109 protein-coding genes, 6 tRNA genes and 1 pseudogene (2 of these 116 cut by a window edge) are annotated in these 110,468 nt (G+C 67.6%); 60 read left to right on the top strand and 56 right to left on the bottom strand.

What is annotated here, in order from left to right:
- From thrS to QP609_RS14495, 11 genes are all read left to right on the top strand, one after another.
- Positions 1-1,074: the 3' portion of a threonine--tRNA ligase gene (thrS, locus tag QP609_RS14545; RefSeq protein ID WP_032957627.1), read on the top strand. 828 nt of this gene lie to the left of the window's left edge; only the last 1,074 of its 1,902 coding nucleotides appear in the window; its start codon lies off the left edge, out of view; its stop codon occupies positions 1,072-1,074.
- A 63-nt stretch (positions 1,075-1,137) separates the two neighbouring features.
- The gene (infC, locus tag QP609_RS14540) at positions 1,138-1,665 is read left to right on the top strand and encodes a translation initiation factor IF-3 (protein WP_075076340.1); all 528 of its coding nucleotides are present in this window, start codon (positions 1,138-1,140) and stop codon (positions 1,663-1,665) included.
- Between the two features lie 267 nt (positions 1,666-1,932).
- Positions 1,933-2,130, top strand: a complete 198-nt coding sequence (rpmI, locus tag QP609_RS14535; RefSeq protein WP_005410436.1) for a 50S ribosomal protein L35 — start codon at positions 1,933-1,935, stop codon at positions 2,128-2,130.
- Between the two features lie 11 nt (positions 2,131-2,141).
- A complete protein-coding gene (gene rplT, locus QP609_RS14530; RefSeq protein WP_005410435.1) occupies positions 2,142-2,501 on the top strand; it encodes a 50S ribosomal protein L20 in 360 nt (119 codons plus the stop codon).
- 193 nt (positions 2,502-2,694) lie between these two features.
- On the top strand, positions 2,695-3,690 hold the full coding sequence (locus QP609_RS14525) for a phenylalanine--tRNA ligase subunit alpha (protein WP_005417865.1): 996 nt from the start codon (positions 2,695-2,697) through the stop codon (positions 3,688-3,690).
- An 87-nt stretch (positions 3,691-3,777) separates the two neighbouring features.
- Positions 3,778-6,159, top strand: coding sequence for a phenylalanine--tRNA ligase subunit beta (gene pheT / locus QP609_RS14520; protein WP_289213800.1), 2,382 nt, complete (start codon positions 3,778-3,780; stop codon positions 6,157-6,159).
- Positions 6,160-6,186: 27 nt separating this feature from the next.
- The gene (locus QP609_RS14515) at positions 6,187-6,486 is read left to right on the top strand and encodes an integration host factor subunit alpha (protein ID WP_005410432.1); all 300 of its coding nucleotides are present in this window, start codon (positions 6,187-6,189) and stop codon (positions 6,484-6,486) included.
- Positions 6,467-6,823, top strand: a complete 357-nt coding sequence (locus QP609_RS14510) for a MerR family transcriptional regulator (RefSeq protein WP_005410431.1) — start codon at positions 6,467-6,469, stop codon at positions 6,821-6,823. The genes QP609_RS14515 and QP609_RS14510 overlap by 20 nt, the downstream gene beginning before the upstream one ends.
- Before the next feature lie 68 nt (positions 6,824-6,891).
- Positions 6,892-6,968, top strand: a tRNA-Pro gene (locus QP609_RS14505).
- A 117-nt stretch (positions 6,969-7,085) separates the two neighbouring features.
- Positions 7,086-7,286: a hypothetical protein gene (locus QP609_RS14500; protein ID WP_014647847.1), complete on the top strand. Its 201-nt coding sequence runs from the start codon at positions 7,086-7,088 to the stop codon at positions 7,284-7,286.
- The gene (locus tag QP609_RS14495; RefSeq protein WP_014647846.1) at positions 7,283-7,624 is read left to right on the top strand and encodes a hypothetical protein; all 342 of its coding nucleotides are present in this window, start codon (positions 7,283-7,285) and stop codon (positions 7,622-7,624) included. Before QP609_RS14500 ends, QP609_RS14495 begins: the two co-directional genes overlap by 4 nt.
- Here the strand turns inward: QP609_RS14495 and QP609_RS14490 are convergent.
- Together QP609_RS14490 and QP609_RS14485 are read right to left on the bottom strand one after the other, a co-directional pair.
- Positions 7,603-8,051, bottom strand: a pseudogene (locus QP609_RS14490) (GNAT family N-acetyltransferase). The gene QP609_RS14495 and the pseudogene QP609_RS14490 sit on opposite strands and share 22 nt — an antisense overlap.
- 86 nt (positions 8,052-8,137) lie before the next feature.
- On the bottom strand, positions 8,138-8,659 hold the full coding sequence (locus tag QP609_RS14485; protein WP_180834953.1) for a DUF3011 domain-containing protein: 522 nt from the start codon (positions 8,657-8,659) through the stop codon (positions 8,138-8,140).
- Between the two features lie 241 nt (positions 8,660-8,900).
- Between QP609_RS14485 and QP609_RS14480 the strand changes: the two genes are divergently transcribed.
- Positions 8,901-9,296: a hypothetical protein gene (locus QP609_RS14480; protein ID WP_032956187.1), complete on the top strand. Its 396-nt coding sequence runs from the start codon at positions 8,901-8,903 to the stop codon at positions 9,294-9,296.
- A 12-nt stretch (positions 9,297-9,308) separates the two neighbouring features.
- Here the strand turns inward: QP609_RS14480 and QP609_RS14475 are convergent, their stop codons facing one another.
- Entirely contained in the window at positions 9,309-10,001 is a 693-nt protein-coding gene (locus QP609_RS14475) for an aspartate/glutamate racemase family protein (protein WP_197621478.1), read from the bottom strand.
- Between the two features lie 162 nt (positions 10,002-10,163).
- Between QP609_RS14475 and QP609_RS14470 the strand changes: the two genes are divergently transcribed.
- Together QP609_RS14470 and QP609_RS14465 are read left to right on the top strand one after the other, a co-directional pair.
- On the top strand, positions 10,164-10,805 hold the full coding sequence (locus QP609_RS14470; RefSeq protein WP_014647842.1) for a LysE family translocator: 642 nt from the start codon (positions 10,164-10,166) through the stop codon (positions 10,803-10,805).
- A gap of 94 nt (positions 10,806-10,899) precedes the next feature.
- Positions 10,900-11,073, top strand: coding sequence for a DUF1328 domain-containing protein (locus QP609_RS14465; RefSeq protein ID WP_005417836.1), 174 nt, complete (start codon positions 10,900-10,902; stop codon positions 11,071-11,073).
- Between the two features lie 22 nt (positions 11,074-11,095).
- On the opposite strand, the gene QP609_RS14460 is transcribed toward QP609_RS14465, so the two are convergent.
- From QP609_RS14460 to QP609_RS14445, 4 genes are all read right to left on the bottom strand, one after another.
- Positions 11,096-11,428: an SMR family transporter gene (locus tag QP609_RS14460; protein WP_014647841.1), complete on the bottom strand. Its 333-nt coding sequence runs from the start codon at positions 11,426-11,428 to the stop codon at positions 11,096-11,098.
- Between the two features lie 13 nt (positions 11,429-11,441).
- Positions 11,442-12,014, bottom strand: coding sequence for a TetR/AcrR family transcriptional regulator (locus tag QP609_RS14455; protein WP_197621477.1), 573 nt, complete (start codon positions 12,012-12,014; stop codon positions 11,442-11,444).
- Between the two features lie 91 nt (positions 12,015-12,105).
- A complete protein-coding gene (locus QP609_RS14450) occupies positions 12,106-12,339 on the bottom strand; it encodes a DUF1653 domain-containing protein (RefSeq protein ID WP_014647839.1) in 234 nt (77 codons plus the stop codon).
- 12 nt (positions 12,340-12,351) lie between these two features.
- Positions 12,352-12,633 (bottom strand): hypothetical protein, encoded by a 282-nt coding sequence (locus QP609_RS14445; RefSeq protein WP_014647838.1) that lies wholly within the window; start codon positions 12,631-12,633, stop codon positions 12,352-12,354.
- A 402-nt stretch (positions 12,634-13,035) separates the two neighbouring features.
- Here QP609_RS14445 and QP609_RS14440 point away from each other — a divergent pair, with 402 nt between their 5' ends.
- The 3 genes from QP609_RS14440 to QP609_RS14430 all read left to right on the top strand — a co-directional run bounded on the left by QP609_RS14440 (position 13,036) and on the right by QP609_RS14430 (position 14,315).
- Positions 13,036-13,242, top strand: a complete 207-nt coding sequence (locus tag QP609_RS14440; RefSeq protein ID WP_032956178.1) for a hypothetical protein — start codon at positions 13,036-13,038, stop codon at positions 13,240-13,242.
- 131 nt (positions 13,243-13,373) lie between these two features.
- A complete protein-coding gene (locus tag QP609_RS14435) occupies positions 13,374-13,937 on the top strand; it encodes a DUF3011 domain-containing protein (protein ID WP_032956176.1) in 564 nt (187 codons plus the stop codon).
- A gap of 174 nt (positions 13,938-14,111) precedes the next feature.
- Entirely contained in the window at positions 14,112-14,315 is a 204-nt protein-coding gene (locus QP609_RS14430; RefSeq protein WP_005417823.1) for a hypothetical protein, read from the top strand.
- Positions 14,316-14,454: 139 nt separating this feature from the next.
- Here QP609_RS14430 and dxs read toward each other — a convergent pair whose 3' ends face one another.
- The 7 genes from dxs to QP609_RS14395 form a co-directional block, all read right to left on the bottom strand.
- On the bottom strand, positions 14,455-16,362 hold the full coding sequence (gene dxs / locus QP609_RS14425) for a 1-deoxy-D-xylulose-5-phosphate synthase (protein WP_032956193.1): 1,908 nt from the start codon (positions 16,360-16,362) through the stop codon (positions 14,455-14,457).
- Between the two features lie 105 nt (positions 16,363-16,467).
- Positions 16,468-17,133 (bottom strand): HNH endonuclease, encoded by a 666-nt coding sequence (locus QP609_RS14420; RefSeq protein ID WP_032956174.1) that lies wholly within the window; start codon positions 17,131-17,133, stop codon positions 16,468-16,470.
- Between the two features lie 416 nt (positions 17,134-17,549).
- Entirely contained in the window at positions 17,550-19,340 is a 1,791-nt protein-coding gene (locus QP609_RS14415) for an acyl-CoA dehydrogenase C-terminal domain-containing protein (RefSeq protein WP_014647827.1), read from the bottom strand.
- A gap of 64 nt (positions 19,341-19,404) precedes the next feature.
- Positions 19,405-19,881, bottom strand: a complete 477-nt coding sequence (locus QP609_RS14410) for an LEA type 2 family protein (RefSeq protein ID WP_014647826.1) — start codon at positions 19,879-19,881, stop codon at positions 19,405-19,407.
- A gap of 165 nt (positions 19,882-20,046) precedes the next feature.
- A complete protein-coding gene (locus QP609_RS14405) occupies positions 20,047-20,598 on the bottom strand; it encodes a lipocalin family protein (protein WP_197621476.1) in 552 nt (183 codons plus the stop codon).
- 142 nt (positions 20,599-20,740) lie between these two features.
- Positions 20,741-20,816 (bottom strand) — tRNA-Phe (locus QP609_RS14400).
- Between the two features lie 72 nt (positions 20,817-20,888).
- Positions 20,889-20,964 (bottom strand) — tRNA-Phe (locus QP609_RS14395).
- Between the two features lie 334 nt (positions 20,965-21,298).
- Between QP609_RS14395 and QP609_RS14390 the strand changes: the two genes are divergently transcribed.
- Positions 21,299-22,324 carry an NADP-dependent oxidoreductase gene (locus QP609_RS14390; RefSeq protein ID WP_197621475.1) on the top strand — a complete coding sequence of 342 codons (1,026 nt, stop codon included), beginning with the start codon at positions 21,299-21,301 and terminating at the stop codon, positions 22,322-22,324.
- A gap of 82 nt (positions 22,325-22,406) precedes the next feature.
- Here the strand turns inward: QP609_RS14390 and QP609_RS14385 are convergent, their stop codons facing one another.
- On the bottom strand, positions 22,407-23,249 hold the full coding sequence (locus QP609_RS14385; protein WP_032956167.1) for a methylated-DNA--[protein]-cysteine S-methyltransferase: 843 nt from the start codon (positions 23,247-23,249) through the stop codon (positions 22,407-22,409).
- A gap of 132 nt (positions 23,250-23,381) precedes the next feature.
- On the opposite strand from QP609_RS14385, the gene QP609_RS14380 reads away from it, so the two are divergent.
- On the top strand, positions 23,382-24,143 hold the full coding sequence (locus QP609_RS14380) for an SDR family oxidoreductase (protein ID WP_049442395.1): 762 nt from the start codon (positions 23,382-23,384) through the stop codon (positions 24,141-24,143).
- A gap of 6 nt (positions 24,144-24,149) precedes the next feature.
- On the opposite strand, the gene QP609_RS14375 is transcribed toward QP609_RS14380, so the two are convergent.
- A complete protein-coding gene (locus QP609_RS14375; RefSeq protein WP_069116115.1) occupies positions 24,150-24,635 on the bottom strand; it encodes a hypothetical protein in 486 nt (161 codons plus the stop codon).
- 158 nt (positions 24,636-24,793) lie between these two features.
- On the opposite strand from QP609_RS14375, the gene QP609_RS14370 reads away from it, so the two are divergent.
- The gene (locus QP609_RS14370) at positions 24,794-24,967 is read left to right on the top strand and encodes a hypothetical protein (protein ID WP_180834959.1); all 174 of its coding nucleotides are present in this window, start codon (positions 24,794-24,796) and stop codon (positions 24,965-24,967) included.
- 61 nt (positions 24,968-25,028) lie between these two features.
- On the opposite strand, the gene QP609_RS14365 is transcribed toward QP609_RS14370, so the two are convergent.
- A tRNA-Ala gene (locus tag QP609_RS14365) sits at positions 25,029-25,104 on the bottom strand.
- Positions 25,105-25,335: 231 nt separating this feature from the next.
- Between QP609_RS14365 and QP609_RS14360 the strand changes: the two genes are divergently transcribed.
- Entirely contained in the window at positions 25,336-27,666 is a 2,331-nt protein-coding gene (locus QP609_RS14360; protein ID WP_049419229.1) for a TonB-dependent receptor, read from the top strand.
- Positions 27,667-27,797: 131 nt separating this feature from the next.
- On the opposite strand, the gene rnd is transcribed toward QP609_RS14360, so the two are convergent.
- Entirely contained in the window at positions 27,798-28,877 is a 1,080-nt protein-coding gene (gene rnd / locus QP609_RS14355) for a ribonuclease D (protein ID WP_169410962.1), read from the bottom strand.
- An 84-nt stretch (positions 28,878-28,961) separates the two neighbouring features.
- On the opposite strand from rnd, the gene QP609_RS14350 reads away from it, so the two are divergent.
- Both QP609_RS14350 and QP609_RS14345 read left to right on the top strand, forming a co-directional pair.
- A complete protein-coding gene (locus tag QP609_RS14350) occupies positions 28,962-30,848 on the top strand; it encodes a formylglycine-generating enzyme family protein (RefSeq protein WP_197621474.1) in 1,887 nt (628 codons plus the stop codon).
- Positions 30,849-30,932: 84 nt separating this feature from the next.
- The gene (locus QP609_RS14345) at positions 30,933-31,829 is read left to right on the top strand and encodes a M48 family metallopeptidase (RefSeq protein WP_005417787.1); all 897 of its coding nucleotides are present in this window, start codon (positions 30,933-30,935) and stop codon (positions 31,827-31,829) included.
- A 656-nt stretch (positions 31,830-32,485) separates the two neighbouring features.
- On the opposite strand, the gene xseA is transcribed toward QP609_RS14345, so the two are convergent.
- Positions 32,486-33,817, bottom strand: a complete 1,332-nt coding sequence (gene xseA / locus QP609_RS14340; RefSeq protein ID WP_197621795.1) for an exodeoxyribonuclease VII large subunit — start codon at positions 33,815-33,817, stop codon at positions 32,486-32,488.
- A 44-nt stretch (positions 33,818-33,861) separates the two neighbouring features.
- Positions 33,862-34,932, bottom strand: a complete 1,071-nt coding sequence (gene queG / locus QP609_RS14335) for a tRNA epoxyqueuosine(34) reductase QueG (protein ID WP_032956157.1) — start codon at positions 34,930-34,932, stop codon at positions 33,862-33,864.
- A 23-nt stretch (positions 34,933-34,955) separates the two neighbouring features.
- Here queG and QP609_RS14330 point away from each other — a divergent pair, with 23 nt between their 5' ends.
- The 6 genes from QP609_RS14330 (at position 34,956) to QP609_RS14305 (ending at position 42,527) form a co-directional block, all read left to right on the top strand.
- Entirely contained in the window at positions 34,956-36,440 is a 1,485-nt protein-coding gene (locus tag QP609_RS14330) for an NAD(P)H-hydrate dehydratase (protein ID WP_180834962.1), read from the top strand.
- Positions 36,437-36,919, top strand: a complete 483-nt coding sequence (tsaE, locus tag QP609_RS14325; protein WP_197621794.1) for a tRNA (adenosine(37)-N6)-threonylcarbamoyltransferase complex ATPase subunit type 1 TsaE — start codon at positions 36,437-36,439, stop codon at positions 36,917-36,919. The genes QP609_RS14330 and tsaE overlap by 4 nt, the downstream gene beginning before the upstream one ends.
- Before the next feature lie 82 nt (positions 36,920-37,001).
- Complete coding sequence (locus QP609_RS14320; RefSeq protein ID WP_197621793.1) at positions 37,002-38,570, top strand: N-acetylmuramoyl-L-alanine amidase; 1,569 nt, start codon at positions 37,002-37,004, stop codon at positions 38,568-38,570.
- A gap of 146 nt (positions 38,571-38,716) precedes the next feature.
- A complete protein-coding gene (gene mutL, locus QP609_RS14315) occupies positions 38,717-40,621 on the top strand; it encodes a DNA mismatch repair endonuclease MutL (RefSeq protein ID WP_197621792.1) in 1,905 nt (634 codons plus the stop codon).
- An 11-nt stretch (positions 40,622-40,632) separates the two neighbouring features.
- Positions 40,633-41,562 (top strand): DUF1684 domain-containing protein, encoded by a 930-nt coding sequence (locus QP609_RS14310; protein WP_014647811.1) that lies wholly within the window; start codon positions 40,633-40,635, stop codon positions 41,560-41,562.
- Positions 41,563-41,564: 2 nt separating this feature from the next.
- Positions 41,565-42,527, top strand: a complete 963-nt coding sequence (locus tag QP609_RS14305; protein WP_197621791.1) for a TraB/GumN family protein — start codon at positions 41,565-41,567, stop codon at positions 42,525-42,527.
- 74 nt (positions 42,528-42,601) lie between these two features.
- On the opposite strand, the gene phaR is transcribed toward QP609_RS14305, so the two are convergent.
- The 3 genes from phaR to gluQRS all read right to left on the bottom strand — a co-directional run bounded on the left by phaR (position 42,602) and on the right by gluQRS (position 44,996).
- Positions 42,602-43,135 carry a polyhydroxyalkanoate synthesis repressor PhaR gene (gene phaR, locus QP609_RS14300; protein WP_041864232.1) on the bottom strand — a complete coding sequence of 178 codons (534 nt, stop codon included), beginning with the start codon at positions 43,133-43,135 and terminating at the stop codon, positions 42,602-42,604.
- Positions 43,136-43,317: 182 nt separating this feature from the next.
- Entirely contained in the window at positions 43,318-44,058 is a 741-nt protein-coding gene (locus QP609_RS14295) for a beta-ketoacyl-ACP reductase (RefSeq protein ID WP_014647808.1), read from the bottom strand.
- A 17-nt stretch (positions 44,059-44,075) separates the two neighbouring features.
- Complete coding sequence (gene gluQRS, locus QP609_RS14290; protein WP_197621823.1) at positions 44,076-44,996, bottom strand: tRNA glutamyl-Q(34) synthetase GluQRS; 921 nt, start codon at positions 44,994-44,996, stop codon at positions 44,076-44,078.
- Positions 44,997-45,089: 93 nt separating this feature from the next.
- On the opposite strand from gluQRS, the gene htpX reads away from it, so the two are divergent.
- Positions 45,090-45,956 carry a protease HtpX gene (gene htpX, locus QP609_RS14285; RefSeq protein WP_014647806.1) on the top strand — a complete coding sequence of 289 codons (867 nt, stop codon included), beginning with the start codon at positions 45,090-45,092 and terminating at the stop codon, positions 45,954-45,956.
- Positions 45,957-46,623: 667 nt separating this feature from the next.
- Here htpX and QP609_RS14280 read toward each other — a convergent pair.
- Complete coding sequence (locus QP609_RS14280; protein ID WP_005417749.1) at positions 46,624-47,451, bottom strand: inositol monophosphatase family protein; 828 nt, start codon at positions 47,449-47,451, stop codon at positions 46,624-46,626.
- A gap of 120 nt (positions 47,452-47,571) precedes the next feature.
- Between QP609_RS14280 and QP609_RS14275 the strand changes: the two genes are divergently transcribed.
- The 3 genes from QP609_RS14275 (at position 47,572) to QP609_RS14265 (ending at position 51,444) form a co-directional block, all read left to right on the top strand.
- A complete protein-coding gene (locus QP609_RS14275; RefSeq protein WP_032956141.1) occupies positions 47,572-48,342 on the top strand; it encodes an RNA methyltransferase in 771 nt (256 codons plus the stop codon).
- Between the two features lie 103 nt (positions 48,343-48,445).
- On the top strand, positions 48,446-49,321 hold the full coding sequence (locus QP609_RS14270) for a phosphate/phosphite/phosphonate ABC transporter substrate-binding protein (RefSeq protein ID WP_227864238.1): 876 nt from the start codon (positions 48,446-48,448) through the stop codon (positions 49,319-49,321).
- A complete protein-coding gene (locus tag QP609_RS14265) occupies positions 49,318-51,444 on the top strand; it encodes an EAL domain-containing protein (RefSeq protein ID WP_014647803.1) in 2,127 nt (708 codons plus the stop codon). Before QP609_RS14270 ends, QP609_RS14265 begins: the two co-directional genes overlap by 4 nt.
- A gap of 66 nt (positions 51,445-51,510) precedes the next feature.
- Here the strand turns inward: QP609_RS14265 and epmB are convergent, their stop codons facing one another.
- Complete coding sequence (gene epmB, locus QP609_RS14260) at positions 51,511-52,551, bottom strand: EF-P beta-lysylation protein EpmB (protein ID WP_289213799.1); 1,041 nt, start codon at positions 52,549-52,551, stop codon at positions 51,511-51,513.
- 96 nt (positions 52,552-52,647) lie between these two features.
- On the opposite strand from epmB, the gene efp reads away from it, so the two are divergent.
- From efp to QP609_RS14235, 5 genes are all read left to right on the top strand, one after another.
- Positions 52,648-53,214: an elongation factor P gene (gene efp / locus QP609_RS14255; RefSeq protein WP_005410381.1), complete on the top strand. Its 567-nt coding sequence runs from the start codon at positions 52,648-52,650 to the stop codon at positions 53,212-53,214.
- A 206-nt stretch (positions 53,215-53,420) separates the two neighbouring features.
- Positions 53,421-54,764 (top strand): TRZ/ATZ family hydrolase, encoded by a 1,344-nt coding sequence (locus QP609_RS14250; RefSeq protein ID WP_014647801.1) that lies wholly within the window; start codon positions 53,421-53,423, stop codon positions 54,762-54,764.
- A gap of 26 nt (positions 54,765-54,790) precedes the next feature.
- On the top strand, positions 54,791-55,507 hold the full coding sequence (gene ubiG, locus QP609_RS14245) for a bifunctional 2-polyprenyl-6-hydroxyphenol methylase/3-demethylubiquinol 3-O-methyltransferase UbiG (RefSeq protein ID WP_197621782.1): 717 nt from the start codon (positions 54,791-54,793) through the stop codon (positions 55,505-55,507).
- A complete protein-coding gene (locus QP609_RS14240) occupies positions 55,504-56,199 on the top strand; it encodes a phosphoglycolate phosphatase (protein WP_014647799.1) in 696 nt (231 codons plus the stop codon). The genes ubiG and QP609_RS14240 overlap by 4 nt, the downstream gene beginning before the upstream one ends.
- A gap of 11 nt (positions 56,200-56,210) precedes the next feature.
- Positions 56,211-56,915 (top strand): squalene/phytoene synthase family protein, encoded by a 705-nt coding sequence (locus QP609_RS14235; protein ID WP_032956133.1) that lies wholly within the window; start codon positions 56,211-56,213, stop codon positions 56,913-56,915.
- An 89-nt stretch (positions 56,916-57,004) separates the two neighbouring features.
- Here the strand turns inward: QP609_RS14235 and QP609_RS14230 are convergent, their stop codons facing one another.
- The 3 genes from QP609_RS14230 to yidD are packed head-to-tail and all read right to left on the bottom strand — an operon-like array spanning position 57,005 to position 59,452.
- A complete protein-coding gene (locus QP609_RS14230; protein ID WP_197621781.1) occupies positions 57,005-57,850 on the bottom strand; it encodes a M23 family metallopeptidase in 846 nt (281 codons plus the stop codon).
- Positions 57,850-59,196, bottom strand: a complete 1,347-nt coding sequence (locus QP609_RS14225; RefSeq protein ID WP_014647796.1) for a dihydroorotase — start codon at positions 59,194-59,196, stop codon at positions 57,850-57,852. Before QP609_RS14225 ends, QP609_RS14230 begins: the two co-directional genes overlap by 1 nt.
- A gap of 1 nt (position 59,197) precedes the next feature.
- Positions 59,198-59,452: a membrane protein insertion efficiency factor YidD gene (yidD, locus tag QP609_RS14220; RefSeq protein ID WP_014037867.1), complete on the bottom strand. Its 255-nt coding sequence runs from the start codon at positions 59,450-59,452 to the stop codon at positions 59,198-59,200.
- Positions 59,453-59,723: 271 nt separating this feature from the next.
- Between yidD and dksA the strand changes: the two genes are divergently transcribed.
- Complete coding sequence (gene dksA / locus QP609_RS14215; protein ID WP_014647794.1) at positions 59,724-60,950, top strand: RNA polymerase-binding protein DksA; 1,227 nt, start codon at positions 59,724-59,726, stop codon at positions 60,948-60,950.
- A 546-nt stretch (positions 60,951-61,496) separates the two neighbouring features.
- Here the strand turns inward: dksA and QP609_RS14210 are convergent.
- From QP609_RS14210 to cysS, 3 genes are read right to left on the bottom strand one after another with little or no spacing between them, the layout of a single operon-like run.
- A complete protein-coding gene (locus QP609_RS14210; protein ID WP_032956128.1) occupies positions 61,497-62,744 on the bottom strand; it encodes an MFS transporter in 1,248 nt (415 codons plus the stop codon).
- Complete coding sequence (locus QP609_RS14205; protein ID WP_032956126.1) at positions 62,741-63,193, bottom strand: SufE family protein; 453 nt, start codon at positions 63,191-63,193, stop codon at positions 62,741-62,743. The genes QP609_RS14210 and QP609_RS14205 overlap by 4 nt, the downstream gene beginning before the upstream one ends.
- Positions 63,194-63,247: 54 nt before the next feature.
- Positions 63,248-64,624 (bottom strand): cysteine--tRNA ligase, encoded by a 1,377-nt coding sequence (cysS, locus tag QP609_RS14200; protein ID WP_197621723.1) that lies wholly within the window; start codon positions 64,622-64,624, stop codon positions 63,248-63,250.
- A gap of 188 nt (positions 64,625-64,812) precedes the next feature.
- Between cysS and QP609_RS14195 the strand changes: the two genes are divergently transcribed.
- The 11 genes from QP609_RS14195 to QP609_RS14145 all read left to right on the top strand — a co-directional run bounded on the left by QP609_RS14195 (position 64,813) and on the right by QP609_RS14145 (position 76,248).
- The gene (locus tag QP609_RS14195) at positions 64,813-65,376 is read left to right on the top strand and encodes a hypothetical protein (protein ID WP_014647790.1); all 564 of its coding nucleotides are present in this window, start codon (positions 64,813-64,815) and stop codon (positions 65,374-65,376) included.
- 331 nt (positions 65,377-65,707) lie between these two features.
- A complete protein-coding gene (locus tag QP609_RS14190) occupies positions 65,708-66,718 on the top strand; it encodes an N-acetylornithine carbamoyltransferase (protein ID WP_014647788.1) in 1,011 nt (336 codons plus the stop codon).
- A gap of 119 nt (positions 66,719-66,837) precedes the next feature.
- Positions 66,838-68,034 (top strand): argininosuccinate synthase, encoded by a 1,197-nt coding sequence (locus QP609_RS14185; RefSeq protein WP_014647787.1) that lies wholly within the window; start codon positions 66,838-66,840, stop codon positions 68,032-68,034.
- Positions 68,035-68,185: 151 nt separating this feature from the next.
- Entirely contained in the window at positions 68,186-69,274 is a 1,089-nt protein-coding gene (locus QP609_RS14180; RefSeq protein WP_197621062.1) for an acetylornithine deacetylase, read from the top strand.
- Positions 69,275-69,349: 75 nt separating this feature from the next.
- The gene (locus QP609_RS14175) at positions 69,350-70,678 is read left to right on the top strand and encodes an acetylglutamate kinase (protein WP_197621061.1); all 1,329 of its coding nucleotides are present in this window, start codon (positions 69,350-69,352) and stop codon (positions 70,676-70,678) included.
- 4 nt (positions 70,679-70,682) lie between these two features.
- Positions 70,683-71,282 carry a GNAT family protein gene (locus QP609_RS14170; RefSeq protein ID WP_014647784.1) on the top strand — a complete coding sequence of 200 codons (600 nt, stop codon included), beginning with the start codon at positions 70,683-70,685 and terminating at the stop codon, positions 71,280-71,282.
- Positions 71,279-72,232, top strand: coding sequence for an N-acetyl-gamma-glutamyl-phosphate reductase (gene argC, locus QP609_RS14165; RefSeq protein WP_197605034.1), 954 nt, complete (start codon positions 71,279-71,281; stop codon positions 72,230-72,232). Before QP609_RS14170 ends, argC begins: the two co-directional genes overlap by 4 nt.
- Before the next feature lie 20 nt (positions 72,233-72,252).
- Positions 72,253-73,548 carry an argininosuccinate lyase gene (argH, locus tag QP609_RS14160; protein ID WP_014647782.1) on the top strand — a complete coding sequence of 432 codons (1,296 nt, stop codon included), beginning with the start codon at positions 72,253-72,255 and terminating at the stop codon, positions 73,546-73,548.
- A complete protein-coding gene (locus tag QP609_RS14155) occupies positions 73,548-73,811 on the top strand; it encodes a YciI family protein (protein WP_164165722.1) in 264 nt (87 codons plus the stop codon). The genes argH and QP609_RS14155 overlap by 1 nt, the downstream gene beginning before the upstream one ends.
- 11 nt (positions 73,812-73,822) lie before the next feature.
- Positions 73,823-74,980, top strand: coding sequence for a glutamate 5-kinase (proB, locus tag QP609_RS14150; protein WP_014647780.1), 1,158 nt, complete (start codon positions 73,823-73,825; stop codon positions 74,978-74,980).
- Positions 74,977-76,248, top strand: a complete 1,272-nt coding sequence (locus tag QP609_RS14145) for a glutamate-5-semialdehyde dehydrogenase (protein WP_197621060.1) — start codon at positions 74,977-74,979, stop codon at positions 76,246-76,248. Before proB ends, QP609_RS14145 begins: the two co-directional genes overlap by 4 nt.
- Before the next feature lie 112 nt (positions 76,249-76,360).
- On the opposite strand, the gene pgaD is transcribed toward QP609_RS14145, so the two are convergent.
- The 10 genes from pgaD to QP609_RS14095 all read right to left on the bottom strand — a co-directional run bounded on the left by pgaD (position 76,361) and on the right by QP609_RS14095 (position 87,051).
- Positions 76,361-76,831, bottom strand: a complete 471-nt coding sequence (pgaD, locus tag QP609_RS14140) for a poly-beta-1,6-N-acetyl-D-glucosamine biosynthesis protein PgaD (protein WP_197621059.1) — start codon at positions 76,829-76,831, stop codon at positions 76,361-76,363.
- Positions 76,828-78,078, bottom strand: a complete 1,251-nt coding sequence (gene pgaC / locus QP609_RS14135; protein WP_172412062.1) for a poly-beta-1,6-N-acetyl-D-glucosamine synthase — start codon at positions 78,076-78,078, stop codon at positions 76,828-76,830. The genes pgaD and pgaC overlap by 4 nt, the downstream gene beginning before the upstream one ends.
- Before the next feature lie 7 nt (positions 78,079-78,085).
- Entirely contained in the window at positions 78,086-79,972 is a 1,887-nt protein-coding gene (gene pgaB, locus QP609_RS14130) for a poly-beta-1,6-N-acetyl-D-glucosamine N-deacetylase PgaB (protein WP_014647776.1), read from the bottom strand.
- Position 79,973: 1 nt separating this feature from the next.
- Positions 79,974-82,001, bottom strand: coding sequence for a poly-beta-1,6 N-acetyl-D-glucosamine export porin PgaA (gene pgaA, locus QP609_RS14125; RefSeq protein WP_197621058.1), 2,028 nt, complete (start codon positions 81,999-82,001; stop codon positions 79,974-79,976).
- A 342-nt stretch (positions 82,002-82,343) separates the two neighbouring features.
- Complete coding sequence (locus QP609_RS14120; protein WP_014647774.1) at positions 82,344-83,549, bottom strand: MFS transporter; 1,206 nt, start codon at positions 83,547-83,549, stop codon at positions 82,344-82,346.
- 221 nt (positions 83,550-83,770) lie between these two features.
- Positions 83,771-83,847: transfer RNA gene (locus tag QP609_RS14115), tRNA-Pro, on the bottom strand.
- A 140-nt stretch (positions 83,848-83,987) separates the two neighbouring features.
- Positions 83,988-84,064 (bottom strand) — tRNA-Pro (locus tag QP609_RS14110).
- A 55-nt stretch (positions 84,065-84,119) separates the two neighbouring features.
- Positions 84,120-84,236 (bottom strand): cytochrome bd-I oxidase subunit CydX, encoded by a 117-nt coding sequence (gene cydX / locus QP609_RS14105; RefSeq protein WP_005410354.1) that lies wholly within the window; start codon positions 84,234-84,236, stop codon positions 84,120-84,122.
- 58 nt (positions 84,237-84,294) lie between these two features.
- Positions 84,295-85,446 carry a cytochrome d ubiquinol oxidase subunit II gene (gene cydB, locus QP609_RS14100; protein ID WP_014647773.1) on the bottom strand — a complete coding sequence of 384 codons (1,152 nt, stop codon included), beginning with the start codon at positions 85,444-85,446 and terminating at the stop codon, positions 84,295-84,297.
- 15 nt (positions 85,447-85,461) lie between these two features.
- Positions 85,462-87,051, bottom strand: a complete 1,590-nt coding sequence (locus QP609_RS14095; RefSeq protein ID WP_005410352.1) for a cytochrome ubiquinol oxidase subunit I — start codon at positions 87,049-87,051, stop codon at positions 85,462-85,464.
- 228 nt (positions 87,052-87,279) lie between these two features.
- Here QP609_RS14095 and cydD point away from each other — a divergent pair, with 228 nt between their 5' ends.
- Both cydD and cydC read left to right on the top strand, forming a co-directional pair.
- Positions 87,280-89,025 carry a thiol reductant ABC exporter subunit CydD gene (gene cydD / locus QP609_RS14090; protein WP_014647772.1) on the top strand — a complete coding sequence of 582 codons (1,746 nt, stop codon included), beginning with the start codon at positions 87,280-87,282 and terminating at the stop codon, positions 89,023-89,025.
- Positions 89,022-90,701, top strand: a complete 1,680-nt coding sequence (cydC, locus tag QP609_RS14085) for a thiol reductant ABC exporter subunit CydC (RefSeq protein ID WP_169410946.1) — start codon at positions 89,022-89,024, stop codon at positions 90,699-90,701. The genes cydD and cydC overlap by 4 nt, the downstream gene beginning before the upstream one ends.
- 112 nt (positions 90,702-90,813) lie before the next feature.
- On the opposite strand, the gene QP609_RS14080 is transcribed toward cydC, so the two are convergent.
- The 11 genes from QP609_RS14080 to ccmA form a co-directional block, all read right to left on the bottom strand.
- Complete coding sequence (locus tag QP609_RS14080) at positions 90,814-91,158, bottom strand: DUF1294 domain-containing protein (protein ID WP_180834973.1); 345 nt, start codon at positions 91,156-91,158, stop codon at positions 90,814-90,816.
- The gene (locus QP609_RS14075) at positions 91,159-92,271 is read right to left on the bottom strand and encodes a homoserine O-acetyltransferase (protein ID WP_032958152.1); all 1,113 of its coding nucleotides are present in this window, start codon (positions 92,269-92,271) and stop codon (positions 91,159-91,161) included. It lies immediately after the preceding gene.
- Between the two features lie 180 nt (positions 92,272-92,451).
- The gene (locus QP609_RS14070) at positions 92,452-93,441 is read right to left on the bottom strand and encodes a cytochrome C biogenesis protein (protein WP_197621057.1); all 990 of its coding nucleotides are present in this window, start codon (positions 93,439-93,441) and stop codon (positions 92,452-92,454) included.
- Entirely contained in the window at positions 93,435-93,884 is a 450-nt protein-coding gene (locus QP609_RS14065; protein WP_180834974.1) for a cytochrome c-type biogenesis protein, read from the bottom strand. Before QP609_RS14065 ends, QP609_RS14070 begins: the two co-directional genes overlap by 7 nt.
- A 4-nt stretch (positions 93,885-93,888) precedes the next feature.
- A complete protein-coding gene (locus tag QP609_RS14060; protein WP_014647766.1) occupies positions 93,889-94,506 on the bottom strand; it encodes a DsbE family thiol:disulfide interchange protein in 618 nt (205 codons plus the stop codon).
- An 8-nt stretch (positions 94,507-94,514) separates the two neighbouring features.
- Entirely contained in the window at positions 94,515-96,434 is a 1,920-nt protein-coding gene (locus QP609_RS14055) for a heme lyase CcmF/NrfE family subunit (protein WP_197621056.1), read from the bottom strand.
- Positions 96,435-96,896 carry a cytochrome c maturation protein CcmE gene (gene ccmE / locus QP609_RS14050; RefSeq protein ID WP_014647764.1) on the bottom strand — a complete coding sequence of 154 codons (462 nt, stop codon included), beginning with the start codon at positions 96,894-96,896 and terminating at the stop codon, positions 96,435-96,437.
- Positions 96,893-97,081 (bottom strand): heme exporter protein CcmD, encoded by a 189-nt coding sequence (gene ccmD / locus QP609_RS14045; RefSeq protein WP_005410342.1) that lies wholly within the window; start codon positions 97,079-97,081, stop codon positions 96,893-96,895. The genes ccmE and ccmD overlap by 4 nt, the downstream gene beginning before the upstream one ends.
- Positions 97,078-97,848, bottom strand: a complete 771-nt coding sequence (ccmC, locus tag QP609_RS14040; RefSeq protein WP_169411704.1) for a heme ABC transporter permease CcmC — start codon at positions 97,846-97,848, stop codon at positions 97,078-97,080. The genes ccmD and ccmC overlap by 4 nt, the downstream gene beginning before the upstream one ends.
- A 43-nt stretch (positions 97,849-97,891) precedes the next feature.
- Positions 97,892-98,587, bottom strand: a complete 696-nt coding sequence (ccmB, locus tag QP609_RS14035; RefSeq protein ID WP_014647762.1) for a heme exporter protein CcmB — start codon at positions 98,585-98,587, stop codon at positions 97,892-97,894.
- Complete coding sequence (ccmA, locus tag QP609_RS14030) at positions 98,584-99,213, bottom strand: heme ABC exporter ATP-binding protein CcmA (RefSeq protein ID WP_014037834.1); 630 nt, start codon at positions 99,211-99,213, stop codon at positions 98,584-98,586. The genes ccmB and ccmA overlap by 4 nt, the downstream gene beginning before the upstream one ends.
- Positions 99,214-99,391: 178 nt before the next feature.
- Between ccmA and QP609_RS14025 the strand changes: the two genes are divergently transcribed.
- The 3 genes from QP609_RS14025 (at position 99,392) to QP609_RS14015 (ending at position 101,907) form a co-directional block, all read left to right on the top strand.
- Entirely contained in the window at positions 99,392-100,540 is a 1,149-nt protein-coding gene (locus QP609_RS14025) for a pyridoxal phosphate-dependent aminotransferase (protein WP_032960092.1), read from the top strand.
- A gap of 14 nt (positions 100,541-100,554) precedes the next feature.
- Complete coding sequence (locus QP609_RS14020) at positions 100,555-101,361, top strand: amidohydrolase (protein ID WP_197621055.1); 807 nt, start codon at positions 100,555-100,557, stop codon at positions 101,359-101,361.
- 111 nt (positions 101,362-101,472) lie between these two features.
- On the top strand, positions 101,473-101,907 hold the full coding sequence (locus tag QP609_RS14015; RefSeq protein ID WP_014037831.1) for a hypothetical protein: 435 nt from the start codon (positions 101,473-101,475) through the stop codon (positions 101,905-101,907).
- Here QP609_RS14015 and QP609_RS14010 read toward each other — a convergent pair.
- The gene (locus QP609_RS14010; RefSeq protein ID WP_100450333.1) at positions 101,894-103,024 is read right to left on the bottom strand and encodes an MFS transporter; all 1,131 of its coding nucleotides are present in this window, start codon (positions 103,022-103,024) and stop codon (positions 101,894-101,896) included. The genes QP609_RS14015 and QP609_RS14010 overlap by 14 nt on opposite strands.
- A gap of 90 nt (positions 103,025-103,114) precedes the next feature.
- Here QP609_RS14010 and QP609_RS14005 point away from each other — a divergent pair, with 90 nt between their 5' ends.
- Positions 103,115-103,903, top strand: a complete 789-nt coding sequence (locus QP609_RS14005; protein WP_049442508.1) for a helix-turn-helix transcriptional regulator — start codon at positions 103,115-103,117, stop codon at positions 103,901-103,903.
- A 115-nt stretch (positions 103,904-104,018) separates the two neighbouring features.
- Here the strand turns inward: QP609_RS14005 and QP609_RS14000 are convergent, their stop codons facing one another.
- Genes QP609_RS14000 through QP609_RS13990 form a run of 3 tightly spaced genes read right to left on the bottom strand, consistent with a single transcriptional unit; the run spans position 104,019 to position 107,446 of the window.
- Positions 104,019-105,656 carry a pseudouridine synthase gene (locus QP609_RS14000; RefSeq protein WP_053495348.1) on the bottom strand — a complete coding sequence of 546 codons (1,638 nt, stop codon included), beginning with the start codon at positions 105,654-105,656 and terminating at the stop codon, positions 104,019-104,021.
- Entirely contained in the window at positions 105,649-106,524 is an 876-nt protein-coding gene (gene scpB, locus QP609_RS13995; protein WP_053495349.1) for an SMC-Scp complex subunit ScpB, read from the bottom strand. Before scpB ends, QP609_RS14000 begins: the two co-directional genes overlap by 8 nt.
- A 13-nt stretch (positions 106,525-106,537) precedes the next feature.
- Positions 106,538-107,446 (bottom strand): ScpA family protein, encoded by a 909-nt coding sequence (locus QP609_RS13990; RefSeq protein ID WP_014647754.1) that lies wholly within the window; start codon positions 107,444-107,446, stop codon positions 106,538-106,540.
- 375 nt (positions 107,447-107,821) lie between these two features.
- Between QP609_RS13990 and QP609_RS13985 the strand changes: the two genes are divergently transcribed.
- From QP609_RS13985 to QP609_RS13970, 4 genes are all read left to right on the top strand, one after another.
- Complete coding sequence (locus QP609_RS13985; protein WP_014037825.1) at positions 107,822-108,121, top strand: YciI family protein; 300 nt, start codon at positions 107,822-107,824, stop codon at positions 108,119-108,121.
- Positions 108,118-108,393 carry a BolA family protein gene (locus QP609_RS13980; RefSeq protein WP_014647753.1) on the top strand — a complete coding sequence of 92 codons (276 nt, stop codon included), beginning with the start codon at positions 108,118-108,120 and terminating at the stop codon, positions 108,391-108,393. The genes QP609_RS13985 and QP609_RS13980 overlap by 4 nt, the downstream gene beginning before the upstream one ends.
- 148 nt (positions 108,394-108,541) lie before the next feature.
- Complete coding sequence (locus QP609_RS13975) at positions 108,542-109,579, top strand: LacI family DNA-binding transcriptional regulator (protein ID WP_014647752.1); 1,038 nt, start codon at positions 108,542-108,544, stop codon at positions 109,577-109,579.
- A gap of 78 nt (positions 109,580-109,657) precedes the next feature.
- Positions 109,658-110,468 carry the 5' portion of a TonB-dependent receptor gene (locus tag QP609_RS13970; protein WP_197621054.1) on the top strand. It continues 2,246 nt past the right edge of the window, so only the first 811 of its 3,057 coding nucleotides appear in the window; its start codon is at positions 109,658-109,660; its stop codon lies off the right edge, out of view.

Genomic DNA, 110,468 nt, shown 5'->3' with positions numbered 1-110,468 from the left:
GTCGAGCAGTACATGCGCAAGGTCTACCGCAGCAGCGGCTACGGCGAAGTGCGCTGCCCGCAGATCCTGGACGTGAGCCTGTGGAAGAAGTCCGGCCACTGGGACAACTACCAGGACAACATGTTCTTCACCGAGTCGGAGAAGCGCACCTACGCGGTCAAGCCGATGAACTGCCCGGGCCACATCCAGGTGTTCAACCAGGGCCTGCACAGCTACCGCGACCTGCCGATCCGCTACGGTGAGTTCGGTTCCTGCCACCGCAACGAGCCGTCCGGCGCGCTGCACGGCATCCTGCGCGTGCGTGGTTTCACCCAGGACGACGGCCATGTGTTCTGCACCGAGAGCCAGATCGAATCGGAAGTGACCGCGTTCCACCAGCAGGCGCTGGCGGTCTACCAGCACTTCGGCTTCGACGAGATCCAGATCAAGATCGCGCTGCGTCCGGAATCGCGCCTGGGCGACGACGCCACCTGGGACAAGGCCGAGGGCGCACTGCGTTCGGCGCTGTCCGCCTGTGGCGTGGAATGGCAGGAGCTGCCGGGCGAGGGCGCCTTCTACGGCCCGAAGATCGAGTACCACCTGAAGGATGCCATCGGCCGTACCTGGCAGCTGGGCACCATGCAGGTCGACTTCATGATGCCGGGCCGCCTGGGCGCCGAGTACGTGGATGAGAACAGCCAGAAGAAGCATCCGGTCATGCTGCACCGCGCCATCGTCGGCTCGATGGAGCGCTTCCTGGGCATCCTGATCGAGCACCACGCCGGCCAGTTCCCGGCCTGGCTGGCGCCGACCCAGGTGGTGGTGGCCAACATCACCGACGCCCAGGCCGACTACGTCTCGGGCGTGACCAAAACCCTTGCGGAGCAAGGCTTCCGCGTCAGCTCGGATTTGCGTAACGAGAAGATCGGCTATAAAATCCGCGAGCATACGTTGCAGCGCGTGCCCTACCTGCTGGTCATTGGTGACCGCGAGAAGGAAAATGGGGCTGTGGCGGTGCGTACGCGTTCTGGCGAAGACCTGGGCAGCATGAGCCTGCAGGCCTTCATCGAGCGGCTCCAGGCCGAGGGCGCGTAAGCAAAGGTCCGGTCCGGGGGCACAGGCACCCGGACCGGTTCGATACCCTTGGGAGAACGTAATATCAGCACCCCTGACAACAAACAGAACCGCAAGAATCAGGAAATCCGTGTGCCGCGCGTCCGCGTGATCGGCAGTGACGGAGAAATGATCGGCGTGTTGTCGCGCGACGAAGCGCTGTCCATGGCCGAAGATGAAGGCCTGGACCTGGTCGAAATCCAGCCGCAGGCCGATCCGCCGGTCTGCAAGATCATGGACTTCGGCAAGTTCAAGTTCGAAGCGCAGAAGAAGGCCAGCGAGGCCAAGAAGAAGACCAAGCAGGTCGAGATCAAGGAAGTGAAGTTCCGTCCGGTCACGGACGAGGGCGACTACCAGATCAAGCTGCGCAAGATGCGCGGGTTCCTTGAAGAAGGCGACAAGATCAAGGTCAACATCCGTTTCCGTGGCCGTGAAATGAGCCACCAGGAACTGGGTCGCGAAATGGCCAACCGGATCGAGACCGATCTGGGCGAGGACATCGTCATTGAATCCCGTCCGCGCCTGGAAGGGCGTCAGATGGTCATGATGATCGCGCCGAAGAAGAAGACCTGAGGCCTGACGGGCCGCCTTCCGGGGCGCCTGGCTGAATGGTTCAGGGTAAGGGGACGCCACTGGCGTCCCTTTGCTTTTGCAGGATGCCGGTTGAAATGCCGGCGCAAGAGGTGCTGGGGCTGGTGGCAGGGCGGTTTTGCCTGTATCATGCCCGGCTCGACCCACCCAGGACGGGTCGTACGCCGATCATGGCAGGACGGAAAGAGCGGCCCAGGCCGCCGCCAGATCAGTCAGAAACCAGGGTCAAATCCCATCAAGGACATTGCAATGCCCAAGATCAAGACCAACCGGGCAGCGGCCAAGCGTTTCCGCAAGACCGCCTCGGGCAAGTACAAGTGCGGCCACGCCAACCGTAGCCACATCCTCACGAAGAAAGCGACCAAGCGTAAGCGTAATCTGCGTCAGACGGGCCATGTCCGTGCAGAAGACGCAGGCCGTCTGGACCGCATGCTCCCTTACCTCTGAGGAACTGAAAAATGGCACGAGTTAAGCGTGGCGTACAGGCGCGTCGCCGCCACAAGAAGATTCTGGATCTCGCCAAGGGCTATTACAACGCCCGCCGCAAGGTCTTCCGCGTCGCCAAGCAGGCGGTCATCAAGGCACAGCAGTACGCCTACATCGGCCGTAAGCAGAAGAAGCGCAACTTCCGTTCGCTGTGGATCACCCGTATCAATGCGGCTGCCCGCATCAACGGCCTGAGCTACAGCCGCTTCATGAACGGTCTGCTGAAGGCCGGCATCACCCTGGACCGCAAGGTCCTGGCTGACATCGCCGTGCACGACGCAGCCGGTTTTGCTGCGCTGGCCGAAAAGGCCAAGGGCGCGCTGGCGGCATAAGTCCTTCCCGATGCCGTAACCGTTCATCCGGAACGGTGTCAGGTCAAGGCAATGCATGGGGAAGGGCGCAAGTCCTTCCCCATTCTTTTTTGGGTCCCGGCGAGGCCATGGCGGCAGCGCGGGGACGGCGGTGGCGACAGGGGTCGGCCCTTCGCGCATCGCGATGGCAGATCGACTGGAGTTCCGGCCCCCCATGAGCGACATCCAATCCCTCACCACCCAGGCGCTGGCCGATGTGGCCGCCGCACAGAGCCCCGACGTGCTGGAACAGCTGCGCGTGGCCCTGCTTGGCAAGAGTGGCAGCATCACCTCGCAGCTCAAGCAGCTCGGCGCCCTGCCGGCCGACGAGCGCAAGGCCGCCGGTGAAGCGATCAACCAGGCCCGCGACGCGCTGACCCGCGCGCTCGGCGAGCGCAAGGCGCTGCTGGAAGACGCGGCACTGGATGCACGCCTGGCCGCCGAAGCCATCGACATCACCCTGCCGGGTCGCAACGGCGACCGCGCCGGCCTGCATCCGATCACCCGCACTCTGGAGCGCATCACCGGCATCTTCGGCCGGCTGGGCTACGAGCTGTCGGAAGGGCCGGAGATCGAGGACGACTGGCACAACTTCGAGGCGCTGAACTTCCCGCCGCACCATCCGGCGCGCGCCATGCACGACACCTTCTACTTCGGCGACGGCCGCCTGCTGCGCACGCACACCTCCGGCGTGCAGGTGCGCTACATGGGTGACCACGCGCCGCCGCTGCGCATGATCGCCGCCGGCAAGGTGTACCGCAGCGACAGCGACCAGACCCATTCGCCGATGTTCCATCAGGTGGAAGGCCTGCTGGTGGACGAGCATTCGACCTTCGCCGACCTGAAGGGCACGCTGGCCGAGTTCGTGCGCGCCTTCTTCGAGCGCGATTTCGAAATGCGCTTCCGCCCGAGCTATTTCCCGTTCGTTGAGCCGGGCGCGGAAGTGGACATCGCCTGGCAGCAGCCCGATGGCAGCACCCGCTGGCTGGAAGTGCTGGGCTGCGGCATGGTCCATCCGAACGTGCTGCGCAACGTCGGCATCGATCCGGAGCGCTACACCGGCTTCGCCTTCGGCATGGGCGTGGAGCGCTTTGCAATGCTGCGCTACGGCGTCAACGACCTGCGTGCGTTCTTCGAGAACGACGTGCGGTTCCTGAAACAGTTCGCGTAAGCCGCAACCCTGTAGGGCCGAGCCATGCTCGGCTGCTCCCAAATTCGCAGGCCCAGGCGCATGCGCCGGGCCCACCAGGATGACACCATGAAATTCTCCGAAAACTGGCTGCGCAGCCACGTCCCGACCGGCGCTTCGCGCGATGAACTGAGTGCAGTGCTGACCGCCATCGGCCTGGAAGTGGAAGACGTGACCGCGCTGGGCGAAGGCCTCGACCACGTGCTCGTGGCACGCATCATCGACGCGGTGCGCCATCCGGAAGCGGATCGCCTGCAGGTGTGCAGGGTTGATGCCGGGCAGGGCGAACTGCTGCAGATCGTGTGCGGCGCCCCGAACGCGCGCCCGGGCCTGGTCGCGCCGCTGGCGATGGTCGGTGCGCAGATCGGCGAGCTGAAGATCAAGCCGGCCAAGCTGCGTGGCGTCGAGTCCAACGGCATGCTGTGCTCGGCCAAGGAACTGGGCCTGGACAACGATGCTTCCGGCCTGCTGGAACTGCCCGACGACGCACCGGTCGGCCAGACCCTGGTCGAGTACCTGGGCCTGCCGGATGCCAGCATCGAGATCAAGCTGACCCCGAACCGCGCCGACTGCTTCAGCCTGCGCGGCATCGCCTACGACGTCGCCGCCGCCACCCGCAGTGAAGTGCTGGACTTCGCTGCCGACGCCATTCCGGCAGTCGGCAGCCGTGAGCTGGGCATCCAGCTCGACGCCGGCGCCGAAGCGCCGCGTTACCTGGGCCGTGTCATCGAAGGCGTCAATGCTGCCGCCAAGACCCCGTTGTGGATGGCCGAGCGCCTGCGCCGCAGTGGCGTGCGTCCGGTCTCGCTGCTGGTCGACATCACCCAGTATGTGATGCTGGAGCTGGGCCAGCCGATGCACGCCTACGACCTGGGCACCCTGCAGGGCAGCATCGCCGTGCGGCGTTCGCGCGCGGGCGAGACGCTGAAGCTGCTGGACGGCCGCGATGCTGCGCTGGACGACAGCTTCCTGGTGGTCACCGACGCTGACCGCGCGGTCGGCCTGGCCGGCCTGATGGGCGGCTTCGACACCCGCGTCACCGACGCGACCACCGCCGTGTTCCTGGAAGCCGCGCACTTCGCGCCGGCCGCGATCATGGGTCGTGGCCGCAAGCTGGGCCTGCACACCGATGCCGGCCATCGCTTCGAGCGCGGCGTCGATCCGGCGCTGCCGCGCACCGCGATCGAGTACGCCACCCGCCTGGTGCTGGACCTGGCCGGCGGTACCCCGGCACCGGTCACCGAGGCCGTGCGTGAAGCCGATCTGCCGCAGCCGGCGACCATCGTGCTGCGCCGCGCCCGCATCACCCGCGTGCTCGGCATCACCATCGACGATGCGGAAGTCGAGCGCATCCTGCGCGCGCTGGGCATGGACGTGGTCGCCGCCGCCGACGGCTGGCAGGTGGTCGCGCCGAGCCGCCGCTTCGACATCGCCATCGAAGAAGACCTGATCGAAGAGCTGGCCCGCATCCACGGTTACGAGCAGATCCCGACCACGCTGCCGGGCGGTGCCTCGCGCGTGGCGATGCCGAGCGAGACCCAGCTGGACGCGCTGAGCGTGCGCCGCCAGCTGATCGCCCGTGACCAGCAGGAAACCGTCAATTTCGCCTTCGTCGACGACGCGCTGCTGACCCAGTGGCAGCTGCGCGACGGCCTGGTGCCGCTGGCCAACCCGCTGTCGGCCGAACTGGCGGTGATGCGCCCGTCGCTGCTGCCGGGCCTGGTCGCCACGTTGGGCCGCAACGCCGCCCGCCAGTTGGGCCGCGTGCGTCTGTTCGAGCTCGGCCGCGTGTTCGCCCAGCAGGCCGGAGACGGCCAGCCGGCACCGCTGGAAACCCCGCGCGTGGCCGCTGCGGTCTGCGGTGAGGCGCAGGCGGTGCAGTGGGGCCTGCCGACCCGCAAGGTCGACTTCCATGACCTGAAGGGCGACCTGGAATCGCTGGCGGCCGCCAGTGGCGCGCAACTGGAGTTCCGCCCGTCCGTCCGCGCCTACGGCCACCCGGCGCGTTCGGCCGAGGTGTTCCGCGATGGCGTGGCGATTGGCTGGATCGGCCAGATCCACCCGCGCCTGACCCGGGCGATGGATATCGAAGCCGACGTCTACGCCTTCGAGCTGGACCTGGAGCCGCTGACCGCCCGCCGACTGCCGCGCGCCGGCGAACTGTCGCGCTTCCCGGCGGTGCGTCGCGACCTGGCATTCCTGGTGCCTGAACAGGTGGCCTGGGCCGATCTGGCGGCCACCGTCCGCCAGGCCGCCGGCCCGCTGCTGCGCGACCTGAACCTGTTCGACCGTTACGTCGGCCAGGGCGTCGAGCCGGGATTCAAGAGTCTCGCTATGGGCTTGATTTTGCAGGACAAGTCGCGCACTCTGACGGACCGCGACGTGGATGCGGTGGTGGCCGAGGCGGTCACTGCCATCGAGCGTGAACACCACGCCCGGATCCGCGGCTGAGCGGGCAGCACTCGGGGGTAGCAGGCAATGGCATTGACCAAGGCGGAGATGGCGGAAAAGCTGTTCGACGAAGTCGGTCTGAACAAGCGGGAAGCCAAGGAATTCGTCGACGCGTTTTTCGATGTGCTGCGTGAAGCATTGGAACAGGGACGTCAGGTGAAGCTGTCGGGCTTCGGTAATTTCGATCTGCGGCGCAAGAACCAGCGCCCGGGTCGCAACCCCAAGACCGGCGAGGAAATTCCGATTTCCGCCCGTACGGTGGTCACCTTCCGTCCGGGCCAGAAGCTCAAGGAGAGGGTGGAAGCTTATGCTGGATCCGGGCAGTAACCGCGAACTACCGCCGATCCCGGCCAAGCGCTACTTCACCATTGGTGAAGTCAGTGAGCTGTGCGACGTCAAGCCGCATGTCCTGCGCTACTGGGAAACCGAGTTTCCCAGCCTTGAGCCGGCCAAGCGCCGAGGCAACCGCCGCTACTACCAGCGCCACGACGTGCTGATGGTGCGGCAGATCCGCAGCCTGCTGTACGAACAGGGCTACACGATCGGTGGTGCACGCCTGCGTCTGGACGGCCCCGATGCCCGCGAGGAATCGGCGCTGAGCAATCAGATCATCAAGCAGGTGCGCATGGAGCTGGAAGAAGTGCTGCAGTTGCTGCGCCGCTGATCCCATTTCCATCGTAATCCGCTATACTTCACGGCCCGCCGCAGTGGCGGGCACATCGCAGCATCAGTCGGGGCGTAGCGCAGCCTGGTAGCGCATCTGCCTGGGGGGCAGAGGGTCGTCGGTTCGAATCCGGCCGTCCCGACCACTGTGATGAATCAAGAAGCCCGCGCAGCGATGCGTGGGCTTTTTTGTGCGTGCGGTGTATGCTGCGCGCCACTCGTACTACCGCGGCTGCTGAACCCGGTACTCACGAGAACACATCATGGATTCTGCAAGAAACCGTGCCTGGCGTCGCAGCCAGGCTCGCAACCGTGGTGGCGACCGCGCCACGACCGCCTACAGCTACAAGCCCGAGAAGAACTGGAAGCTGCTGTATACGCGCGATGCCAAGCTCGCGCGCGCACGCCAGCTGGGCTTCACCTATCCGGTCCTCAGCGCCCGCCAACTGCAGGAACAGGAATGATCAACCTGCTGTTCGTCTGCAGCCGCAACCAGCTGCGCAGCCCGACCGCCGAAGCCATGTGGCGACGGCGACCCGGCTTCGCTGCGCTGTCGGCCGGCACCAGTCCGCATGCACGACGCCCCATCGGCCCGGCGGATATCCGCTGGGCCGATGTCATCTTCGTGATGGAGGCCAAGCACCAGCATCGCCTGCAGGCCGCCTATGCGCGCCTGCTGGAATACAAGCGCCTGCATTGCCTGGATATCCCCGACGACTATCGCTGCATGGATCCGCTGTTGATGGACCTGCTGGATGCAAAGGTGACCACGTATCTCGATCAGCTGCCGGCAAAGCGGTAGAGCAGCTCCGGATCGCCTTCGTCCAATCCGTGCACGATGCCGCTGTCGATGAAACCCGAAGCGGCGAGCAGGCGTTGCATGCCGGTATTGGAAGCATTGGTCGAAGTGAACAGCCTGCCGTGGCCGTGCAGCGCGATGGCATGGCGCAGCAGGGCGGCGCCGACGCCCTGGCTGCGTTGTTCGCGCGCCACCATCAGCATCTCGACGAAGGCTTCGCCGAAGAAGTGATGGTGGATGACCGGGTAACCGGCCAGCTGACCGGCCCATTCGGCCGGTGCATGCCACCACGGGCCTGCCAGTCGCTGATCTGCCGTGCGCGTTGCGGATCGTGGACCGCAACGCTGTCGAGCGCGATCAACGCGGAAACGTCGGCGGGCATTGCCTCGCGGATGTGCAACATCGTCGAGGAGGGATCGGGCGGCACCATCGAAGGCTCCTGGGCTGGGTGCGCCCAGTCTATCGATCGCGTCGGCCGTGTCTGCGCATCCGCCACAGCCAGCGTGTGGTCGGCAGTCAATACACACGGAACTCGGCACGGCAGCCGTCGCTGACCCACACGCCGCGGCGGTCCCAGCCCCAGTTGCGATCCTCGACGCACGGTGTCACCGACTTCTGCTTGACCAGGCGTACCTCGTGGCGCACACGGATGCGGCATTCCTTCTCCTTCTGCTCGTAGGACTCGCAGACCAGGCGCTCGCCATCGTCATCGCGGTCACGGTCACGGTCCCGGCCGCGCCCCGGCCAGCGGCCGCGTCCCTGTCCGTCGGCCACGAACTCGGCGCGACAGCCGTCGGTGACCCAGAGCATGCGGCGGCTCTGGCCCCAGTTCTGGTCCTCTACGCAGCGGGTGACCGACAGCTGCCTGGCCAGGCGCATGCGGCCTTCGATCGGGCACTGCTGGGTCTTGTTGAACTGCGATTCGCAGCGCAGCGGCGCAATGGGATCGCTGTCGTAATCCTGGGCGGCCACCGTGGTGGCGGCCAGCAGCAGGGCCAGGGTGGGGAGGGCAATCGGCAGCAGCAGGCGATGGGTCATGGGGGGCCTCGGCAGGGGAACGGGCTGCAAGAATGGACCAGCCCGGGGCCATCGGAACGGATCGTTCCGGCGTTGGCTCAGTGGGGATTTAGTAGTGTGCACCGGCCCATGCAGAGCCTTACATCCCTTATCATCGCGGCACATCCGATCGCATCGGCTTACACCTTCTTACATCTCTCCCACGCTTGCCGGCCCAGCCTGTGGCTGCCGTCACTGGCGTGCAGCCGGCGTGTGGAGGAGGATGCGCGGACCACGACGACCACAGGGGGTTGCGTTGATCAGCAGTACCGTCATTCATCGCTCGGCTGGCGCAGAGGCCGGGCAGGTGCGTGTCCTGGACACCACGTTCAAGGGCAAGCATGTGTTCATTGCGTGGGGCCTGCGCGGGCCGGAACTGGCCCGCAGCGCGGACCCGCCCGCCACCGTGGCTGCGCGCAAGGCGCTGCATGCCGTGGCCGGCCACAGCGAGGGACCGCGCAGCCCGGAGGTGTTCATCGCCAACCAGTCGGCAGTGGCGATTACCGTCTATCGGCTGCTGACCGAGGCGCGTTCGGGCGATGCCATCTTCTTCCTGTGTGATTCGCAGGCCGTGGTCGACTGGTTGATCACCGCACTGGAAGTGCAGGGCGAAGACTGACAGCGCGCAGGGTCAGGCCAGTGCCGCATCCACCGCCGCCAGGGCGTGCAGGGTGGTGGTGTCGAACAGCGGCACCGGGCTGTCCTCGGCGCGGACCAGCAACATGATTTCGGTACAGCCGAGGATGATCGCTTCGGCGCCGCGTGCAACCAGGCGCGCGATCACGCCGGCGTACGCCTGCCGCGAATGCTCGCTGACCACGCCGCAGATCAGCTCCTGGTAGATGATGTCGTGCACGCTGCGGCGATCATCGGCCTCCGGAACCAGTACCTCCAGCCCGAAGCGGTTCTGCAGCCGGTCGCGGTAGAACGCCTGCTCCATGGTGAAGGCGGTGCCGAGCAGTCCCACCTTGCGGATGCCGGCCTGGAGGATCGCCGCGGCGGTCGGGTCGGCGATATGCAGCAGGGGCAGCGGGCATCCGGCTTCGATCCGGCCGGCCAGCGCGTGCATGGTGTTGGTGCAGATCACCAGCAGCTCGGCGCCACCGGCCTGCAGCCGCCGTGCAGCATCGAGCATGTGGTTGCCCAGCAGATCCCATTGGCCGTCGTGCTGCAGCTGCTTGATGCCGGCGAAATCCACCGACCACAGCAGCAGTTGCGCCGAATGCGCGCCACCGAGGCGATGCCGCACCGCCTCGTTGATGAGCCGGTAGTACTGCGCCGAGCTTTCCCAGCTCATGCCGCCGATCAGGCCAAGGGTCTTCATGCACTGCTCCAAGCCAGAGACGGCCATTGCAGCACAGATGGCAGTGGCGCTGCCGTGCACGGGCGCCGGCATCTGTAACCGTCGCATCCACCGCCCGCTGTATGTGCCGCGTCCTGCATGGGTGCCCTATGCTGGTGCCGTCTTCTGAAGTGGAAACCGGCAATGGCCCTGCATACCTGGTGGTGGTTCCTGGCCACGGTCTTCGTGCTGTGCGGGACGCCCGGGCCGAACATGCTGCACATCCTCGGGCGCAGCGTCGGGCTGGGGTTCCGTGGCAGCGTGCCGGCCATGGCCGGCTGCCTGCTGGCGATGCTGCTGGTGCTGGCCGCATCCGCTGCGGGCCTGAGCGCGTTGCTGCACTCCTCGCCGATGCTGTTCGAAGTGCTGCGCTATCTCGGTGTGGCCTACCTGGCCTGGCTTGGCATCAAGGCGTGGCGTGACAGCTGCCGCCCGGCACCCGCGGTGGCCGATGCTGCCGAGGTCACACTGGCGCCGGTACATGGCGCAGCGACGGTATTCCGTGGCGGCCTGTGGGTTGGCCTGAGCAACCCCAAGCTGTTGTTGTTCGCCGCGGCGTTCCTGCCGCAGTTCGTTGATCCGTCGCGTAGCCAGGCCGTGCAGTACAGCGTGCTGGTGGCGACCTTCGCGGCCTGCGAACTGTTCTGGTACGTGATGTACGCCGCCGGTGGCCACGGCCTGCGTCGTTGGCTTGCAAAGCCATTCGCACGGCGCTGGTTCGAGCGGCTGGTGGGAAGCGTGTTCCTGGCCTTCGCGGTGGCGCTGCTGCGCTTCCGGCCGCGCTGATTCACGCCGCACACGCGGCCTTTTCACGACTGCCGCATCGGCTGCGGCCTAGCCTGATCACACCGTTTGCGTTCCCTGCGGGGTAAGGACTGACATGATCAAGTGGGCCATCATTTTCGCCATCATCGGCATCATCGCCGGCGTGCTGGGCTTCGGCGGCATCGCCGGTGCCGCTGTGGGCATCGCCAAGTTCCTGTTCTGGGCCGGCATCATCATTGCCGTGGTGCTGTTCCTGATCGGCATGAGCGTGGCGAAGAAGGTCAGCTAGCACCTGTCGCGCAGCAGCGTGTTCAGTGCGCGCTGCTGCGCGAGAACAGGTTGATCACCAGCACGCCGGCGCAGATCAGCGCGATGCCGGCCAGCGCAGCTGCATCCAGCCGCTGCTTGAACACCACCAGGCCGATCAGCGAGATCAGCACGATGCCGACGCCGGACCAGATCGCATAGGCGATGCCGGTCGGCACCGACTTCATGGTGACCGACAGCAGGTAGAAGCACAGCCCGTAGCCGACCAGCGCGCCCAGTGTCGGCCACAGCCGGCTCATGCCGTCCGAGGCCTTCAGCAGCGACGTGGCAATCACTTCCAGCACGATGGCGGCGGCCAGGTAGATATAGGGGTTCATCGCGGGCTCCGGGTCACTGCGGGTCGCACAGCTTGAGGGCCTGCTCGGCCATCGCCAGCGCATTGAGGCGCTCTGCTTCGTCCAGCGGCCGACCATAGGCGGTGGCCCAATAGCCATCGGCCGCGCAGCGTGCCGCGTACAGGCGCGGATCGCCGGCTTCGCCGGGGAACTCGGCCAGCATCGCGCGCTTCCAGTCGCGCCAGTGCGCCAGCAGGGCCGGCTCCATCAGGTTGCCCAGGGTCAGGCCGACGTCGTTGTCCTGTTCCTGCTGCAGCAGGTGCTCGAAGTTGGCCCGCACATAGGCGCGGCTGAAGCAGCCGTGGCCGGGCGTGCCGTCCTGCAGGAGCGTGCGCACACGCGCCTCGAACTCGCCGATGAGTGCGCCGATGGCTTCATCGACCAGCGCCTGCTTGCTGCTGAAATGGTGGAACAACGCGCCCTTGCTGACCCCGGCCACGCGCGCGACATCCTGCACGGTCAGTGCCGCCAGCCCGTGCTGGCCAATCACGGCAATGGTGGCGTGCAGCAATGACTGGCGCACGCTGTCGGGCGCTTTGCGCCGCGAGCGGGGAGGGGGCGGGGACATGATGGGAAGAAACCGACTGGACGGTATGATTGTAGCGCAGCCGGATCGCGTCACCGGCGCGACCATCGGCCACCGCCCGGTGGGAGCCGGATCAATCGTCGATGCGTGCGAAACGCGCCTGCGGGCCGTGTTTGCCTGGGACCTGCTCGACGAACATCGGGTAGGGGCGTACCCACAGGCCACCTTCGCCGTAGAGTGCGCGGTACAGCACCAATGGTTCCAGCGTCTCGCTGCTGCGGACGATGTCGATCACTTCGTATTCGCCGCCCTTGAAGTGGCGATACCGGCCACGGGCGAGGTCGGGCAGGGGACTCAGCTCAGCCATGACGGGTCGTGCTCACTTGCGCGCCGGGCTGGCGGGCGTGGCGCAGTACGCGTCGATGGCCTCGGCGCTGTTGGCCAGGCCGTGTGCCTGTGCCAGCTCCCAGGGCCGCTCGCAGCGCTGGCTGTGTTCGCACCACTGGTAGCCGGCCGAGCCGATGCAGCCGTGCGCGTCGCGATCGCCGCCTACCTTGGGCATGGTGGTCGAAGGCTTGCCGTCGGCACGCGGGGCTGCATTGTCCGGGCTCGCGCATGCGGCCAGAACCAGCAGCGCTGGAATCAGAAGAAGCACCTTCATGCGCGAGCTCCGTGCGTAAAGCAACATATTCTGTCGCAAATAGCCCGTCAGCAAGCGCTCAATGCACGGCGGCGCGGACCAACTCTTCGATCAGAATCAGATAGCTGGCCACGAAATAGAACTTCAGCAACGTCGAACGCTGGTGCGAGAAGAAGGTGCGCATGTGGAAGGGGCCCCTGTTGATGATGGTAGTGTGAAGCCCAGCTGACTCCGTGACAAGGATCACGGAATGAACGAGCTAAACGGACTCAGGGATGTGATGAGGGCGGGGTTCTGACGCACTGGCGCGGACTTTTCGTACAAATCTGATAGGCCATTCCGGAGGCGGTCGCTAGCCTGATGGTGTAACGGCGAGCGGCACGTCTGCCTGCCTCCGCACCCTCTATCCACAGGAGCCTCCCCATGGTCATCACCGTCCAATGCACTGCCCAGCGCTGGTCCGTACTGCACCCGCAGGCACGCGAGGCCACCCGCTACGCACGTGGCGCCGACGCCTTTGACGCCGCCGCCGCGCTGGCCCTGGAGCATCACCGCCGCACCGGCCAGCGCAGCACGGTGCGGGTCGCGGCGCTTGGCAATACGGTAGACGCGCTTCACGTCGGAGAGTGACGCCAGCAACCGTGACGCAGTCAGGTCCGGTTGCGTTGTTTGAATGGGGAAAAACTGCCGTTGCGCTCCCCTCTGTGCGCCGGGCCGTGAATCCCGGATGCTTGCGCCATCGTATTCATCTGGAGATCTCGATGGGCAAGGCACTCACTTGGCGCACCCTGGCCTGCACCCTGTTGCCGATGCTGGCGGCGGCCGGCGGCGCCCAGGCGCAGAGTTATGGCTACGGCTATGACGACGACCGCTATGGTGGCCGCGATGGCAGTGGCATCGTGCGCTGCGAGTCGGTCAAGAATCGCAGCAATGAGTGCCGCCTGGACGGCCGCGCGCGGTTGATCCGCCAGTTGTCCGGTTCGCCCTGTGTGGAAGGTGAGACCTGGGGCCAGTCGCGCAACGGCGTCTGGGTCACGCAGGGGTGCCGTGCCGAATTCGTCGGTGAATATCGCCGCGGTGGCGGCTGGGGTGGCAATGGTGGCGGCTGGGGCAATGGCAATGGCAACGGATGGGGCGGCGGCGATGTGGTCACCTGCCATTCCAATGGACATCGGCAGGAGTACTGCGATGCGCGCATCCGCCGGGGCGTGCGCCTGATCCGCCAGGACTCGCGCAGCGCCTGCATCGAAGGCCAGAGCTGGGGCTGGGATCGCCGCGGCATCTGGGTGAGTGATGGCTGCCGGGCGCAGTTCCAGGTGAACTGACCTTTACGGGTTCAGCCCATGAAAATCAGAATAATCTGATACAGCTCACATTTTGAACGCCGTATTGTCTGCGATCAGGGCATGTTGCATGCCCTGAATTCCAGCGGTGCCGTGTGCCATAACCGGCATGGGCATCCCTCCGCCGTCGATACGCTGTCTCAAGGAGTGAGCTGCATGTTGATCCGCCTGCAATGCGAACAGCGCCAGTGGCGCGTGCTGCATCCGGACCGGCCGGAGCCGATCGAGTTCCGCGATGGCGCCCGCGCCTACGACTTCGCCGAGACTCTGGCCCGCCTGCACTTTGTCGACACCGGTCAGCGTGCGGCCGTGCGCGTGGAAGCCAGCGGCGCGTTCGTCGAAGCGGTCAGTTACGGCTGAGCGCGGGTGCCTGCCAAGGCAGGCACCCGGAATTCCATCATCCACGCATGGCGTGGATCTACGCGTTTCGAGCCTGGAGGGTGCGGACGCTGTCCGCGCCCATTGCGCCCTGTGTGGATCTACCGGGTGGTGATCGGCCTCAGCCTGCCGCGCTGAGCGGCGGGGTACCTGCGGCGAGCTGCGGCCAGCGCTTGAGCACAGCAGCGCGGATGCCGGCGGCGTCGATGCCGGCTTCGGCCAGCAGGTCTTCGCGGCTGGCATGGTGCTGGTAGCTGTCGGGCAGCCCCAGGTGCAGGATCGGACGCAGCACGCCTTCGGCATTGAGCAGTTCACCAACACCGGAGCCGGCGCCACCGGCCACCACGTTGTCTTCGATCGTCACCAGGCCCTCATGCTGGGCGGCGACAGCCAGCACCAGCTCGCGGTCCAGCGGCTTGATGAAACGCATGTTGACCACGCTCAGGCCCAGTTCGCGGCCGACCTGCTCGGCGGCGGCCACGGTGCTGCCGAAGGCGAGCAGGGCAATGCGGCTGCCCTGCAGGCGCAGTTCGCCCTTGCCGATCGGCAGGGTCGACAGGTCGGTGCCGGCTGCAACGCCGGTGCCGGTACCGCGCGGGTAGCGCACGGCGGCCGGGCCCGGGTGCTGCAGGCCGGTGCTGAGCATCTGCCGGCACTCGGCTTCGTTGGACGGTGCCATCACCACCAGGTTCGGCACGCAGCGCAGGAAGCTCAGGTCGAGGTTGCCGGCATGGGTCGCACCGTCCGGGCCGACCACGCCGGCGCGGTCAATCGCGAACAGCACGTCCAGGTCCTGGATGGCCACGTCATGTACCAGCTGGTCGTACGCGCGCTGCAGGAAGGTCGAGTAGATCGCCACCACCGGCTTGCCACCCTGGGTAGCCATGCCAGCGGCGAGGGTGACCGCATGCTGTTCGGCAATCGCAACGTCGAAATAGCGCTGCGGGTATTCCTTGCTGAAACGCACCAGGCCGGAGCCTTCGCGCATCGCCGGGGTGATGCCGTACAGGCGCGGCTCGGCGGCGGCGGCATCGCACAGCCAGTCGCTGAATACATCGGTGTAGGTCGGCTTCTTGGCCCCGGCCTTGGCCACCAGGCCCTTGTCCGGATCGAACGGGCCCACGGCGTGGTAACCGATCTGGTCGCCCTCGGCCGGCTCGTAACCCTTGCCCTTGGTGGTCATCACATGCAGCAGCTTCGGGCCCTTGGAGGCGCGCAGCGTCTTCAGCGTGGACAGCAGGGCCGGCATGTCATGGCCGTCGATCGGGCCGGTGTAGTGGAAGCCCATTTCCTCGAACATCGTGGAAGGCACGAACATGCCCTTCCAGTGTTCTTCCCAGCGCTTCACGAAGCGTGCCGGATTGTTCTTCTTGTCACCGAGAATCTTCTTGCCGCCTTCGCGCAGCGCGTTGAGCGTGCGGCTGCCGGTGGCGCGGCCCAGCATCTTGGTCAGGCCGCCCACGGCCTCGGAGATCGACATGTTGTTGTCGTTGAGGATCACCAGCAGGTTTGGCTCCGGCTCCATGCCGCCAGCGTGCATCAGCGCTTCGAACGCCATGCCGGCGGTCATCGCGCCGTCACCGATCACCGCCACGATCTTGCGGTCGTCGCCTTCGGACTGGCGGGCGATGGCCATGCCCAGTGCGGCCGAGATCGAGGTCGAGGAGTGGCCGACACCAAAAGTGTCGTACTCGCTTTCCTCGCGCTTCGGGAACGGCGCGATGCCGTCCTTCTGCTTGACGGTGTGGATCTCGTCGCGGCGGCCGGTCAGGATCTTGTGCGGGTAGGTCTGATGGCCGACGTCCCAGACCAGCTGGTCGTGCGGTGTCTGGTACAGGTAGTGCAGGGCCACGGTGAGTTCGATCACGCCCAGGCCGGCGGCGAAGTGACCGCCACTCTTGCCCACCGATTCAATGAGGTAGGCGCGCAGTTCGTCGGCAACCGCCCTCAATTCGGATTCGTCGAACGTGCGCAGGTCATCCGGCGTCTGGATGCGCGCGAGGCGGGGATAGCGGGCAGAGTCGATCATCATGTTCGCACTTTTTCTGAACGCCCATTTTCGCCCTCAAACGGGGGTGGGGCAAGCAAACGCCGCCGTCCGTGACAGGACGGTGAGGGTTGCATTTTCAGGCGTTCAGGTGCTCAGTTTCGAGCGCTTGGGCAATTGCGCCTTCAGGAAGGCCATCTGGTCGGCCAGGATGTTGCGGTTGGACAGGATCAGGTGCTCGATCCAGCTGGGCCGGTAGGGCACTGCCAGCAGGGGCATGCCGGCCTGCTGCGGGGTGCGGTCGCTCTTGCGCGAATTGCAGTGGAAGCAGGCGGTGACCACGTTTTCCCAGCAGTCCAGGCCGCCCTTGGACAGCGGCATGACGTGGTCGCGGGTGAGCGTGGGGCGGCTGAACTGCTGGCCGCAGTACATGCACAGATGGGCGTCGCGGGCGAAAAGGGCCTGGTTGGTCAGGTTCGGCGTCGGGTCGATCGCACGGGAGCGGGCGTGGCCGCGGGCGGCGATGATCGGGTGCAGGTCCATGCCGCTCTGCAGGCCGCTGAAACGGTTGGTGCCGCCGTGGATGTGCAGGCAGGGGTCGCCGAGCGTCCAGGCCACCGCCTCGCGGGCGTAGAGGCAGGCCGCATCCTGCCAAGTGATCCAGTCCAGTACGCGTCCGTGGGCATCAAGCGAGAGCAGCCGGACCGAACCGGGGCGATGCAGCGTCGTGGCGTTGGGCGATGCTTCGGCGCCCGGAGCAGAAAACGGAGCTCCGGCTTCGATCAGACCCAAGCGTGTAGTGTCTGTCTCCATCGGGAGAACAGCTTATACCTGAATCATTGCGATTTGGGTATCGCCCGGAGGGCGAAACCCAAATCGCAATGATTCAGGTCCGCGCATTCCTCCTATCCCCCGCACCTGTTGGTGCGCCCCCTTTAGCAACCCAGCCCGCCGTCGGCGCGCTGGGTTGCCCGCGCATTCTTCCTAATCCCCGCGCCTGTCGGCGCGCCCCCTTTAACAAAAGGGGGCTCTTCTCCAGAAGGATTTCAGGGGTTCTCATCCACGCGTGGCGTGGATCTACAGCAGCGGAAATCTGTCGAAGGCGAGGTGGGTCCGGTGGCGTGCGCCGTCCCCCGCAATTGGACCCACCTCGCCATCCCGCAGGAAGCCGGCTGTTGCGGTTGCCGGCCAGCGGCCGGCACTACCGCGGGTGCCGGGCGAAGCCCGGCTCAGGCGCCGAAGCGCTCGTCGTCCATGGCCATCAGCGGCGCGGCGCCGGCCTGGATCGCGGCGGCGTGGCTGAGGGTGCGCGGCAGCACGCGGGCGAAGTAGAACCGTGCGGTCTCGCGCTTGCCCTGGGCGAAGGCGGCGCCGTGCGCGCTGGCATCGGCGGCGGCCACGCTGCGGGCCCACCAGTAGGCCAGCACCACGTAACCCGAATAGAACAGGTAGTCGTAGCTGGCCGCGCCCAGTTCGTCGGGATTGGCGGCCGCGCGCTGCAGCACGTCCATCGTCAGCTTGCCCCATTCGGCGGCCTTGGCGCGCAGCGGGCCGATGAACTCGGCCAGCGCTTCGTTGCCCTCGTGTTCCTTGGCGAAGGCTTCGATCTCGGCCAGCATCAGCTTCAGGCCGGCGCCCTGGCTGGATGCGGTCTTGCGGCCGATCAGGTCCAGCGCCTGGATGCCGGTGGTGCCTTCATACAGCGTGGTGATGCGTGCATCTCGGGCCAGCTGCTCCATGCCGTGCTCGCGGATGTAGCCGTGGCCACCGAAGCACTGCAGGGCGTTGTAGGTGTTCTCGATGCCCCATTCGGTCTGGCAGGCCTTGGAGATCGGGGTCAGGAAGCTCACCAGGGTGTCGGCGCGCTCGCGCTCGGCGGCATCCTGGGCGTGGTGGGCGATGTCGATCAGGGTGGCGGCATGCAGCGCCAGCAGGCGGCTGCCTTCGACCAGCGACTTCACGGTCAGCAGCATGCGACGCACGTCCGGGTGGACCAGGATCGGGTCGGCCGGCTTGTCCGGGAACCTGGCGCCGCTCAGGGCGCGCGACTGCAGGCGCTCACGGCTGTACTTCAGTGCGTTCTGGTAGGCGCGCTCGGACAGGCCGATGCCCTGCAGGCCGACACCCAGGCGCGCGGTGTTCATCATGGTGAACATGGCCTGCAGGCCCTTGTGCGGCTGGCCGACCAGGTAACCCTGCGCACCATCGAAGTTCATCACGCAGGTGACCGACCCCTTGATGCCCATCTTGTGTTCGATGGAGCCACAGCGCAGTGCATTGCGCTCGCCGACGTTGCCATCGCGGTCGACCTTGAACTTCGGGGTGACGAACAGCGAGATGCCCTTGGCGCCCGGAGGGGCGTCGGGCAGCTTGGCCAGCACCAGGTGCACGATGTTCCCGGTCAGGTCGTGCTCCCCGGCGGTGATGAAGATCTTGGTGCCGGTGATCGAGTAGCTGCCGTCGGCGTTCGGCTCGGCCTTGGTCTTGAGCAGGCCCAGGTCGGTGCCGCAGTGCGGCTCGGTCAGGCACATCGTGCCGGTCCAGCGGCCTTCGATCAGCGGCTTGAGGAAGGCGTCGTGCTGCCACGCCTCGCCGTGCTGCTTCAGCGCTTCAATGGCGCCGTGCGAGAGCAGCGGGAAGTTGCCCCACGCCAGGTTGGCGGCGTTGATCATTTCGTTGAGCGGCACCCCCAAGGTGTGCGGCAGGCCCTGGCCGCCCAGCTCCGGCGAGGCGGTCAGGCCGGTCCAGCCGCCATCGACGAACTGGTCGTAGGCCTGCTTGAAGCCGGGCGGGGTGGTCACTTCACCGGTGGCCTGGTCGAGTACGCAGCCGATCTCGTCGCCGACGCTGTTGAGCGGGGCCAGCACGGTGGCGCTGAAGCGGCCGGCTTCCTCCAGCACGGCATCGACCACGTCGGCGGTGGCGTCGGTGAAGCCCAGGCGGGCGAACAGGGGTTCGACCTTGAGCACGTCGTGCAGGGCGAAACGGAGGTCGGAAAGCGGGGCGGTGTAGCTGCTCATCGGTACGTCTCGATTTGATCAGGGCAGAGGGGAGCGGCGCCGGGCGCCGCGACGAAAGGCGGGTTCAGCGCAGCACGCCGGGCAGGCCGGGGGCCTGGTTGAGGGTGCTGCGGCTGCTGATGTCGAAGCTGCGCTGCTTCTTTTCCTGCGGCGTGGCCGCCACCGTTCCCTTCAGGGCGTAGGCCAGGGTGCGGTTGCTGGCCAGCGCGTCGGCCACCACCAGGCGCGCGGTCGAGCTGGGCACGAGGTCGACATTGATGACGTCGGCGGAGGTGCCGCCGATGGAGATGCCGGGCTTGACCTGCAGGGTGCCGGCATCGCTGTCGCCGACGGTCAGCGCCAGTGAGACATCATCGAAGGTCATCGGCATCGAGCTGAAGTTCTGCAGGCGCAGGGCCACGGTCCAGTTGCCGTCGGCACGCACGGTCAGCTGCTGCAGGCTGGCCGCCGGTTCCGAAACACGCTTGACGATGCCGTTGCTGCAGGCAACAAGGGCGAGGGTGCACAGGACGATCAAGGCGGTACGGAAGCGGTGGAGCATGGGCGCAAGTCCTCTGGAGGGGGTGCGTTGGGGTAAGCATACTACGGCGTATGGTTTTATGGATCGCCCGGAGCGACCCGTCCGCAGAGGGTAGCGCGTGAAGATGGCGGTCGGGCATGCACAACGCCGGATGGCGCGCGCACGATGCGCCGGATGCGAAGCGGTTCAGTCGGCCGCGGGTTCGCGCAGCGGGGCCATCAGGCGCAGTGGCCCGAGGTCGTACCCCATCGACTCGGCCTTGGCTTTCAACTGTTCGAACCGGTCGCGCTCCATCTCCGGCAGGCGCGAGAGGATCCACAGATACTTGCGGCCGGGTTCGCCGACCAGGGCCCATTGATAGTCCGGGTCCAGCGCCAGCACCCAGTAGTCGGCCCAGACCAGGGGCGCCCAGCTCAGCCAGTCGGGGACGAAGCGCACCTGCAGTTGCCCGGGATGGCCGGCCACCGGGCGTGCCACGCCTTCGGCGACCACGCGCTCGCCGTCACCCTTGCGGCAGGCATTGGTGACGCTGATGCGGCCGTCGCGGCGCAGGCCATAGTTGGCGGTGATGTCGCCCACGCACTGCTTCTGGAACGAGACTGGAAGATGCGCGATCTCGTGCCATTGGCCCGCGTAGCGATCAATGTCCAGGTGCTCGACCGCGCGCACCGGTTCAGTGGCGATCACCGGGAAGTCGGCCAGCAGCAGGCAGGCGAGCAGGGCGGGGCGCAGATGCATCGGCAGGCTCCAGGCAGGAGCCTGGAGCGTAGGTGCCGCGGCCCGTGCCGGTGTAAATGTTTCGTCAACCGAGCCACGGTGGTCGCCGCTTGCGCGAAGCGCGAATAAAAAAAAGACCTGCATTTCTGCAGGTCTCTGAAGATGGTGGCCGAAGACGGAATCGAACCGCCGACACGGGGATTTTCAATCCCCTGCTCTACCAACTGAGCTACTCGGCCAAATTGTGTGGCTACCGCGGTGAGTGCGGTTTCCGGAAAAAAAAGACCCGCATTTCTGCAGGCCTTCGAAAGTGGTGGCCGAAGACGGAATCGAACCGCCGACACGGGGATTTTCAATCCCCTGCTCTACCAACTGAGCTACTCGGCCACATGTTTCGTTGCAGCGAGGTCGCTGCCAAGGACGCGTATATTACGGAGGTCGGCTGCCTTCGGCAAGCGTTTTGCCAAGATTTCTTCACATTGCCCTCTGCGCGCTCGCAAGTGTTTGATCCTCCGTTGTGGGGCGGGGCGTGCCCCATCGATTGTCGTCTGCGGTGGAAATCAGCAGGTCGCCGCGTTCGCCAAAGCTGCAAGGGCAGGGGGTGCGCCGGACCCGCGCGGGTCCGGACAATGGAACGCTGTTTTCGTGGCCGCCATCGGGGATCGCCGCAGCGTAGTGTCGGCAGTCCTTTCCCGATGCTGGCAACAGCAGAGACCTGGCCATGTCCGATTCCTCCACCGCGTCCCGCATCGTGCTTGCCTCGCGTCCGCAGGGGGCGCCAAGTGCAGCCGATTTCCGCCTGGAACAGGTTGCGCTGCCGGCACTGGCCGATGGCGAAGTGCTGCTGCGCAACCGCTACCTTTCGTTGGACCCGTACATGCGAGGACGCATGGACGAGGGCCCGTCGTATGCCGCGCCGGTGGCGGTAGGGGCGGTGATGGAAGGCCAGACCGTGGCCGAGGTGCTGCAATCCAAGGCCGAGGGCGTAACCGCAGGCGAGCTGGTGCTGGCGCCGGGTGGCTGGCAGACCCACGCGGTGCTGCCGGCCAAGGCGCTGGGGCGTCGTCTGGATCCGGCCGGGCTGCCGCTCAGTACGGCGCTGGGGGTATATGGCATGCCCGGCTTCACCGCCTATTCCAGCCTGCATGAAATCGCCCGTCTGAAGCCGGGCGAGACGTTGGTGGTAGCCGCCGCGACCGGGCCGGTGGGCGCGACCGTGGCGCAGCTGGCCAAGCTGCAGGGCGCGCGCGTGGTCGCCATCGCCGGTGGCGAGGCCAAGCGTGCCTATCTGCAGACGCTGGGCGTGGACGTGGCGCTGGATCATCGCGTGGCTGATTTTGCGGACCAGCTGCGCGCGGCAGTGCCTGCGGGCATCGACGTGTACTTCGAGAATGTCGGCGGCCATGTGCTGGATGCGGTGCTGCCGCTGCTCAACGACTTCGCCCGCATTCCGGTCTGCGGCACCATCGCTACCTACAACGAGCGGGGCGTCGAGCAGCCTGGCCCGGATCGGCTGCCGTCACTGTTCAGCCAGATCCTGCGCCAGCGCCTGACCGTGCGTGGTTTCATCGTGCACGACTTCAACCACCTGTGGCCGGACTTCGAACGCGAGATGCTGCAGTGGCTGCGCGAGGGCCGCATCCAGTACCGCGAGGATGTGGTGGAAGGTCTGGAGAAGGCGCCGGAGGCGTTCTTCGGGCTGTTGCAGGGGCGCAACTTCGGCAAGCTGGTGGTGAAGCTGGATTGAGTGCTTGGCGGGTGTGCCGACCAAGGTCGGCCACTACCGGAAGCTGGGTGCGCCGACCAAGGTCGGCGGCTATCGGGTGGCGTCAGCCGTTGGCGACCTTTTCCCGGCGCAGCAGTTCGCGCTTGCGCGCCACGCCCCAGGCATAGCCGGACAGGTCACCGTCGCGGCGCACCACGCGGTGGCAGGGCACGGCTACCGCCAATGGATTGCTCGCGCAGGCACGTGCCACCGCACGACTCGAGCGTGGTGCACCGATATGCGCGGCAATATCCGCATACGACGCGGTCTGGCCGCGCGGAATCTGCTGCAGCGCCTGCCATACCCGCTGCTGGAAGGCGGTGCCGCGGATATCCAGCGGCAGTGTGGCGCCTCGCGAGGGATCCTCGACCAGGCCCACCACCTGTGCCACCAGTTGCTCATAGCCGTGGTCGGCACCGACCAGTTCGGCCTGGCGGAAGCGTTGCTGCAGTGACTGCAGCAGCGCCTCCGGATCGTCGCCGAGCAGGATCGCGACCACGCCGGTCCCGCTGCTGGCCACCAGCACGCTGCCCAGTGAGCTTTCGGCAAGCGCGAAGTGGATGACTTCGCCGCGACCACCTGCGCGCCATTGCTTGGGAGTCATGCCCAGCAACTTCGGTGCGTTCTCGTAGAAGCGCCCGCTGGAACCGAAGCCGGCATCGTGGAAGGCATCGGTGATGCGCTCCTGCTGTTCGAGCCCGGTGCGCAGGCGGTCGGCGCGCAGCGCGGCAGCGTACTGCTTGGGGGTCAGCCCGGTGGCCTGTTTGAACAGGCGATGCAGGCGCGTCGGGCTGCAGCCGGCGATGTCGGCCAGCTCCTGCAGCGAGGGCTCGTCGAGGCTGGCCTGCAGATGGCGGCAGACCCGTTCGACGCGGGCGTCGAGGGCGGTGGTGGTGGTGCTGTCCATGGGCGGATTCTGGCACGTGCCGGTGCTGCGGAAACTCCGTTTCCTGCACCTGGCCGCGAGGCCCGGAAACGGAGTGTTGGTGGGCCGGAGGCGCGGCATCGTGGCGGCCACTCCACAACCGGTACCACTCTCATGCGCCTGAACAACAAGATCGCTCTCATCACCGGTGCCAGCGCCGGCATTGGCCGCGCCAGTGCGCTGCGCTTCGCCGCCGAAGGGGCAAAGCTGGTGCTCAATGCGCGTCGGCCGCAACCGCTGCACGCACTGGCCGAGCAGATCCGTGCCGGCGGCGGCGAGGTGGTGGTGCATGCCGCCGACGTGGCCGAGCCGGGCACGGCGCAGGCGTTGGTCGATCTGGCCCAGCAGTCATTCGGAGGCCTGGACATCGCGCTCAACAATGCCGGGATGCTCGGCCCCGGCGTGCCGGCAGCGGAGTTCCCGGCGGATGCATGGCGCGAGGTGATGGCCACCAATCTCGATGCCGCCTTCCATGCCGCACGCGCGCAGTTGCCGGCATTGCTGGCACGCGGGGGCGGCTCGCTGGTGTTTGTCGGTACCTTTGTCGGCCATACCGTGGGCTTCCCGGGTATGGCCGCCTACGCGTCGAGCAAGGCCGGACTGATCGGCCTGAGCCAGGTGATCGCCGCCGAGTACGGCGCGCGTGGCGTACGCAGCAACGTGCTGCTGCCTGGCGGTACCGATACCGAGATGGGCCGGCAGGCCGCACCCACCGGCGATGCCCGCGACTTCGTGCGCTCGCTGCACGCGCTCAAGCGCATGGCCGAGCCGGAGGAGATCGCCAACGCGGCGCTGTTCCTGGCCAGCGATGAAAGCAGTTTCGTTACCGGTACCGCGATGCGTGTTGAAGGTGGAGTGTCGATCACCCGTACCTGAGCGGCGTCATGAGCGCGGCGTGTAGCGGATACCGCTGCTGGCCATGAAGCCTTTCGGGTCGAACCGGGCCCATGCCTCGCCCCAGTCGAATCGGGCGCGGCCACCTGCCAGTTTGCGCCCCAGAGCCGTGGCCAAGGTGCGACGCATGAAAGCGACTTCGGCATCGATCGCGACCTGGGTCGGCCAGCCGTCTTCCAGTGTCGCACCCGGCAGATCGACGCTGATCGTCACCATGTCGAGCTGTTGCCCGTGGAAGCACAGGCTGATGCCGGCGGGCGCACCGCCCAGAATGAGCCGGTGCAGGCTGAGCCAGTGATAGCCGGTGCCGGAATCGCGCTCGCCATGCATCAGCGTGGCGAAGGCGATGCGCGCCTCCTCCAGTGACAGGGTGGGGCAGATCAACGTCGTCAGGTGGCCGAGCTGGATGCTGCCGTCCGCTGGATCGAGGCGCATTGGCAGCGTACGCGCGGCGTGCTGGGCGGGAGGTGACATCGCGGACTGGCTGGGCATGTTGGTCCGGATTCTGCAGAGCCGTGGGCTGCGGCGGCAAGCGGAACTGCACACGCTGTTCGCGCGGGCCTGACCTGCGGATCACTGCGCAGCCTCTAGCGTGAAGTCCTGATCGGCCTTTGCCGGCACAGGAGACTTCGATGAGCGAGCGCGACAAAGACCCTGGCGATCCGGAACAGGGCGTACAGGAAAGCCGTCAGGACAGGGCGCAGGAGGACGTGGCAAAGCAGCGGCCGGGGCAGCGCGATCAGCAGGTGCGTGATACGCATTCGCGTGGTCCACGCCGCAAGGACGGGGATCAGGAACCTGCCTGACTCGTGATCGATGCAAGAAAAAACCCGCAGATCGCGACGATCGGCGGGTCTTCTTTATGAGTGGTGGAGCCAAGGAGGATCGAACTCCTGACCTCGTCATTGCGAACGACGCGCTCTCCCAGCTGAGCTATGGCCCCACGGCAGGGCTTCAGTGTAGCCAACTGGCTGCGCCTTGCCAAGCCGACCCGGGATGTGCCGGACGGCGTGGCATGAAGGCGTGCACTGTGCCGAAACCGTCCGGTTTGTCGGGCCCGGATGCCGTGCAACGAAATCGTAACAATTTGGGGGATAATGGCGGCTTGCGCAGTTCTCCTCCTTTTTGCCGCCCGGCTCGCGCAGGCCGCACGGACGCCTCCTCAGAGCATTCCATGCCCTCCCATTCCGATTCCCGCCGCCTGTCGGGTATGTCGTCTTCCTTCGTTTCCTTCCGCCGCCATCCGCTGGCCCTGGCCTGTGCCGGCCTGGCCCTGGTCGGCAGCTTTGGTGCCGCCGCGCAGGACAGCGCGCCGACCCCGACGGGCCTGGACACGATCACCGTGACCGCCGAGCACCGCGAGCAGAACCTGCAGGAAGTGCCGGTCTCGGTGGGCGTGGTGCAGGGCGAGCGCATGCGCGACTTCACCGCCGGCGGCGACGACACCCTGCTGGCGCTGTCCGGCCGCGTGCCGAGCCTGTATGCGGAAACCACCACCGGCCGCATCTTCCCGCGCTTCTATATCCGCGGCCTGGGCAACATCGACTTCTACCTGGGTGCCTCGCAGCCGGTGTCGATCATCCAGGACGACGTGGTGCTGGAACATGTGGTGCTGAAGTCCAACCCGGTCTATGACGTGGACCAGGTGGAAGTGCTGCGCGGCCCGCAGGGCTCGCTGTTCGGCCGCAACACCACCGCCGGCATCATCAAGTTCGACACGCTGAAGCCGACCCAGGACTACACCGGCCGCGTCAGCGCCAGCTATGCGACCTACAACAGCGTGTCGATCGACGGCGGCTTTGGCGGCCCGATCAACGACATCGCCTCGTTCCGCGTGTCGGCGCTGTACCAGCACCGCGACGACTACGTCGACAACACCTACAGGGGCCCGAGCGCTGACGGCACGGTCAGCCCGAAGAAGAACGCCATGGGCGGCTTCGATGACCGCAACGTGCGCGCGCAGCTGCTGCTGACCCCGAGCGACCAGTTCTCGATCCTGGCCTCGGCCCACGCCCGTGATTACGAAGGCACCTCGACCCTGTTCCTGCGTGGTGCGCTGACCAAGGGCTCGAACAAGACCGACGTGCCGCGCGACCAGGTCGCCTACGACGAAGCCGACAACAACCCGCAGGCCTACAAGACCTACGGTGGCTCGGTGAAGGCGCGTTACGACTTCGGCGCGATCGACTTCACCTCGATCACCGCCTACGAAACCACCTCCGGCTACAGCCGTGGCGACACCGACGGCGGCGCGGCGGTGAACTTCCCGGTGAACGGTGTGCCGAACGGCTACGGCCAGTCGATGGGCCGCATCCGTGATCTGGACCAGTGGACCCAGGAATTCCGCCTGGCCAGCCATGACGACAGCGCCCTGCAGTGGCAGGCCGGTGCGTTCTACTTCAACGGCAGCGACACCACCGACTTCTACCAGCGTGCGTGGTTCCTGCAGGGTGCGGCCCGCAACCCGAACAACTGGGTGCGACTGCGCAACAAGAACACCTCGTGGGCCGGTTTCGGCCAGCTGAGCTACGCCTTCACCGACAAGTTCACCGTCACGGCCGGCCTGCGCCAGACCAAGGACGAGAAGCACACCCGCCTGCTGAAGACCGCTGACACCGCCGCCGGCGTGGTGACCTACAAGGGCCGCACCGACGTCAAGATGTCCGACACCACCCCGAGCTGGGATCTGAGCGCGATGTACCAGATCACGCCGGACGTGAGCGTCTATGCGAAGGTCGCACGCGGCTTCCGCGGCCCGACCATCCAGGGCCGTTCGGCGGTGTTCAATGCCGACTTCACCACCGCTGATTCCGAGACCATCCTGTCCTGGGAAGCCGGCGTGAAGAGCAGCCTGTGGGACAACCGCCTGCGCCTGAACGCCACCGCGTTCACCTACACCGTCAATGACATCCAGCTCAACGGCAACGATTCGGACGGCAACGGCGTGCTGTTCAATGCCGACAAGGCCAAGGCCTACGGTTTCGAAGCGGACATGGAGCTGCGCCCGATCCCGAACCTGACCCTGAGCGCCGGCGTCAGCCTGCTGCACAGCGAGATCAAGGACAAGCGCGTCTACGCGCAGGTCTGCGGCCTCAACGGCAAGGTGGTGTGCACGGTGAATGACCCGACCATCAAGGTCGGTGCCAACACCTTCGCGCAGATCGACGGCAACCCGCTGCCGAACGCGCCGAAGTACAACGTCAACCTGGCCGCCCGCTACGACTTCCCGGTCAGCGACGCGGGCACCATGTTCGTGTCCACCGACTGGAACAAGCAGGGCTACACCAGCTTCGTGCTGTACGACAGCAAGGAGTTCAACTCCAAGGGTGATTTCGAGGGCGGCCTGAAGATCGGCTACTCGGGCAACTACGGTGCCTATGAAGTGGCGCTGTTCGCGCGCAACATCACCAACGAGAAGAACCTCAAGGGTGTGATCGAGAACTACATGGCCGCGGTCTACAACGAACCGCGCACCGTCGGTGTCTCGTTGAACATGAACTGGTAAGGCATTGCCGCGAGGGTGGGCGGTCCCACCCTCGCACTGCTGGAGTGCGCAGGGCGGCCCGGTGATCCGGGTCGCCCTTCTTGTTGCGTTCGACGGCGGCGGGAATGCAATCCGGCGCCGCGCCCGGTGCTTCAGCGTGCCGGCAGCAGCGCCTGGAGCTGCGATTCCAGTTCCTGCTGGCGCCAGCCGGCCAGTGCGGCCGGCCACTGGCGGCGTTCCAGATAGCTTTCCAGGTGCTTGCGTGAGGCCAATACGCCATCCGGCAGGCCCAGTTCGCGGCTGCGCTCGGCAACCGCGTCCTGCAGCTTCTTCAGTGCCTGCTTGTTGCTGTCGTTGGCCGGCAGCGCCAGCGGTGCTTCGGCCTCATCGGCCAGCGGCGTATCCAGCGCCTGCCACACAGCGCCCGCGAGCTTGCGCGGTGCCTTCGGGAACTGTTCGAACAGCTTGCCCAGTGCGGCGGCATCGGCCGGTGGCGTGCGTGCCAGCGTGGCGGCCAGTTCGTTGTCCAGGATCCAGCTGCGCGGGCGGTCGCTGCTGCGTGCCTGCACATCGCGCCAGCGCAGCAGACGCAGCAGCCGATGCTGTGCGGCCGTGTCGAGGAACTGCGCCGAGCGCATCGCCAGGTGCGGCCAACGGTCTTCGTCATTGGCGACGCTGGCCAGCAGGCGCTCGCCGTCGTCGTGCAGCCACTGCTGGCGGCCCAGCGCCTGCAACCTGGCATCGATGGCGTCATGCAGCGCGAACAGGTGCTCGACATCGTCGGCGGCGTACTGCAGCTGCGACTCGGACAACGGGCGGCGCATCCAGTCCGAACGGGTTTCGCCCTTGGCCAGCGCCACGCCGGTGATTTCCGCGACCAGCTTCTGGTAGCCCATACCGCCACCGATGCCGGCCAGCGAGGCGCCGATCTGGGTGTCGAACAGCGGACGTGGCAACACGCCGCAGGCCCACTTGAAGGCGACCAGGTCTTCGCTGGCGCTGTGCATCACCTTGACGATCGATTCATCGGCCAGCCACGGCGCCAGCGCCTCGGTCATGCCGGGAATCAGGGGGTCGATCAGCAGGATGTCCTGCCCGACCGCCATCTGCACCAAGGCCAACTGCGGCCAGAAGGTGCGTTCACGGATGAATTCGGTGTCCAGGCCGATGCGGGCCGGACGCTGCTGGAAGTACGGATCCAGCTCGGCGGGGGTGGTGATCCAGATTGCCACGGGTCAGGGCCTACTACTCGGGTTTGCTCAGGCAGGGGAGAATAGCCTAACGTCGGTCCGCATCCGTGCCGAAGGAGATCCTGCTTGCGTTTTCCGCTGTCGTCCGTGCTGTGCACCGCCCTGGCCCTGGCCGGCTGCACGCCGTCGCCCTCGGCGACGCCGGAGCCGGGACCGGCTGCTGGCGAACACGCACGGCCGCAGCAAGGCATGCAGGCGGACGCGACGCCGGAGGCGGCGCAGGGCAGCGTCACCATCGCCGGTGAGGATGCCGCCGAGGATGTGCAGCGGTGGACGCCACCGCGGGTCGATCGGCAGGGGCGCAGCCTGGCCCAGCTGCGTCGCGCGGCCGAGAAGGCGTTCGCCGAAGGGCGCCTGTACGAGGACGCCGACGCGGCGGTTCCGCTGTGGCTGGCGGTGCAGGAAGAAGACCCGGATGACCGCCAGGCCCGCAACGGCCTGCAGCGCGCCCGCCAGCGCCTTCAGCAGCAGGCCGATGCCCTGCTGGTCCGGCCGCTGCAGCAGCGCGAGGCGCTGGCCGAGGCCAGCCGCCAGGCACTGGTGCTGCTGACCCTGGCGCCGAAGGATGAGAAGGTTCGCGCGCTGCAGGGACGGGTGGAGCTCGCCCAGCGCGTGGTGGCCTACAACCGTGCCGGCGAGGAAGACCTGCGTTCGGGGCGGATCGGTGAGGACGGTGACGGCGCGATCGGCAACTTCCGTGAAGCGCTGGCCCTGGATGAACACAACAGCCGGGCACGGCAGGGCCTGGCGGCGGCCGAGAGTGGCCTGATCCGCCGTGCCGAGGACGCGGCGCGGGTGCGTGACTTTGCCAGCGCCGGCACCTGGCTGGCCGAGGCCAGCAAGGTCCGTGACTCATCACCGGCCATTGCCGATGCCTTCGAACGTATCGAACAGATCCGCGCGGCGGCACTGCTGCAGCTGCGCGATGATGGCCTTCGCGAACTGGCGACGCCACAGGGCCTGAAGCCGGCGCGCGAGAAGCTGGCCGAGGCCCTGCGCATCGCCTTGCCAGGGGATGCGGTGGTGGCCCAGTTGCGCGAACGCATCGACCTGGCCACCCATTACGGCAGCTTCCGTCCCGGGCAGGTGTTCAGCGACGCCATGCGCGATGGCGGGCGCGGCCCGCAGATGATCGTGGTGCCGCATGGTGGCTTCCAGATGGGCGCGGGTGATGCCGAGCCCGGTGCCAGCGATGCCGAGCGGCCCTCGCATTATGTGCGCTTCGACCGCGGGTTTGCGATGGCGATCACCGAGATCACGATCAGTGATTTCGAGCGCTATGTGAAGTCGACCAATGCGCGGCCGCGTGCGACCCGGCGCGGCCACTCGGTGGTCTATGACGAGCGCAGCGGCAATTTCATCCGCCGCAGCGGTGTGGACTGGCGTTCCGATTACGATGGCGCGCGCGCACTGGGCAATTCGCCGGTGATGCATGTGAGCGTGCGTGATGCCGAAAACTACGCGGCGTGGCTGTCCGAGCAGACAGGACGCAGCTACCGGCTGCCGAGCGAGGCCGAATTCGAGTACGCGCTGCGTGCCGGCAGCAGTGGCCGTTATCCGTGGGGCGACGCCGGCACGCCGCCGCCCGGCGCTGGCAACTTCACCGGCAGCAAGGATGTCTCGCCCTCGGGGCGGCACTGGCACAACGCCTTCGTCGGCTATGGCGATGGCTGGTGGGGGCCCGCGCCGGTGGCCAGTTTCCAGGCCAATGCCTTCGGCCTGCACGACATGGCTGGCAATCTCAGCGAGTGGGTGGCCGACTGCTGGCATGCCAGCTACCGGCGTGCGCCGTCCGATGGTGTCGCCTGGTTCAACCCGGGCTGCCGGTCGCGGGTGATCCGGGGCGGCAACTGGGCCAATGCGCCCGAGCAGACCCGTGCGGCCTGGCGGCAATCGCAGGACTCGGACACCACCAACGCGCGCATCGGCTTCCGTCTGGTGCGGGGCATCTGAGCATCGGGCTTCACCCGCTGCTGGCGTCCGCGCACTAAGATTGCGCCGTGCCCGCCGGCCGGCGGGGCCTGCTGGAAGACACCGATGCGCAACGATCCCTTTTCCCGCTCGCCGCAAGGCCCGCAGCGGCGCGGCCTGTTCGGCAACATCCGCTGGTGGGTGCTGCTGCTGGCAGCGGGCTATGCGGTGTTCTACTGGTTCTCCAATCGCACGGTCGATCCCTACACTGGCGAGAAGGTGATGATCGACAGCAGCCTGGATGCGCGCCAGGAGACCGCGCTCGGGCTGCAGGCCTACCAGCAGATCCTGTCGCAGGAACGGCCGATGGATCCGAATGCGCCGATCGCGCGTGATGTGCGCGACATCGCCCAGCGCCTGATCGCCAAGGTGGACGTGGTGGAGACCGCGCTGGCACAGGAGCACGGCGTGCAGCCGGCGCATTTCGCGCGGGATTTCCAGTGGGAAGTGAATGTGATCCCGTCCGAGCAGGCCAATGCGTTCTGCCTGCCGGGTGGCAAGATGGCGGTCTACACCGGCCTGGTGCCGGTGGCGCGTACGCGTGACGCGATGGCGGTGGTGATGGGCCATGAGATCGCCCATGCGCTTCTACGCCATGGTGCACAGCGGATGGCGCAGCAGAAGCTGACCCAGATCGGGCAGATGGCTGGTGCCGCCAGCGGCATGGATGCGCAGCAGCAACAGATGATGATGTCGGCGATGGGCTACGGCTACCTGCTGCCCTATGCGCGCAGCCACGAGACGCAGGCCGATGAAGTGGGGCTGATGCTGGCCGCAGCGGCCTGCTTCGATCCCCGCGAGGCGGTGCCGCTGTGGCAGCGCATGGGCCAGGCCAGTGGCGGCCAGGCGCCGCCGGAGTTCGCCTCCACCCACCCGAACCCGGGTACCCGCATCCAGAACCTGCAGGCGCTGATGCCGAAGGCGCTCGAGTACCGGCAGAAGTTCTGCGAGCAGGCGAAGTAGGGGGAGGGGCGGCAGGGCTTGCAGCCCTGCACCCGCGGTAGGTAGTGCCGGCCGCTGGCCGGCAGCAGCAACAGCGGAAGCGGGTTTCCTGGGGGTAGGCGGGGTGGGTCCGGTTGCGGGAGACGCCGTAAACCCTTCCATGGGGGCTTGGCCGCGGCATCCATGCCGCGGACACTCCCGCAACCGGACCCACCCCGCCTTCGACAGTTTGCTGCGGTCTGTCGGAAATGCTCTTGGGGTCAGATCCGTTTTCCGTAGGAAATCGGATCTGACCCCGAATTGATTCGCCATCTGGCAGAGATGCATTCACGCATGGCGTGGATCTACCGTGTCGACCAAGCTCGACACCTACCAACAGTCATCGGAATCTGTCAGAGGTGGGGCGGTGTGGCTGTGCAGTACCGTTGGCGCCATCGAGCCCCCAAGGGTGAGGGCGCTTTGCTTGCGAAGCACTGCTTCGCAAGCGCCCGAACGCACAGCCGCCGGCGGCTGGGCCGGACCGCGCAGCGGGGTTTACGGCGTGTCCTGCACAGCCACACCGCCCCGCCAAACCATCAGCAATCCAGAGCCGCTTTTGCTGTTGCTGTTGCTGTTGAGGTTGCCGGCCAGCGGCCGGCACTACCGCAGGTGCAGGGCGCAGCCCTGCCGAACGCCCCTTACTTGACCTGTACGTCGATCACGCCGTCGCCGACGCGGGCCTGCAGGGCGTCACCGGACTGTACCTGATCAAGCTTTCGCACCAGCGTACCGTCATCGCTGCGGGTCAGGATGCTGTAGCCACGCGCCACGGTCGCCAGCGGGCTGACTGCTTCAAGTGAACGCGCCAGTCCGCGCAGTCGCAGTGCATCGCGCTCCAGCAGGCGCTGCATCGCGGCCTGCGGCCGCCCGCGCAGGGCAGCCAGACGGCGCTGCATCGCATCGAGCTGGCGCTGCGGATGGTGCCCGCGCAGCACTGCCGCCGCATGACGCAGGCGCGCGGCGCGACGCTCCTGCTGCTGGTTGAACGCAGCATGCAGGCGCCGGCCCAGATCCAGCTGGCGTCGGCGCAACAAGTCCAGCCGCGCCTGCGGGCTCTGGGCGTTCAGGCGCAGCAGGGCGCGGTCGGCGCGCTGCATCGCCTGCTGCATCGCATGCCGTTGCAGCTGCACCATGCGCGCGGCCGTGCGGCGCAGGCGCAGGGCCAGTTCGCGCTGGTCGGGTACCAGCAGTTCAGCTGCCACCGAAGGCGTCGGCGCACGCAGGTCGGCGGCGAAGTCGCTGAGGCTGAAGTCGGTTTCGTGGCCGACCGCCGAAACCACTGGGGTGTCGCTGGCGGCGATCGCACGGGCCAGGGCTTCGTCATTGAAGGCCCACAGGTCTTCCAGCGAACCGCCGCCGCGGGTCAGCAGGATCACGTCGTAGCGACCACTGGCATCGGCCGCCTGCAGCAGGCGGGTGATCTGCGTGGCGGCGCTGCTGCCCTGCACCAGGGTCGGCAGCAGGTCGACTTCCAGCAGCGGGAAACGGCGGCCGAGCACGCTCAGCACATCGCGCACGGCGGCGCCGGTCGGCGAGGTGATCACTGCCAGACGTTGTACATGCGCCGGCAGTGGCCGTTTGCGCGCCGGGTCGAACAGGCCCTCGGCCTCCAGCCGTGCCTTCAGTTCCTCGAAGGCGCGGCGCAGTGCGCCTTCGCCCGCCTCTTCCATGTGGTCCAGCACCATCTGGTACTCGCCACGGGCGTCGTACAGGGTCACCTTGCCGCGCACCAGCACGCGCATGCCTTCGCGCGGCACGAACTTCAGGTACTGCGCCTTCATCCGGAACATTGCGGCACGCAGCTGCGCACGCGCGTCCTTCAGGGTGAAATACAGGTGACCGGAGGCAGGACGCGCCACGCTGCCCAGTTCGGCCTCGACCCAGATCGCCGGGAAACTGCCTTCCAGCAGGTCGCGGGCCAGGGTGTTGAGCTGGCTGGGGGTGAAAATGTCGTTGTTGCGTGGCTGCATGGGAACGGCGTGCTGCGGGTGGAGCGGGGGCTCAGGATCGCACGTCAGCGCGCCGTGTGCTGGCCCAGCGCCCACTGCACGTGTTCACGCACCAGCGGCGAGGGATCATCGACGCGGGTCTGCAACGCGGCCAATGCTTCGGCCGAGGACGGTGCGTTGCCCAGTGCCACGGCGATGTTGCGCAGCCAGCGCTCGTGCCCGCTGCGGCGGATCGGGCTGCCCTCGGTGCGGCGCAGGAACTCGGCCTCGTCCCAGGCGAACAGCTGGTCCAGGCGCGCGGTATCGAGGTTGTTGCGCGCGCGGAAATCGGCTTCGTCGGTGCGCTTGGCGAACTTGTTCCAGGGGCAGACCAGCTGGCAGTCGTCGCAGCCGTAGATGCGGTTGCCGATCAACGGACGCATGTCTTCGGGAATGGCGCCGTCGTGCTCGATGGTGAGGTAGGAAATGCAGCGCCGCGCGTCCAGCCGCTGCGGGCCGGTGATGGCCTGGGTCGGGCAGACATCGATGCAACGCGTGCAGGTGCCGCAGTGCGCCGTGGCCGGCGTGTCGATCGGCAACGGGATGTCGATGTAGATCTCGCCGATGAAGAACCATGAACCGCCATGGCGGTCGATCAGGCAGGTGTGCTTGCCGATCCAGCCGAGGCCGGCGTTGCGCGCCAGTGCGCGTTCCAGCACGGGGGCGGAATCGACGAACACGCGGTAGCCCAGTGGCGCTACTTCATCGTTGATCTGCGTCGCCAGCTTCTGCAGGCGGTTGCGCATCAGCTTGTGATAGTCGCGGCCCAGCGCGTAGCGCGCCACGTAGGCGCGGCCCGGGTCGGCCAGGGTCGCCCAGGCTTCGGTGTCGTCCTTGTGGCTGTAGTCCATGCCCACTGAAATCACGCGCACGGTGCCGGGCAGCAGCTCGGCCGGTCGCGCGCGCAAGGTGCCGTGGCGCGCCATCCAGTCCATCGTGCCGTACAGGCCCTGGCCCAGCCAGTCGGCCAGGTGCGCTTCATCCTCGCCCAGTTCGATACCAGCGATGCCGCAGCGCTGGAAGCCATGCGCACGCGCCAGTTCGCGGATGCGCTGCACGGCCTGGACCGGATCGACAGGGGTGGGGGCGGGGGACATGTGCACCAGTATAAAATCCCTGCATGGCCAACCTTGCCGATCTGTTCGATTCCGCTGCCGCGCGTGCGCTTGATGCGCAGGCCTCGGCGTTGGCCGCCGACGGCGGCTGGGGCCTGATGGCGCAGGCCGGCCAGGCCGCCTGGCAGTGCCTGCTGCAGCATTGGCCGCAGGCGCGGCGGATCGGCGTGGTGGTCGGCGCTGGCAACAATGGGGGCGATGGCCATGTGCTGGCCCGTCACGCGCTGCAGGCCGGGCGCGAGGTGACAGTGATCGCCCTGCCGGGCAGGCCGCCCTCGACCGCGCTGGCACAGCGTGCAGCATCTGAATTCAGGTCCGGCGGCGGCACCATCACCGATTTCGACGGCATGCTGCCCGAGGCCGACGTCTGGGTCGATGCCCTGTTCGGGCTGGGCTTTGATCGCGCGCCGGAGGGTACGGCGCAGGCGTTGATTACCGCGCTCAACGCGCAGACTGCGCCGGTGCTGGCGCTGGATGTTCCCAGTGGCGTCGATGCCGACCGTGGGGCGGTGCCGGGCGTAGCAGTGCGCGCTGCACTGACCCTGCAGTTCATCGTGGCGCATCGCGGGCTGTATTCCGGCGATGCGCTGGATCATTGCGGGCAGAAGGTCCTGGCGCCCCTGCTGTTGCCCGCGGCGGCCTGGCAAGGCGTGGTACCCGCTGCGGAGCACTGGACGCAGGTGCGGTTGCGGGCCCTGTTGCCACCGCGCCGCGCCAATACCCACAAGGGCGAATCCGGGCACGTGCTGTGCGTCGGCGGCGACCATGGCAGCGGCGGTGCCATCGCGATGGCGGCCGAAGCCGCCTTGCGCGCGGGTGCGGGGCTGTTGAGCCTGGGCACCCGCCGCGACCACGTCGGTCCACTGCTGGCCCGGTTGCCCGAGGCCATGACCCATGCACTGGAAGATGGCGATGTGCTGCCGGCGCTGCTGGACAAGGCGAAGGTGGTGGCGATCGGGCCCGGTCTGGGCCAGGACGAATGGGCACGCGCCTTGTTTGCGCGGGTGCTGGCCAGCAACAAGCCATTGGTGGTCGATGCCGATGCCCTGAACCTGCTGGCGCAGGATCCGCGCGCGTTGCCCGATGCCATTCTCACACCGCACCCGGGCGAGGCCGCGCGCCTGCTCGGCTGCAGCACGGCTGAAATCCAGGCCGACCGCTACACCTGTGCGCACATGCTGGCCGAGCGCTTCCATGCCGTGGTGGTGCTGAAGGGCGCTGGCAGCATCGTGGCAGCGCCTGGGCAAACGCCCCGGTTGATCGCTGCCGGTAACCCAGGGATGGCCGTGGGAGGCATGGGCGACCTGCTCACCGGCATCATCGCCAGCCTGCGCGCGCAGGGCCTTGCGGCCTTCGATGCCGCGGCCGCGGGCGCGCTGCTGCATGCGCTGGCGGGCGATGCAGCTGCCGCCGATGGCGCGCGCGGCCTGCTTCCTACTGATCTGCTGGCGCCGCTGCGGCGACTGGCCAACCCGGACCTCTCCCCATGACCGAATTCTTCCTTGCCGACAGCGACGCCACCGAACTGCTCGGGCAGTGGCTGGCGGCCACCCGGCCGCCGCAGGCGCTGATCGAACTGCGCGGCGTCCTGGGTGCCGGCAAGTCCACCACGGCCCGCGCGCTGCTGCGCGCGCTGGGCGTGCAGGGCGCGATCCGCAGCCCCACCTACACCCTGGTCGAGCGCTATCCGCTGGCCAGTGGCGGCGAGGCGTGGCACCTGGACCTGTATCGCATCGGCCAGGCCGGTGAGCTGGATTTCCTCGGCCTGGACGAGGGCAGCGCGGTGCTGTGGCTGGTCGAATGGCCGGAACGGGGCGCCGGCGCGCTGCCGCCGACCGACCTGGTGGTGGCGCTGGAGATCGAGGGGCAGGGACGACGCGTCCGTCTCACTGGGGCCAGCGACGCAGGACATGAATGGCTGGAACGGCTGCCGCAAGGGGGCGACTTGCAGGCCATTTCTGTCGGCTGACGAGAACAAAGACCGGCAGGTTACGGATTATTAAGGAAAAAGGTGTTGCATTCCGTTCAGCGCGGTGATTGAATCCTGAGCCATGCGCCCGGGGAACCGTCTCATCGCCATCTGTGCCGCCGTCGGACTGGGTCTGGCGAGCGTCAGTGCGTGGGCGGGTGAAGTCCGACAGGTCCTGCTGAACACCGGCGCTACCGGCACCCGTGCCGAGATCTCGCTGGTCGGCAGTGGCGGCTACAAGACCCTGTCGCTGGCCGGCCCGAACCGCCTGGTGGTCGATTTCCCCGACTCCAGCGCCATACGCAACCTGAAGATGCCGGCCGCGCAGGGCGTGGTCACGGCGGTGCGTACCGGACAGCCGGTCCCGGGCACGTTCCGCGTCGTTTTCGACCTCGCCGAATCGGTGGCGCCGTTCCGCCCGCAGATGCAGCGCGAGGGCAATGAATCCAAGCTGGTGATCGAATGGCCGGGCGATGGCCCGGCCGTGGCCAGCAGCCGCCCGGCGGCGACGCCAGCCGTGCAGCCGCAGGCGCCCGCGGCGGGAGCTGCACCTGTACCGACTCCGGCCGAGAGCGCGCAGTCGCGCACCGATGCCGCGCGTGCCACGGCCCTGCTGACCGCACAGGTACAGCAGCAGGCCAGCGCCACTGCCGCCGCACCGGCCACGCCGACCCCGGCACCGACCACCGCGCCGGCCCAGGTTGCTGCGGCCGGTGTCACCGCCAGCAGCACGCCGTCGTCCTCGCCGGCCGCGATCCTCGCCGGCCAGCGCACCGCAGCGGTGGTGACCACGCCGCCGGCCACCGTGCCTATACCGGCACCGACGCCGGTGGAACGGCCGCGTCCTGTCATGCCCAGCGATGCGTCGCGTATCCGCATGCAGGCCGGCATGCGCCACCTGGTGGTGGCGATCGATCCCGGACACGGCGGCCAGGACCCGGGTGCGATCGGCCCGACCGGCAAGCGCGAGAAGGATGTCACTCTGGCAGTGGCGCGCGAGCTGGCCCGCCAGGTCAACGCCACGCCAGGCCTGAAGGCCTACCTGACGCGCGACAGCGACGTGTTCATTCCGCTGCCGATGCGTGCGCAGAAGGCGCGCGCGAACAAGGCGGACATCTTCATCTCGATCCATGCCGACGCGGCCGAAAACCGCTCGGCCACGGGCTCATCGGTCTACGTGCTGTCGACCAAGGGCGCCTCTTCGCAGCGCGCCCGCTGGCTGGCGGACAAGGAAAACGCGGCCGACCTGGTCGGTGGCGTGCGCCTGCAGCAGACCGAAGGCACCCTGGCCAACGTGCTGCTGGACCTGGCGCAGAGCGGCTACATGAAGGCGTCCGAAGACGCGGCCGGCCACGTGCTGGGCGGCCTGAAGCGGATCGGCAACAACCACAAGCCGAACATCGAGCGCGCCAACTTCGCGGTGCTGCGCACCTCGGACATGCCGGCGATGCTGGTGGAAACCGCGTTCATCTCCAATCCGGATGAAGAGCGCCGCCTGATGGACCCGGCGTACCAGCGCAAGATCGCTGGCGCCGTGCTGGATGGCGTGCACACCTTCTTCAGCCGCCAGCCGCCGCCGGGGACGTTGTATGCGGCCCGCGCCCAGGCCGAGATCGACGCGGCCGGCACCATGGCCGGCGGCAGCAAGTAAGCCGCCGAAGGCGGGTTGCTGCTTTCCGTAGAGTCGAGCCGCGCTCGACTGGGCCTTGTCGGTAGCCCGCAGTCGAGCATGGCTCGACTCTATCCTCGGCAGCTCCGCTATCATCGACCCATGAAGTCTGCTGCCCATCACCTCCCATGAGCGCGCCCGGTCCGCGCCCGATCCGGCCGTTGCCGGAGATCCTCATCAACCAGATCGCCGCTGGCGAAGTGGTCGAACGGCCCGCGTCGGTGGTCAAGGAACTGGTCGAGAACGCGATCGATGCCGGCGCCAACCGTGTCGACATCGATCTGGAAGAGGGCGGTGTGCGCCTGATCCGCATCCGTGACAATGGCAGCGGCATCGCACCGGAGCAGCTGCCGCTGGCGGTATCGCGCCACGCCACCAGCAAGATCGCCGACCTGGACGATCTGGAATCGGTGGCAACGCTGGGGTTCCGCGGTGAAGCGCTGCCTTCGATCGCCTCGGTCAGCCGCTTCACCCTGGCCTCGCGCCGCGCGCATGACGAGCACGGTTCGGCGTTGCAGATCGAAGGCGGCAAGATCGGCGAGGTGACCCCGCGCGCGCACGCGCCGGGCACCACGGTGGAAGTGCGCGAGCTGTTCTACAACGTGCCGGCGCGGCGCAAGTTCCTGCGCGCCGAGCGCACCGAACTGGGCCATATCGAAGAGTGGCTGCGTTCGCTGGCGCTGGCACGGCCGGATGTCGAGCTGCGCGTGTCGCACAACGGCAAGGCCTCGCGTCGTTACAAGCCGGGCGATCTGTATTCCGATACACGCCTTGCCGAAACGCTGGGCGAGGATTTCGCCAACCAGGCCGTGCGCGTGGACCACAGCGGTGCCGGACTGCGCCTGCATGGCTGGATCGCGCAGCCGCATTATTCGCGCGCGAGCGCCGACCAGCAGTACCTGTACGTCAACGGTCGCTCGGTGCGTGACCGCAGCGTCGCCCACGCAGTGAAGATGGCCTACGGCGATGTGCTGTACCACGGCCGCCAGCCGGCCTATGTGCTGTTCCTGGAACTGGATCCGACCCGCGTCGACGTCAACGTGCACCCTGCCAAGCACGAAGTGCGCTTCCGTGATTCGCGGCTGGTCCATGATTTCGTCTACCGCACGCTGAAGGATGCGCTGGCCGATACCCGCGCCGGCATGTCGGCGCAGGAGATCGGTGCCGGTGCTGCGCAGCCGGTGGATGCCACGGCCATGCCGATGGCATCGAGCGCAGGCGCGTCGGGATTCGGGCTGGTGCGTGGGCCCGCGCCGGGTGCCGGCTCGGGAGGTGGTGGTGGCGGATTCTCCGGATGGCGCCCGCAGCAGCCGCTGGGCCTGCAGGTGGCCGATGCACCGGCTGCCTATGCCGCGCTGTATGCCGCACCGGCCGGCGCCGAGCGCGGTGCTGCGCTGCCGCCGATGCCGACCGAGAACGGACTGCCGGTCACCAGTGCCGACGCAGGCGTGCCGCCGCTGGGCTATGCGATCGCGCAGCTGCATGGCATCTACATCCTGGCCGAGAACGCCGAAGGCCTGATCGTGGTCGACATGCATGCGGCCCACGAACGCATCGGCTACGAGCGCCTGAAGAACGCGCACGATGGCATCGGCCTGCAGTCGCAGCCGTTGCTGGTGCCGATCACGCTGGCAGTGGGCGAGCGCGAGGCCGACACCGCCGAGAGCGAAGCTGAAACCCTGGCGGCGCTCGGCTTCGAGGTGACCCGTGCCGGCCCCGGTTCGCTGCACGTGCGCAGTATTCCGGCATTGTTGGCGCATGCCGAACCGGAAGGGCTGCTGCGCGACGTGCTGACCGACCTGCGCGAGCATGGCCAGAGCCGCCGCGTGGCCAGTGCACGCGACGAACTGCTGTCGACCATGGCCTGCCACGGCGCGGTGCGTGCCAACCGGCGCTTGACCCTGCCGGAAATGAACGCGCTGCTGCGCGACATGGAAATCACCGAACGGTCCGGCCAGTGCAACCACGGCCGACCGACCTGGGCCCGTTTTTCGCTGGCGGAGATCGACCGCTGGTTCCTGCGCGGACGTTGAGGGGAGCATCGATGCGTTATCGGGGAATGGCGGGCCTGCTGGCCGCCGTGGTGTTGGCCGCCTGCAGCCCGGCAACACCGCCGGTGCCGACGGCCGCTGAAGATCCGGCCTACGCGGCCGCGCAGCAGCAATGGCGTGTAGCGCGCTACCAGGACCTGACCCGGCCCGATGGCTGGACGGCGCTGGTGGGCCTGCACTGGCTGCAGAACAAATCGCATTTCGTTGGCAGCGGCGCTACCAACGGCATCCGCCTGACGGTTGGCCCGGACAAGCTGGGCCTGCTGCGTCGCGAAGGGACGCAGTGGTGGTTCACGCCTGAAGCCGGTGTCGATGTCAGTCATGATGGCCTGCCGGTGCGCGGCCGCATCCGCGTTGACACAGACAAGGACGCGCAACCGACGCTGCTGGCCTTCGATGGCGGCAAGGGCCAGCTCAGCATCATCCGCCGGGGGCCGCGGGACGCGTTGCGGGTCAAGCATGCCGATGCGCCTGCGCGGCGTGACTTCGCCGGCCTGCAGTACTGGCCGGGCGGCGTGGACTGGCAGGTGCAGGCGCGCTTCATCGCGCACCCGCCGGGCAAGACCCTGCCGATCGTCGACATCACCGGCCTGACCACCGAGATGCCCAATGCCGGCGCGGTCGAGTTCGAACGCGATGGCCGCAGCTGGCGGCTGGAAGCGATCGGTGCGCCCGGGCAGCCGCTGTTCCTGATCTTCGCCGACCGCACCAGCGGCCGCGGCAGCTATCCGGCCGGTCGCTACCTGGATACCGATGCGCCCGCCGCAGACGGCACCGTGCGCATCGATTTCAACCATGCCTACAACCCGCCGTGCGCGTTCACCGCCTACGCCACCTGTCCGCTGGCGCCACCGGAAAACCGGCTGGACCTGCGCGTGGAAGCGGGCGAGAAGGCGTACCACCTGCCTGAAGGAGAAGGCTGACCATGCCGATCAAACACCTGTTCCGTGCCGCGCTGCTGATGGCGGCGTTCGCGATGGCACCCTTGGCCACTGGCCGCGATGCGCCGGGCACCACGGCTGCGGCCGCGACCGCCGCGGCGGCCAAGCCGCCCGTACCGCTGTTGTGGAAAGTCACCGGCCCGGGCGATGCACGCGTCTACCTGCTGGGGTCGTTCCACCTGCTGAAGCCGCAGGACTACCCGCTGTCGCCCGATGTCGAGCAGGCGTTCGAGGCCTCGCAGCGGGTGGTGTTCGAGCTGTCGCCGGAAGACATGCAGTCGCCGCAGCTGGCCAGCCGCATGGTGCAGGCCGCGACCCGCACCGATGGCAGCGAGCTGAAGCGTGATCTGGATGCGCCGACCTGGCAGAAGCTGCAGGCCTTTGCTGCCCAGAACCAGCTGCCGCTGGCGCAGATGCAGGGCATGAAGGCCTGGTTTGTCGGCCTGAGCATTTCGGTCGGGCAGATGCAGAAACTGGGCCTGGACCCGGCGCTGGGCCTGGACCGCCACTTCATGGAGCGTGCGCAGAAGACCGGCCGCAAGACGGCGGGCCTGGAGGACATCGATACCCAGATCGGCATGCTTGACGGGATGACGGTGCAGGAGCAGCGGCAGATGCTGGCCGAAGCGCTGGACCAGGCCGGCAAGGCCGATGAGCAGGCGCGGCTGCTGCATGATGCATGGCGTCGCGGCGACGAGCGCCTGCTGTGGACCAAGATGGCGGCGGAGATGCGCCAGCAGTATCCGCAGCTGTACCAGCGCATCAACACCGGGCGCAACGATGCCTGGGTGCCGAAGCTGCAGCCGTACCTGCAGGCCGGGCAGGGCGGTACGCTGGTGGTGGTCGGCACGCTGCACCTGCTGGGCAGTGATGGCGTGGTCGAGAAGCTGAAGGCCAAGGGCTACAAGGTCGAGCGCGTGTGCACGGGGTGCAAGGCGAAACGCTGACGCATCGTTGGCGCGATGCCAAACAGAACGGCGCGCCAGGGGCGCGCCGTTTTCGTATCAGCCGTAGCTGCCGTTCAGCGGCGGGTCTTGCCGCCGGTGCCGGTGCCCGGTTCGCCGGGCTTGTTGCCGGTGCCGGTTCCCGTTCCGGTACCGCCGGGGCGCGGGCCACCGAAACCGCTGCCCATGCTGCGCTGGAATTCCTGCCACAACTCCAGGTTGCGCTCGGTCAGCTGGTTCATCATCGCCCACGGGGTCTGGCCCAGCAGGTTGCCCATCTGCTGGCGGAACTGCTGCTGCTGGTCGAGGAAGACCTGCATGCTGCGCTCCAGATAGTTGCCCATGAAGCCCTGCAGGGAATCGCCGTAGAAGCGGATCAGCTGGCTCAGCAGCTGGGTGGACAGCATCGGTTCGCCGTCCTGTTCCTGGTCGGCGATGATCTGCAGCAGGACCGATCGAGTGAGGTCGTCGCCGCTCTTGGCGTCGCGGACTTCGAAGTCTTCACCATCCAGGATCAGCTGGCGCACGTCCTCGATGGTGATGTAGCTGGAGATCTCGGTGTCGTAGAGACGGCGGTTCGGATACTTCTTGATGATGCGGGTCGCAGCCATGAAGCGGTACTCGTCACAGTAGACGCGCAGCATGGCGCAGTGCAGCAGCGGTTGCAACCGCCCCAGCCCCCGCCAGGCTTGGCTTTCAGGGGCGATCATGTTGCGCAACAAGGGTTTGCGTGCTGCGCAGCATGACCATCGGCAGGGGCCGCCGGTGCATGCCGCGGCGCCCCCTGCGCGGCTCACCAGCCCATGTGGTGTCCGCCGTTGATGTCCAGGTTGCTGCCGGTGATCCACGAGGCTTCCTCGGCCACCAGGAAGGACACGCCATAGGCGATTTCTTCCGGCTTGCCGAGGCGTCCGGTCGGGATGTCGGCGATGATCTTGGCGCGCACGTCCTCCGGAACCGCCATCACCATGTCGGTGGCGACGTAGCCGGGCGAAATGGTGTTGACAGTGATGCCGAAGCCGGCGTTCTCGCGGGCCAGCGAGATGGTGAAGCCGTGCATGCCGGCCTTGGCCGCAGCGTAGTTGGCCTGGCCGTACTGGCCCTTCAGGCCGTTGATCGAGCTGATCTGGATGACCCGGCCCCAGCCGCGGCGGCGCATGCCCTCGATGACCGGCCGGGTGACGTTGAACACCGAGTTGAGATTGGTGTTGATCACATCGTGCCACTGGTCCGCGCGCATGCGGTGGAAGGTGGTGTCACGGGTGATGCCGGCGTTGTTGACCAGGATCTCGACCGGGCCCAGCTCGGCCTCGACGGCGCGCACGAGTGCTTCGGCGCTGTCCGGATCGGAGACATCGCCCGGGAAGATCGCCACGTGGTAGCCGCGCTCGGTCATCGCCTGCTGCCAGGCGCGGGCCTTGGCCTCGTCGCGGTAGTTGGTGGCGACCCGGTGGCCCTGGTCGGCCAGGCGTTGGCAGATGGCGGTACCGATGCCGCCGGTTCCGCCGGTGACCAGTGCGACGCGAGATGTCATGGAGTGCTGTCCGGGTATCAGGTGGGGGAAGGGGGATTCTGCAACATCGGCGCGGAAAGTGCGCCGGCCGGCAACAGGATGTCGGTCCGCGGCAGCCGCGCCGGGTCGAACGCCCGTTGCGCAGCCTCCAGCAGCGCATCCCGGTCATCGGCGCCGTCCAGTGCGGCAGGCGCCTGGCCCAGCAGCTGCCAGAGCGCGCGCAATACCGGCACCGGCCGCGTGCTGTCCACCGGCAGCGACGCCAGCGACTTGGACAGTTTGTGCCCCGGTGCATCGAGCAGCAGCGGCAGGTGCCAGTAGCGTGGCACGGCCAGGCCCAGCGCCTGCTGCAGCAGGATCTGCCGCGCGGTGGAATCGAGCAGGTCGGCGCCGCGCACCACTTCGGTCACGTCCTGTTCGGCGTCATCGACCACCACGGCCAACTGGTAGGCCCAGCAGCCATCTGCACGGCGCAGCACGAAGTCGCCAACCTCGGCATGCACGTCCTGTCGCTGCGGGCCGCGCAGGCCATCATCGAAGTGCACGACGCTGCCGCGTGGCACGCGGAAGCGGACGGCAGGGTCCGGTCGTGGCTGTCGCGCAACGCAGCGGTGGTGGATGCCGCCGCTGGCGGCCAGTTCGCTGCGGCTGCAGTGGCAGACAAAGGCCAGATCGCTGGCCAGCAGCACATCGAGCGCGGCCTGGTAGGCCTCCCCGCGCGCGCTCTGCCACAGGACCGGGCCGTCATGGGTGAGGCCGAAGGCGGCCAGCGCCTGCAGTTGTGCCTCCGCGGCGCCAGGCACCGTGCGCGGCGGATCGACGTCTTCAATGCGCAGCCGCCACAGGCAGCCGTGATGGCGGGCGAGCAGCCAGCTGCCGAAGGCGGCAAGCAGGGATCCGGGGTGGAGCAGGCCGGTCGGCGAGGGCGCGAAGCGGCCGCAGGAAATGGGGGAGGTCATGCTGGCTGAATCGTCGGTCAGGTTGGCGCTTGAATTCAAGCTGACCACACCGCAAATTGACTGGTATCGACCCCTTCCGAGCCGGATTTTCCCATGTTTACCCGCATTGCCCTGTTCCTGGCGACCAACTTCGCGGTCCTGATCCTCGCCAGCATCGTGATGTCGTTGCTGGGGGTCAATCCGAGCCAGATGAGTGGCCTGCTGGTCATGGCCGCGATCTTCGGCTTCGGTGGCTCCTTCATCTCGCTGCTGCTGTCCAAGTGGATGGCCAAGCGCTCCACCGGTGCGGTGGTGATCACCGAGCCGCGCAACCAGACTGAGCGCTGGCTGCTGGCCACCGTCGAGCGGCAGGCCAAGGCGGCCGGCATCGGCATGCCCGAGGTGGCGGTCTATGACGGCCCGGAGATCAATGCCTTCGCCACCGGTGCCAACCGCAACAACGCGCTGGTGGCGGTGTCCACCGGCCTGCTGCACAACATGAGTGAAGACGAGGCCGAAGCGGTGCTGGGCCACGAGATCGCCCACGTCGCCAACGGTGACATGATCACCATGGCACTGCTGCAGGGCGTGTTGAACACCTTCGTGATCGTGCTGGCCCGCGTGGTCGGCGGCATCATCGACAGCGCGCTGTCGGGCAACCGCGAAGGCGGCGGCCGCGGCTTCGCCTACTACATCATCGTGTTCGTGCTGGAGATGGTGTTCGGCCTGTTCGCCACGATGATCTCGATGTGGTTCTCGCGCCATCGCGAGTTCCGTGCCGATGCGGGTGGTGCCTCGCTGGCGGGCCGCCAGAAGATGATCGCCGCGCTGGAGCGCCTGCAGCTCAACCACGGCCAGAGCACGCTGCCGACCCAGATTGCCGCCTTCGGCATTTCCGGTTCGACGGCCAAGAAGCTGTTCATGAGCCATCCGCCGCTGGAAGAGCGCATCGCCGCGCTGCGGGCGTCGACGGCGGCGTAAGCCACCGCTCCACGGTAGTGCAGGAACGCCTGGCCCCGCGCCGGGCGTTTTTGTTTGCGCGATGCATTGCTGATGCCGGATCGTGCCCGGCGGATCGTTTCCGCGCCTGCGGGGAGGTGTCACTTTCTTTGCTCGTGCAAAGAAAGTAACCAAAGAAACACGCCGCCGGGGCGCGAGCCGACGTGCTGCGCACGCCGGTACCCTGCGCTCCTCGGCCCGTCGAGGGACGGTGCGGGAACTCGCTGCGCTCAGACACCCGCACCTCTTCGCCCTCGCCGGACCTGCGGTGCTCTGCTCGCTCAAGGCGGACCCAAGGTCAAATGCCACAGCTGCACCCAGTACATCTTCGCGACGCGTGGATGCTGTTGTTCTTGATCTTGACCTTCCAGTCCGCCTTGAGCGAGCCGAGCATCGCAGGGGAATCAGGGGCGAAGAGGCGCCGGTGTCTGAGCGCAGCGAGTTCCCGCACCGTCCCTCGACGGGCCGAGAAGCGCAGGGAACCGTCGCGTAGCGACGGCTCGCGGCCGGCGGAGCGTTTCTTTGGTTACTTTCTTTGCGCGCAAAGAAAGTGACACCCCTCCGCGGTCGCGGAAACGACTCTCCGTGCGCACAAACGAAAACGGCACCCTCGCAGGTGCCGTCTCCATGAACCGCATTACGCGAAACCTCAGAACTTCGCGTCGAACTCCGCCGCATAGCCGGTGTTGACCAGCACCTTCTGCAGCGACTCGGCCACCTTCAGGTTGCCGGCCACGATCTGGTGGGTCTCCGGGCCACGGTTGTCCATGCGGCCCAGGGTCGCGCCCTTGAAGTCGCAGACCTTGCCACCCGCCTCGCGGACCAGCAGCAGGCCGGCGGCGATGTCCCACGCCTTCACGCCGGCTTCGAAGTAGGCGTCGGCGCGGCCGCAGGCCACGTAGGCCAGGTCCAGTGCGGCCGAGCCGGTGCGGCGGATGTCCTCGCCGTGCACCAGCAGGGCGTCAACCGCCTTCAGCTGGGCGCTGGCACGGCTGCGCTCGCGCGGCGCGAAGCCGGTGTGGATCATCGTGCCTTCCAGGTCCTTGCGATCGGCCACGCGGATGCGGCGGTCGTTCAGCACGGCGCCAGCGCCACGGCTTGCGGTGAACAGTTCATTGCGCAGCGGGTCGAAGATGACCGCATCGGTCGGTTCGCCATTCTCGACCAGAGCGATCGACACGCAGTAGTGCGGCACGCCGCGCAGGTAATTGCTGGTGCCGTCCAGCGGGTCGATGACCCACATCTGGCGGCGCTCGCCCTGCACGCCACCTTCTTCGCCGAAGATGCCGTAGTCCGGGTAAGCGCGCTTGAGTTCCTTGACGATGACCTTTTCCGCGTCCGCATCCACTTCGCTGGCGTAGTCCATCCGGCCCTTCTGCACCACGTTCAGTGCCTCGAGCTTGTTGATGTTGCGCAACAGGACGTTGCCGGCGAGGCGGGCGGCCTTGACCATGACGGTGACGGCGGGTTTCTGCATGGCGTGGGCTCCCGGAAAGGCAGAAGAGATGGACTGGCGGGGGAAAAGAGCGGGTCCGGCGCAGTGGCCGGCCGCACAGTTTACCATTGGTCATCGTCCAGCTCGACCTTTTCCCTGTTCATGTCCCAGTTTCCCGCCGCCACCCGCCTCCGATTCGTCCTGGTCGGTACCCAGCACCCCGGCAACATGGGCGCTGCCGCCCGTGCCCTGAAGACCATGGGCCTGGCCCGCCTGGTGCTGGTCGCCCCCGAAAAACCGCTGGACGAGGAGGCTTTCCGCCGCTCGGCCGGTGCCGAAGACGTGCTGGGGGACGCCCCGGTGGTGGCCACCCTGGCCGAGGCCGTGGCCGATTGCCGACTGGTGCTGGGCTGCACCGCCCGTGCCCGCCGCGTCCAGCTGGAGGAGTACCTGCCGGCCGATGCCGCCGCCCGTGCGGTGGCCAAGGCGGGCGAGGGCGCCGAGGTGGCGCTGGTGTTCGGTCGCGAGCGCACCGGGCTGACCAACGAGGAACTGCAGCTCTGCCATGCGGCGGTGCATATTCCATCCGACCCGGCGTTCAGCTCGCTCAACCTGGCAGCCGCGGTGCAGGTGCTGGCCTATGAAACGCGCATGCAGCTGCTGGGCGCGCAGCCGGCCGCCGACGCCGAGCCGGGTTTCCGCGAACAGGCCGCCAGCCATGAGCAGATGGAGAGCTTCTTCGCCCAGCTCGGCGACACCTTGGACGAGATCGATTTCCACAAGGGCCGCGCACCGGAATCAGCGATGCGCAAGCTGCGCCGCCTGTTCCTGCGCAGCGAGCCGAGCGAGCAGGAAGTGCGCCTGTTGCGCGGCATCCTGGCCGACACCCAGCGCATGGCGCGACTGGCACAAGCGGGCAACAAGGACAGCTGACGACGTTCTCATTTTTTCGGGTAGTCTGTCCGGATACCCAGGGGGGATGAAGCCTGTGTCGGGTCTGCGAAGGGCAGTGCAGAGGGGACTGCTGAGCCTGGTCATGATCCTGCTGGCCGGGACGGTGCATGCAGCACCGGACCCGGTGCTGGTGCTGGGCCGGATCAGCGATGATCCCAAGGCCCATTACGAGCAGCTGCAGCCGTTGCTGGACTATGTGGTGGCACGCATGCATGACGTCGGCATCAAGGAGGGGCGGATCCTGATGGCGCGCGACCCGCAGCAGATGGCCAGCTATCTGCGGCGGGGGCGGGTCGACTGGGTCACGGAAACGTCGGGTACGGCGGTGGCACTCGGCCAGCGCAGTGGCGCGCGGCCGTTGTTGCTGACCGAGCGCAATGGCGTGCGTGAGTACCAGACCGTGTTCTTCGTGCGCCGCGACAGTCCGGTCCAGCGCATCCAGGATATGCGTGGGCATCGCCTGGCGTTGCAGAACACGGCGTCCACCAGTGCCTACCTGGTGCCGGTGATGACGCTGCTGCAGGAGGGGCTCGCGCCGCAGATCCTGGCCGGCGTGTGGGACATGCCGGGCCGGGACAGTGTGGGGTATGTGTTCGCGCGCAGCGAGTTGAACATCGCTACGTTCGTGCACAAGGGCGTGGTTGACGTGGGGGCGGTGAGCAGCGTGGACTGGAACGACGAGCGACGGATGCCGGCGGCATTCCGGCGCGACTTCCGCGAGCTGCTGCGCACCAGGCCCTACCCGCGGGCGGTGGAGATGGTGCGCGCCGACCTCGACCCGCGGGTGCGTGACCGGCTGCAGGACGTCCTGCTGCAGGCGGCCAGTGACCCGCAGGCGCAGGGGGCGTTGCATCGGTTTTTCGGTACTTCCGGTTTCCACCGCGTCGATGCGCATGCGCAGCAGCGGCTGGATGAATTGAAACAAGGATTGACGCGCGTGCGGATGGAAGTGGAATGAAGTGGCTCGGCTCGGGAATGCAGGCCCGGTTCCTGCTCGCGATGGGCGGGGCGATGGTCGTGGTGGTGGCGATCCTGGCAGTGTTGCTGGGGCGGCAGGCGGCGATGCAGGGCGAGGTGCGCAACCTCAGTGGTGGCGTCATCCATGAACTGTTCGACCGCAGCGTGCGCAGCCGCGGCGAAGCGATGGCGCGCGAGCTGTCCGACGCGCTGGCCAACCCGTTGTACTACCGCGACCTGGACCAGGTCGGTGCGCTGGTGCGCAGCACCGCACGGCAGCCGGTCGTGCGCTATGTGCTGGTGTTCGACGACCGTGGCCGGCTGGTGCATGACGGCTCGATCGAGGTGTCCGGCTTCGGCCAGCCGATGGCCGACCCGCTCGCTCCCAAGGCCGCGGTGGCGCAGGCGCTGGTGGTGCAGGAATCGCCCAAGGTGCTCGACAACACCATGCCGATCATGGTCGGCAACCAGCGCATCGGCGGCGTCCGCGTCGGCATGGCGCTGGACGAGGTGCAGCAGCGCGAACAGGCAGCCAATGCCACGCTCGGCGAGCGCCTGCAGCAGGTCGGCAGCCGCCACCTGGGCTGGCTGCTGCTGATGCTGGGCCTGCTGGTGGTGATCGGCGTGGCGGTGATCCTGTACGTGCAGCGCACCCTGGTGGCGCCGATCCGGGACCTGGCCGCTGCGGCACGCCGCATCGAGGCTGGCGACTACCAGGCGCCGCTGGCCGAGAACACCCGCAATGACGAGGTCGGCGAGCTGGTGCGCGGCTTTGCCCGGATGCGCGATTCCATCGCCCGCCATGACCGCGAGGTGCGGCGCATGGCCTATACCGATGCGCTGACCGGGTTGACCAACCGGCTGGCGTTCCGGGAAGCACTGGACCATCGCCTGATGGCGGCGCGCGCATCCAATCATCGGCTGGGCCTGCTGTTCGCCGATATCGACGACTTCAAGCGCGTCAACGATACCCTTGGCCATGAGGCCGGTGACGAAGCGCTGTTGCAGTTCGCACAGCGCATCGGGCGCGCGGTCGCCGAAGCGGGAGGCGATGAGGCGCTGCTGGCCCGCTTCGGCGGCGACGAGTTCGTGATCCTGGTCGGCGATGGCGACGTGGCCGCGAACGCCCGGCTGCTGGCCGAGGTGCTGGTGCGCGAACTGGGCAAGCCGCTGGTGGTACAGGGCAGGGAGCTGTTCCTGGGGACCTCGATCGGCGTGACCCTGTTCCCGGACGATGCCGCCGATGCGACCACGCTGCTGAAGAACGGCGACATCGCCATGTACCAGGCGAAGATGGCCGGCAAGAACTGCTACCGCCATTACAGCCGGGCGATGGACCATGCGGTCGAGCGCCGCGTGCACATGGAGCAGGAGCTGCGCGGGGCCTGGGAGCGCGGCGAGCTGCGCCTGGCCTACCAGCCGATCTTCCGCATGCGCGACCGGCGCATGGTCGGCGTCGAAGTGCTGCTGCGCTGGCAGCATCCGACCCTGGGCACGATTCCGCCGTCGGTGTTCATCGAAGTGGCCGAGCAGAGTGGACTGATCGAGATCATCGGCCCGAAGGTGCTGCGTGCGGCCTGCATGGAAGCCTCGCAGTGGCCACGGGGGGCGGGCGGCGACGATCTGTTCGTGTCGGTGAACGTATCACCGCGGCAGCTGCGCGGCGGCGAGCTGCCGGCGCTGGTTGCACAGTGCCTGCATGAGTCCGGGCTACCGGCCTCGCGCCTGCACCTGGAGCTGACCGAAACCGCAGTGATCGGCGACGAGATGGTTGCCGCGCAGCTGCTGGACAAGCTGCACCGCACCGGCGTGAAGGTCTGGCTGGATGATTTCGGAACGGGCTTCTCCGGTCTCAGCCACCTGCGCCAGGTGCCGGTGGACGGCGTGAAGATCGACAAGAGTTTCGTGGCCGACATGCAGCGCGATCCCGACGATCTGGCACTGACCACGGCCATCATCGCCATGGCCCACGCACTGGGCATCACGGTGGTGGCCGAGGGCATCGAGCAGCAGGCGCAGTTCGAACTGCTGGTGCAGCGCGGCTGCGATCTTGGCCAGGGCTACTGGCTGAGCCACCCGGTGACCGCCACCGAAGTGGTGCGGATGATCGAATCGGGTCTCTGACCGACGGTTGTTGTGTCGGGGTCAGATCCCTTTTCCGCAGGAAAAGGGATCTGACCCCCTGCGGAATTACACCGGGCGCTTGCTCGGGTCGCCGGGCAGTTCGCGCACCAGCTTGGGGATCAGGTAGCCGGACAGGCGTGCGGTCAGGCTGGCAATCAGCGCCTTGGCCTGGCTGTCGTCCACTTCGAAGTGGGCCACGCCCTCGACCCGGTCCAGCTGGTGCAGGTAATAGGGCAGCACGCCGGCGGCGAAGCTGCGCTCGCTCAGGTCCTGCAGGGCCCGCACGCTGTCGTTGACCCCGCGCAGCAGGACGGCTTGGTTCAGCAGCTGGGCACCCAGGCCGCGCAGGCGGGCCATCGCCGCGTCCACGCTGGCGTCGAACTCATTGGCATGGTTGGCGTGGACCACGATCGCCAGCGGCCACGGCAGGCTGCCCAGCCAGGCCAGCAGCTCCTCGTCCACGCGCTCCGGCAGCACGATCGGCAGCCGGGTGTGGATGCGCAGGCGGCGGATGTGCGGGATCGCGCGCAGCGCATCGGTCAGCTCGGCCAGCTTGTGCGTGGCCAGTGACAGCGGGTCGCCGCCGGACAGGATGACCTCGTCGATGTCCGGGTCGGCCGCGATGGCCGCTACGGCCTCCTGCCAGCCGCCCTTGGCGGCGTTTTCCGCGGCATAGTCGAAGTGGCGGCGGAAGCAGTAGCGGCAGTTGATCGCGCAGCTGCCGGTGGCGACCAGCAGGGCGCGTCCACGGTACTTCTGGATGACGCCGGTGGCCTTCCTGGCGGCACCATCACCCACCGCATCGAAACTGAACCCGGGTGCCGGGCGCATTTCCTCGTCGACGGGCAGCACCTGGCGCAGCAGCGGGTCGGCCGCGTCGCCCACGCGCATGCGCGCCACGAAGCCCTCCGGCACGCGCAGCGCGAACTGGGCAATGGCCGCCTCCGAGACACCCAGCGCGGCCGGGTCCAGCTGCAGGCGGGCCAGCAGGACGTGCGGGTCGCGCAGCGCCTGGCGCCAGAGCTGCTGCCAACGCGCGGGCGCGCCTGGCGACTGGGGCCGGGGGAAGGCGGAAAGCTGCATGGAGAGGGGGCCTGCGGTTATCATGGGGGCAGAAAAACAGTCGCCCACCGGCACCCGGTGGGCTTTCCATTCTAACGGCTCGCCGCACCCGCGGCGTTTTTGCCACTCAGGAGTTTACGCATGGCCAGCTACGGCATGAACGACGTCAAGAACGGGATGAAGATCCTGGTCAACAACCAACCGGCCGTCATCATCGACACCGAATACGTCAAGCCGGGCAAGGGCCAGGCCTTCACCCGCGTGAAGTACCGCCTGATCAAGGACGGCCGTACCCAGGAAGTGACCATGAAGTCGACCGACTCGCTGGATGCAGCCGACGTCGTCGATACCGACATGAACTTCATGTACAGCGACGGTGAGTACTGGCACTTCATGGACCCGGAATCCTTCGAGCAGGTCCAGGCCACCAAGGCCGGCATGGGCGGCGCCGAAAAGTGGCTGAAGGGCGAAGAGTCCTGCGTGGTCACCCTGTGGAACGGTGAGCCGATCTTCGTGCAGCCGCCGAACTTCGTCGAACTGAAGATCACCGAAACCGATCCGGGCGTCCGTGGCGACACCTCGGGCGGCGGCGGCAAGCCGGCCACCCTGGAAACCGGCGCCGTGGTCCGCGTGCCGCTGTTCGTCAACCAGGACGAAGTGATCCGCGTCGACACCCGTTCGGGCGAATACTCCGCACGCGTCAAGTAAGGTTCCGGCCATAGGCCGACCTTGCGGTAGTGCCGGCCGCTGGCCGGGTACGCGCCAGCACATTCGCGCTGGCGCTCCCATGATCTGCTTCGGCAGATCATGGGCCCCGCTTCACGGGTCTCCAGACCCCGCCGCTTCGCGGCAGCCCCTGACTCAGGGGCGTGTCCCCAGAAGTATCTCGCCGCCCCCACAGCCAGTGAGCCCGCATGAGCGATAGCCCGCACCTCCCCGAAGCCTGCGACCTGCTCATCGAAGCCGGTTACGTCGTTCCGATCGAGCCGCATGCGGTGGTGCTGGAAGACCATGCCGTTGCCGTGCGTGGCAGCGAGATCGTGGCCATCCTGCCGCGTGCCGAGGCGCGCGCACGCTTCCGCGCCACCCAGGTGGTGAGCCGACCCGAGGCTGCGCTGATGCCGGGCCTGGTCAACGCGCACACGCACAACCCGATGACCCTGCTGCGCGGCGTTGCCGACGACCTGCCGCTGATGACCTGGCTGCAGCAGCACATCTGGCCGGTGGAAGCGGCGGTGATCGGCCCCGAGTTCGTTGCCGACGGCACCACCCTGGCCATCGCCGAGATGCTGCGCGGCGGCACCACCTGCGCCAACGAGAACTACTTCTTCGGCGACGTGCAGGCCGCGGTCTACAAGAAACACGGTTTCCGCGCGCTGGTGGGCGCGGTCATCATCGATTTCCCCACCGCCTGGGCCAAGACCGATGATGAGTACTTCGCCAAGGCCGGTGAACTGCACGACCAGTGGCGCACCGATCCGCTGATCGGCACCGCGTTCGCGCCGCATGCGCCTTACACGGTCAACGATGCCAACTTCGAGCGGGTGCGGATGCTGTCCGACCAGCTCGACATGCAGGTGCACCTGCATACCCACGAGACCGCGCAGGAAATCAACGATTCGATCAGGCTGCACGGCCAGCGCCCGCTGGCGCGGCTGGATCGGCTCGGCCTGGTCAACGACCGCCTGATCGCGGTGCACATGACCCAGCTGACCGATGCGGAAATCCACCTGTGCGCCGAACGTGGCGTCAGCGTGGTGCATTGCCCGGAATCCAACCTGAAGCTGGCCTCCGGTTTCTGCCCGGCCTGCGCCCTGCAGCGCGCAGGCGTGAACCTGGCGATCGGTACCGATGGCTGCGCCAGCAACAACGACCTGGACATGTTCAGCGAGAACCGCACCGCGGCGATCCTGGCCAAGGCCGTGGCCGACGACGCCACTGCACTGGACGCGGCAACCACGCTGCGCGCGTCCACGCTGGGTGGCGCACGCGCGCTGGGCTTCGGCGACCGCATCGGCTCGATCGAAGTCGGCAAGCAGGCCGACCTGGTCTGCGTTGATCTGTCCGCGCTGGAAACACAGCCGCTGCACAACGTGCTGTCGCAGCTGGTGTACGCCACCGGCCGCCAGCAGGTCAGCGATGTCTGGATCGCCGGCAAGCCGAAGCTGGTGCAGCGCGAGCTGGTCGGCATGGACCTGCCGGGCATCATCGCCAACGCGCGCCAGTGGCGCGAGCGCATCCGCCATATCCGCGCCTGAACCCTGGCGCCGCAAGGACATCCCCCATGACTGCCCCCCACGCTTCCTCAAATTTCGATCAGGCCGAGCTGGACAAGTTCGCCGCGCTGGCCAACCGCTGGTGGGACGCTGACGGCCCGCAGAAGCCGCTGCATGCGCTGAATCCGGTGCGCCTGCAGTACGTGGCTGACCGCGTGCCGCTGCGCGGCGCCCGCGTGCTCGACATCGGCTGCGGTGGCGGCCTGTTGAGCGAAGCGCTGGCCCAGGCCGGTGCTGACGTCACCGCCATCGACCTGGCCCCGGAACTGGTCAAGGTCGCGCGCCTGCATGCGCTGGAAAGCGGCGCCCAGGTCGATTACCGGGTGCAGGCGGCCGAGGATCTGGCCGCCGAGCAGCCAGCCAGCTTCGATGTGGTCACCTGCATGGAAATGCTGGAGCACGTGCCGGACCCGGGCGCGATCATCGAGGCCTGCAAGCGCCTGCTGAAGCCGGGCGGCCACCTGTTCCTGTCGACCATCAACCGCACCGCCGCCGCGTTCGCGGTGGCGATCGTCGGCGCCGAGTACGTGGCGCGCCTGCTGCCCAAGGGCACGCACCACTACCAGGAATTCATCAAGCCGGCCGAGCTGGCGCGCTGGCTGCGCGAGGCCGACCTGCAGCTGGTGGATGTCAGCGGCATGGCCTACGAGCCGTGGCGCAACCATGCCCGCCTGAGCAGCCGCACCGACATCAACTATCTGGCCTACGCGGTCAAGCCGGAATGACCGCCGCCCGCTTCCCGCGTGCGGTGCTGTTCGACCTGGACGGCACCCTGCTGGACAGCGCGCCGGACTTCGTCGCCACCTGCAACGCGATGCTGGCCGAGCGTGGTCGTGCGCCGATCGATCCGGCGGTGCTGCGCCCGGTGGTCTCCAAGGGCTCGCGCGCGATGGTCGGGGCCGCTTTCCCGGACCTGGATGCCGCTGCGCGAGATGCACTGATTCCGGAATTCCTGCAGCGCTACGAAGCGCTGATCGGCCAGCACGCGGTGCTGTTCGATGGCGTGGCCGGCATGCTTGCCGCGCTGGATGACGCCGGCACCGTGTGGGGCATCGTCACCAACAAGCCCGAGTACCTGGCGCGGCTGATCCTGCCGCAGCACGGCTGGCAGCAGCGCTGTGCAGTGCTGGTCGGCGGTGACAGCCTGGCCGAGCGCAAACCTCACCCGCTGCCGCTGCTGCACGCTGCGCAGGCCATTGGCGTTGCCGCCGAAGACTGCGTGTACGTGGGTGACGACGAGCGCGACATCATCGCCGCGCGGGCCGCGGCCATGCCGTCGGTGGCAGCCCTGTGGGGCTACCGCCTGCACAGCGACGATCCGCTGGCCTGGCAGGCCGACGTGCTGGTCGAGAACGCTGAACTTCTTCAACTGGCCAGTCTCTGGCCGACCCGGCCGGCAGCCCCGGCCCAGCCGTAAGGAATGGTGTAGTGAGCAGTACCGCGCTGGACAGTTTCCTCGACAAGTGGCGCAGCCGTTGGCCGGAATGGTCGGTGGCCGCCCCGTTCGTGGCCGAATCGCAACGCGAGCTTGCAGTGGCGTGGTTCGCGCTGCTGCAGGAGTTCGACGACATGCTCAACACCAGCGGCGATCCGCTGCCGGCCGACGCCAAGCTGGCGTGGTGGGGCGAGGAGCTGCGCAGCTGGGCGGGACATCGCTCGCGCCATCCGCTGGGCAGGCTGCTGGAGCCGGTGCGTGCACCGTGGGCCCAGTTGGCCGAAGCACTTCCGGATCTGGTTGAAGCGCGCACGGTCGCGCTGGATGCGGCCGGCGCCGAGCGCGCGCTGGCGAACTACGCCGAGGCCGTAGCCGCGGTGGAGGCGGCCTTGTTCGCTGACAAGCCGCGCACCGGCGCCGGTCGTGCGGTGCAGCTGCAGACCCTGGCGCAGCGCCTGCAGGACGCTGGCGTGGCGGGTGTGCCGCGCAGCCTGCTGGACGAGGACGCCAGCAATGCCGCACAGCGCTGGGCGCAGCATCTGTTGAAGGGGTGGGGCACCCGCGTGCCCGGCCCGCGCCCGCGCCGTGTGTGGTCCAGCCTGGCGCGTGCGCGGGTGGCGGCACAGGCCGCAGGCAAGCCGATCGAGGCCACCCCGGTGCGCACCCTGCTGCGCGTGTGGTGGGCCGCGCGCGGTTGATCCAACGTACCTGGTAGTGCCGGCCGCTGGCCGGCATCCAGCAGGGCGCGGAAGAGGATGAGGTTGCCGGCCAGCGGCCGGCACTACCGTTACTTGCGCTCCAGCACCAGCAGCGGGTCGATACGGGTCTCGAACCAGTTCATGCCCCAGTGCAGGTGCGGGCCGGTGGCACGGCCGGTGGCGCCGACCGCAGCGATCACCTGGCCCTGTTCAACCCGGTCGCCGACCTTTACGTCGATGCGCGAGAGGTGCAGGAAGTTGGAGCTGACCCCGAAGCCGTGGTCGAGCAGCAACGTGCCGCCGGTCAGGTACAGGCCCGGGCCGGCGAAGGTGACGATGCCGGCGGCCGGTGCTTTCACCGGCGTGCCGGTCGGCACCGCGATGTCCATGCCGGAATGACCGGCACCGGGCTGGCCGTTGTACACGCGGGCATTGCCGAAGCGGCCGCTGATGCGGCCCTGCACCGGCCAGATGAAGGTCTGGGTGAAGTCGGTGCGGTCGTCATCGCGGGCGCGTGCGGCGGTCACCTGCGCCTGTTCGCGCTTGATCCGCTCGGCAATCGCCGGCGGCGGGTTGACCGTCTTCGGCGGCACGCCATTGACCCGCTCTGTGGGCCAGTCGCGCGGCGTCACCGCAATGGTCGCGGTCTCGCTGCCACCATCGGGGCGCTGCACCTGCACGCGCAGCGGGCCCTTCTCGTCACGGCCGATGCCGAACACCACGCTGCCGTAGCCGCTCACCCGCAGCTGGCGACCGGCGTACTGCACGCGGCTGCCGGCGGGAACCTTGCCGATCACCAGTGCGCCCTGCGACGCACTGGCCGGGAACACCACGCGGCTGTCGATCAGGCTGCCAATGCCATCCTGCGCCTGCGCCGCGGGTACGGAAAACAGGGGCGCGGCCAGCAGCGACCCGATCAGAAGTGCCGAGCGCATCAGCGGTCGTAGGTCATGCGCTGGCCGGCGGGTTCGCCCACCAGGTTGCTGCCGTCCCACACCAGCTGGCCGTTGACCCAGGTGGAGGCGACGCGCGAACGGAAGGTGGTGCCCTCAAACGGCGACCAGCCGCACTTGGACAGCACGTCCTCGCGCTTGACCGTGAACGGCACGTCTTCGACCAGGACCAGATCGGCGAAGTAGCCTTCGCGCAGGAAACCACGTTCTTCAACGTCGAACAGCTGCGCCGGGGCGTGGGCGAACTTCTGCACCACCTGCTCGCGGGTCAGCTTGCCTTCGTGCACGCGCTCCAGCGCGGCCACCAGCGCGTACTGCACCAGTGGCAGGCCGGAGGGGGCCTGCGCGTAGGGCTTCTGCTTCTCTTCCCAGGTGTGCGGCGCGTGGTCGGTAGCCAGCACGTCCAGCACGTCGTCGGCCAGCGCAGCGGTGATCGCCTCGCGGTCGGACACTTCCTTGATGGCTGGGTTGCACTTGATCAGGTTGCCCTTGGTCGCATAGTCCGGGCGCGCGAAGTGCAGGAAGTGCACGCAGGTTTCAGCGGTGATCTGCTTGCGGCTGCCATCGGCGCGGATCAGCGGGCCCTTCTCGAACAGCGCCAGTTCATCGGCGGTGGAGATGTGCAGCACGTGCAGGCGGGTGCCGTGTTTGCGCGCCAGCGACATCGCCAGGCGGGTCGACTTGATGCAGGCTTCGCGCGAACGGATGTCCGGGTGCATGTCCGGGGTCAGCGCATCGCCGTACTTTTCCTGGAAGGCCTTCAGGTTGGCATCGATCATCGGCGTGTCTTCGCAGTGCGTGATGATCGGGGTCGGGCATTCGCGGAAGATCGCGTCCAGCGTTTCGGGGTTGTCGACCAGCATGTTGCCGGTCGAAGCACCCATGAACACCTTCACGCCCGGCGCCTTCTTCGGGTCCAGCGCACGGATGGCGTCCAGGTTGTCATTGCTGGCGCCGTGGTAGAAGCCGTAGTTGGCCCAGGCGCGGCCGCGCGCGAGCTCGTACTTGGCTTCCAGGATGGTCGAATCCAGCGTCGGCGGGTTGGTGTTGGGCATGTCCATGAAGCTGGTCAGGCCACCGGCCACGGCCGCCGCCGATTCGCTGGCGATGTCGCCCTTGTGGGTCAGGCCCGGTTCGCGGAAGTGCACCTGGTCATCGATCATGCCCGGGAGCAGCCAGCGCCCGGCCGCGTCCACCACCTGCTCGCCGTCGCGCGGCGCCAGCCCGTTGCCGATCTGCGCGATGCGGCCGTTCTCGATGCGCAGGTCGCCGTCGAAGGTGCGGCCTTCGTTGACCATGCGGGCATTGGTGATGAGGGTGGAGGACATGTCAGTGTTTTCCTGTGCAACGGCAAGAGGGGGCGTTGGGGGACTCGGGCACGGGGTCGAAGCCGCCGGGATGGAACGGGTGGCAGCGGCCCAGCCTGCGCGCAGCCAGCCAGCTGCCGCGCAGCGGGCCGTGCCGCGAGATCGCGTCCATCGCGTATTCAGAACAGCTCGGCACGAAACGGCAGCGGGGCCCCAGCAAGGGGCTGATGAAGCGCTTGTAGAAGCGCAGCAGGGCGATGAGCAGGCGCGAGATCACCCAGTCATCTTATGCCAGTTGGCATGAAGGCCGCATTTGTGCAGGATGGGCCGTTGGTCGCATGTCGCCGATGGCCTGCGACCGGTACCAGCACCGTCGGGTGCTGGCCAGGTTCCGTACCGCGCAAGGCGGTCCGTGTTCGTCGGACTGCCCATTGGGCGCCTTGGCTCCAGGACTGAATGGAGCAGGGTGCCGAGGTTGCTGCTGCGGGTCGGGTAGGCTATAAAGGCCCGCTTTCCCGGGCCCCGGGGAATCCAAGGAAGAGCGTTTCGTGGCTGCTAAAAAAACTGCAAAGAAGGCCGCAACGGCCGCCAAGAAAACCGCCAAGCCTGTTGTGAAGAAGTTGGCGGCAAAGCCCGTTGCCAAGAAGCCGGCGAGCAAGCCGGCGACCAAGGCAGCGTCCTCGCAACCGGCGGCCAGGAAGGCCACCGCAAAGAAAACGCCGGTCAAGGCAACCAAGCCGGTGGCGAAGAAAGCCGCTGCGCCCGCCAAGGCCAAGCCAGCCGCTGCCAGCAAGAAGGCGCCGGTGAAAAAGGCCGTCAGCAAGGCTGCGCCGGTGAAGAAGACCGTCGCCAAGCCGGTGGTCAAGAAGGCAGCAGCCAAGCCGGCGCCGAAGGCGGTGGTGAAGAAGGCTGCAGCCAAGCCGGTCGCCAAGCCGGCGGCAAAGAAGGTCGCTGCGGCCAAGCCGGTCGCCACGCCTGCCGCTGCAAAGAAGGTTGCCAAGAATGTTGCCGCACCGGCCGTAAAGCCGGCCCCGGCCCCAGTAGTGAAGTCCGCACCGAAGCCTGCTGCCAAGCCGGCTCCGGCCAAGCCTGTCCCGGCCAAGACCGTGGCAGTGGCAGCAGCCCAACCGGCCCCCAAGCCGGCCCCGGCCGCCGCTCCTGCCGCTTCGAAGGCCCCGCAATCCAAGAATCCCGTGCCCGTTTCGAAATCGCCTGCCAAAACCGCCGTGAAATCCGATTCCGCCCCGAAGACCGTGTCGCGCCCTGTCGGCAAGGTTGCCGTGGCCGTCGCCGCCCGCTCGGCAGCACCGGCCCCGCGCAGCAAGTACAAGGTGGTCGAATACAAGACCGACGAGGCCACCGGCCGCCCGATCCTGCCGGCTGGCTACAAGCCGTCCTCGGAAGAGGAATACATGAGCCCGCTGCAACAGGAGTATTTCCGCCAGCGCCTGCAGAACTGGCGCGCGGACCTGGTGGAAGAGTCCAAGCAGACCATCGAGAACCTGCGCGAGGAAGTGCGTGACATCGGCGACGAAGCCGAGCGCGCGACCCGCGAGACCGAGAACTCGCTGGAACTGCGTACCCGCGACCGCTACCGCAAGCTGATCGGCAAGATCGACAGCACCCTGAAGCGCCTGGAAGCGGGCGACTACGGTTACTGCGTCGACACCGGCGAAGAAATCGGCCTGGAGCGCCTGGAGGCGCGCCTGACCGCCGAGCGCACCATCGATGCCCAGGAGCGTTGGGAGCATCTGCAGAAGCAGCAGGGCGACTGATTCCTGATCGTTGTCTGGTCATGCAGAAAACCCGGCTTCGGCCGGGTTTTTTGTTGGGTTCGAGTTGGCTGTGTAGAGCGCCTTCCGGGTATCGGGTGGAGCCTGCGGGTGGGTCCGATGTAGAGCCGAGCCCACGCTCGGCTCAGGCCGAAGCCGGAGGGCAAGGAAGAGCAAAAGCAAAAGCAAAGGCAGCCAAGCATGGCTTGGCTCTATCAGGAGCGGTCATGCGTGCGCTCGCGGCTGTTGAGTCCGCCTTGTAGCGAGCCGAGCACCGCAGGGGAATCAGGGGCGAAGAGGCGGCTCTATCCTGTAGAGCCGACTGCTGGTCGGCTGGCTCTCCGCGTCGTCCCCTGATTCACCGAGGAGCACAGGGCACCGGCGCGCAGCGCCGGCTCGCGGATGGCGGCGTGTTTCTTTGGTTACTTTTCTTTTCGCGCGAAAAGAAACGTGACACCCCACCGCGGTCGCGGAAAGAGCCCGCCGGGCATGGCCCGGCGCGTGGGCGCACGGAAATACGCAGCCGAGCATGGGCTCGGCTCTACAGGCTCACTGCAGGTCGCGAAGATTCAACTTCCGCAGCGTCGGGTTCTTCCACGCGGTGATCCCGGCCACGCTCAGCACCGCGAACCCGCCCAGCACCACGGCCGGTACCAGGCCGAGCAGCTTCGCCATCGTGCCGGCATAGAACGCACCCAGCTCGTTGGACGAACTGATGAAGATGCCGTTGATCGACGATACGCGACCGCGCATTTCTTCCGGCGTGGCCAGCTGCAGGATGGTCGAGCGGATCACCACCGAGACGCCATCGAAGGCGCCGTAGAACAGCAGGATCAGCGCCGACAGCCAGAAGTGCTGCGACAGCCCGAAGCTGATCACGCACAGGCCGAAGCCGGCCACCGCGAACAGCAGCACGCGGCCGGCATTGCGGTGCAGCGGGTGGCGGGCCAGCCACAGGCCCACGCACACCGAGCCCAGCGCCGGCATCGCGCGCAGGATGCCCAGGCCTTCCGGGCCGTGGTGCAGGATTTCGTGCAGGAACGCCGGCAGCATCGCCACCACGCCGCCCAGCAGCACCGAGAACATGTCCAGCGCCATCGCGCCGACCATGATCCGGTTGCCGACCACGAAACGCGCGCCTTCGGCGATGCTCTTGAAGATCGGCGCGGCAGGGCCGGTGTGCACCGGCTCCTCCACCTTCAGCGTGGCCAGACAGGCCATCGCCACCAGCGCGAAGGCGGTGGCCACCGCGTAGGACAGGCCCTTGCCACCGAAGCCGACCAGCACGCCGCCCAGTGCCGGGCCGGCGATCATGCCGGCCTGGAATACCACCGCGCCCAGGCCGGCGCCACGCGCGAACTGGTCACGGGCCAGTACGCGGGCGAACAGGGCGTTGTAGATCGGCGACAGGAAGGCGCGGACCATGCCGGTCAGCGCAATGGCTGCGTAGATCGGCCACACGCCGTCGATCGGCAGCCAGCCCATGGCCACGCTGGTCAATACCAGTGCGGTGGCGATCAGTCCGCAACAGGCGACCATGCCCAGGCGGCGGCGCGGCAGGTGATCCACCAGGTAACCGGCGAACGGCGCCACGCAGAAGAACGGCAGCACCTCGGCCAGGCCGATCAGGCCCAGCGAGAACGGATTGCGGGTGACTTCGTAGATGTGCCAGCCGACGGTGACCGCGACCACCTGGTAGGACAGCATCGCGAAGATGCGGTACGCCAGCAGCCTGGCGAAACCGGGCCGGGACAGCAGGCCCAGCGCGCTGTCTTCGGCTGTGGCAGGCTCGCTCACGACGGGTCGCGCTGCAGCTGGGCCTGCGCGGTCTCGCGGATGAAGGCCAGCATCGCCGCCACGCCGTTGCTGCGGGTCGGCGAGAGGTGGCGGGCCAGGCCGATGTCCTGGATGTAGCTCGGCTCGGTAGCCAGGATCTCCTGCGCCGAGCGCCCGGAGTACACACGCAGGGCCAGGAAGATCAGGCCTGAGACAATCGCCGAATCACTGATGGCATGGAAGCGCAGCGACTGCGCGTTGCCTTCGGGCACGATCCAGACCATCGACTGGCAGCCGAGCAGGCGATGCTCTTCGGTCTTCCATTCTTCCGGGAAGGCCGGCAGCTTGCGGCCGAGGTCGATCAGGTACTGGTAACGCTCGGACCAGTCGCCGAAGAAGCCGAATTCCTCGGCGATGGCGGCCTGTGCCTCGGCGGCGGTGGGTTCAAGCGGGAACGGGGAGTCGATCACAACAGTCTCTACGGTGGGGGCGTGGCCGGCGTACCGGCCACGGGGCAGGGCGGGTCAGCCGCGCTTGCGCGACCAGCGCACGCCCTGCGGGGTGTCTTCCAGCACGATGCCTTCGGCGGCCAGCTGGTCGCGGATGGCATCGGAACGGGCGAAGTCGCGCGCCTTCTTGGCCGCAGCGCGCTCGTCGATCAGGCCCTGGATGCGGGCATCGTCGCCGCCGTCGCTGGCCGCAGTGCCGAACCACTGCGCTGGATCGGCCTGCAGCAGGCCCAGTGCCAGTCCGGCGCCGAGCAGTTCACCCTTCAGGCGCGCCTGCTCGGCCGGATCGGTGGCACGACGCGCATCGGCGGCGATGCGGGCCACTTCGGCCAGTGCCTGCGGGGTGTTCAGATCGTCATCCAGAGTCGCTTCGACCGTGGCCGGGATCGCAACGACCGCCTCGACTGACGCCAGTTCGCGCAAGGTGCCGTACAGGCGGTCCAGGGTGCGCACCGACTGTTCGATCAGGCCATCGGACCAGTCCAGCGGTTGCCGGTAGTGGGCCGACAGCAGGGCCAGGCGCAGTGCTTCCGGCGGGTGCTGGCGCACCAGGTCGTGCACGCGCTCGATGTTGCCCAGCGACTTGCTCATCTTGGCGCCGCCGAAGTTGAGCATGCCGTTGTGCAGCCAGAAGCGGGCGAAGATCTTGCCGCCGTGGGCGCACTCGCTCTGCGCAAGCTCGTTCTCGTGGTGCGGGAACTGCAGGTCGACGCCGCCGGCATGGATGTCGATGGTCTCGCCCAGGTGGGCGGCGGCCATTGCCGAGCACTCGATGTGCCAGCCCGGGCGGCCACGGCCCCAGGGCGACGCCCAGCCGGGCAGGTCGTCGCTGGACGGCTTCCACAGCACGAAATCACCCGGATCACGCTTGTACGGGGCCACGTCGACACGGGCGCCGGCCAGCATTTCGTCCGGATCGCGGCGAGAGAGCTTGCCGTAGCCATCGAAGCTGGCCACCGCGAACAGCACGTGGCCTTCGGCAGCGTAGGCATGCCCGTTGGCGATCAGCTGCTCGATCATGGTGATGATCTGCGGAATGTGCGCGGTCACCTCCGGCTCGATGTCCGGCGGCACCACGCCCAGCGCGGCCATGTCCTCACGGTAGGCGGCGGCGAACCTGTCGGTGATGGTGCTGATCGGTACGCCCTGCTCGCGCGCGGCGGTGTTGATCTTGTCGTCCACGTCCGTGATGTTGCGCGCGTAGCGCAGGCTACCGAAACGGCGCCGCAGCAGGTCGGCCAGCACCCCGAACACCACCGGGCCACGGGCGTTGCCGATGTGCACGTAGTTGTAGACCGTCGGGCCGCACACATACAGGGTCGGACAGGCCGGATCGAGCGGGGTGAACGGTTCGAGCTGGCGAGTCAGGTTGTTGTGCAGGCGCAGGGTCATGGGGCTGTGGCTGGGGGACAAGCCTGTGATTTTAGAACGTGTCGGCCCCCTTTGGGGGCACCCGTTGCCACCGGTGGACGCCGGGGCCACCCGGGGTGGGGTGGGCAGGAGCGGCGTGGACGGGTAATGTTCAGCCCCTTGCGCTCGCCACTGCCTACACTATTGCCGTGTCCTTGCTCCCGTCGCCAATGAAATCCACCGCGTTGCTGACCCTGGCCTGCCTGTCGGCGCTGCCCGCCGTGGTGCTGGCGCAGGAGGCCGAGCCCCGCAACCGGGTGGTGATCGTTGAGAACGTGAAGTTCGACTACGCCCAGGTGCTGAACGTGGAGCCGGTGTTCCAGACCCTGCGCGCGACCCGCACCGAGGAGCACTGCGAGCCGGTGTCGACCCGGACCCTGGCCCCGGTGAACGTGACCGGCGAGGAGCCGGTCGAGGACAAGGGCCGGATCAGCCGCTTCTGGGACTCGGTGCGCTCGATGTTCAAGCGCAGCGACGAAGAGGCCGTTGAGGAGCCCGGAGCCGAGACGCCGGCCCCGGCACCGGCCAACACTGGCCCGATGCTGACCCGCGACTGCCGCATCGTGCCGGTGGGGCGTGAATTCCGCCGGCCCATCGCCTACGACGTGGATTACGTCTACAAGGGCACCAAGTACCGTTCGCGGCTGCCGGAAGACCCCGGCAACCGGCTCAAGATCCGGGTGTCGATCACGCCCTGGGTCGGCCCGGAGCAGGGCACGGCCAGCAATCCCTGATTCTGGGACCCCGGCCCTTGCGCCGGCCTCGGCCGCATGCAAAGATGGTTGACCATGAAGCTCACCGACTTCCAGCACGACAGCAGCGCAGCCCGACAGGCGTCGGGCATGACCTCGCGTGCGCGTCGACCGGAACCCCACATCCTCGCTGGGTAACCGGAGCTTTTTGCTGTTCGTCCGAAAAAACCCAGCCCGCCGGCTGGGTTTTTTCGTTTCCGCGCTTCGAAAATGCATCTTCTGAAAGCTGCAACTGCAATCTTCCCGCTCCACCTTTGATTCCTGTTTTCCCTTCCACCGCGTCGAAACCGGCGCCGCCACGCAAGGAAAGATGATGTCCCCCAAGCACTTCCTGAACACCCAGGACTGGAGCCGCAGCGATCTCGACGCGCTGTTGACCCAGGCGGCGCTGTTCAAGCGCAACAAGCTCGGCGACCAGCTCAAGGGCAAGTCGATCGCGCTGGTGTTCTTCAACCCGTCCATGCGCACCCGCACCAGCTTCGAACTGGGCGCGTTCCAGCTCGGTGCCCACGCGGTGGTGCTGCAGCCGGGCAAGGATGCGTGGCCGATCGAGTTCAACCTCGGCACGGTGATGGACGGCGATACCGAAGAGCACATCGCTGAAGTGGCCAAGGTGCTGGGTCGCTACTGCGACATCATCGCCGTGCGTGCGTTCCCCAAGTTCATCGACTGGGCCTACGACCGCCAGGACATCGTCCTCAACAGCTTCGCCAGGTACTCGCCGGTGCCGGTCATCAACATGGAGACCATCACCCACCCGTGCCAGGAGCTGGCCCACATCATGGCCCTGCAGGAGCACTTCGGCACCCAGGACCTGCGTGGCAAGAAGTACGTGCTGACCTGGACCTACCACCCCAAGCCGCTGAACACCGCCGTTGCCAATTCGGCGCTGACCATCGCCACCCGCATGGGCATGGACGTGACCCTGCTGTGCCCGACCGCCGACTACATCCTCGACGAGCGTTACATGGGCTGGGCCGAGCAGAACGTGGCCGAGAGCGGCGGCTCGCTGAAGATCAGCCATGACATCGACAGCGCCTACGCCGGCGCCGACGTGGTCTACGCCAAGAGCTGGGGCGCGCTGCCGTTCTTCGGCAACTGGGAACCGGAGAAGCCGATCCGCGACCAGTTCAAGCACTTCATCGTGGACGAGCGGAAGATGGCGCTGACCAACAATGGTGTGTTCAGCCACTGCCTGCCGCTGCGCCGCAACGTGAAGGCCACCGACGCGGTGATGGATTCGCCGCAGTGCATCGCCATCAACGAAGCCGAGAACCGCCTGCACGTGCAGAAGGCGATCATGGCGGCGGTTGCCGGGCGCTAGATCGAACAAGGGGTAGAGCCGACCGTTGGTCGGCTGCTCCCGCAGCGGCGCATCCAATATTCCAGCCGACCAACGGTCGGCTCTACCGAATTCCCATCCCCCAAGTGGACCTGACCCCCATGAGCAACAAAGACGTCGTTCTCGCCTTCTCCGGCGGCCTGGATACCAGCTTCTGCGTGCCGTACCTGCAGGAGCGCGGCTACAACGTGCACACCGTGTTCGCCGACACCGGCGGCGTCGATGATGAAGAGCGTGACTTCATCGAGAAGCGCGCCGCCGAACTGGGCGTGGCGAGCCACCTTACCGTCAACGGTGGCCCGGCCATCTGGGAAGGCTTCGTCAAGCCGTTCGTGTGGGCCGGCGAAGGCTACCAGGGCCAGTACCCGCTGCTGGTCTCGGACCGCTACCTGATCGTCGATGCCGCGCTGAAGCGTGCTGCCGAGCTGGGCACCAACATCATCGCCCACGGTTGCACCGGCATGGGCAACGACCAGGTCCGCTTCGACCTGGCCGTGAAGGCGCTGGGCGACTACCAGATCATCGCGCCGATCCGCGAGATCCAGAAGGAACACACCCAGACCCGCGCCTACGAGCAGAAGTACCTGGAAGAGCGTGGCTTCGGCGTGCGCGCCAAGCAGCAGGCCTACACCATCAACGAGAACCTGCTGGGCCTGACCATGTCCGGCGGCGAGATCGACCGGTGGGAAGCTCCGGGCGAGGGCGCGCGTGGCTGGTGCGCACCGCGCAGCGAGTGGCCGGAGCAGGCCCTGACCGTGACCCTGAAGTTCGTTGAAGGCGAAGCCGTCGAACTGGACGGCAAGGCGCTGCCGGGCGACCAGATCCTGGCCCAGCTCAACAAGCTGTTCGCCCCGTACGGCGTGGGCCGCGGCGTCTACACCGGCGACACCGTGATCGGCCTGAAGGGCCGCATCGTGTTCGAGGCCCCGGGCCTGGTTTCGCTGCTGGCCGCACACCGTGCGCTGGAAGATGCGGTGCTGACCAAGCAGCAGAACCGCTTCAAGCCGGACGTGGCACGCAAGTGGGTGGAGCTGGTGTACGAAGGCTTCTACCACGACCCGCTGAAGACCGACATCGAAGCCTTCCTGAAGTCCTCGCAGGCCAAGGTCAACGGTGAAGTGGTGCTGGAAACCCGTGGTGGCCGCGTCGATGCGGTGGCCGTGAAGTCGCCGCACCTGCTCAACACCAAGGGCGCCACCTACGCGCAGTCGGCCGACTGGGGCGTGGAGGAGGCTGAAGGCTTCATCAAGCTGTTCGGCATGAGCTCCACTGTCTATGCGCAGGTCAATCGCGGTTGACCTGTGACGGGGTGCCGGCCGCTGGCCGGCGCCTCGCAACGTCGATGGAGGGTAGTGCCGGCCGCTGGCCGGCTCGTGGCACGGCTGGATCATTGCGGAGCTGGCCAGCGGCCGGCACTACCGATTTCGAACCCTACGGATATTCAGACACATGCTTGAACAGACGCTCGATCACCTGCAGGCGCTGGTGTCCTTCGACACCCGCAACCCGCCGCGTGCGATCACCACCGGTGGCATCTTCGATTACCTGCGCGACAACCTGCCCGGCTTCAACGTCGAGGTGATCGACCATGGCGCGGGCGCAGTCAGCCTGTACGCCGTGCGCGGGACGCCGAAGTACCTGTTCAACGTGCACCTGGACACCGTGCCGGACTCGCCGCACTGGAGTGCCGACCCGCATGTGATGCGCCGCCTGGACGACCGCGTGGTCGGCCTGGGCGTGTGTGACATCAAGGGCGCCGCCGCTGCGCTGGTGGCGGCGGCCAATGCCAGCGATGGCGATGCCGCCTTCCTGTTCTCCAGCGACGAGGAAGCCAACGATCCGCGCTGTATCGCCGCGTTCCTGGCCCGTGGCCTGCCGTATGAAGCGGTGCTGGTGGCCGAGCCGACCATGAGTGAAGCGGTGCTGGCGCATCGTGGCATCAGCTCGGTGCTGATGCAGTTCGCCGGCCGTGCCGGCCATGCGTCCGGCAAGCAGGACGCGGCCGCCAGCGCGCTGCACCAGGCCATGCGCTGGGGCAACCGTGCACTGGACCATGTGGAATCGCTGGCCTCGGCCCGCTTCGGCGGGCTGACCGGCCTGCGCTTCAACATCGGTCGCGTCGAAGGCGGGATCAAGGCCAACATGATCGCACCGGCTGCTGAGGTGCGCTTCGGGTTCCGCCCGCTGCCGTCGATGGACATCGATGGCCTGCTGGCGACCTTCGCCGGTTTCGCCGAACCGGAAGCCGCCGTGTTCACCGAAACGTTCCGTGGCCCCACCCTGCCGGCCGGTGACATCGCCGAGGCCGAGAACCGCCGCCTGCTGGCGCGCGATGTGGCCGATGCGCTGGAGCTGCCGATCGGCAACGCGGTGGACTTCTGGACCGAGGCCTCGCTGTTCTCCGCCGGTGGCTACACCACGCTGGTGTTCGGCCCGGGCGACATCGCCCAGGCCCACACCGCCGATGAGTTCGTGACGCTGGAGCAGCTGCAGCGCTACACCGACGCCGTGCATCGCATCATCGCCGCCGGCGCCTGATCGACCCTACAACGCCGCCCGGCCCTGGCCGGGTGGAACTGCAACGCGGCGACCGCCGCCTGTGACGAAACCGAAATGTCTCCTGCCCTCCAGCCCCACCGCCAGACCCGCCAGACCATCGTGCGCCTGCTTTCCAGCATGGCCAGCGCGAAGGAGATCAGCCAGTACCTCAAGCGCTTCTCGCAGCTGGACGCCAAGCGCTTCGCCGTGGTCAAGGTCGGCGGCGCGGTGCTGCGCGACGACCTCGACGCGCTGACCTCTTCGCTGTCGTTCCTGCAGGAAGTCGGGCTGACCCCGATCGTGCTGCACGGCGCCGGCCCGCAGCTGGATGCCGAACTGTCGGCCGCCGGCATCGAGAAGCAGACCGTCAACGGCCTGCGCGTGACGTCGCCGGAAGCGCTGGCGATCGTGCGCCGGGTGTTCCAGCAGTCCAACCTGCGCCTGGTCGAGGCGCTGCAGCAGAACGGCGCGCGCGCCACCTCGATCACCGGCGGCGTGTTCGAGGCCGAGTACCTGGACGTGGACACCTACGGCCTGGTCGGCGAGGTGAAGAAGGTCAACCTGGCACCGATCGAGGCCAGCCTGCGTGCCGGGTCGATCCCGGTCATCACCAGCCTGGGCGAGACCGCTGGCGGCCAGATCCTCAACGTCAACGCCGACTTCGCCGCCAACGAGCTGGTGCAGGAACTGCAGCCATACAAGATCATCTTCCTGACCGGCACTGGCGGCCTGCTGGACGAGCAGGGCAACGTGATCGATTCGATCAACCTGTCTACCGAGTACGACCACCTGATCGCGCAGCCGTGGATCCACGGCGGCATGAGGGTGAAGATCGAACAGATCAAGGATCTGCTCGATCGCCTGCCGCTGGAATCGTCGGTGTCGATCACCCGCCCGGCCGACCTGGCCAAGGAACTGTTCACCCACAAGGGTTCGGGGACGCTGGTGCGCAAGGGCGAGAAGGTGCTGCGCGCCACCGCCTGGAACGCGCTGGACCTGCCGCGCCTGAAGGGCCTGATCGAATCCAGCTTCGGCCGCACCCTGGTGCCGGAGTACTTCGAAAAGACGAAGCTGCTGCGCGCCTACGTCAGCGAGAACTACCGCACCGCGGTGATCCTCACCGACGAGGCCGAGGGCGTGTACCTGGACAAGTTCGCCGTGCTCGACGATGCGCAGGGCGAGGGCCTGGGCCGCGCGGTCTGGAACGTGATGCTGGAGGAAACCCCGCAGCTGTTCTGGCGTTCGCGCCATGGCAATCCGATCAACCACTTCTATTACGCTGAATCCGACGGCTGCTACAAGCAGGACCACTGGAAGGTGTTCTGGTTCGGCGCCGACGGCATCGACCGGATCAAGACCTATGTCGACCATTGCGCCCGGCGCGCGCCGAGCCTGCAGGGCTGAACACATGAACCATGCCGACTGGACCAAGGTCCCTACGCTGGCGGGCACCCATGCGCGGCTGGAGCCGCTGCAGATGGGGCATATCGATGGCCTGCGCGGCGCGCTTGGCGATGGCGCGTTGTCCAGGCTCTGGTACACCCAGGTGCCCGATGCGAAGACCATGGCCGGCTACGTGCAGGCAGCGCTGCAGGCGCAGGCCGAAGGCAGGGTGCTGCCGTTCGTGGTGTTCGATGCCAACGACCAGATTGTCGGCACCACCCGCTACTACGATCTGCAAGCGGACGTGCCGCGCCTGAGTATCGGTTACACCTGGTATGGCGAGTCTGCGCAACGCACCGGGGTCAACACCGAGACCAAGCTGATGCTGCTCAGCCACGCGTTCGAGCGGTTGCAGTGCCTGAGCGTCGTGTTCGAGACCAGCTGGTTCAACTTCACTTCGCGCACCGCCATCGCACGCCTCGGCGCCAAGCAGGATGGCGTGCTGCGCAACCACAAGCGGCACGCCGACGGCACGCCGCGCGACACCGTCATCTTCTCCATCATCGATGCGGAATGGCAGGGCGTGAAGCGCCACCTGCAGTACCGCCTGGACAGCCACGCATGAACGATTCGACTTTCACCCTGGGCATCGTCGGGGCCCGCGGCCATACCGGCGCCGAGCTGATCAAGCTGGTGGCCGCCCATCCGCGCCTGGAACTGGCCTTCGTCTCCTCGCGCGAGCGCGCCGGGCAGCGCCTGTCCGACCACCACCCGGAATTCCAGGGCGAGCTGCAGTACGAGAACCTGGATGCCGACGCGGTGGCCGCCAAAGTCGTGGACGCGGTGATCCTGGCCCTGCCCAACGGCCTGGCCGCACCGTTCGTGGCCGCGCTTGAAGCCGCCAAGCCGGACACCGTCATCGTCGATCTCTCGGCCGACTACCGCTTCGACAACAGCTGGTATTACGGCCTGCCGGAGCTGACCCGCGGCCGCTACAACGGCCAGAAGCACATCAGCAACCCGGGCTGCTATGCCACGGCGATGCAGCTGGCGGTGCATCCGCTGCTGGACCTGCTGGCCGGCCCGCCGCAGTGCTTCGGTGTCTCCGGCTACTCCGGTGCCGGTACCACGCCGTCGGACAAGAACAACGTCGAACTGCTGGCCGACAACCTGATGCCGTATGCGCTGACCAACCACGTGCACGAGCGCGAGGTGTCGGTGCAGCTGGGCGTGGCCGTCGAGTTCATGCCGCACGTCGCGCCGCATTTCCGCGGCATCACGCTGACCGCCAACCTGTGGCTGAACCGCGTGCAGACCCGCGAACAGATCGTCGAGCGCTTCCAGCAGGCCTATGCCGGCGAACCCCTGATCGAAGTGGTGGATGAAGCGCCGTGGGTCAGCCGCATCGCCGGCCGCCACGGTGCCCAGGTCGGTGGCTTCACCCTGGCCCCGGGCGGCAAGCGGGTGGTGGTGGTGGCGACCCTGGACAACCTGCTCAAGGGCGCGGCCACCCAGGCCATGCAGAACCTCAACCTTGCGCTGGGCATCGACGAACTGACGTCGATCCCGCACTGAACACGCCTTCCGGAGCCCCCATGGCAGACCTTCTTTGGCAGAAGCCCGGCGTCGCTGTCGACGCCCAGATCCAGACCTTCCTCGCCGGCGACGACGTGATCCTCGACCGCGAGTTCTTCCTGCATGACATCGCTGCCAGCGCCGCGCATGCGCAGGGCCTGCAGCACATCGGCATCCTCAGCGCCGACGAGCTGGCAGGCCTGCTGCGCGAGCTCGACGTGCTGGCGCAGGATTTCCGTGAAGGCCGCTTCGTGCTGGATACGCAGTACGAAGACGGTCACTCAGCAATCGAAGCGCGTTTGACCGAACGCCTCGGCGACGCTGGCCGCAAGATCCACACCGGCCGCAGCCGCAATGACCAGATCCTGGTCGCCACCCGCCTGTGGCTGAAGGAGAAGCTGCTGCGCGTGGCCGGGCTCAGCACCGACGTGGCCAAGATCGCGCTGGACCGTGCGCAGGCCGAGAAGGACCTGCCGATTCCCGGCTATACCCATATCCAGCGCGCCGTGGTCTCTTCGGCCGGCATGTGGTGGGCCGGATGGGCCGAGGCCTTCATCGACAACGCCATCCGCGCCCGTGACACCCATGCGCTGGTCGACGCCAATCCGCTCGGCACCGCCGCCGGCTACGGGGTGAACCTGCCGCTGGACCGCGAGCACACCACGGCCGCGCTCGGTTTCGCGCGCATGCAGATCTCGCCGATCTACGCACAGCTGTCGCGCGGCAAGTTCGAGCTGGCCGCGCTGGAAGCACTCGGTGGCGCTACGCTGGACCTGCGCCGCATCGCCTGGGACCTGTCGCTGTTCACCAGCGCCGAGTTCGGCTTCGTCGCGCTGCCGGCGCAGTACACCACCGGCAGTTCGATCATGCCCAACAAGCGCAACCCGGACGTGATCGAGCTGATGCGTGCGACCCACGCCAGCGTCGCCGCCGCGCGCACCGAGATCGAGCAGCTGCTGTCGCTGCCTTCGGGTTATCACCGTGACCTGCAGTCGTCCAAGGGCGCCATCTTCCACGGCTTCGGCCGTGGCCTGGCCGCGCTGGAACTGCTGCCGGCGCTGCTGGCCAATCTGGAGTGGCGTGACGACAGGCTGCGCGCAGCGATCGATTCGGGCATGTATGCCACCGACGTCGCCGTGGAAGCGGCGGTGGCCGGTGTGCCGTTCCGCGAGGCCTACAAGGCCGCTGCAGCCGGTGCCGACAGCGCAGGGCAGGGACGTACCCCGGAAGGCAGCCTGGCTGCGCGTGTATCGCCGGGCTCGGCCGCCGATCTGCGCCTGGACGAACTGCGCGCACGCTGGCAGGCGCTGTCCTGATGGCGGGCACTGTCTACCTGGTGATGGCGATGCGCCGGCCGGACTTCAACGATGCGGCGGTGCAGCCGCACCGCGATTTCCTCGAGGCGTTGCAGGCACAGGGAAAGCTGCAGCTGACCGGTGGTTTCGCCGATGGCAGCGGTGGCGCCTATGTGCTGTGCAACGTCGAGAGCCTGGAACAGGCGCAGGCGATCGTCGCCACCGATCCGCTGGTGACGATGCACGCTTCCGAGCTGACCGTGCACGAATGGAATACCCGCTGAGGCCCTGACCGATGACCCTGCACGCCGCCACCGTCGCTTCGCCGTTCCCGCAACAGGCGCTGCCGCCATGGCGGCGTGCGGTGCTGAAGGTTGGCAGCAGCCTGCTGGCGGCCGATGGTGGCGGCCTGTCGCCACGCCACGCGCTGGGCCTGGCCCAGTTTGTATCCGCCAACGTACTGGCTGGGCGCGAGGTGGTGATCGTCTCCTCCGGCGCGGTTGCGGCGGGGCGCGCGATCCTGCCGCGGGCCGATGAACCCGGTGCGGCGATGGCGGCGCGCCAGGCCCTGGCCGCGCTCGGCCAGGCGCAGCTGATCGGGCTCTGGCAGCGCTTCTTCGAGCGCCCGGTGGCGCAGGTGCTGCTGACCCACGACGACCTGCGCAACCGCCGCCGCTACCTCAATGCACGCGCCACGCTGAGCGAACTGCTGCGGCTGGGTGCGCTGCCGGTGGTCAACGAGAACGACACCGTATCGGTGGACGAGCTCAAGCTCGGTGACAACGACAACCTGGCCGCGACCGTGGCCGCGCTGGTCGATGCCGATGCACTGTTCATCGCCACCGACATCGACGGCCTGTACAGCGCAGATCCGCGCACCGTGGCCGACGCGCGGCCACTGCACGACGTGCCGGAACTGAGTGACGATGTGCTGGCGATGGCCGGCGGCGCCGGCTCGCGCGCCGGCACCGGCGGCATGCGTACCAAGCTGGAGGCGGCGGCCAAGGCGGGCCGCCTCGGCATCGAGACCTACCTGTTCAACGGCCGCAGCAGCGATGTGGTGCGCGCGCTGGCGCAGGACCGCCTGTTCGGCACCCGCATCCACGCCGCACGCAGCCGCGAGGCTGCCCGCAAGCACTGGCTGCGGCACGCGCCGCTGGCCGAGGGCGCGATCGTCGTCGATGCCGGTGCGGCACAGGCGATGCGGGAGAAGGGCGCCTCGCTGCTGCCCGGCGGCATCACCGCTGCCGAGGGGGCATTCCGCCGCGGCGACATGGTGCAGGTGTGCTGGATCGCACCGCAGGGGCGTGTCTGTGTCGCCCGCGGCGTCAGCCAGTACGCGGCCGACGACGTGCGCCGGATCGCCGGCCATCATTCGCGCGACATCCAGGCCGTGCTGGGCTACAACTACGGCGGCAGCGTCGTCCATCGTGACGACCTGGTGCTGCCATGACCGGTTTGAAGGACACCCCGATGAGCGAAATCGAAGCCCAGGCGCGCGCCTGCCGTGATGCAGCGCAGATCGTTGCCGGCCTGGACAGTGCGGCGCGACGCACGCTGCTGCTGGCGATGGCGCAGGCCCTGGAAGTAAATGCCGGACTGATCCTGGCCGGCAACGCACGCGACCTCGCCGCCGCGCGCGACAAGGGCGTTGGCAGTGCCATGCTCGACCGCCTCGCACTGGACCCGCCGCGGCTGTTCGCGATGGCCGAGGCGGTGCGCGAGGTGGCCGCGCTGCCTGACCCGGTCGGCCAGGTGACGCGCGACGACGTACGTCCCAACGGCATCCGCGTGCAGAAGGTGCGCGTGCCGCTGGGCGTGATCGCGATGATCTATGAGGCGCGCCCGAACGTGACGGCCGAAGCCGCCGCGCTGTGCCTGAAGGCCGGCAATGGCGTGATCCTGCGCGGTGGTTCCGAAGCGATCCACTCCAATACCGCCATCGCCCAGGCGCTGGCCGGTGCATTGAAGGCCAACGGCGTACCGCCGGCGGCGGTGACCGTGCTCACCGACCTGCGCCGCGAGGCGATGCTGGAACTGCTGCAGCTGCATGAGCTGATCGACCTGGCCATTCCGCGTGGCGGCGAAGGCCTGATCCGTTTCGTGGCCGAGCACGCGCGCGTGCCGGTGATCAAGCATTACAAGGGGGTGTGCCACCTGTTCGTGGACGCCAGCGCCGACCTCGGCAAGGCCATCGACCTGCTGGTGGACGGCAAGTGCAGCCGGCCGGCGGCGTGCAATTCGCTGGAGACGCTGCTGGTGCACCGCGCCGTGGCTGACGCGTTCCTGCCGCGCGTGGCGCATGCGCTGGGTGAGCGTGGGGTGCAGCTGCGCGCCGATGCGCAGGCGCAGCCGTTGCTGCCGGGCAGCACGGCGGCGACCGAGGAGGATTACGCCGCCGAGTTCCTCGATCTGGTGCTGGCGGTGCGCGTGGTCGATGATCTTGATGCAGCCATCGCGCACATCCGCACCTATACCTCCGACCACACCGAAGTGATCGCCACCGAGGACACCGGCCACGCCGAGCGCTTCGTCAACGCGCTGCGCTCGGCGGTGGTGATGGTCAACGCTTCGTCGCGCTTCTCCGATGGTGGCCAGCTGGGCCTGGGCAGTGAGATCGGTATTTCCACCACGCGCCTGCACGCCTACGGCCCGATGGGCTTGGAAGCCCTCACCGTTGAACGATTTGTCGTGCGCGGCGAAGGGCAGACGCGTACATAAGTGGATCCACGCGGCGCGTAGATGCTCTTCGCGGCAAACCCCGGTGCCGACCAAGGCCGGCACCCACCAGGCCCAAGCGCCGACCAAGGTCGGCAGCTACCAGGTCGTCGGGTTACACCACCTCGCGGCGGATGCCGACCGGCCGTGCGTGATCATCCATGTGCAGCGTGGCGGCCTTGCAGCCCATCAGGCGTTCGGCCAGCCCGGTGCTGGCGCCCAGATCGGCGGCCACTTCGTCGAGGCTGGCCAGGGGCCGCGGCAGGCGGCGTTCGCGGCCACGGAAGCGGGCGCGGTTGTACTCGGCCCAGGCGATCAACAGCACGCTGGCGCACAGCAGCATCAATGGCAGCGCGACCAGCACGTACGGGTCGAACTGGTTCTGCCGTTCGTAGAGCTGCCGCCAGGCCAGCTGGCCACCGATCAGCCACGAGAGCAGGGTCACCAGGGGGGCCCACAGATAGAAGTAGAAGCCCCAGAACGCCAGGGTGACGAAGCCCCAGGCAGTGCGCTGGAAGTGTGGCTGGCGATGCGGCTTGCGGATCATCCGCGAGTCGAAGCGGTTGGACGGGCGTTGCGCGTTCATCGGATCCCCCGGTCAGGGCTGGTCCAGGTGGCGCGCTTGCTGCGACGGCGCAGCAGCGTCTTGGGCAGCGCCACCAGGGTGGTGGAAAGGCTGATCAGCCAGTACGCCATCGGGTACCAGATGACCCAGAAGTAATTGCGTCCAATCTGTGTTTCGTAACGCCGGTCGATGATCAGGCTGCTGGCGAACTGCAGCAGGCAGACCAGCGCCAGGATCACGCCATGCCACTCCGGCAGCAGGCTGGCGATATGCAGCTGCGGCGGCAGCTCGATGAACTTGCCCAGTGCCCACAGCAGCACGATGAACAGCATCGTGTAGGCCCAGACCACGCTCAACACGTACTCCAGCAGCACGCCCCACATGCGCCGCTCTTTCCAGTGCAGCAGCGAGCGCGCGTGGCGCAGCATCACTTCCACGCCGCCTTGGGCCCAGCGCAGGCGCTGCCGCCAGAGGCCCTTGAGCGTCTCCGGCATCAGGATGAAGCACAGCGCATTGGGTTCGTAGCGGATGTCCCAGTGCGCGCGCTGCAGGCGCCAGCTGATGTCGATGTCCTCGGTCACCATGTCATCCGACCACCAGCCGACCTGGTGCAGGGCAGTGCGGCGGAAGCCGGCGATCACGCCGGAGATGGTGAAGATGCGGCCATACACGCGCTGTGCCCGCTTGATCATGCCGATGATCGAGGAGAATTCCGCCACCTGCAGGCGTCCGAGCAGGGTGGAGCGGTTGCGGATGCGCGGGTTGCCGGTGACCGCACCGACCCGGTTGCCACTGACCAGGTGCCAGACCATCCAGTGCAGTGCATGCTCTTCCAGCATCGCATCGCCATCGATGCACACCAGGTACTCCGAGCGTGCGGCCAGTGCGCCCATGCGCAGCGCATTGGCCTTGCCCAGGTTGCGGTCCAGGTGCAGCACGCGAAGCCGTGGATGCCTTGCCGCCAGCGCATCCAGCCGTGCGCCGGTGTCATCGCTGCTGCCATCGTCGATGGCGATCACTTCGTAATCGGCGGGGTAGCGCTGGGCCAGCGCCGCAGTGAGCGTGTCGTCCAGGTTTTCTGCTTCGTTGTGGCAGGGCACCAGCAAGGTCGCGAAGGGAGGGGCGATCATCAAGGGCGGATCGTTGCGCGGACGTGAGTGACGCTCGCGCCGGAAGTAGTAGTACAGGCCACCGGACATCCAGAAGAACGCCATCACCATCGGGTAGTAGAAGGCGAACTGGAACAGGACCTGCAGCAGCGGATGCATGTCCACGTCACTTCTCCGGGTACGGGAAGTTGCCGGCGGACATTGCCGCGCGGGCATCGCGGGTGGAGGGCTGGTCGGCGATGAAGTCATCGGGGTACCAGGCGAAGTGGTGCACGCCCTGCGCCTGCAACTGGCGGATCTGCGCACGCAGGCGCCCGGCGGGAATCGGCTGCCCGCTGCGCCAATCGACGGTCTGCAGCTCGAACAGCGTGTGCTGAAGCTGCGGGTCGTGCGCACGTACCGCGGCCAGCAACTGGTCGAGCCAGCGCTCGGGGTGCCTGCTGCCTTCCATCCACGGCATCGCCATCAGCGCCGTCTGGTCGTAGGCCTTGTTGAACAGGTCCAGGCGCTGCGCGAACCAGGCTTCGCTCTGCGGGCGGAGTACCGGCTCGGCATACAGGTTGCGCACCGTTGCCAGTTTCGGCCGCCAGCGCTGCGCGCTGTTGCGCAGGGCCAGGGTGAAGTCGATCAGTGCCTGGGTACGTGCGCTGCCATCTTCGCCGGCCGCCAGGGCGGGCAGCTCGGTGTCGCGCAGGTAGCCGTCGTCATGGAACAGCAGGCCTTCGAAGTAGGAATTGACCGCCAGGTCCTCGTAGATGTCGAGCATGATCTGCCTGGCCTTCGGGTTGGTGAAATCCAACCGGTACATGCCGTCGGCATCCCCATTGCGGATCGCCAGCACCTTGCGCTGCTCCGGGTCGGGCAGTTCGAAGCCGAGCACTGGCAACCACGCGTAGACCTTCACGCCCGCGCGGGATTTCAGCTGCCAGGCGACGCGGCTGAACAGGTCCGCCCGCATCGGCATGTGCCGGTTCGGGAAATACAGCGCATCGGCGGTGTTGTTGCCGTCCGGGTCGGCAAAGGCCTGCAGATAGACATGGGTCGGCGCGATGCGCTTGACCCGCTCGATCAATGCATCGAGATTGCGTGCCTGCTGCGCTGGATCCGGGTCATACATATCATCCAGATCGATCTGCAGGGCGCGGATGCCATCGAGCGCCACGTCTCGGCGCAGTTCGTAGGCCAGGCCTTCCACGGTCGGGTTGTTGCTCACCAGCAATCGTGCCAGCCCGTGCAGGTCGCGGGCCACTGGCGTGCTACGGCCTTCCAGGTCGAACGAAACCGGCATGCCCAGCTGCTCGGCGATGTCGTTGCTCAACTGGTTGTACGCGGCATATGGCCAGACGATGGCGCGCGGGCGCACGCCCAGGTGCTGCTGGATGCGCTGCACGCTGCGCGAAAGATCAGTGCGCAGGCGCTGCTCATACTGTGTCCCGCTCTCGTAGCTGCGCGTGGCCGGGGTGTAGATGCGGGTGACCACGGCGGGCGTGGAGTTTCCCTGCGGATTGGCAAGCACGCCGTGGTGCAGGTCGTCGGTATGGCTGGCCACTTCGATCAGGCCACTGTCGTGCATCTGCTTCAGCTGCGCCCAGGTCACGAAGTCATCGTGGCCGAACGGGCGGTAGCCGTAGTCGATGGTGCGGCCCGGTGCCATGTCCACGTAATCGGTGATCACCGCCACCAGGGCCGGGTAGTGGTAGGCCTGCAGCAGCGGGAAGGCCTTGTCGTAGACGCTGCGCAGGCCATCGTCGAAGGTCAGCAGCACCGGCTTGGGAGGCAGCGTGGCGCGGCCCTGCGAGGCCTCGATCAGCTGCGACAGCGAAACCGGGTGGTAGCCGTGCGCGCCCAGCCAGTCCAGGTGCGCGGCGAAGTTCTGCGTGCTCACCGCATAGGAATCGGCATCACCCTTGGCGGCCACCTTGTCGCGGATGTCGTGGTAGCTGAGGATCAGCAGGCCGTTGTCGATCGCATCAAGATGCAGGGGCTGCTGCGCGAACGCCGGTGGCACGCAGGCCAGCAGCAGGAGCACGATCAGTCGCAGGAAGCGGGCCATGTCAGTCTCCCCAGCGCAATGCGGCTTCGAAGCCGATATGGCGCTCGCGATGGCCGTCGTAGACCGGTCGTGACCACCGCACGCCATACTCGAACACGCGGCCAGGGCCCAGCTGCCACTCGTGCATGTAGGACACCGACGGCACCAACGCGCTGCCGAAGCCGTCCTGCCAGTAGTCGCCGAGCGAGACGGTCAGCCGGTGCCGGAAGTGGCGCTCGTAGTGCCGCCACAGCTGCTGGTCGATGCGCAGGCCGATCTCGACCATGCGGTCGCGCTTCGGGTTGAAGTAGGGCGCATCATCGCGGCTGCCGCGACTGGTGTAGGCACTGGCCAGGCCATCGACCAGCCAGCGTGGGCGGGTCAGCAGGCGCTGTTGGACGCTGGTGCCGAACAGCTCGCGGTGGTTGCCGTCGTCATAGCGGAAGCGGCTCGCGCCGAACGTCCAGTGGGTGAGCTCGCTGCGCCGGTAGTCCACCTGTGCGCTCACGCTGTCGGCGGTGATGCCGGCCGCGCGCGCCTGCATCGAGGCCTCCGGGTCATTGCGTGCGACCACCACGCCGGCGTGCCAGGAATCGTTGAACTGCCAGCCGACGCCGACGCGCAGGCCGGTGTCGCCGATGTGATCGTTGGCGCGCAGGACCGCCGCTTCCGCATCCAGTTGCCCGAAGCGGTAACGCACGCCCGCACCCAGCCACAGGGGATCGATGCGCTGGTCCTGGAAGTCGGTCACGCGACGGTCGGCGAGGGCGAACAACCGCCAGCGGTCATCAAGGACCGGCGTCTCCACGTCCACGCCGTAGTGGCGGTCGTTGTTGCCCAGGGGCGAAGTACCACCGCCCCCGGAGCTGCGGCCGATGTCGGTCCATGCCTTCAGCTGCCAGCCGCGATGCGCGCGCCAGGCCTGGTCCATGCGTTCGACTGCCGGCTGGGTGGGGTAGCGTGCGACCAGGTCATCGTGCAGCGGCCGCGCCAGGTCGTCGCGCTGCAGGGCGACATAGGCCTCTTCCATGCCCAGCCGCGGTTCGATGTCCCGCGGATCGAGCGCGTGTGCCATCTGCTGGCGCTGCAGCGCCCGGCGTGGCCAGCCGCGCATCATGTAGACGCTGCCCAGCGCACTCTGCAGCCCGCCGTTGCCGGGTGCGATCTCGACCATCGACTCCAGGTCGTGCTGCGCGGTGTGCAGGTCGCCGCTGTAGGCGCGCACCATCGCCAGGTTGAGATCGGCCTCGTAGCGCGACCAGTTCGCGTACGGCGACTTGCCGTTGCTCCAGCGCCACGCCGGCTCCTTGTCGCGCCATGCCTGCAGCAGGTCGATGGCCTTTTCCTGCTGCTCGCTTTCCAGGTAGGCGTAAGCCAGTTCCGAATGCGAGGCGTCGCGCGTCGGGTCGCCAGCGACGGCCGCCTGCAGCACCGGGATCGCTTCTTCCGGGTGCAGGGTGCCCATCAACGAATCGCCCACTGCGGGCAGCACGTAGTCGGGCAGGGTGTGGCCTTCGGCCTGCAGTGCCCGCGCTTCCTCGCGGACCTGTGCATGGCGGCCCAGCCGGTTGAGCAGGATCAGCCGGTCCATGCGGATCCGCAGTGGTGCCTGCGAGGGCGGGGTGCCTTCGCCGCCGAGGTAGCGCTGCATGCGGGCCAAGGTCGATTCGGCTTCTTCCAGGCGGCTGTCCTCGCTGCTGCTGTAGGCCAGGCTCCAGACCACCAGCTTGGCCAGGTAGTCGCCTTCCAGGCGCTGTTTCTGCGCAGCGTCGAACAGTTGCGGGCGCTGCTGGTACAGCTCCCACGCACGCCAGGCGTTGCCGATGTCGCCCAGCGTCAATACGCGCAGCTTGAACAGCAGGTCGTCGTTGGGTTGCTGCTGGCTGGCGCGCTCGATCGCGCCCAGGGCGTCCAGCCAACGCGCCTGGTCTCGATAGCGGCCGATCTCGGCCAACGCTGCTTCGCGGTCGGGCGGGGCAGCGCCGCTGGCCCAGGCCAGGGCGGTGCAGGCAAGGCCGACGCAGAGCGCCAGCCGGCGGTGGACAACCATTGGGGACCCCCTTGGCTTCCGAACCAGACAACCTGAAAAATGTGACGCACATCACATGCCAGCTTTTGGCGTGGCCGTGGCCCGCGTCACTCCCTTCGTGCATTCCCGCCCAGCGAAGACGGATACAACCCGGACAGCGACCTGCGATGTCTTGTCTGAAACGAAAGTCCCCCGCACACCGAGTGGTGGCCCGGGCGGCGCTGCCGCCCCCATGCCCGATGCCGGCACGCGGCAAGGATGGGCATTCGTGGGCACTATCCGCCCGGAATTGTCAGCCCGGCGTCAAAATGCGCAGACGGGCTGACGAATGGTAGGTGGGCCCGGTTGCGGGCCCCACGTGGCTTACCAGAGATCTTCCAGCTTGCGCGGCTTGCAGGCCACCCACGAAGCGCACAGCATCAGGGCGGCGCAGCCGAACAGGAAGCTGAACGGGAGGGTCCAGCCGTCGCTGACCGTGTGCAGCCAGCCGACCAGGAACGGGCCCAGGCAGCTGAAGCTGTAGCCCACGCCCTGCATGAAGCCGGACAGCGCCGCCGAGCCGGTCGGGGTGCGGGTGCGCAGGTTGATCAGGGTCAGTGCCAGCGGGAAGGTGGATGGGCCGACGCCGAGCAGGCAGGCCCACAGCAGGGGGGCCTTCATCGGTGCCAGCAGCAGGCCGGTGAAGGCGATCACGAACGAGAAAAAGCCGATCAGCACCAGCGGGAACGGGTTCTGCATGCGCACCGCCATCGACGGAATGACCAGCGATGGCAGCAGGCCCAGCGCCGAGAACACGGCGACCATCACGCCACCGAACGCGGGCGTGCCACCGGCCTCGACCACGATGCGCGGCAGCCAGGTGAACATCGAGTAGGTCATCAGCGAGGTCATGCCGAACATCAGCGTCATGCTCCAGCCCAGTGACGTGCGCCAGACCTTGCCATGCGGCTGCGCGGTCGGATCGGACACGTTGGACTGCGGCTTCGGCGCGCGCGTGGCCAGCACCAGCCACGGCAGTGCGGCAGCCAGCGCCAGCAGCGCCCACATGCCCAGCGACACGCGCCAGCCTGCGGCGTTGGCCACCGGCACCGCCAGCAGCGCCGGCAGCATCGTGCCCAGCTGCAGCACGCTGATGTAGAGCGTGCTCATGGTGCCGACCTTGTTGGCGAAATAGCGCTTCACCAGCGGCGGCACCACCACGTTGCCGATGCCCATGCCGGCCAGTGCCACCACCGAACCCAACAGCAGCGTGCCGACGTTGCCGGCGCTGGAACGCAGCAGCAGGCCGGCCATCGCCATCACCATCGCCAGCAGCGTGGTGCGCTCCAGCCCGAGGCGCCGCGCCAGTGCCGGCGTGGCCACGCCGAACAGTGCGAACGACGCGGTCGGCAGCATGCCCAGCACGCCGGTCATGGTGGTACCGAAACCGAACTGCTGGCCGAGCACGTCCAGCAGCGGAGTGATCGAGGTGACCGCGGTGCGCAGGTTGATCGCTGCCAGCAGGATCGCGGCGAATGCGAGGACGCGGCCGTGCAGCAGCGACGGCGAATCGGAAGGGGAGGAACTCATCGGTGGTCCTTGCAGGTGTCGCACGCCGGGGCAATGGCATGCAGCGCCGGCATCGGTCTACGCCGAAGCGGCAGGTGGGGGAGGGGCTGCTGGCGGGCCGGCAGCGCGGCCATTGTACGTGCGGGCTCCGGCAAGGTCCCGTCATGCGGGCGGGCAGGTGCCTGATACAAAAAAACCCGGAGGACAGTGATGTCTTCCAGGCTTCTTGGTGACCACCGAAGTGGTCGGGGAGACAGGATTCGAACCTGCGACCTCTACGTCCCGAACGTAGCGCTCTACCAGACTGAGCTACACCCCGAAGGGAGCCGCCTATTCTAGCGATTCACCCCGATGGCGGCAAGGGGTGAATGCTGTTTTCTTCACACTGCCGAAGCAGTGCCACTTCAGGGAACAAAAAAGCCTGGACGACTTCACCAGGCTTCAATGCGACCACCGAAGTGGTCGGGGAGACAGGATTCGAACCTGCGACCTCTACGTCCCGAACGTAGCGCTCTACCAGACTGAGCTACACCCCGAAGGAGCCGCCTAAGATACCGTGTGAAGGCCAAGGCGGCAAGGTTTTTTTACAGCTCAGCGACGATTTTCTTTCTCGATGCGGTTCTGCTCGCGGGCTTCGAACCACATGCCGTTGAGGATGGCCACCGTCGAGGCGAGGCCGGCACCGAGAATCCAGGCGAAATACCACATGATCAGTCTCCTTCATTCCGGGTAGGTGCCGACCGTTGGTCGGCACACGTGCAAGCAATCAATACGCGTTCGGGTTGTTGCCCATCTCTTCGGTGGTGGTCTTGCCCTTCAGCACGCGGTACACCCAGGTGGTGTAGGCGAGGATGATCGGCAGGAACACCGCCGTGGCCAGCAGCATGATCCACAGGGTCAGGTGGCTGGACGAGGCATCCCACACGGTCAGGCTGGAGGTGGGCTGGCTCGAGGACGGCAGCAGGAACGGGAAGATGGCGAAGCCGACGGTCAGGATGATGCCGGCGATGGCCGCACCGGAGGCAATGAAGGCCAGGCCGCCGCGGCGGGCACGCAGCAGCACCGCACTGGCGAGCAGGCCGGCCAGGCCGAGCAGCGGGGCCAGGATCGTGGCCGGCATCGTGCTGTAGTTGCGCATCCAGCCACCGGCGGCGCCGAGTTCGGCGGTCTTCAGCAGCGGATTGGTGGCGCCGTCGGTGACCACCTGCGAGGTGATCTGGTAACCCGGCAGGCCGAAGGCCACCCAGGCGCCGCCGACCGCAAAGAGCACGAAAGCGATGATCGCGGCGATGCTGCCGAAGCGGGCCGCACGCTCGGCCACCGGGCCGTCGGTCTTCAGCACCAGCATGGCGGCACCGTGGGCGACCAGCATCGACACGCTGAGCAGGCCGGCCAGCAGTGCGAAGGGCATCAGCAGGCCGAAGAACGAGCCGGTGTAGAAGATGCGCATGCTGTCATCGAAGTGGAACGGCACGCCCAGCACCACGTTGCCCACCGCCACGCCCATGATCAGCGCCGGTATGAAGCCACCGATGAACAGCGCCCAGTCCCAGGTGTTGCGCCAGCGCTCGCTGGGCATCTTGCTGCGGAACTTGAAGCCGACCGGACGCAGGATCAGCGCGAACAGGATCACGAACATCGCCAGGTAGAACCCGGAGAAGCTGACCGCGTAGAGCGGCGGCCAGGCGGCGAAGATCGCGCCGCCGCCCAGGATCAGCCACACCTGGTTGCCTTCCCAGACCGGACCAATGGTATTGATCACCAGCCGGCGCTCAGCGTCGTTGCGGGCGACGAAGGGCAGCAGGGTGCCCACGCCCAGGTCGAAACCATCCATCACGGCGAAACCGATCAGCAGGATGCCGAGCAGCAGCCACCAGATCACGCGCAGCGTGGTGTAGTCCAGAAGAATGAAATCCATCTTGGTTCTCCTGCCTCAGGCCTGGCCGGCGGCCGGCGCCGAGGCATTGTGGGAAGCATGCGGCTGGGGCGACTGCAGCGACGGCAGCACCTCGTCCGGACCCTTGCGGATCGCCTTGAGCATCAGCTTGATCTCGACCACGATCAGCGCGGTGTAGATGGCAGTGAAGCCGGCCAGGGTCAGCACGATTTCATGCAGGGCCAGGCCCGACGCCGCATAGAAGGTCGGCAGCACGCCATCGACCGCCCACGGCTGGCGACCATACTCGGCCACGAACCAGCCGCACTCGATCGCGATCCACGGTGCCGGCAGCGTCCACAGGGCCAGCTTGAGGAACCAGCGCTTGTCCTGGAAGTTGTTGCGGCACGAGTAGTAGAAGGCCAGTGCGAAGAAGGCGATCAGGTAGAAGCCCAGGCCGGCCATCACGCGGAAGGTCCAGAACAACGGCATCACGCGCGGCACCGTGTCCATCGCCGCCTGCGAGATCTCCTGCGGGGTGGCGTTGAGGATGTCATCGCGATAGCGCTTGAGCAGCAGGCCGTGGCCCAGGTCCTGCCAGTGGCGGTCGAACATCTCGCGCGCTTCAACGTCGTTCTTGTTGGCGCGCAGGCGTTCCAATGCACCGTAGGCCAGCTGGCCGCCACGCACGCGGTGTTCGGCGCGCTCGACCAGTTCCAGGATGCCGGGAATCGGCTGGTTCAACGAGCGGGTGGCGATCAGGCCCATCAGGTAGGGGATCTTCACCGCGTAGTCGTTCTGGTGAGTCTCCTGGTTGGGGATGCCGAAGGCGGTGAAGTCGGCCGGCGCACGCTCGGTCTCCCACATCGCCTCGATTGCGGCCAGCTTCATCTTCTGGTGTTCGCTGGCGGCGTAACCGCTCTCGTCACCCAGCACGACCACCGACAGCGATGACAGCAGGCCGAACGCCGCGGCCACCGCAAACGAACGACGGGCCAGGTCCTTGTGCTTGTTGCGCAGCAGGAACAGGGCGCTGATCGCCATCACGAACACCGCACCGGTCACGTAGCCGGCGCTGACGGTGTGCACGAACTTGGCCTGCGCCACCGGGTTGAACACCACCGCCATGAAGTCGACCACTTCCATGCGCATGGTTTCCGGGTTGAACACCGCACCGGTCGGGTTCTGCATCCAGCCATTGGCCACCAGGATCCAGATCGCCGACAGGTTGGTCCCCAGCGCCATCAGCCAGGTCACCATCAGGTGCTTGACCTTGCTCAGGCGGTTCCAGCCGAAGAAGAACAGGCCGACGAAGGTCGCTTCCAGGAAGAACGCCATCAGGCCTTCGATCGCCAGTGGCGCACCGAAGATGTCACCCACGTAGTGGCTGTAGTAGGACCAGTTCATGCCGAACTGGAATTCCATGACGATGCCGGTGGCAACGCCCATGGCGAAGTTGATGCCGAACAGGACGCCCCAGAACAGGGTCATCCTGCGCCAGATCTCCTTGCCGGTCATCACGTACACGCTCTCCATGATGGCCACCATGAAGGACAGGCCGAGGGTGAGCGGTACGAATAGGAAGTGGTACATCGCGGTCAGCGCGAATTGCAGCCGCGACAGTTCTACGACTGTCTGATCAATCATGGCCTGGCTACCTCGTTGGATAGTGCCGTTGCAGGTGGCGGGAAGGGTGGTCTACGACGTGAATGATGTGACCGACTACTTCAAACAGCCTTGATCCAGATCAATGTATGAACAGGTGCCCCGGTTGATCGTATGCCAACCTGATGAAGACTGCGACCGCCGGCCGCAGGGGCGGGCTATTGCCTGCGCCTACAATGCCGTGTCTCCCCCGCTGCCCGTGAAGACCTCTTGAGCGCTGCCGAAACGACCCCTGACGGCCTGTCCCCGGAAGCTGAAACCGCCCGCCAGCGGCGTGTGCGCACGGCCTGGCTGGCCGACCTGGCACGCTCCGCCCGGGGCCGCCAGCGCCTGGCCGCGCTGTGCATCAGCCTGTCCGGCGCGCTGTTGATCGGGCAGGCTGCCGCCATCGCCTGGCTGGTGCAGCAGGTGCTGGTGGAGCGCGTGCCGCTGGCCTCTGGCCTGCCGGTGCTGGCGGGATTGGCGGTGATCCTGGTGCTGCGCACCCTGCTGGGCAGCGCCACCCAGGCCGCCGCCGGTGACGTGGCCGACGCCGCCCGGCTGGCACTGCGCGAACGCGTGTTCGCGCGCCTGCTGGGCCAGGGCCCGCTCTGGCTGCGGCAGCGCCGCACCGGTGAACTGGGCGAACTGATGCTGCATCACGGTGATGCGATCGAGAGCTATTACAGCGGCTTCCTGCCGGTGCGCACCGAAGTGGTGGTGGTGCCGCTGCTGATCCTGGCCGCTGTCGCCTGGGTGGACTGGGTGGTGGCGCTGATCCTGCTGTTCACCGCGCCGCTGGTGCCGTTCTTCATGATGCTGGTGGGCTGGGGCGCTGAAGCCGCCGGGCGCGCGCAGCTGGGCGAACTGGCGCGCATGAGCGGCCATTTCGCCGACCGCATCAAGGGCCTGGGCCTGCTGCGCCTGTATGGCCGTGGCGAAGCCGAACTGGCCGGCATCGAGGCCGCCGCCGAAGGCGTGCGCGTGCGCACCCTGAAGGTGCTGCGCATCGCCTTCCTGTCGTCCACCGTGCTGGAATTCTTCGCCTCGGTGAGCGTGGCGATGGTGGCGCTGTACCTGGGCCTGAGCTATCTGGGCATGATGTCGCTGCATGCAGCGGTGCCGACGCTGGGTGCGGGCCTGTTCTGCCTGCTGCTGGCGCCGGAGTTCTATGCGCCGCTGCGACGGCTGGCTGCGCACTACCATGATCGCGCCAATGCACTGGCCGCCGCCGCCGAAGTGGAGCGCCTGCTGCAGTCGCTGCCGGACGAGCAGGGCCTGATCGAGAACGAGGTTGCGCCGCTGGCGGTGGAGCCGGCCGAGGCCGCCTTGCCGCCACTGCAGGCGCAAGGACTGGTACTGCGCCCGTTGGGGGCGCCGCAGGATGTGCTGCGGGATCTGGACCTGCTGCTGGAGCCGGGCCAGCGCCTGGCCCTGGTCGGTCCCAGCGGGTCCGGCAAAAGCACGCTGCTGGAGGCGCTGGCCGGTTGGTTGCCGCCGCGTGCCGGCAAGCTGCAGCTGCGCCCCGGCGTGCAGGTGGCCTATGCCAGCCAGCGACCGTACCTGTTCCATGGCAGCATCGCCGACAATCTGCGCCTGGCCGATCCCGCAGCCAGCGACGCGCGGTTGCGCGCGGTGGCCGAGGCTTCGCAGGTCCTGCAGTTTGCCCAGCGCCTGCCGCAGGGGCTGGACACGGTGATCGGCGAACGCGGCTTCGGCCTGTCCGGTGGTGAAGCCCGCCGCATTGGCCTGGCCCGCCTGCTGCTGCGCGACCCGCAGGTGCTGCTGCTGGATGAACCGACCGCGTTCCTCGATGCCGATACCGAAGCGGCGTTGCTGCGCAGCCTGGCCGCCTATGCACGTGGCCGCAGCGTGGTTGTCGCCACCCACAGCCCGGCCGTGATCGCGTGGGCCGACCGTTGCCTGCTGTTGCCGGAAGGCCGGCTGGTGGAACCGGCACAGGCGGTGCGCGCGTGAGCCGTTCGCCCGATTCGCTGCGCGCCGTGTTCCTGCGGCACCGGCCGCGCCTGTTGCTGACCCTGCTGCTGCTGTGGACCACGATGCTGGCCGGCACGGCGCTGCTGGGCCTGTCCGGTGGTTTCCTCACGGCGGCCGCGCTGGCCGGTGCGGCCGGCCTCGGCCAGGGCTTCAATTTCTTCTCACCCTCGGCCGGCATCCGTGGCCTGACCATGGCGCGCATCGTGTCGCGCTACTTCGAAAAGCTGGTCGGCCACGATGCCACGCTGCGCATTGCCCGCGACCTGCGCGTGTGGTTCTTCCGCCGCGCGCTGCCACTGGCGCCGGCACGATTGGGCGCCACGCGCACCGGCGAGCTGCTGGCGCGGCTGCTGGGGGACATCGGCGAAGTGGATGGGCTGCTGGTGCGTGCGATCGGGCCGCTGGTGGCGCTGGGCGCGCTGTCGCTGGTGGCGGTTGCCTCGGCAGCGCTGATCCTGCCCTCGGCGGCGGTACTGCTGGCGGTGCTGGCGCTGCTGATCGCCTTCGGCGTGCCGTGGCTGGGCGTGCGTGGCCATGACGACGAAGAGGCCGATCGTGCCGCGCACCGCGCGGCGTTGCGCACCGCTGCATTCGAAGGTCTGGAGGGGGCCGGTGACCTGGCCGCGCTGCATGCCGATGCGGCTTGGCAGCTGAAGGTACGCGTGGCCGCCAAGCAGCTGGCCTCGCGTGATCGTCGTCGGCGTTGGCGCCTGATCGCGGCCTCGACCCTGCACGGCCTGGTGGCGGGGCTGGGCCTGGTGGCGATGCTGGCGTTGGCCCTGCACGCCGCCGAACAGCAGCACATCGCGCCGGAAATGGCCGCGGGCCTCGTCTTCCTGACCGTGGCGCTGATCGAACTTTGGGCCGGCATGGGCCTGGCCTGGCAGTCGCTGCAGTCCGGGCGCATTGCTGCTGACCGCCTGCAGGCCATCGTCGAACAACCGCCGACGGTGGAGGATCCGCAGACGCCGCAGCCGGTACCCCAGGCGGCGCGCGTGCATTGGGATGACGTGCACTTCCAGTGGCCAGGTGCCGCGCGGCCGGTGTTGTCCGGCCTGCAGCTGACCCTGGCGCCGGGAGAACGCATCGCGATCCGTGGCGACAGCGGCAGTGGCAAGACCACGCTGTCCAGCCTGCTGCTGCGGTTGTGGGATCCGCAACAGGGGCGAATCACCTATGGCGGACGCGACCTGCGCGACGTCGCCCAGGCCGAGTGGCACCGCCAGCTGGCCTGGCTTCCGCAGAACGCACCGGTGTTTGCCGGTACCGTGGCCGAGAACCTGCGGCTGGGGGATCCCGACGCCCGTGATGCCGCGTTGTGGGCGGTCCTGCGTCGCGTGCGCCTGGGCGACTGGGCCGAGCGCAACGGTGGCCTGCAGGCCTGGGTGGGCGAGAACGGCGCGACGATGTCGGCGGGCCAGGCACGACGCCTGGCGCTGGCGCGCGCGCTGCTGCGCAATGCGCCGATCCTGCTGCTGGACGAACCCACCGAAGGCCTGGACGTGGATACAGCACGTGCGCTGTTGCAGGACCTTTCCGGGTTGCTGGACGGGCGCAGCCTGCTGATGATCACCCACGACGACCTGCCCGAAGGCGTGGTCGATGCGCAGTACCGGTTGCGCGATGGGGTGTTGGAGCGCGAAGTGCTTCGGTAGATGCCGACCTTGGTCGGCACATCCACGCATGGCGTGGATCTACTGTAGAGCCGAGCCCATGCTCGGCTCCGGAAGCAAGCCAGCCGAGCATGGGCTCGGCTCTACAGGCCGGTCAATGGGAGAACTCGCGCAGCATCACCGCGATCGAGGCCACGTTGGCCAGCACGCACAGCCAGAACATCCACTGGAATGCGGCTTTGCGATGCTTGTGGCGGAACAGCGCCTGGCCCAGCAGCGCGCCGGGCCAGCCTCCGGCGAAGGCCAGCAGCTGCAGGGTGCGCTCGGGAATGCGCCATCGCTTTCGCTGCGCCGCGCGCTTGTCATGGCCATAGAGGCCGAACGACACCGCACTGGCCAGCAGGCACCAGCCACCCAGCCACAACGGCAGCACACCGCTGATCATCAAGGCGGTCAGCGCGCCGAAGGCGGCCAGCGCGAGGTTACGCCGCCACGCCACTTACAGCGCGTCGAGGAAGCCGCGCACGGCCGGGCCGAAACGCTCGAAATCGACGAGGAAGGCATCATGGCCCTGTGGCGATTCCAGGCCGATGAAGCGCGCATCGGCACCGCCGGCACGCAGGCCGTCGGCGACCTGTTGCTGCTGCTGCACCGGGAACAGGATGTCGGTGTTGGCGCCGATCGCCAGTGCCTTCTCCACCCGGATCTTCGCCAGCCCGGCCAGCACGTCGCCGTCGGCGTACTCGGCCAGGTCGAACCAGTCCATCGAACGGCTCAGGTACAGATAGCAGTTGGGATCGAAGAAACGCACGAAGCGCCGTGCGTGGCCTTCCAGATAGCTTTCCACCTGGAATTCCAGCCCGAACGGATCGTCGTCGGCCTGGTCCGAATCCAGCCGCACGCGGCCGAAGCGGCCATCCCATTCCAGTGCCGAGCGGTAGGTGATCACGCCCAGCTTGCGCGCCATGCGCATGCCGGACTCGGGGTACTCGGCATCGTCGTAGTGGCCGCCATTCCAGCGCGGGTCGAGACGGATGGCCTCGCGCTGCAGCGAGCGGATCGCGATCGAGAACGGCAGCGCCTGCGCACTGCCGGAAATGTTGACGTGGCTGCGCGCGATGCCCGGGTGCAGCATCAGCACGGCCAGCGCGGTCATCCCGCCCATGGAATTGCCGACCACGCAGGCCAGCTGCGCGATGCCCAGCGCACGCACGACTTCGATCGCGGCGCGAGCGCCGTCTTCGATCGACAGCTCGGGGAAGTCCAGGCGGTAGGGCTCAGCGCTGGCCGGGTTGATCGAGGCGGGGCCGGTCGATCCCTTGCAGCTGCCCAGCGAATTCACGCAGACCACGAACCAGCGGCGGGTATCGATGGGTTTGCCGGGGCCAACCATCGCTTCCCACCAGCCCGGCGCCGGATTGGCCTCGTTGGCCGCCGCATGCGCATCCGGCGACAGGCCGGTCACGATCAGGATCGCATTGCCGGCGTCAGCGGCCAGCGTTCCCCAGGTCTCGTAAGCCACCCGTGCGCCATGCAGGGCGCCACCGCGCTTGAACGGGAACGGCGAGGGCAGGGCGTGGAAGCGGGTGCCGGGCGGGATGAATTCGGTCATGCAGTCATTCTAGCGGGGCTGCATGTGGAGCTGGCGACACGCTGGTTTCCATGGATGGATGGACGCGGACCGGACCGTCGCATCCACGCATGGCGTGGATCTACTGTAGAGCCGAGCCCATGCTCGGCTGCGGTTGAGTTGCCGGCGCCGGGCAGCCGAGCATGGGCTCGGCTCTACAGGTCAAGGGAAGCGCAGCTCCACAACACCGTCGTGGGGCAGGCTTACCTTCACCGGAACGCTCTGCAGGTCGTCCTCGCTGCGGTTGGCGCTGCCGCTGCGCGAGATGCGTGCCACCACTTCCACTTCGCGATGGGCCGACAGCGGTGCGGTCGGCATCGGGCTGTCACCGTCGCCCAGCCCGACCGTGTCCGGGAATCCGCTCAGCGGCAGCTTGCGAGCGGCCACCGGCATCGGCGGGCCGCCGACGGCACGGGCCAGCACGAACACCTGGGTGCTGGCTGGCCACTCGGCGTTCTTCAGTGCCGGCAGCTGCACGCGCACCTGCAGCAGCGCCGGTGGCGCCGCAGCGCCAGCATCGGGCGCCTGGCCAGCGGCCTCGCGCGCGAGGGCGATCTGTGCCTGCAGCGCCTGCGCGGCACCCGGCTCCAGTCGTGGCAGCAGGCCGCTCCACACATCCGCGGCCTCGGCGTTCTTTCCGCGCTGGCGCAGGGCGATGCCCAGCAGCCAGCTGGCGCGCTCGGCATCGGGAGCCTGTGCGCGCGCCTGCTGCAACCAGGCCATTGCGGTGTCATCGAACTGCTTGCCGGCATCAGCCTGCGCGCGCGCCTGCGCGGCTTCCACCAGCACGCCCGGATCATCCGGTGCCAATGCGGCGGCCCTCGCGAAGGCATCCGCCGCGGCTGCGGCGTTGCCCAGTTCGGCCTGCGACCGGCCCAGCAGCGCCCAGCCATCAGCCCGCTGCGGGTCGCGCTCCAGTGCGTCCTGCAGGGCCTGCACGCCATCGCGCAGGGAGGCTGCCGACGGCGTCGGCTGTACCTGTGCTGCACGCGGATCACCGATCAGCAGGTACAGGCAGGCACCGGCCACGCCCAGTGCGAACACGCCGACCACGAAACCGCGACGGCCGTGGTGGCGCAACGGCCACAGCACCAGTGCTGCCATCAGCGCAGCAACCAGCCCGGCCAGCATCGGCAGCCAATGGTTCACCATTCGTCTCCTTCATCGGCCTTGCCGGCCGGCGCCGCGCCGACGGTGCGTCCACGTCGGCGGACGATGCCCAGCACTACCAGTGCACCGGCGCCGAGCACCAGCAGGGGGCCACCCCACAGCAGCCAGGTGCCCGGCTGCAACGGTGGTTGATAGAGCACGAACTCACCGTAGCGCGCGACCAGGAACTGCTTGATCTGTGCGTCGTCGTGCCCCTGCTGCATCAGCTGCAGCACCTCGCGGCGCAGGTCCTGGGCGATCTGCGCGTTCGAATCGGCCAGCGACTGGTTCTGGCACTGCACGCAGCGCAGCTGCGCGGCCAGGTCATGGAAGCGGCGTTCCTCGGCGTCATCGCGGAACTGCAGCGGCTGCGGATCGTGCAGCGGCTGCTGGGCCAGCGCGGCCAGCGGCAGCGTCAGAAGCAGCAACGCCAGCACCCAGCGCATGGGCTCAGGGCGCCGTATGCAGGGTGTTGCCGGCACTGCCCTGGGCCTTCTCGATCTTCTGCAGCGCCGGGATCAGCTTCTCGTCGACCACGCGCTGGGTCATCGCACCGCTGTACTTCCAGCGCACGATGCCGCTGCCATCGACCAGGAAGGTTTCCGGTGCGGCGGTCACGCCCCAGTCGATCGCGGTGCGGCCCTCGACATCGCTGAGCACGACCATGAACGGGTTGCCCAGCTGTTCCAGCCAGTGCAGCGCGTCGGTCGGGTCGTCCTTCCAGTTGTAGCCGATCACGCGCACACGCTTGCTTTCCGCGAAGCGGGTCAGCACCGGGTGTTCTTCGCGGCAGGCCGCGCACCAGCTGCCCCACACGTTCAGCAGGTAGGGCGCGCCGCGCAGGTCGTCGCTGTGCACGATCATTTCCGGGTCGTGCAGCACCGGCAGCGCGAATGCCGGCGCCGGTTTGTCGATCAGTGCCGACGGCAGTACGTCGCGCTGCGGATCGCCTGATTTCATCACCCCGTAGATCATCAGCCCGAGCAGGCCGAAGAAGAACAGCACGCCGATCACGATGGCTACCGGCGGCAGCGGGCGGGAGGGACGCGGGGTGGGGGACTCGGACATGGGAACTCCTACGGACGACGGAAACGGCGATCGGCGGCGGTGATGAATCCGCCCAGGGCCATCAACAGCGCGCCCAGCCAGATCCAGCGCACGTACGGCTTGATGTGCACCCGGACCGCCCATGCATTGTTGCCCAGCGGCTCGCCCAATGCCACGTAGACGTCACCATTGAAGCGTGCATCGATGCCGGCCTCGGTCATCACCTGGCCGCCGCTGGCGTACTGGCGCTTCTCCGGGTGCAGCAGGGCCAGCTCGCGGCCGTCGCGGAACACGCGCAGGTGGCCGCGGTCGGCGATGAAGTTGGGGCCTTCGCGATGGTCCACGCCTTCGAAGCGCACTTCCTGGCGACCGACCACCAGCTGCTGGCCTGGTGCCAGCGCCACTTCGCGCTGCACGTTCAGCGCCTCCACCAGCAGCGCGCCGGCCAGGAACACGGCAATGCCGGCGTGGGCGACGATCATGCCGAGCATTTCGGCGGTGAAGCGGCCATTGCCGCGCAGGCGCTGCCAGACGAAGCGTGCGGTGCCGAGCGCGACCCAGGCCGCAGCGGCCACGCCGATGCCGGCCTTCCACCCGTTCTGCGGCGCCTGCCACCAGGCCAGCGCGCCCAGCAGCAGCGCCAGGCCCAGCCACGGTGCCAGCAGCGCGAAGGCGCGCGAGGGCTGGTCACGCTGCCATTTCACCAGCGGGCCGAACGGCAGCAGCAGGATCATCGGCGCCATCAGCAGCAGGAACAGGCTGCCGAAGTAGGGCGGGCCGACCGAGATCTTGCCCAGCGACAGCGCATCGGCCAGCAGCGGGTACAGCGTGCCGAGCAGTACCATCGCACAGGCGGTGGCCAGCAGCAGGTTGTTGGCCAGCAGCAGGGTCTCGCGCGAGGTGGCGGTGAAGCCACGGCGTGGGTCCTCGGCATCCACGCTCAGCTGGCTGGCACGCAGCGCGTACAGCAACAGGCTGCCACCGACCAGCACCGACAGGAAGACCAGGATGAACAGGCCGCGCGAAGGATCGGCAGCGAAGGAGTGCACGCTGGTCAGTACGCCGGAGCGCACCAGGAACGTGCCCAGCAGCGACAGCGCGAAGGCGGCGATCGCCAACAGCAGGGTCCAGCTGCCGAAGGTGCCGCGCTTTTCAGTGACGGCCTGCGAATGGATCAATGCCGCACCGACCAGCCATGGCATGAAGCTGGCGTTCTCCACCGGGTCCCAGAACCACCAGCCGCCCCAGCCCAGCTCGTAATAGGCCCACCAGCTGCCCAGCGCGATGCCCAGGGTCAAAAAGCCCCAGGCGACGTTGGTCCATGGCCGCGTCCAGCGCAGCCAGCGTGCGTCGACGCGGCCTTCCAGCAGTGCGGCAACCGCGAAGGCGAACGGCACCGCAAAGCCGACATAGCCCAGGTACAGCATGGGCGGATGGATGATCAGCCCCGGGTCCTGCAGCAGCGGATTGAGGTCGCGGCCTTCCAGCGGTGCCGGGTTCAGGCGCAGGAACGGGTTGGAGGTGAAGATCAGGAAGGCGAGGAAGCCGACGCTGACCACGCCCATCACCGCCAGCACGCGCGCCTGCACCGGTGCGGGCAAGTGCCGCGAGAACAGCGCCACCGCGCCGGTCCACAGCGCCAGCACCAGCGCCCACATCAGCAGCGAGCCCTCGTGCGCGCCCCAGACCGCCGAGTAGCGGTAGACCATCGGCAGCAGCGAATTGGAGTTCTCGGCCACGTAGCGCACCGAGAAGTCCTGCTGCACGAACGCGGCGGTCAGTGCCACGAACGCGCCGGCGACCAGCAGCAGCTGCGCGAACGCGGCAGGTCGTGCCACCGCCATCCACGCCGTATTGTTGCGCTGCGCGCCGACCAGCGGCAGGCCGGCCTGCAGCAGCGAGGCCAGCAACGCGCACAGCAGCAGGATCTGACCCAGTTCGGGCAGCACTCAGCGCACCTCGGGTGCCGTCACCGGCACGTCGTGCTTGCGATGGGCGTCGCCCATCTTGTCGGCCACTTCCTTCGGCACGTACTTCTCATCGTGCTTGGCCAGCACCTCGTCGGCGACGAAGGTGCCGTCCTGCAGGCGGCCGCTGGCGACCACCGCCGTGCCTTCGGCGAACATGTCCGGCAGGATCCGCGACGTGGTCACCGCCAGCTGCGCGTCGCCGTCGGTCACCTCGAAGCGCGCCTCCAGCGAGCCGACCGGTCGGTTGAAGGAACCTTTCACCACCATGCCACCGAGGCGGAAGCGCGACTGTGCATCGACATCGCCGCGCAGCACTTCCGAGGGCGTGTACAGGTAGGCGATGTTGCGCTCCAGTGCCATCGCCACCAGTGCGGTGGCCAGGCCGGAGGCGAGCAGGGCCAGCAACACCCACACCAGGCGGCGGCGCTGTACCGGGGTCATCGTTCCAGCTCCGTCGACAACGGCGCCGCTGCGTCCTGCCTGCCGGCGCGGGTCTGCTGGCGCTGCTGGCGGGCCAGTGCCAGCCGGCGCGCCACGCGCAGGCGCAGCCACGAACCGATGGCATCGGCGCCGAGCACCAGCACGAACACCGCGTAGGCACCGATCACATAGGGCAGGTGGGTCATGGCTGGGCCTCCCGGGCCGGGCGTCCGGCATCGACACGGCCGCCGACCCAGGCCTTGCCGGCCTCGCGGTCGAGATTGTCGGCGCGTGCCTTGGCCAGCACCGAACCGGCGAACCAGAACTTGGTGCCGATCACCATCCACCACAACGGCGCGATCATCGCGCTGCTGATCGCCGATTCACCGAATACGCTGATCGACTGGCGCTGGTGCAGGCCGCCCCACCAGTCCACCGAATAGCGGATCACCGGCAGCAGGCTGACACCGACAATGGCCAGCAGGCCAGCGGCGCGCGCGGCGCTGCGGCGGTCCTCGATGGCGTGGTACAGGCCGATCACGCCCAGGTACAGGAACAGCAGTACCAGTTCGCTGGTCATGCGCGGGTCCCAGTCCCACCAGGTGCCCCAGGTGCCCTTGCCCCAGATGCTGCCGGTCAACAGGGTGATCAGGGTGAAGCCGGCACCCATCGGCGCGCAGGCCATGGCCAGGATCTCGCAGACCTTGATCCGCCAGACCAGCGCGATGGCCGCATACAACGCCATCAGCGCGAAGACGAACAGGCTCATCCAGGCACTGGGTACGTGGATGTAGAGGATGCGGAAGCTATCCAGCTGCTTGGCTTCCGGTGGCACCACCAGCAGCGCCTGCCACATGCCGACCAGCAGCACCGGCACCGCCGCGAGGTAGAACACCCGCGACCAGCGGGCAGCGAAACGGTCGAACGTGGGGGGCGAACCGAGTTGGTGGAACCAGCGGACAATCGGATTCATGCGTGGCGGCTATCCAGCAGGGGTGGATTGGCTCTCAGCTCGGTCAACTCAGAGAAATACGTATTGCAGCGGCAGTGGCCAGCGGCGCCAGCACCAGCGCGACCAGCAGGCCGGCGCCCAGCATCAGCAGCGCACCGACCGGATCCTGTCCGCGTCCGGCTGCCGCCAGGCTGCCTGCGCCGAACACCAGCACCGGCACGTACAGCGGCAACGACAGCAGCGCCACGAGAATACCAGAGCGTCGGATGCCTACGGTCAGCGCGGCGACCACGCCACCGATCAGGCTCAGCAACGGCGTGCCCAGCAGCAACGATGCCAGCAACATCGGCAGCTGGTCATGCGGCAGATGCAGCATTTCGGCCAGCAGCGGGCTGACCACGATCAGCGGCAGCGCAGTGGTGGCCCAATGCAGCAGCACGCGCACCAGCACCAACCAGGCCAGCGGCACCGGCGCCAGCAGCCATTGTTCCAGCGAGCCATCCTCGGCGTCGGAGCGGAACAGCGAATCCAGCGACAGCTGTCCGGCCAGCAGCACGGCCAGCCACAGCACTGCACCGGCGGTGGCGGCCAACAGCTGTGGTTCGCGGCCCTGGGCCAGGGCGAACAGCACCACCACCAGCACCGCGAACAGCAGCGGTTGCAGCGCATCGCCGCGGCGGCGCCAGAGCAGGCGCAGGTCGCGCCTGAGCAGGGCGCCTGCGGTCTGCCACAGGCCCGGTTCGGTGCCCGGCGCGATCACGCGGCACCGCCGAGGTCGAGCTGGCGGGTGCGCACCGGCGGTGCGGCATAGGCACCGTGGGTGGTGACCAGCGCAGCGCCACCGGCGCGCAGGTGCGCCGAAATCATCCGGTTGACCAGGGTGATGCCCTCCAGGTCGAGGTTGGCATAGGGTTCGTCCAGCAGCCACAACGGTGCCGGCGACAGCCAGATGCGCGCCAGTGCCAGCCGCCGCTTCTGTCCGGCCGACAGATGCCGTACCAGGGTGTCCTCATAACCGGCCAGGCCGACGATGGCCAGCGCGTTGCCGGGCATCTGCCGCGCACGCCGTCCGTGCAGGCCGCACAGGAAATGCAGGTTTTCCAGCGTGCCGAGGTCCGGTTTCAGCGCTGGCAGGTGGCTGAGGTAGGCGACATAGCGCGCGCGCTCGGCATTGCTGGCCGGCTTGCCGTCGATCCGCACCTGGCCGGCACCGGGCCGGGCCAGGCCGGCCAGCACGCGCAGCAGGGTGGTCTTGCCGGCGCCATTGCCGCCCTGCACTAGCAGGGCTTCGCCGGCGTCCACATGGAAGTCCAGCGGGCCGAACACCGGCTCGTCATTGCGGGAGAAGCTCAGGCCGCTGGCAGCCAGCAATGCAGGGGTGTTCAAGGGGCAAAGGTCTTCATGCCGGAGTGCGGCGGCAATTGTAGCGGTGAATGCCGATGGCAGTGCCGGCCGCTGGCCAGCAATTTCGCTATCTGCCAGCCGAGGTTGCCGGCCGGCGGCCGGCACTACCGACGCGCGGATTGCGTAAACTCGCAGGTCTGTTCCCCCACAGCCCAGGCCGATGCAACCCACCACCAAGCTGCCCAAGGTCGGTACCACGATCTTCACTGTGATGTCCCAGCTCGCCGCCGAACACGGCGCGGTCAACCTGGGCCAGGGTTTCCCGGACTTTTCGGCGCCGCAGCGCCTGATCGACGAGACCGCCAGGGCGATGGCCGCCGGGCTGAACCAGTACCCGCCGATGACCGGCGTGGCGCCGCTGCGCCAGGCCATCGCACAGAAGGTGCTGGACTGCTACGGCGCGCAGGTCGATGCGGACAGCGAGATCACCGTCACCAGCGGTGGCACCGAGGCCATCTTCAACGCCATCCACGCCGTGGTGCGTGCCGGCGAGGAAGTGATCGTGCTGGACCCGGCGTATGACTGCTACGAACCGGCGATCGACCTGGCCGGTGCCAGGGCCGTACATGTGTCGCTCGATCCGCAGACGTTCGCGGTCGATTGGGACCGCGTGCGCGCAGCGATCACCCCGCGCACCCGCATGCTGATCGTCAACACCCCGCACAATCCGTCCGGTGCGATGCTGTCGGCGCAGGACATGCAGGCGCTGGCCGAACTGCTGCGCGGCACGCAGATCTACCTGATCTCCGATGAGGTGTACGAACACATCATCTACGACGGCCGTCGCCATGAATCGGCGCTGCGCTACCCGGAACTGCGCGAGCGCGCGTTCGTCATCTCCAGCTTCGGCAAGACCTACCACTGCACCGGCTGGAAGATCGGCTATGCGATCGCCCCGCCGGCGCTGACCGCCGAGTTCCGCAAGGTGCACCAGTACAACACCTTCACCAGCTTCGGCCCGGCGCAGCATGGCTTCGCCGCGATGATCCGCGACGAACCCGAACACCACCTGGAACTGGGCGCGTTCTACCAGGCCAAGCGCGACCGCTTCCGTGAGCAGCTGGCTGGCACCCGCCTGAAGGCGCTGCCGGTCCCGGGTGGCTACTTCCAGCTGGTTGACTATTCGGCGATCAGCGACCTGCCGGACCATGAGTTCGTGAAGTGGCTGACCATCGAGAAGGGCGTCACCGCCATTCCGCTGTCGCCGTTCTATGAGACTCCGCCGGCCGGCCAGCGCCTGGTGCGCCTGTGCTTTGCCAAGAACGAAGCGACCATGGACGCGGCGATCGAACGCCTGCGCCTGCTGTGAGCGGAGACACGGACATGCAGGACCTGCGCATTTCCCTCGTCCAGGGCGACACCCGCTGGCATGACCCGGCCGGCAACCGCGCCTACTACGGTGCGTTGCTGGCACCGCTGGCCGGCAGCACCGATCTGGTGATCCTGCCGGAGACCTTCACCAGTGGCTTCTCCAACGACGCCATCGCCCAGGCCGAAGGCATGGACGGGCCGACCGTGGCCTGGGTGCGCGAACAGGCCAAGGTCTTGAACGCGGCAGTGATCGGCAGCGTGCAGCTGCGCGAGGGCAACGGCGTCTACAACCGCCTGCTGTTCGCAACGCCAGAGGGCAGCCTGCAGTACTACGACAAGCGCCACCTGTTCCGCTACGGCGGCGAGCACGAGCGCTATGCCGCCGGCCGTGAGCGCCTGAGCGTGGAATGGAAGGGCTGGCGGATCAATCCGCAGGTCTGCTACGACCTGCGTTTCCCGGTGTTCTGCCGCAACCGCTACAACGTCGAACGCCCGCAGCAGCTGGATTTCGACCTGCAGATCTTCGTCGCCAACTGGCCGTCGGCGCGCGCCTATGCATGGAAGACCCTGCTGCGTGCGCGTGCGATCGAGAACCTGTGCTTCGTGGCGGCGGTGAACCGCGTCGGCGTGGACGGCAACCAGCTGCACTACGCCGGCGACAGCGCGGTGATCGACTTCCTCGGCCAGCCGCAGGTGGAGATCCGCGAACGCGAACAGGTGGTGACCACCACCATTTCGGCCGAAGCACTGGCTGCACATCGCGCGCGTTTCCCGGCGATGCTCGATGCTGATGCCTTCCACCTGGACGAGCAGGCCTGAAACAGCACGACGGCGGCTGAATGCCTGCCACGCAGCGCGCGCGCCTGCATCCAGCGTGCACGCGCGCGCTGCTAGATTCGCCGGCAGTCCGACCGAACTGGAAGTCCTGCCATGAACAAGCCCTTCGCCCTGCTGCTGGCCCTGTCCGCTGCCACGCTGGCCCCGGCCGCGCACGCCGCCGGCAACCTCGATTGCCAGCTGCGCTACAACCTGTCCGGCTGGTCACTGATCTACAAGACCGCTTCCGGCAACGGCACGGTCAGCTGCAGCAACGGCACCAGCCTGCCGGTGCGTATCGAAGTGAAGGGCGGCGGCCTGACCGTGGGCAAGTCGAAGATCACCAATGGCCGTGGCAGCTTCACCGGCGCGGTCAGCGTCAACGAGCTGCTGGGCACCTATGCCTCGGTTGGCGCGCATGCGGGTGCCGTGAAGTCCAGCAACGCGCAGGTGATGACCAAGGGCGACATCTCGCTGGCCCTGTCCGGCACCGGCAAGGGCTGGGATCTGGGCGTGGACGGCGCCGCCTTCACCATCAGCCGGCGCTGAGCCGTGCCGGCCGCTGCAGCCACAATGCAAGCAGGCCGCACACGATGAGTGTCGGTGCCAGCAGTTGCAGTGCACCGACCACGGCCATCGCCACGCCGATCAACAGGTAGTAGAGCAGGCCGAACAGGGCGCCCGCGCTGCCCAGGCAGTGCGGGTATCCGCGGAGGGCCTGGCCCAGCACATTGGGAATGGCCAGGCCGAACCCGGCCACCACCGGTACCATCGCCGCGACCAGTGCCGGCTGATTGTGCAGCAAGGCAGCCAACAGGCCACCGGCCAGCACCAGCCCTGCGGCGAGCCGGATGCGCGTGGCGGAGGCAACGCCTGCGCGCAGCAGGCGAGCATTGCCCCATGCACCCAGCGCCGAGCCGAGCGCCAGCAGCGCGCCGCTGGCACCGAACCAGGCCAGCGGCCAGTGCAGGCGTTCGAATACGAACGGGCCCAGCGCGTACCAGCTGTACATCGCCACGTTGAACGCCATCACCAGCAGCGCCTGTGACCACATCCAGCGATCACGCAGCAGTTGCCACAACAGTGGCAGCATGGGGGTGTGCGCGACTTCCGCAGGGCGGCTCTCGCGCAGGCCCGTTGCGCATCCGAGCATCAGCAGGCTGACCATCAGCAGCAGGCCGGCCTGCACGCCGGCATAGCCATGGCTGTCCACCAGCAGCACACCCAGTGCCAGCCCGATCGCCGGGCTCAAGGCCAGCGCCATGCCGATCCACGAGAACGCCTGCGCCAACGCCGGACCCTTCAGGTGATCGCGCAGTACGGTCTGGGTTACCACCGAGGCCGCCGCCGCACCCAGTGCGGCCAGTGCCTGGGCCAGCAGGACCTGGCCGAACGTGCTGGCCAGCAGGCCGCCGCAGGCGGCCAGTACGAACACGGCCAGGCCGCAGAGCAGGGCAGGGCGGCGACCGACATGGTCGGCCAGCCGCCCCCATAGCAGGACACCGGCGGCAAAACCGAACAGGTACAGGCTCATGGCCTGGCTGGCGGCGCCGGGGGGCAGTGCGAAGCGCCCGGCGAGGTCGGCCAGGGCCGGGCTGTACAGGGTCTGCGCCAACTGGGGGAACATCAGCAGCGCGATGGTGAGCAACAACAGGCGACGCGACATGCGGGTGCTCCGCAAACAGGGCCGCGTATTGTGGTGGCCGGCGTAGTGGCGCACTCTGTCGGTCCGGCCAGGAAATGGATGAAATCGGACATGGCGTGGCTGCAACCGGATGCGCACTTCGATGCGGATGCCTGGAGCGCACCGGTGCTGGGCATCGCGTCGTCGCTGGCCGATCATGATTCGGGTTGGCACCAGCACGCGCGCGCGCAGTTGCTGTACACCCGGCGGGGCTGCACGCGGCTGACCTTCGGCGACCGCATCAGCCTGCTGCCGCCCTCGCGCGCGGCATGGATTCCCGGCGGCCTGCGCCATCGCGCACAGATGCGCCAGGCCGTGGACTACCGCTCGCTGTATTTCGATGCCACGTTGTCGGCACGGCTGCCGCAGCAGCCGGCGATCATCGGCGTCGGCCCCCTGCTGCAGGCATTGCTGGAACCGATCGCGCAGGCGCCGTTCGACCATGACTGGCGGGCGCCGCGCGCGCACCATCAATTGGCGTTGTGCGTGCTGGAGATCGCCGCCGCACCGGTGGCGCCGATGGACCTGCCGCTGCCACGCGATCCACGCATCGCGCGCTGCCTGCCGCCGGCCGAGCAGCTGCCGCCTGAACTGGGTGAGCTCGCTGCGCGTGCGGGCCTGAGCATGCGCACGGTCGGCCGGTTGATGCAACGCGACACCGGCATGGGCTACCAGGCCTGGCGCCAGCAATGGCGCCTGATGCGCGCCATGGAGCTGCTGCTGCTTGGCCATCGCATCGGGCACGTTGCGCAGGACACTGGTTTTTCCGCCGAGAGTCCGTTCATCGCCTTTTTCCGCAGCATGACCGGCACCACGCCCGCCGCTTTCCAGCGCCACGCAAAAGGGGACGGAGGGGATTAAGTCGCTTTCGCCCTTCGACGCACGGCGTGGCGAAAACGACTTAATCCCCTCCGTCCCCTTTTCAAAGAAAAACCCCGGCCGGAGCCGGGGTTCTGCATTTCAACGTGGCTGCCGATCAGCCGCCGCGCGGGCCGCTGCGGCGCGGGCCGCCGGGACCGCGGTTGCCACCGGGGCCGCCCGGGCCTCGGTTGCCACCCGGACCACCGGGACCACGGTTACCACCCGGGCCACGGTGGTTGCCACCGCCCGGACCGCGACCGCCCGGACGGGCGCCGTGTGCCGGCTTCGGGCTGCCATACGGGTTGAAGCCCGGCGTGGCGTGGTCGGACGGGAAGCTCGGCGCGTTGCCCGGGTGACCGTACGGGTGCTTGTTGCCCTGGCCCTGCGAGCGGTTGCCCGCACCGGCCGGACGACCCTGGCCACCTGCGCCGCCACGGCCTTCACCACCGAAACCGCCACGGCCCTGGCCGCCACCGGCGCCTGCGCCCGGGCCCTTCGGCTTGCCGTACGGACGGCCCTGGCCGCCTGCACCCGGACCACGGGCACCGGGGCCGCGTGCGCCCGGGCCGGCGTTGCGATGGCCGCTCGGGCCGGTGCTCACGCCATCCGGCACGTACCAGGTGCGGAACGCGGCCGGATTGCCTTCCGGCAGCGAACGATCATTCTTCTGGGCGCGCTGCTTGAACGGCTTCTGCGACTGCTTGGCTGCCGCTTCACCGCTGACCGTCAGGCCGCCCTTGAAGCCGCCACCCTTGCCGCCGCGACCACGGCCGCGGTCTTCGCGGACGTTGTCGAAACGACGCAGCTCGCGGCCTTCGTCGGCGGTGTTGTGGCCGTTGACGTAGGCGTTGCCACGGCCACCTTCGCGCACGCGCACGGTGGTCTTGGCCGCGCGGCGCTGGCCGATCACCGGCTGCAGCGTCAGTGCCGACGGTGCGCCTTCTTCCAGCTTCAGCTGGGCGCGCAGGGCTTCAACCTGCGTGGTGCCCAGTTCCACCGAATGGCCACGGGCCAGTTCGCGCGGCAGGCTCACCTTGCCATAGCGGGTGCGCTTCAGGCGGCTGACCTGGCAGCCCTGCGACTCCCACAGCCGGCGCACTTCGCGGTTGCGGCCTTCCTTCACCACGACGCGGAACCAGTCGTGCGAATCGGTGCCGCCGATGCGTTCGATCTCATCGAACTTGGCCGGGCCGTCTTCCAGCGCGACGCCACGGGTGAGGCGGTCGACGATGGCGTCAGAGACCTTTTCCTCGCCCTCCGGCGCACGCACGCGCACCACGTACTCGCGCTCGACCTCGAACGACGGGTGCATCATGGCGTTGGCCAGCTCACCGTCGGTGGTGGCCAGCAGCAGGCCGGTGGTGTTGATGTCCAGGCGGCCGATGGCGATCCAGCGCGCGCCCTTCAGCGGCGGCAGCGACTCGAACACGGTCGGGCGGCCTTCCGGATCATCGCGGGTGGTCACTTCGCCTTCCGGCTTGTTGTAGACCAGCACGCGCGACGGCTCGGCCAGGGCGGTGGCGACGAAGCCGCGGCCATCCAGTTCGATCTTGTCGCCGCTCTTGACCGACATGCCGGTCTGCGCGACTTCACCGTTGACCTTGACCAGGCCTTCGGCGATGCGCTGTTCCAGCGCGCGGCGCGAGCCGAGGCCGGCCTGTGCGAGCACCTTGTGCAGGCGTTCTTCCAGCTTGAACTGTTCGGAGGTGGCTTCGCGCTTCAGCGAGAGCTTGTTACGGGGGGTGTCACTCATCAGTTTTGCTCCGGCCGACGGTTTCGAGGTCGGCCTCTGGTTCGGAATCGGCTTGGTCAACAGCCACGGTCGTCATCGCGACGGCGTTGTCTTCGCGTTCGTTCAGGGGCACCGCGCGCTCGCCCGGCGCGGAATCGGGGTGCCCATCATCGAGGGGCGAAGGTGCTTGCTCATCGGTGGCCGACGCAGGGGCTGCATCGGCGGAATCGGGGGTGTCACTGCCGGCCAGGCCGGCATCATCGTTCGCGGCAGCGCCATCGGCGCCGGCCGAGATGTCCGGACCCTCGGCACCGGCGACGGCCGGCGCATCGCGGTCCAGGGCAAGCTGCGGTTCCAGCTCGCCCAGGTCCTTCAGCTCCGACAGCGGCGGCAGTTCGTCCAGCCGCTTCAGCCCGAAGTAATCCAGGAAGCCCTTGGTGGTGCCGAACAGCGCCGGTTTGCCGGGCACGTCGCGGTGACCGACCACGCGGATCCACTCGCGTTCTTCCAGCGCCTGGATGATGTTGCTGCTGACCGCCACGCCGCGCACCTGTTCGATCTCGCCGCGGGTGATCGGCTGCCGGTAGGCGATCAGCGCCAGGGTTTCCAGGGTGGCACGGGTGTAGCGGGTCTTGCGTTCGGTCCACAGCCGGCTGATCCAGCCATGCACTTCGCCGGTGACCTGGTAGCGGAAGCCGGAGGCGACCTCGACCAGTTCCACGCCGCGGCCTTCGCAGGCCTCGCGCAGGCGTTCCAGCGCACGTTCGATGCTGCCCGGCGGTGCCGGTTCCTCTTCCGGGAACAGGTCCTTCAGCTGGGCCAGGGTGAGCGGCTGGCTGGAAGCCAGCAGGGCACCCTCGACAATGCGGTTGATCAGCGATTGATCCATCGGCAGTCAGCGCTCACTCGTCTGCATTGGCGTCGTCGTCGTTGTCGTCGAACTCGCTGCTGAACTGCAGCGGGGCATTGGTGTTGCCGGCCGCCAGCGACTTCACGTAGATCGGCGCCAGCGGTTCTTCCTGGACGATGTCCAGCAGCTGTTCCTTGGCCAGCTCCAGCACCGCCAGGAACGTGACCAGCACGCCCAGCTTGCCTTCTTCGGCGGTGAACAGCCCTTCAAAACGATAGAACTTGCCATCTTCCAGGCGTCCCAGCACTTCGCCCATGCGTTGCCGCACGCTCAGTGCCTCACGCTTGATGGCGTGGCCGCTGAACAGCTCGGCGCGCTTGAGCACGTCGTGCAGGGCCAGCAGCATTTCCTTCAGGTCCACCGGCGGCGGCAGCTTCACCGTGGCACGTTCGGGCATGAAGGCATGTGCCACGGTGGTATCGCGGTCCTGGCGGGGCAGGGCGTCGATGTTCTCGGCGGCCTGCTTGAAGCGTTCGTACTCCTGCAGCCGGCGCACCAGTTCGGCGCGCGGGTCGGCTTCATCGCCTTCCTCGCTGACCGGGCGCGGCAGCAGCATCCGCGACTTCACCTCGGCCAGGATCGCGGCCATCACCAGGTATTCGGCCGCCAGCTCGAAGCGCAGCTCGCGCATCACGGTGATGTACTCCACGTACTGCCGGGTGATCTCGGCAACGGGAATGTCCAGTACATCCAGGTTCTGGCGGCGGATCAGGTACAGCAGCAGGTCCAGCGGGCCTTCAAAGGCATCCAGGATGACTTCCAGCGCGTCCGGCGGGATGTACAGGTCCTGCGGAATCTGCAGGACCGGTTGCCCATGCACCACGGCCAGCGGCATTTCCTGCTGCTGGGGGGCGGGCGGCCGGGTTGGCGGGTTCGCGTCGAGCGCGAGTTCGGAAGTCATCTAATGGAGATCAGGATTGCAACGGACCAGTCGCGGCACCGGGTTCGCCGGGCCAACGCCACGGAGCCCCAAGGCGCCAGACACGCCGGGATCGGCGCGATTCCACACATATCAAACAGCGGGACGCGCCGCGGTAAACGGCAGCGACAGAACTACGGGGAGGTCGTCTACGTGGCCCGGCCGGGTGGTCCGGTTTGAAGCAGCGGGACGGTCGTCGGGGGCTGCGTTGGCCGCAAAAACCGACGGGCCGCTGCATCCAGCCACGTGCAATGGAGTCTAGGGTAAGCCTTTGCCGCGCCAGTGTCCAGCCGGACCGGGGCGGGGGCTGCATTGGCTAGAATCTGCGGACCCGACAACGCAAGCGAGGAAATGCCGGTGTGGTATGTGATCGAAGGGTATGACGGCCAGGATGTGCTGGCGCAGCGGCTGCAGGCGCGGCCGGAACACCTGGCGCGGCTGCACGCGCTGCGCGACGAGGGACGCCTGCTGCTGGCCGGCCCGTGCCCGGCGGTGGACAGTGAAGACCCGGGCCCGGCCGGTTTCAGCGGCTCGGTGGTGATCGCGCAGTTCGAGTCGTTGCCGCAGGCCCAGGCCTGGGCCGATGCCGACCCGTACGTGGCTGCCGGCGTCTACACCCGCGTGCAGGTACGCCCGTTCCGCAAGGTCCTGCCGTGAACGCGGAACGGATCGAGCGGATCCGTGATGCGCTGCAGCAGGCGCTGGCACCCAGCGTGCTCGAGATCGAGGATGACAGCCATCGCCATGCCGGCCATGCCGGCGCGCGCGACGGGCGCGGCCATTTCAACGTCCATGTGGTGAGTGAACGCTTCGCCGGACTGGCTCCGTTGGCCCGGCATCGCGCGGTCTATGCCGCGCTGGGGTCGATGATGGACACCGATATCCACGCGCTGTCCATCCGCGCACATACCCCGTCAGAACAGGGCTGAGCCCTTGTCCCGCACTGTCCTGGCGGGTCCGCAAGGGCCTGGCCACGGACAGGTTTTCATGTCCATTTCGGGACATTCGCCTAACGGACTGTTTACAAGCCCAGATGGAAACGCTTACATTCCGCGCCAATGCTGGTAGGTCCAAGCCGTGGAGGGCGGCTTCGTGAACAAGGCAGCTATCACAATCAAAGACGTCGCACGCGAAGCCCGGGTCTCCGTGGCCACGGTTTCCCGCGCGCTCAACGGGCATGAAAATGTCGCCGAACCGGTCCGCCAGCTTGTGCTGGAGGTGGCCGCACGGCTGCGTTACACCCCGCATGCCGCCGCCCGCAGCCTGAGCAGCCGCCGCACCAATACGGTGGGCGTGGTGCTGCCTGACCTGTACGGCGAATTCTTCTCCGAACTGATGCGCGGCATCGACGGCGTGGCCCGCAACCGCCGCCAGCACCTGCTGGTGTCCAGCTACCACGGCGACCAGGAACAGCAGGGCGCCGCCCTGCGTGCCATGCGCGGCCGCGTCGACGGCCTGCTGGTGCTCTCGCCCTATGCCGAGAGCCCGGGCTTCCTGACCGACAATCTGCCGCAGTCGCTGCCGACGGTGTTGATCAACACCTATCTGCCCGGGCAGGACCATCCGGTGCTCAGCATCGACGATCACGCCGGTGCGATGGCGATGACCCGCCACCTGCTGGACGCCGGCCACCGCCGCATTGCCTTCATTTCTGGCCCGGACCTCAACTTCGACGCGCGCGAGCGCCTGCGCGGCTTCCGTGACGCGCTGGTGGCGTTTGGCAGTGGCGCCGAGGGCATCGAGCTGCCCGGTGATTTCGACGAAGCTTCCGGCCATCGCGCCGGTCAGGAGTTGCTGGCAGCCGGAGCGCTGCCCGATGCCGTGTTCGCCGCCAACGACATGATGGCCCTGGGCTGCCTGTATGCGTTCACGCAGGCTGGTGTCCGTGTGCCGGCCGATGTTGCCCTGGCAGGATTCGATGACATTCCACTGGCGCGTTTCGTCCACCCGTCGCTGACCACCATGCAGGTCAGCATCGCCGAGCTCGGCGACCGGGCCATGACGCGTCTGATGCAGTTGATGGACGGCACCTCCACGGATGGGACAGGGGACAAGCAGACCCTGGTTCCCCGCTTGATAGTTCGCGATTCCACCACTCCGCCATCCGGCCATTGAAGCCAGAGGCGTTCCTTCTTTTTTTTGACTGATCGCAGGGACCGCGCAAGCGGTTACCGCCACCCGGAGATTGAGTTGATGATGCATACCACCTTCCGCATGCCGGCGCGCCGGCTGCTGAGCACCGCACTGGTCAGCTGCCTGATGCTGGCCGCCGCCCCCAACGTCATGGCGCAGTCGGCCAACGCCAGCCTGCGCGGCCAGGTTGCCGGCGCCCAGGCAGGTACCGAAGTGACCGCCACCAACGTGGCCACCGGTACCGTCCGCCGTGGCACCATCCGCGCCGACGGCAGCTACTCGCTGATGGGCCTGGACCCGGGTACCTATGACGTGGTCGCCAACGGCCAGACCCAGAAGGTCACCGTCACCGTGGCCTCGACCGCGACGCTGAACTTTGCCGGTGCCGCCAGCAGCACCCCCGGTTCGACCGCGGCCACCAACCTGGACACCGTCAACGTCGTCGCGCCGACCCTGCTGCAGGAAGTGCGCACCTCCGAAGTCGGCAAGACCGTCAGCCTGCAGCAGATCCAGACCACCCCGCAGGTGTCGCGCAACTTCCTGGAGTTCGCCGACGCGGTGCCAGGCCTGATCTTCACCCGCGATGCCAAGGGCAACACCTCGCTGCGCGGCGGCGCCACCAATGCCGACGGCACCAACGTGTACATCGACGGCGTAGGCCAGAAGAGCTACGTCAAGGGCGGCGGCGTGGCCGGCCAGTCCGGCAGCGCCGGCAACCCGTTCCCGCAGCTGGCCATCGGCGAATACAAGGTCATCAGCGGCAACTACAAGGCCGAGTACGGCCAGGTGTCGAGCGCCGCCGTGACGGCTGCGACCAAGTCCGGCACCAATGAGTTCAAGGGCGAGGCGTTCTACCGCTACACCGATGAAG

The sequence above is a fragment of the Stenotrophomonas sp. 8(2023) genome (assembly GCF_030345295.1).
Taxonomy (GTDB): Bacteria; Pseudomonadota; Gammaproteobacteria; order Xanthomonadales; family Xanthomonadaceae; genus Stenotrophomonas; species Stenotrophomonas muris.
Note: the sequence above shows the minus strand (reverse complement) of the source record. Positions and strands in the feature narration are given on the sequence as shown.

What these genes read in the sequence shown, in the direction of transcription:
- rpmI (WP_005410436.1), top strand. Translation starts at nt 1,933, where the DNA reads ATGCCCAAGATCAAGACCAACCGGGCAGCGGCCAAGCGTTTCCGCAAG.
- rplT (WP_005410435.1), top strand. Translation starts at nt 2,142, where the DNA reads ATGGCACGAGTTAAGCGTGGCGTACAGGCGCGTCGCCGCCACAAGAAG.
- QP609_RS14525 (WP_005417865.1), top strand. Translation starts at nt 2,695, where the DNA reads ATGAGCGACATCCAATCCCTCACCACCCAGGCGCTGGCCGATGTGGCC.
- pheT (WP_289213800.1), top strand. Translation starts at nt 3,778, where the DNA reads ATGAAATTCTCCGAAAACTGGCTGCGCAGCCACGTCCCGACCGGCGCT.
- QP609_RS14515 (WP_005410432.1), top strand. Translation starts at nt 6,187, where the DNA reads ATGGCATTGACCAAGGCGGAGATGGCGGAAAAGCTGTTCGACGAAGTC.
- QP609_RS14510 (WP_005410431.1), top strand. Translation starts at nt 6,467, where the DNA reads ATGCTGGATCCGGGCAGTAACCGCGAACTACCGCCGATCCCGGCCAAG.
- QP609_RS14500 (WP_014647847.1), top strand. Translation starts at nt 7,086, where the DNA reads ATGGATTCTGCAAGAAACCGTGCCTGGCGTCGCAGCCAGGCTCGCAAC.
- QP609_RS14495 (WP_014647846.1), top strand. Translation starts at nt 7,283, where the DNA reads ATGATCAACCTGCTGTTCGTCTGCAGCCGCAACCAGCTGCGCAGCCCG.
- QP609_RS14485 (WP_180834953.1), bottom strand. Translation starts at nt 8,659, where the DNA reads ATGACCCATCGCCTGCTGCTGCCGATTGCCCTCCCCACCCTGGCCCTG.
- QP609_RS14480 (WP_032956187.1), top strand. Translation starts at nt 8,901, where the DNA reads ATGCGCGGACCACGACGACCACAGGGGGTTGCGTTGATCAGCAGTACC.
- QP609_RS14475 (WP_197621478.1), bottom strand. Translation starts at nt 10,001, where the DNA reads ATGAAGACCCTTGGCCTGATCGGCGGCATGAGCTGGGAAAGCTCGGCG.
- QP609_RS14470 (WP_014647842.1), top strand. Translation starts at nt 10,164, where the DNA reads ATGGCCCTGCATACCTGGTGGTGGTTCCTGGCCACGGTCTTCGTGCTG.
- QP609_RS14465 (WP_005417836.1), top strand. Translation starts at nt 10,900, where the DNA reads ATGATCAAGTGGGCCATCATTTTCGCCATCATCGGCATCATCGCCGGC.
- QP609_RS14460 (WP_014647841.1), bottom strand. Translation starts at nt 11,428, where the DNA reads ATGAACCCCTATATCTACCTGGCCGCCGCCATCGTGCTGGAAGTGATT.
- QP609_RS14455 (WP_197621477.1), bottom strand. Translation starts at nt 12,014, where the DNA reads ATGTCCCCGCCCCCTCCCCGCTCGCGGCGCAAAGCGCCCGACAGCGTG.
- QP609_RS14450 (WP_014647839.1), bottom strand. Translation starts at nt 12,339, where the DNA reads ATGGCTGAGCTGAGTCCCCTGCCCGACCTCGCCCGTGGCCGGTATCGC.
- QP609_RS14445 (WP_014647838.1), bottom strand. Translation starts at nt 12,633, where the DNA reads ATGAAGGTGCTTCTTCTGATTCCAGCGCTGCTGGTTCTGGCCGCATGC.
- QP609_RS14440 (WP_032956178.1), top strand. Translation starts at nt 13,036, where the DNA reads ATGGTCATCACCGTCCAATGCACTGCCCAGCGCTGGTCCGTACTGCAC.
- QP609_RS14435 (WP_032956176.1), top strand. Translation starts at nt 13,374, where the DNA reads ATGGGCAAGGCACTCACTTGGCGCACCCTGGCCTGCACCCTGTTGCCG.
- QP609_RS14430 (WP_005417823.1), top strand. Translation starts at nt 14,112, where the DNA reads ATGTTGATCCGCCTGCAATGCGAACAGCGCCAGTGGCGCGTGCTGCAT.
- dxs (WP_032956193.1), bottom strand. Translation starts at nt 16,362, where the DNA reads ATGATCGACTCTGCCCGCTATCCCCGCCTCGCGCGCATCCAGACGCCG.
- QP609_RS14420 (WP_032956174.1), bottom strand. Translation starts at nt 17,133, where the DNA reads ATGGAGACAGACACTACACGCTTGGGTCTGATCGAAGCCGGAGCTCCG.
- QP609_RS14415 (WP_014647827.1), bottom strand. Translation starts at nt 19,340, where the DNA reads ATGAGCAGCTACACCGCCCCGCTTTCCGACCTCCGTTTCGCCCTGCAC.
- QP609_RS14410 (WP_014647826.1), bottom strand. Translation starts at nt 19,881, where the DNA reads ATGCTCCACCGCTTCCGTACCGCCTTGATCGTCCTGTGCACCCTCGCC.
- QP609_RS14405 (WP_197621476.1), bottom strand. Translation starts at nt 20,598, where the DNA reads ATGCATCTGCGCCCCGCCCTGCTCGCCTGCCTGCTGCTGGCCGACTTC.
- QP609_RS14390 (WP_197621475.1), top strand. Translation starts at nt 21,299, where the DNA reads ATGTCCGATTCCTCCACCGCGTCCCGCATCGTGCTTGCCTCGCGTCCG.
- QP609_RS14385 (WP_032956167.1), bottom strand. Translation starts at nt 23,249, where the DNA reads ATGGACAGCACCACCACCACCGCCCTCGACGCCCGCGTCGAACGGGTC.
- QP609_RS14380 (WP_049442395.1), top strand. Translation starts at nt 23,382, where the DNA reads ATGCGCCTGAACAACAAGATCGCTCTCATCACCGGTGCCAGCGCCGGC.
- QP609_RS14375 (WP_069116115.1), bottom strand. Translation starts at nt 24,635, where the DNA reads ATGTCACCTCCCGCCCAGCACGCCGCGCGTACGCTGCCAATGCGCCTC.
- QP609_RS14370 (WP_180834959.1), top strand. Translation starts at nt 24,794, where the DNA reads ATGAGCGAGCGCGACAAAGACCCTGGCGATCCGGAACAGGGCGTACAG.
- QP609_RS14360 (WP_049419229.1), top strand. Translation starts at nt 25,336, where the DNA reads ATGCCCTCCCATTCCGATTCCCGCCGCCTGTCGGGTATGTCGTCTTCC.
- QP609_RS14345 (WP_005417787.1), top strand. Translation starts at nt 30,933, where the DNA reads ATGCGCAACGATCCCTTTTCCCGCTCGCCGCAAGGCCCGCAGCGGCGC.
- xseA (WP_197621795.1), bottom strand. Translation starts at nt 33,817, where the DNA reads ATGCAGCCACGCAACAACGACATTTTCACCCCCAGCCAGCTCAACACC.
- queG (WP_032956157.1), bottom strand. Translation starts at nt 34,932, where the DNA reads ATGTCCCCCGCCCCCACCCCTGTCGATCCGGTCCAGGCCGTGCAGCGC.
- QP609_RS14330 (WP_180834962.1), top strand. Translation starts at nt 34,956, where the DNA reads ATGGCCAACCTTGCCGATCTGTTCGATTCCGCTGCCGCGCGTGCGCTT.
- tsaE (WP_197621794.1), top strand. Translation starts at nt 36,437, where the DNA reads ATGACCGAATTCTTCCTTGCCGACAGCGACGCCACCGAACTGCTCGGG.
- QP609_RS14320 (WP_197621793.1), top strand. Translation starts at nt 37,002, where the DNA reads ATGCGCCCGGGGAACCGTCTCATCGCCATCTGTGCCGCCGTCGGACTG.
- mutL (WP_197621792.1), top strand. Translation starts at nt 38,717, where the DNA reads ATGAGCGCGCCCGGTCCGCGCCCGATCCGGCCGTTGCCGGAGATCCTC.
- QP609_RS14310 (WP_014647811.1), top strand. Translation starts at nt 40,633, where the DNA reads ATGCGTTATCGGGGAATGGCGGGCCTGCTGGCCGCCGTGGTGTTGGCC.
- QP609_RS14305 (WP_197621791.1), top strand. Translation starts at nt 41,565, where the DNA reads ATGCCGATCAAACACCTGTTCCGTGCCGCGCTGCTGATGGCGGCGTTC.
- phaR (WP_041864232.1), bottom strand. Translation starts at nt 43,135, where the DNA reads ATGGCTGCGACCCGCATCATCAAGAAGTATCCGAACCGCCGTCTCTAC.
- QP609_RS14295 (WP_014647808.1), bottom strand. Translation starts at nt 44,058, where the DNA reads ATGACATCTCGCGTCGCACTGGTCACCGGCGGAACCGGCGGCATCGGT.
- gluQRS (WP_197621823.1), bottom strand. Translation starts at nt 44,996, where the DNA reads ATGACCTCCCCCATTTCCTGCGGCCGCTTCGCGCCCTCGCCGACCGGC.
- htpX (WP_014647806.1), top strand. Translation starts at nt 45,090, where the DNA reads ATGTTTACCCGCATTGCCCTGTTCCTGGCGACCAACTTCGCGGTCCTG.
- QP609_RS14280 (WP_005417749.1), bottom strand. Translation starts at nt 47,451, where the DNA reads ATGCAGAAACCCGCCGTCACCGTCATGGTCAAGGCCGCCCGCCTCGCC.
- QP609_RS14275 (WP_032956141.1), top strand. Translation starts at nt 47,572, where the DNA reads ATGTCCCAGTTTCCCGCCGCCACCCGCCTCCGATTCGTCCTGGTCGGT.
- QP609_RS14270 (WP_227864238.1), top strand. Translation starts at nt 48,446, where the DNA reads ATGATCCTGCTGGCCGGGACGGTGCATGCAGCACCGGACCCGGTGCTG.
- QP609_RS14265 (WP_014647803.1), top strand. Translation starts at nt 49,318, where the DNA reads ATGAAGTGGCTCGGCTCGGGAATGCAGGCCCGGTTCCTGCTCGCGATG.
- epmB (WP_289213799.1), bottom strand. Translation starts at nt 52,551, where the DNA reads ATGATAACCGCAGGCCCCCTCTCCATGCAGCTTTCCGCCTTCCCCCGG.
- efp (WP_005410381.1), top strand. Translation starts at nt 52,648, where the DNA reads ATGGCCAGCTACGGCATGAACGACGTCAAGAACGGGATGAAGATCCTG.
- QP609_RS14250 (WP_014647801.1), top strand. Translation starts at nt 53,421, where the DNA reads ATGAGCGATAGCCCGCACCTCCCCGAAGCCTGCGACCTGCTCATCGAA.
- ubiG (WP_197621782.1), top strand. Translation starts at nt 54,791, where the DNA reads ATGACTGCCCCCCACGCTTCCTCAAATTTCGATCAGGCCGAGCTGGAC.
- QP609_RS14240 (WP_014647799.1), top strand. Translation starts at nt 55,504, where the DNA reads ATGACCGCCGCCCGCTTCCCGCGTGCGGTGCTGTTCGACCTGGACGGC.
- QP609_RS14230 (WP_197621781.1), bottom strand. Translation starts at nt 57,850, where the DNA reads ATGCGCTCGGCACTTCTGATCGGGTCGCTGCTGGCCGCGCCCCTGTTT.
- QP609_RS14225 (WP_014647796.1), bottom strand. Translation starts at nt 59,196, where the DNA reads ATGTCCTCCACCCTCATCACCAATGCCCGCATGGTCAACGAAGGCCGC.
- cysS (WP_197621723.1), bottom strand. Translation starts at nt 64,624, where the DNA reads ATGACCCTGCGCCTGCACAACAACCTGACTCGCCAGCTCGAACCGTTC.
- QP609_RS14195 (WP_014647790.1), top strand. Translation starts at nt 64,813, where the DNA reads ATGAAATCCACCGCGTTGCTGACCCTGGCCTGCCTGTCGGCGCTGCCC.
- QP609_RS14190 (WP_014647788.1), top strand. Translation starts at nt 65,708, where the DNA reads ATGTCCCCCAAGCACTTCCTGAACACCCAGGACTGGAGCCGCAGCGAT.
- QP609_RS14185 (WP_014647787.1), top strand. Translation starts at nt 66,838, where the DNA reads ATGAGCAACAAAGACGTCGTTCTCGCCTTCTCCGGCGGCCTGGATACC.
- QP609_RS14180 (WP_197621062.1), top strand. Translation starts at nt 68,186, where the DNA reads ATGCTTGAACAGACGCTCGATCACCTGCAGGCGCTGGTGTCCTTCGAC.
- QP609_RS14175 (WP_197621061.1), top strand. Translation starts at nt 69,350, where the DNA reads ATGTCTCCTGCCCTCCAGCCCCACCGCCAGACCCGCCAGACCATCGTG.
- QP609_RS14170 (WP_014647784.1), top strand. Translation starts at nt 70,683, where the DNA reads ATGAACCATGCCGACTGGACCAAGGTCCCTACGCTGGCGGGCACCCAT.
- argC (WP_197605034.1), top strand. Translation starts at nt 71,279, where the DNA reads ATGAACGATTCGACTTTCACCCTGGGCATCGTCGGGGCCCGCGGCCAT.
- argH (WP_014647782.1), top strand. Translation starts at nt 72,253, where the DNA reads ATGGCAGACCTTCTTTGGCAGAAGCCCGGCGTCGCTGTCGACGCCCAG.
- QP609_RS14155 (WP_164165722.1), top strand. Translation starts at nt 73,548, where the DNA reads ATGGCGGGCACTGTCTACCTGGTGATGGCGATGCGCCGGCCGGACTTC.
- proB (WP_014647780.1), top strand. Translation starts at nt 73,823, where the DNA reads ATGACCCTGCACGCCGCCACCGTCGCTTCGCCGTTCCCGCAACAGGCG.
- QP609_RS14145 (WP_197621060.1), top strand. Translation starts at nt 74,977, where the DNA reads ATGACCGGTTTGAAGGACACCCCGATGAGCGAAATCGAAGCCCAGGCG.
- pgaD (WP_197621059.1), bottom strand. Translation starts at nt 76,831, where the DNA reads ATGAACGCGCAACGCCCGTCCAACCGCTTCGACTCGCGGATGATCCGC.
- pgaC (WP_172412062.1), bottom strand. Translation starts at nt 78,078, where the DNA reads ATGCATCCGCTGCTGCAGGTCCTGTTCCAGTTCGCCTTCTACTACCCG.
- pgaB (WP_014647776.1), bottom strand. Translation starts at nt 79,972, where the DNA reads ATGGCCCGCTTCCTGCGACTGATCGTGCTCCTGCTGCTGGCCTGCGTG.
- pgaA (WP_197621058.1), bottom strand. Translation starts at nt 82,001, where the DNA reads ATGGTTGTCCACCGCCGGCTGGCGCTCTGCGTCGGCCTTGCCTGCACC.
- QP609_RS14120 (WP_014647774.1), bottom strand. Translation starts at nt 83,549, where the DNA reads ATGAGTTCCTCCCCTTCCGATTCGCCGTCGCTGCTGCACGGCCGCGTC.
- cydX (WP_005410354.1), bottom strand. Translation starts at nt 84,236, where the DNA reads ATGTGGTATTTCGCCTGGATTCTCGGTGCCGGCCTCGCCTCGACGGTG.
- cydB (WP_014647773.1), bottom strand. Translation starts at nt 85,446, where the DNA reads ATGGATTTCATTCTTCTGGACTACACCACGCTGCGCGTGATCTGGTGG.
- QP609_RS14095 (WP_005410352.1), bottom strand. Translation starts at nt 87,051, where the DNA reads ATGATTGATCAGACAGTCGTAGAACTGTCGCGGCTGCAATTCGCGCTG.
- QP609_RS14075 (WP_032958152.1), bottom strand. Translation starts at nt 92,271, where the DNA reads ATGACCGAATTCATCCCGCCCGGCACCCGCTTCCACGCCCTGCCCTCG.
- QP609_RS14070 (WP_197621057.1), bottom strand. Translation starts at nt 93,441, where the DNA reads ATGGTGAACCATTGGCTGCCGATGCTGGCCGGGCTGGTTGCTGCGCTG.
- QP609_RS14065 (WP_180834974.1), bottom strand. Translation starts at nt 93,884, where the DNA reads ATGCGCTGGGTGCTGGCGTTGCTGCTTCTGACGCTGCCGCTGGCCGCG.
- QP609_RS14060 (WP_014647766.1), bottom strand. Translation starts at nt 94,506, where the DNA reads ATGTCCGAGTCCCCCACCCCGCGTCCCTCCCGCCCGCTGCCGCCGGTA.
- ccmE (WP_014647764.1), bottom strand. Translation starts at nt 96,896, where the DNA reads ATGACCCCGGTACAGCGCCGCCGCCTGGTGTGGGTGTTGCTGGCCCTG.
- ccmD (WP_005410342.1), bottom strand. Translation starts at nt 97,081, where the DNA reads ATGACCCACCTGCCCTATGTGATCGGTGCCTACGCGGTGTTCGTGCTG.
- ccmC (WP_169411704.1), bottom strand. Translation starts at nt 97,848, where the DNA reads ATGAATCCGATTGTCCGCTGGTTCCACCAACTCGGTTCGCCCCCCACG.
- QP609_RS14025 (WP_032960092.1), top strand. Translation starts at nt 99,392, where the DNA reads ATGCAACCCACCACCAAGCTGCCCAAGGTCGGTACCACGATCTTCACT.
- QP609_RS14020 (WP_197621055.1), top strand. Translation starts at nt 100,555, where the DNA reads ATGCAGGACCTGCGCATTTCCCTCGTCCAGGGCGACACCCGCTGGCAT.
- QP609_RS14015 (WP_014037831.1), top strand. Translation starts at nt 101,473, where the DNA reads ATGAACAAGCCCTTCGCCCTGCTGCTGGCCCTGTCCGCTGCCACGCTG.
- QP609_RS14010 (WP_100450333.1), bottom strand. Translation starts at nt 103,024, where the DNA reads ATGTCGCGTCGCCTGTTGTTGCTCACCATCGCGCTGCTGATGTTCCCC.
- QP609_RS14005 (WP_049442508.1), top strand. Translation starts at nt 103,115, where the DNA reads ATGGCGTGGCTGCAACCGGATGCGCACTTCGATGCGGATGCCTGGAGC.
- QP609_RS14000 (WP_053495348.1), bottom strand. Translation starts at nt 105,656, where the DNA reads ATGAGTGACACCCCCCGTAACAAGCTCTCGCTGAAGCGCGAAGCCACC.
- scpB (WP_053495349.1), bottom strand. Translation starts at nt 106,524, where the DNA reads ATGGATCAATCGCTGATCAACCGCATTGTCGAGGGTGCCCTGCTGGCT.
- QP609_RS13990 (WP_014647754.1), bottom strand. Translation starts at nt 107,446, where the DNA reads ATGACTTCCGAACTCGCGCTCGACGCGAACCCGCCAACCCGGCCGCCC.